This is a genomic window from Butyricimonas sp. DFI.6.44, assembly GCF_022132345.1.
Taxonomy (GTDB): Bacteria; Bacteroidota; Bacteroidia; order Bacteroidales; family Marinifilaceae; genus Butyricimonas; species Butyricimonas muris.
Genome location: NZ_JAKNJD010000007.1, coordinates 1 through 115,343, shown reverse-complemented (window position 1 = coordinate 115,343; position 115,343 = coordinate 1). Strand labels below are relative to the sequence as shown.

General features: G+C 42.8%; 98 protein-coding genes and 1 pseudogene. 59 read left to right on the top strand and 40 right to left on the bottom strand.

Annotated features, from left to right (window positions below):
* Positions 1 to 193 precede the first annotated feature (193 nt).
* From L0M98_RS11025 to L0M98_RS10830, 40 genes are all read left to right on the top strand, one after another.
* Positions 194 to 1,408, top strand: coding sequence for a hypothetical protein (locus tag L0M98_RS11025; RefSeq protein ID WP_237961689.1), 1,215 nt, complete (start codon positions 194 to 196; stop codon positions 1,406 to 1,408).
* Positions 1,409 to 1,418: 10 nt separating this feature from the next.
* Positions 1,419 to 2,336, top strand: a complete 918-nt coding sequence (locus tag L0M98_RS11020) for a hypothetical protein (protein WP_227215894.1) — start codon at positions 1,419 to 1,421, stop codon at positions 2,334 to 2,336.
* Positions 2,337 to 2,363: 27 nt separating this feature from the next.
* Entirely contained in the window at positions 2,364 to 3,359 is a 996-nt protein-coding gene (locus tag L0M98_RS11015; RefSeq protein ID WP_099293647.1) for a hypothetical protein, read from the top strand.
* A 99-nt stretch (positions 3,360 to 3,458) separates the two neighbouring features.
* A complete protein-coding gene (locus tag L0M98_RS11010) occupies positions 3,459 to 4,295 on the top strand; it encodes a hypothetical protein (RefSeq protein ID WP_227215893.1) in 837 nt (278 codons plus the stop codon).
* Positions 4,296 to 4,325: 30 nt separating this feature from the next.
* On the top strand, positions 4,326 to 4,829 hold the full coding sequence (locus tag L0M98_RS11005) for a BACON domain-containing protein (protein ID WP_227215892.1): 504 nt from the start codon (positions 4,326 to 4,328) through the stop codon (positions 4,827 to 4,829).
* Entirely contained in the window at positions 4,813 to 8,328 is a 3,516-nt protein-coding gene (locus tag L0M98_RS11000; RefSeq protein WP_227215891.1) for a leucine-rich repeat protein, read from the top strand. Before L0M98_RS11005 ends, L0M98_RS11000 begins: the two co-directional genes overlap by 17 nt.
* Before the next feature lie 19 nt (positions 8,329 to 8,347).
* Positions 8,348 to 8,581 carry a hypothetical protein gene (locus L0M98_RS10995; RefSeq protein ID WP_099293641.1) on the top strand — a complete coding sequence of 78 codons (234 nt, stop codon included), beginning with the start codon at positions 8,348 to 8,350 and terminating at the stop codon, positions 8,579 to 8,581.
* Positions 8,582 to 8,703: 122 nt separating this feature from the next.
* The gene (locus L0M98_RS10990; RefSeq protein WP_227215890.1) at positions 8,704 to 9,024 is read left to right on the top strand and encodes a TRL-like family protein; all 321 of its coding nucleotides are present in this window, start codon (positions 8,704 to 8,706) and stop codon (positions 9,022 to 9,024) included.
* A gap of 221 nt (positions 9,025 to 9,245) precedes the next feature.
* Positions 9,246 to 9,779 (top strand): hypothetical protein, encoded by a 534-nt coding sequence (locus tag L0M98_RS10985; protein ID WP_227215889.1) that lies wholly within the window; start codon positions 9,246 to 9,248, stop codon positions 9,777 to 9,779.
* A gap of 54 nt (positions 9,780 to 9,833) precedes the next feature.
* Complete coding sequence (gene tgt / locus L0M98_RS10980) at positions 9,834 to 10,964, top strand: tRNA guanosine(34) transglycosylase Tgt (protein WP_227215888.1); 1,131 nt, start codon at positions 9,834 to 9,836, stop codon at positions 10,962 to 10,964.
* A 21-nt stretch (positions 10,965 to 10,985) separates the two neighbouring features.
* A complete protein-coding gene (locus L0M98_RS10975; RefSeq protein ID WP_227215887.1) occupies positions 10,986 to 12,068 on the top strand; it encodes an LptF/LptG family permease in 1,083 nt (360 codons plus the stop codon).
* A gap of 70 nt (positions 12,069 to 12,138) precedes the next feature.
* Positions 12,139 to 13,560 (top strand): pseudouridine synthase, encoded by a 1,422-nt coding sequence (locus L0M98_RS10970; protein ID WP_227215886.1) that lies wholly within the window; start codon positions 12,139 to 12,141, stop codon positions 13,558 to 13,560.
* 130 nt (positions 13,561 to 13,690) lie between these two features.
* Entirely contained in the window at positions 13,691 to 15,646 is a 1,956-nt protein-coding gene (locus L0M98_RS10965) for a polysaccharide biosynthesis protein (RefSeq protein ID WP_227215885.1), read from the top strand.
* Positions 15,646 to 16,140 carry a UpxY family transcription antiterminator gene (locus L0M98_RS10960; protein ID WP_227215884.1) on the top strand — a complete coding sequence of 165 codons (495 nt, stop codon included), beginning with the start codon at positions 15,646 to 15,648 and terminating at the stop codon, positions 16,138 to 16,140. The genes L0M98_RS10965 and L0M98_RS10960 overlap by 1 nt, the downstream gene beginning before the upstream one ends.
* 516 nt (positions 16,141 to 16,656) lie before the next feature.
* Positions 16,657 to 17,622, top strand: coding sequence for a hypothetical protein (locus tag L0M98_RS10955; RefSeq protein WP_227215883.1), 966 nt, complete (start codon positions 16,657 to 16,659; stop codon positions 17,620 to 17,622).
* A complete protein-coding gene (locus L0M98_RS10950) occupies positions 17,619 to 18,728 on the top strand; it encodes a hypothetical protein (RefSeq protein WP_227215882.1) in 1,110 nt (369 codons plus the stop codon). The genes L0M98_RS10955 and L0M98_RS10950 overlap by 4 nt, the downstream gene beginning before the upstream one ends.
* Positions 18,729 to 18,738: 10 nt before the next feature.
* On the top strand, positions 18,739 to 19,629 hold the full coding sequence (locus tag L0M98_RS10945) for a glycosyltransferase family 2 protein (protein WP_227215881.1): 891 nt from the start codon (positions 18,739 to 18,741) through the stop codon (positions 19,627 to 19,629).
* A 1-nt stretch (position 19,630) separates the two neighbouring features.
* Positions 19,631 to 20,581, top strand: coding sequence for a glycosyltransferase family 2 protein (locus tag L0M98_RS10940; RefSeq protein WP_227215880.1), 951 nt, complete (start codon positions 19,631 to 19,633; stop codon positions 20,579 to 20,581).
* An 82-nt stretch (positions 20,582 to 20,663) separates the two neighbouring features.
* A complete protein-coding gene (locus L0M98_RS10935; RefSeq protein ID WP_227215879.1) occupies positions 20,664 to 21,662 on the top strand; it encodes a glycosyltransferase family 2 protein in 999 nt (332 codons plus the stop codon).
* A 3-nt stretch (positions 21,663 to 21,665) separates the two neighbouring features.
* Entirely contained in the window at positions 21,666 to 22,589 is a 924-nt protein-coding gene (locus L0M98_RS10930; RefSeq protein WP_227215878.1) for a glycosyltransferase, read from the top strand.
* Positions 22,590 to 22,642: 53 nt separating this feature from the next.
* Positions 22,643 to 23,455, top strand: coding sequence for a glycosyltransferase family 2 protein (locus tag L0M98_RS10925; protein WP_227215877.1), 813 nt, complete (start codon positions 22,643 to 22,645; stop codon positions 23,453 to 23,455).
* 49 nt (positions 23,456 to 23,504) lie between these two features.
* Positions 23,505 to 25,016, top strand: coding sequence for a lipid II flippase MurJ (locus L0M98_RS10920; protein WP_227215876.1), 1,512 nt, complete (start codon positions 23,505 to 23,507; stop codon positions 25,014 to 25,016).
* Positions 25,013 to 26,092 carry a glycosyltransferase family 4 protein gene (locus L0M98_RS10915; protein WP_227215875.1) on the top strand — a complete coding sequence of 360 codons (1,080 nt, stop codon included), beginning with the start codon at positions 25,013 to 25,015 and terminating at the stop codon, positions 26,090 to 26,092. Before L0M98_RS10920 ends, L0M98_RS10915 begins: the two co-directional genes overlap by 4 nt.
* 325 nt (positions 26,093 to 26,417) lie before the next feature.
* Positions 26,418 to 27,320, top strand: a complete 903-nt coding sequence (locus L0M98_RS10910) for an NAD-dependent epimerase/dehydratase family protein (protein WP_186976333.1) — start codon at positions 26,418 to 26,420, stop codon at positions 27,318 to 27,320.
* Positions 27,317 to 28,288 carry an MraY family glycosyltransferase gene (locus L0M98_RS10905; RefSeq protein WP_227215874.1) on the top strand — a complete coding sequence of 324 codons (972 nt, stop codon included), beginning with the start codon at positions 27,317 to 27,319 and terminating at the stop codon, positions 28,286 to 28,288. The genes L0M98_RS10910 and L0M98_RS10905 overlap by 4 nt, the downstream gene beginning before the upstream one ends.
* Positions 28,289 to 28,435: 147 nt before the next feature.
* Positions 28,436 to 30,802 carry an SLBB domain-containing protein gene (locus L0M98_RS10900; RefSeq protein ID WP_227215873.1) on the top strand — a complete coding sequence of 789 codons (2,367 nt, stop codon included), beginning with the start codon at positions 28,436 to 28,438 and terminating at the stop codon, positions 30,800 to 30,802.
* Position 30,803: 1 nt separating this feature from the next.
* Entirely contained in the window at positions 30,804 to 31,940 is a 1,137-nt protein-coding gene (locus L0M98_RS10895) for a Wzz/FepE/Etk N-terminal domain-containing protein (protein ID WP_227215872.1), read from the top strand.
* Positions 31,941 to 32,091: 151 nt separating this feature from the next.
* On the top strand, positions 32,092 to 32,496 hold the full coding sequence (locus L0M98_RS10890; protein ID WP_099293599.1) for a lipocalin family protein: 405 nt from the start codon (positions 32,092 to 32,094) through the stop codon (positions 32,494 to 32,496).
* A gap of 6 nt (positions 32,497 to 32,502) precedes the next feature.
* Positions 32,503 to 35,151: an alpha/beta hydrolase family protein gene (locus L0M98_RS10885; RefSeq protein ID WP_237961688.1), complete on the top strand. Its 2,649-nt coding sequence runs from the start codon at positions 32,503 to 32,505 to the stop codon at positions 35,149 to 35,151.
* A gap of 150 nt (positions 35,152 to 35,301) precedes the next feature.
* Positions 35,302 to 36,273, top strand: a complete 972-nt coding sequence (locus L0M98_RS10880; protein ID WP_099293597.1) for a Gfo/Idh/MocA family oxidoreductase — start codon at positions 35,302 to 35,304, stop codon at positions 36,271 to 36,273.
* A gap of 145 nt (positions 36,274 to 36,418) precedes the next feature.
* Positions 36,419 to 36,817: a WbuC family cupin fold metalloprotein gene (locus tag L0M98_RS10875; RefSeq protein ID WP_099293596.1), complete on the top strand. Its 399-nt coding sequence runs from the start codon at positions 36,419 to 36,421 to the stop codon at positions 36,815 to 36,817.
* A 50-nt stretch (positions 36,818 to 36,867) separates the two neighbouring features.
* Entirely contained in the window at positions 36,868 to 38,157 is a 1,290-nt protein-coding gene (locus L0M98_RS10870) for a nucleotide sugar dehydrogenase (RefSeq protein ID WP_099294686.1), read from the top strand.
* A gap of 34 nt (positions 38,158 to 38,191) precedes the next feature.
* The gene (rfbA, locus tag L0M98_RS10865; RefSeq protein ID WP_227215870.1) at positions 38,192 to 39,064 is read left to right on the top strand and encodes a glucose-1-phosphate thymidylyltransferase RfbA; all 873 of its coding nucleotides are present in this window, start codon (positions 38,192 to 38,194) and stop codon (positions 39,062 to 39,064) included.
* Positions 39,065 to 39,120: 56 nt separating this feature from the next.
* The gene (gene rfbB / locus L0M98_RS10860; protein WP_227215869.1) at positions 39,121 to 40,173 is read left to right on the top strand and encodes a dTDP-glucose 4,6-dehydratase; all 1,053 of its coding nucleotides are present in this window, start codon (positions 39,121 to 39,123) and stop codon (positions 40,171 to 40,173) included.
* A 65-nt stretch (positions 40,174 to 40,238) separates the two neighbouring features.
* Positions 40,239 to 40,784 carry a dTDP-4-dehydrorhamnose 3,5-epimerase gene (gene rfbC / locus L0M98_RS10855; protein ID WP_099293591.1) on the top strand — a complete coding sequence of 182 codons (546 nt, stop codon included), beginning with the start codon at positions 40,239 to 40,241 and terminating at the stop codon, positions 40,782 to 40,784.
* Between the two features lie 11 nt (positions 40,785 to 40,795).
* Positions 40,796 to 42,745 (top strand): polysaccharide biosynthesis protein, encoded by a 1,950-nt coding sequence (locus tag L0M98_RS10850; RefSeq protein WP_099293589.1) that lies wholly within the window; start codon positions 40,796 to 40,798, stop codon positions 42,743 to 42,745.
* Between the two features lie 170 nt (positions 42,746 to 42,915).
* Positions 42,916 to 43,770: a dTDP-4-dehydrorhamnose reductase gene (gene rfbD, locus L0M98_RS10845; protein ID WP_227215868.1), complete on the top strand. Its 855-nt coding sequence runs from the start codon at positions 42,916 to 42,918 to the stop codon at positions 43,768 to 43,770.
* Between the two features lie 37 nt (positions 43,771 to 43,807).
* Complete coding sequence (locus L0M98_RS10840; RefSeq protein ID WP_227215867.1) at positions 43,808 to 45,418, top strand: ABC-F family ATP-binding cassette domain-containing protein; 1,611 nt, start codon at positions 43,808 to 43,810, stop codon at positions 45,416 to 45,418.
* A 101-nt stretch (positions 45,419 to 45,519) separates the two neighbouring features.
* Entirely contained in the window at positions 45,520 to 46,452 is a 933-nt protein-coding gene (locus tag L0M98_RS10835) for a UDP-glucuronic acid decarboxylase family protein (protein ID WP_186976341.1), read from the top strand.
* A gap of 37 nt (positions 46,453 to 46,489) precedes the next feature.
* On the top strand, positions 46,490 to 47,620 hold the full coding sequence (locus L0M98_RS10830; protein WP_227215866.1) for an LruC domain-containing protein: 1,131 nt from the start codon (positions 46,490 to 46,492) through the stop codon (positions 47,618 to 47,620).
* Positions 47,621 to 47,652: 32 nt separating this feature from the next.
* Here the strand turns inward: L0M98_RS10830 and L0M98_RS10825 are convergent, their stop codons facing one another.
* From L0M98_RS10825 to L0M98_RS10735, 19 genes are all read right to left on the bottom strand, one after another.
* Positions 47,653 to 48,840: a glycosyltransferase family 2 protein gene (locus L0M98_RS10825; RefSeq protein WP_227215865.1), complete on the bottom strand. Its 1,188-nt coding sequence runs from the start codon at positions 48,838 to 48,840 to the stop codon at positions 47,653 to 47,655.
* A 5-nt stretch (positions 48,841 to 48,845) separates the two neighbouring features.
* Complete coding sequence (locus L0M98_RS10820; protein ID WP_227215864.1) at positions 48,846 to 49,922, bottom strand: endonuclease/exonuclease/phosphatase family protein; 1,077 nt, start codon at positions 49,920 to 49,922, stop codon at positions 48,846 to 48,848.
* 93 nt (positions 49,923 to 50,015) lie between these two features.
* Positions 50,016 to 51,107: an endonuclease/exonuclease/phosphatase family protein gene (locus L0M98_RS10815; RefSeq protein WP_227215863.1), complete on the bottom strand. Its 1,092-nt coding sequence runs from the start codon at positions 51,105 to 51,107 to the stop codon at positions 50,016 to 50,018.
* Between the two features lie 353 nt (positions 51,108 to 51,460).
* Entirely contained in the window at positions 51,461 to 52,096 is a 636-nt protein-coding gene (locus L0M98_RS10810) for a class I SAM-dependent methyltransferase (RefSeq protein ID WP_227215862.1), read from the bottom strand.
* Positions 52,097 to 52,120: 24 nt separating this feature from the next.
* Positions 52,121 to 53,230, bottom strand: a complete 1,110-nt coding sequence (locus L0M98_RS10805) for a glycosyltransferase family 1 protein (RefSeq protein WP_227215861.1) — start codon at positions 53,228 to 53,230, stop codon at positions 52,121 to 52,123.
* Positions 53,230 to 54,666 carry a lipopolysaccharide biosynthesis protein gene (locus tag L0M98_RS10800; protein WP_227215860.1) on the bottom strand — a complete coding sequence of 479 codons (1,437 nt, stop codon included), beginning with the start codon at positions 54,664 to 54,666 and terminating at the stop codon, positions 53,230 to 53,232. The genes L0M98_RS10805 and L0M98_RS10800 overlap by 1 nt, the downstream gene beginning before the upstream one ends.
* 4 nt (positions 54,667 to 54,670) lie before the next feature.
* Positions 54,671 to 55,600: a glycosyltransferase gene (locus L0M98_RS10795; protein WP_227215859.1), complete on the bottom strand. Its 930-nt coding sequence runs from the start codon at positions 55,598 to 55,600 to the stop codon at positions 54,671 to 54,673.
* 23 nt (positions 55,601 to 55,623) lie between these two features.
* The gene (locus L0M98_RS10790) at positions 55,624 to 56,391 is read right to left on the bottom strand and encodes a class I SAM-dependent methyltransferase (RefSeq protein ID WP_227215858.1); all 768 of its coding nucleotides are present in this window, start codon (positions 56,389 to 56,391) and stop codon (positions 55,624 to 55,626) included.
* Entirely contained in the window at positions 56,360 to 57,019 is a 660-nt protein-coding gene (locus tag L0M98_RS10785) for an acyltransferase (protein ID WP_227215857.1), read from the bottom strand. The genes L0M98_RS10790 and L0M98_RS10785 overlap by 32 nt, the downstream gene beginning before the upstream one ends.
* 28 nt (positions 57,020 to 57,047) lie before the next feature.
* Positions 57,048 to 57,758 carry an OmpA/MotB family protein gene (locus L0M98_RS10780; RefSeq protein WP_227215856.1) on the bottom strand — a complete coding sequence of 237 codons (711 nt, stop codon included), beginning with the start codon at positions 57,756 to 57,758 and terminating at the stop codon, positions 57,048 to 57,050.
* Positions 57,759 to 57,776: 18 nt separating this feature from the next.
* Positions 57,777 to 58,718 (bottom strand): hypothetical protein, encoded by a 942-nt coding sequence (locus L0M98_RS10775; protein ID WP_227215855.1) that lies wholly within the window; start codon positions 58,716 to 58,718, stop codon positions 57,777 to 57,779.
* Between the two features lie 4 nt (positions 58,719 to 58,722).
* A complete protein-coding gene (locus L0M98_RS10770; protein ID WP_227215854.1) occupies positions 58,723 to 59,841 on the bottom strand; it encodes a glycosyltransferase family 4 protein in 1,119 nt (372 codons plus the stop codon).
* Positions 59,842 to 59,852: 11 nt separating this feature from the next.
* Positions 59,853 to 61,031, bottom strand: a complete 1,179-nt coding sequence (locus L0M98_RS10765) for a glycosyltransferase (RefSeq protein WP_227215853.1) — start codon at positions 61,029 to 61,031, stop codon at positions 59,853 to 59,855.
* A gap of 1 nt (position 61,032) precedes the next feature.
* A complete protein-coding gene (locus tag L0M98_RS10760) occupies positions 61,033 to 61,932 on the bottom strand; it encodes a glycosyltransferase family 2 protein (protein WP_227215852.1) in 900 nt (299 codons plus the stop codon).
* Positions 61,916 to 63,337: an O-antigen ligase family protein gene (locus L0M98_RS10755; RefSeq protein ID WP_227215851.1), complete on the bottom strand. Its 1,422-nt coding sequence runs from the start codon at positions 63,335 to 63,337 to the stop codon at positions 61,916 to 61,918. Before L0M98_RS10755 ends, L0M98_RS10760 begins: the two co-directional genes overlap by 17 nt.
* The gene (locus L0M98_RS10750) at positions 63,330 to 65,522 is read right to left on the bottom strand and encodes a hypothetical protein (protein ID WP_227215850.1); all 2,193 of its coding nucleotides are present in this window, start codon (positions 65,520 to 65,522) and stop codon (positions 63,330 to 63,332) included. The genes L0M98_RS10755 and L0M98_RS10750 overlap by 8 nt, the downstream gene beginning before the upstream one ends.
* A 2-nt stretch (positions 65,523 to 65,524) precedes the next feature.
* Positions 65,525 to 66,301, bottom strand: a complete 777-nt coding sequence (locus L0M98_RS10745; RefSeq protein WP_227215849.1) for a TolC family protein — start codon at positions 66,299 to 66,301, stop codon at positions 65,525 to 65,527.
* 19 nt (positions 66,302 to 66,320) lie between these two features.
* A complete protein-coding gene (locus L0M98_RS10740) occupies positions 66,321 to 67,463 on the bottom strand; it encodes a sugar transferase (RefSeq protein ID WP_227215848.1) in 1,143 nt (380 codons plus the stop codon).
* Between the two features lie 4 nt (positions 67,464 to 67,467).
* A complete protein-coding gene (locus L0M98_RS10735) occupies positions 67,468 to 67,833 on the bottom strand; it encodes a response regulator transcription factor (protein ID WP_099293550.1) in 366 nt (121 codons plus the stop codon).
* A gap of 256 nt (positions 67,834 to 68,089) precedes the next feature.
* Here L0M98_RS10735 and L0M98_RS10730 point away from each other — a divergent pair, with 256 nt between their 5' ends.
* The gene (locus L0M98_RS10730; protein ID WP_099294679.1) at positions 68,090 to 69,235 is read left to right on the top strand and encodes a hybrid sensor histidine kinase/response regulator; all 1,146 of its coding nucleotides are present in this window, start codon (positions 68,090 to 68,092) and stop codon (positions 69,233 to 69,235) included.
* A gap of 210 nt (positions 69,236 to 69,445) precedes the next feature.
* On the opposite strand, the gene nuoE is transcribed toward L0M98_RS10730, so the two are convergent.
* The 14 genes from nuoE to L0M98_RS10660 all read right to left on the bottom strand — a co-directional run bounded on the left by nuoE (position 69,446) and on the right by L0M98_RS10660 (position 84,673).
* Positions 69,446 to 69,922, bottom strand: a complete 477-nt coding sequence (nuoE, locus tag L0M98_RS10725; protein WP_227215847.1) for an NADH-quinone oxidoreductase subunit NuoE — start codon at positions 69,920 to 69,922, stop codon at positions 69,446 to 69,448.
* A gap of 18 nt (positions 69,923 to 69,940) precedes the next feature.
* On the bottom strand, positions 69,941 to 71,713 hold the full coding sequence (locus L0M98_RS10720; protein WP_227215846.1) for an NADH-dependent [FeFe] hydrogenase, group A6: 1,773 nt from the start codon (positions 71,711 to 71,713) through the stop codon (positions 69,941 to 69,943).
* 66 nt (positions 71,714 to 71,779) lie between these two features.
* Entirely contained in the window at positions 71,780 to 73,570 is a 1,791-nt protein-coding gene (locus tag L0M98_RS10715) for an NADH-quinone oxidoreductase subunit NuoF (RefSeq protein ID WP_099293532.1), read from the bottom strand.
* 27 nt (positions 73,571 to 73,597) lie between these two features.
* On the bottom strand, positions 73,598 to 73,996 hold the full coding sequence (locus tag L0M98_RS10710; RefSeq protein WP_186976364.1) for a (2Fe-2S) ferredoxin domain-containing protein: 399 nt from the start codon (positions 73,994 to 73,996) through the stop codon (positions 73,598 to 73,600).
* Positions 73,997 to 74,022: 26 nt separating this feature from the next.
* The gene (locus tag L0M98_RS10705) at positions 74,023 to 74,571 is read right to left on the bottom strand and encodes an ATP-binding protein (RefSeq protein WP_099293528.1); all 549 of its coding nucleotides are present in this window, start codon (positions 74,569 to 74,571) and stop codon (positions 74,023 to 74,025) included.
* 259 nt (positions 74,572 to 74,830) lie between these two features.
* Positions 74,831 to 75,223, bottom strand: a complete 393-nt coding sequence (locus tag L0M98_RS10700; RefSeq protein ID WP_227215845.1) for a response regulator — start codon at positions 75,221 to 75,223, stop codon at positions 74,831 to 74,833.
* A gap of 609 nt (positions 75,224 to 75,832) precedes the next feature.
* Positions 75,833 to 76,630 (bottom strand): hypothetical protein, encoded by a 798-nt coding sequence (locus L0M98_RS10695; RefSeq protein ID WP_227215844.1) that lies wholly within the window; start codon positions 76,628 to 76,630, stop codon positions 75,833 to 75,835.
* A gap of 79 nt (positions 76,631 to 76,709) precedes the next feature.
* Positions 76,710 to 77,738: a virulence RhuM family protein gene (locus L0M98_RS10690; RefSeq protein ID WP_186976366.1), complete on the bottom strand. Its 1,029-nt coding sequence runs from the start codon at positions 77,736 to 77,738 to the stop codon at positions 76,710 to 76,712.
* Positions 77,739 to 77,803: 65 nt separating this feature from the next.
* The gene (locus L0M98_RS10685; RefSeq protein ID WP_227215843.1) at positions 77,804 to 78,532 is read right to left on the bottom strand and encodes a PHP domain-containing protein; all 729 of its coding nucleotides are present in this window, start codon (positions 78,530 to 78,532) and stop codon (positions 77,804 to 77,806) included.
* Positions 78,533 to 78,543: 11 nt separating this feature from the next.
* Positions 78,544 to 78,879 carry a DRTGG domain-containing protein gene (locus L0M98_RS10680; protein WP_099293518.1) on the bottom strand — a complete coding sequence of 112 codons (336 nt, stop codon included), beginning with the start codon at positions 78,877 to 78,879 and terminating at the stop codon, positions 78,544 to 78,546.
* A 36-nt stretch (positions 78,880 to 78,915) separates the two neighbouring features.
* Positions 78,916 to 80,259 (bottom strand): [Fe-Fe] hydrogenase large subunit C-terminal domain-containing protein, encoded by a 1,344-nt coding sequence (locus L0M98_RS10675; protein ID WP_099293516.1) that lies wholly within the window; start codon positions 80,257 to 80,259, stop codon positions 78,916 to 78,918.
* Between the two features lie 193 nt (positions 80,260 to 80,452).
* Entirely contained in the window at positions 80,453 to 80,866 is a 414-nt protein-coding gene (locus L0M98_RS10670) for an ATP-binding protein (RefSeq protein WP_099293514.1), read from the bottom strand.
* Positions 80,867 to 80,876: 10 nt separating this feature from the next.
* Positions 80,877 to 81,221, bottom strand: a complete 345-nt coding sequence (locus tag L0M98_RS10665; protein ID WP_099293512.1) for a DRTGG domain-containing protein — start codon at positions 81,219 to 81,221, stop codon at positions 80,877 to 80,879.
* A gap of 446 nt (positions 81,222 to 81,667) precedes the next feature.
* Positions 81,668 to 84,673 (bottom strand): hypothetical protein, encoded by a 3,006-nt coding sequence (locus L0M98_RS10660; protein ID WP_227215842.1) that lies wholly within the window; start codon positions 84,671 to 84,673, stop codon positions 81,668 to 81,670.
* A 236-nt stretch (positions 84,674 to 84,909) separates the two neighbouring features.
* Here L0M98_RS10660 and ligA point away from each other — a divergent pair.
* From ligA to L0M98_RS10610, 11 genes and pseudogenes are all read left to right on the top strand, one after another.
* Positions 84,910 to 86,640, top strand: a pseudogene (gene ligA, locus L0M98_RS10655) (NAD-dependent DNA ligase LigA); the annotation flags it as partial.
* Between the two features lie 9 nt (positions 86,641 to 86,649).
* The gene (locus L0M98_RS22765; RefSeq protein ID WP_441301365.1) at positions 86,650 to 87,423 is read left to right on the top strand and encodes a helix-hairpin-helix domain-containing protein; all 774 of its coding nucleotides are present in this window, start codon (positions 86,650 to 86,652) and stop codon (positions 87,421 to 87,423) included.
* A gap of 161 nt (positions 87,424 to 87,584) precedes the next feature.
* Positions 87,585 to 90,083 carry an ATP-dependent Clp protease ATP-binding subunit gene (locus L0M98_RS10650; protein ID WP_099293507.1) on the top strand — a complete coding sequence of 833 codons (2,499 nt, stop codon included), beginning with the start codon at positions 87,585 to 87,587 and terminating at the stop codon, positions 90,081 to 90,083.
* A gap of 199 nt (positions 90,084 to 90,282) precedes the next feature.
* Positions 90,283 to 90,840, top strand: a complete 558-nt coding sequence (locus L0M98_RS10645; RefSeq protein ID WP_227215840.1) for an RNA polymerase sigma-70 factor — start codon at positions 90,283 to 90,285, stop codon at positions 90,838 to 90,840.
* A 55-nt stretch (positions 90,841 to 90,895) separates the two neighbouring features.
* Entirely contained in the window at positions 90,896 to 92,059 is a 1,164-nt protein-coding gene (locus L0M98_RS10640; RefSeq protein WP_227215839.1) for a FecR domain-containing protein, read from the top strand.
* A gap of 161 nt (positions 92,060 to 92,220) precedes the next feature.
* A complete protein-coding gene (locus tag L0M98_RS10635; RefSeq protein WP_227215838.1) occupies positions 92,221 to 95,703 on the top strand; it encodes a SusC/RagA family TonB-linked outer membrane protein in 3,483 nt (1,160 codons plus the stop codon).
* Between the two features lie 11 nt (positions 95,704 to 95,714).
* Positions 95,715 to 97,313 carry a RagB/SusD family nutrient uptake outer membrane protein gene (locus L0M98_RS10630; protein ID WP_227215837.1) on the top strand — a complete coding sequence of 533 codons (1,599 nt, stop codon included), beginning with the start codon at positions 95,715 to 95,717 and terminating at the stop codon, positions 97,311 to 97,313.
* Complete coding sequence (locus L0M98_RS10625; RefSeq protein ID WP_227215836.1) at positions 97,301 to 97,918, top strand: hypothetical protein; 618 nt, start codon at positions 97,301 to 97,303, stop codon at positions 97,916 to 97,918. The genes L0M98_RS10630 and L0M98_RS10625 overlap by 13 nt, the downstream gene beginning before the upstream one ends.
* Positions 97,919 to 97,929: 11 nt before the next feature.
* Complete coding sequence (locus tag L0M98_RS10620; protein WP_141560993.1) at positions 97,930 to 98,355, top strand: hypothetical protein; 426 nt, start codon at positions 97,930 to 97,932, stop codon at positions 98,353 to 98,355.
* Between the two features lie 59 nt (positions 98,356 to 98,414).
* Positions 98,415 to 99,695 carry a thioredoxin family protein gene (locus L0M98_RS10615; protein WP_227215835.1) on the top strand — a complete coding sequence of 427 codons (1,281 nt, stop codon included), beginning with the start codon at positions 98,415 to 98,417 and terminating at the stop codon, positions 99,693 to 99,695.
* Positions 99,692 to 102,481, top strand: a complete 2,790-nt coding sequence (locus L0M98_RS10610; protein WP_227215834.1) for a M16 family metallopeptidase — start codon at positions 99,692 to 99,694, stop codon at positions 102,479 to 102,481. The genes L0M98_RS10615 and L0M98_RS10610 overlap by 4 nt, the downstream gene beginning before the upstream one ends.
* A 47-nt stretch (positions 102,482 to 102,528) precedes the next feature.
* Here the strand turns inward: L0M98_RS10610 and L0M98_RS10605 are convergent, their stop codons facing one another.
* From L0M98_RS10605 to L0M98_RS10595, 3 genes are all read right to left on the bottom strand, one after another.
* Positions 102,529 to 103,068: an RNA polymerase sigma factor gene (locus L0M98_RS10605; RefSeq protein ID WP_227215833.1), complete on the bottom strand. Its 540-nt coding sequence runs from the start codon at positions 103,066 to 103,068 to the stop codon at positions 102,529 to 102,531.
* A gap of 573 nt (positions 103,069 to 103,641) precedes the next feature.
* The gene (locus L0M98_RS10600) at positions 103,642 to 105,633 is read right to left on the bottom strand and encodes a hypothetical protein (RefSeq protein WP_227215832.1); all 1,992 of its coding nucleotides are present in this window, start codon (positions 105,631 to 105,633) and stop codon (positions 103,642 to 103,644) included.
* Between the two features lie 141 nt (positions 105,634 to 105,774).
* Positions 105,775 to 106,296 carry a GNAT family N-acetyltransferase gene (locus L0M98_RS10595; protein ID WP_099293485.1) on the bottom strand — a complete coding sequence of 174 codons (522 nt, stop codon included), beginning with the start codon at positions 106,294 to 106,296 and terminating at the stop codon, positions 105,775 to 105,777.
* A 148-nt stretch (positions 106,297 to 106,444) separates the two neighbouring features.
* Between L0M98_RS10595 and miaA the strand changes: the two genes are divergently transcribed.
* Entirely contained in the window at positions 106,445 to 107,377 is a 933-nt protein-coding gene (gene miaA, locus L0M98_RS10590; protein WP_227215831.1) for a tRNA (adenosine(37)-N6)-dimethylallyltransferase MiaA, read from the top strand.
* Here the strand turns inward: miaA and L0M98_RS10585 are convergent.
* Together L0M98_RS10585 and xerD are read right to left on the bottom strand one after the other, a co-directional pair.
* Positions 107,350 to 107,922: a hypothetical protein gene (locus L0M98_RS10585; RefSeq protein WP_227215830.1), complete on the bottom strand. Its 573-nt coding sequence runs from the start codon at positions 107,920 to 107,922 to the stop codon at positions 107,350 to 107,352. The genes miaA and L0M98_RS10585 overlap by 28 nt on opposite strands.
* Before the next feature lie 60 nt (positions 107,923 to 107,982).
* Positions 107,983 to 108,897, bottom strand: coding sequence for a site-specific tyrosine recombinase XerD (xerD, locus tag L0M98_RS10580; protein WP_186976398.1), 915 nt, complete (start codon positions 108,895 to 108,897; stop codon positions 107,983 to 107,985).
* Between the two features lie 251 nt (positions 108,898 to 109,148).
* Between xerD and aroQ the strand changes: the two genes are divergently transcribed.
* Positions 109,149 to 109,568: a type II 3-dehydroquinate dehydratase gene (gene aroQ / locus L0M98_RS10575; protein WP_186976400.1), complete on the top strand. Its 420-nt coding sequence runs from the start codon at positions 109,149 to 109,151 to the stop codon at positions 109,566 to 109,568.
* 24 nt (positions 109,569 to 109,592) lie between these two features.
* Entirely contained in the window at positions 109,593 to 110,993 is a 1,401-nt protein-coding gene (pyk, locus tag L0M98_RS10570; RefSeq protein WP_227215829.1) for a pyruvate kinase, read from the top strand.
* A 44-nt stretch (positions 110,994 to 111,037) separates the two neighbouring features.
* Here pyk and mscL read toward each other — a convergent pair whose 3' ends face one another.
* A complete protein-coding gene (gene mscL / locus L0M98_RS10565; protein WP_099293473.1) occupies positions 111,038 to 111,460 on the bottom strand; it encodes a large-conductance mechanosensitive channel protein MscL in 423 nt (140 codons plus the stop codon).
* Between the two features lie 152 nt (positions 111,461 to 111,612).
* Between mscL and L0M98_RS10560 the strand changes: the two genes are divergently transcribed.
* The 4 genes from L0M98_RS10560 to L0M98_RS10545 all read left to right on the top strand — a co-directional run bounded on the left by L0M98_RS10560 (position 111,613) and on the right by L0M98_RS10545 (position 114,763).
* On the top strand, positions 111,613 to 112,524 hold the full coding sequence (locus L0M98_RS10560) for a cation diffusion facilitator family transporter (RefSeq protein WP_370645641.1): 912 nt from the start codon (positions 111,613 to 111,615) through the stop codon (positions 112,522 to 112,524).
* The gene (locus L0M98_RS10555; RefSeq protein WP_227215828.1) at positions 112,521 to 113,153 is read left to right on the top strand and encodes a DUF5715 family protein; all 633 of its coding nucleotides are present in this window, start codon (positions 112,521 to 112,523) and stop codon (positions 113,151 to 113,153) included. The genes L0M98_RS10560 and L0M98_RS10555 overlap by 4 nt, the downstream gene beginning before the upstream one ends.
* A 91-nt stretch (positions 113,154 to 113,244) precedes the next feature.
* Positions 113,245 to 114,393 carry an MFS transporter AraJ gene (araJ, locus tag L0M98_RS10550; protein WP_227215827.1) on the top strand — a complete coding sequence of 383 codons (1,149 nt, stop codon included), beginning with the start codon at positions 113,245 to 113,247 and terminating at the stop codon, positions 114,391 to 114,393.
* A 40-nt stretch (positions 114,394 to 114,433) separates the two neighbouring features.
* Positions 114,434 to 114,763 carry a CGGC domain-containing protein gene (locus L0M98_RS10545; protein WP_227215826.1) on the top strand — a complete coding sequence of 110 codons (330 nt, stop codon included), beginning with the start codon at positions 114,434 to 114,436 and terminating at the stop codon, positions 114,761 to 114,763.
* Positions 114,764 to 114,781: 18 nt separating this feature from the next.
* Here the strand turns inward: L0M98_RS10545 and L0M98_RS10540 are convergent.
* Positions 114,782 to 115,343 (bottom strand): PD-(D/E)XK nuclease domain-containing protein (locus L0M98_RS10540; protein ID WP_227215825.1); only part of this gene is annotated, 562 nt, incomplete at its 5' end.

Below are 115,343 nucleotides of genomic sequence, written 5' to 3'. Positions count from 1 at the left end.
ATAAAACGATCGTTTAATCATGTACAAATATAAAACTTTTTTCATTATTAGTAAACGATAGCTATTTTATTTTCGAAATTCATAATCAAGTATTTGTGAATTTGTCGATAATCGTCATTCGTTGCAGATTGAATTATCAATAAACGATCGTTTTTTGATAGAGGAATTGTGAATTTAATCGTGCGTTAATCGATTGAAAATAATATTGTTGAAGGTGAAAAAGGTGGTTTTGAATTGGAATATGATAGAGCAACGATGGATGTATATTTGTTGTTTGTTCATGTGTTTGGAGGTGAATTGTTTGTACGCGCAAGAGGAAACGATTTACCGGACAAAGCAATTGGAAGAGATAGGACAAATGTTGGAAACCCGCGGTATATCAGCAATGAAGCCGGGAATATATGATGCCGACGCTATATGTCCGGGAAAAAGAGTACGCGTGGAAGCGGGGTTCGGGGGATTGATCTCGAGTATCGGACTGGAACTTTTTGATACACGTGTGGTGGCGGAGTATTTGCGTCCGGTCTATGATTTCGTGGAGCGTTATTTGTTGCGTTTACTCTTGATAGATAAACCGGACGAGATTCTTCGGCTTTTGAATGATGATAAGGTCGGGCTTGTGTTGAACGGGGTGCCTTTCGAGAAAAGTCCCGTGGCGTTGGTTTCGTTCGTGGCGGCGATCCAGCCGGGGACGGATTTCGTGTTCGTTGCCGATACGACTGCTTACAAGGTGGGCTGGGACACCGGAACGGGCACTTTGCAGATGACCTTCCCGAAACAGTACGGGTTAATCGCGGGAAAGGATAAAATCGAGATGGAGGATGATTTCCAGAAAGAGTTGTTCCTGTATATGCCGGATACCCCGGCGGTGGAGCAAGTCCCTTTGTCTGTGCTGACGGCTGTCCCCGGGTGCGGGTATTACAGGCGGAGAGGTGAACATTATATCATTCCGGCGTTGTGTTCCGACCGTTATTATCGTGTTGCTCCTGATAGTGTGGTTACTCTTTTGTTTGATAAGGATTGTCCGGAAGCCTCTCTCGCGAATCTTTTTTTGGAAGGGGAGCGGATCGGGCAAGAGGTGTTTATGGAGGTTGAACATAGGCGTTACGGTAAGCGTTACGATCATTTGGAATTGCCCGTTAATAGTTGGGTGGCTTTTTGTAAGGGTGAAAAGTGTGTGCCTTATTTTGGTGTGGAGGAGATTGCCCGGGGAAAGGTCACGGGTACCGTTATTATGGTGAACTCCAATTTGGGTTACAATCACGTGTTGTATTACGAGTGCGACCGGCAGAAATTTTTGAAGGGGGATTATTCCTTGAAGGGATGGTTGTACACGTATGTTCCCACGCATAACGTGTTGGATTTGTTCGAGGAATATAAATCGAAAGCGAAAAAGTTGAATTATTAAATATATTATTATGAAACGGTTGTATCTGTTTTTCCTCTGTTTATTTGTCTTACACGTGGCGGGAGCGCAAGAACAATATCAAGAGGAGAAAGCGAAAATCAAAGAAATCAAGTTGAGTGGTAATTATTATTATGCGGATGTCACGATGGATAAGCTGAATGATGCGCGGGAGTTGGCTTTGCAGAACCTGATACTGGGTGTCCAGTCGGATCTGTCGGTGGGCAAGGAGATTATTCCGCGTATCAAGGAGAAGTGGCAGCATATCGCTTTGGTGCGGGAGAATAAGCAGCGGGTGTTTGCCTATATATATAAAGGGGACGTGAATGAAAAGTTCGCGGGACAAAAAGCAACTACCGGGGAGACGATAGAGAAGAAGGATTCGGTAGAGGTGTTTCCGGTGAAAAAAGATACTCTGGCGGACATTCCGGTGAAGGATGTTCTCGTGGATAAGGATACAACCGGTAGTGAGGTGCGGGTGGACGTGACGGCTGTTGCTAAAGAAGAGGTGGTGCCCGATACGGTGAAGACGGTCGAAGTGCAACGGGTGACGGATACTGTCACGGTTGTGCGGAAAGACACGGTAGTGGTTACTCGTCGTGACACGGTGGTGGTGCGCGAGGTCGTGAAGGAGGAGGCACCCCGGGGTACGGGTAACCCGATGCTCGATAAGATATTGACGTTCCGGAAAATCGACGAGTTGCAACGTTATTTCGTGGAGCAGAAGGAGAAGGGAAAATTGATGTTCGGGAAATTGAGTTCCGCGGTTACCCCAGAGCAGTGTTACATGGTGATTTTCTCCCGTTCGGGGGAGGTGACAGCTATCTTGGGCAAGGGAATGGCTACCCGGCGCAACCTGACGAAAGGAACGGAGGGCGACCGGCTCGAGAATTACCCGAACCAAGGCAAGGTGTGGTTCCAGTTGTATTGATAAGGTGTGAAAAAACAGATAAATGCTATGAAAAAGAAGCTATTTTTCGGGTGGTTATTTCTCTGCGCGTGCTGTATGCTCGGGGGAAATGTTTCAGCCCAGTACAGTACGGATTTTTTCCTGACGGATATGCAGGATGAAGTAGTGAAAGAGCGGGTGCAGCAGTCGCTCACGAAATTGTTGACCGAGGTGAATATGGCACAGTTCGAGAGGAGGCAGCCGGAGTTGGTGGGATGCGGGTTGGATGGCGGTGCGGTGTCGGACGTGATGGCGTTGTGGAAGACGAGCCCGTTTCGGTGTGCGGAAACGGAGGTGATCGAGAAGTGTTTGCAGACGCCTTCCGGTTATCAGGTGCGCAATATCCCCTTGGTGATGGAGCCTTTGGACCCCGAGGCGTACGGGGACGACACCTATCAGGAGGCTGTCGTGAATTTCTCCCGTTCGGGGGAGATTACCGGGGTTTATTTCGCTATCGGGATGCATCTTTATAGCAAGGTGATTCGGAGTAATATCACGGTGACCGATCTGCGCCGCAGGCAGGTGATCCTCGATTTCGTGGAGAATTTCCGGACGGCGTACAACCGGAAAGACCTTGTGTTTCTTGATCAGGTGTTTAGCGACAATGCTTTGATCATCACGGGAAAAGTGGTCAAGTCGGTGAAGGGCGGCGATAACCCGTTCCGTTTGAATCACGACATCGAGTATAAACGCCAGACGAAACAGGAGTATATGGCGAATTTGCGGAACGTGTTCAATAGCAATAAGATGATCCGTGTCATTTTCGACGACATCAAGGTGGTGAAGCATCCCGCCAAGGAGCATTATTACGGGGTGACGTTGAAACAGGGGTTCACGTCCGACCGTTACCATGACGTGGGGTACGTTTTCCTGTTGATGGATTTCAAGGATGAAACGAACCCGATGATTCACGTGCGCACGTGGCAACCCGATAAGTACGAGGACGGTACGGATTTGCCCGCCGATAAGATTTTCTCCCTTTCGGATTTCGATGACGGGGAGTGAGCGGGTGTTTGCTTTTTGTCGGACAAGTGAACTTGTTACAGTCGTTTTATTTCATGAATGGTAGTGAAATAGAGATTTAAAATTATGAATATGAGATGTATGAAATTTTTATTGGTATTGGTGTTTTGCTGTGTCGGGCTTGCCCAATTACAGGCGCAGAAAAAGTTGGTGATTCAGCAACAAGAATCACGAACCTCGTTCTTTCCCGAGGAAGGGAAGGCTTGTGTCGAGTTTCTTTCGCCGCTGGAGGATTTGAATATTAAGTCTACTTTCGGGGAGCAGCCGGAGAAGAGCCTGAACGAGGACGGGTTGCACGTGTATCGTTTCGTGTTTGATTTGACGGACGAGATGAAGCGGACGTTGTATATCTCTGCCGAGGGTTTCGTGAGGGAGGAGTTGCGGTTGGTGATGTCGCCGAAGCAACGGTTGTATTACACGGTGTTCCCTCCCGACGAGAGTCCTTACCGTTGGGGTATGACGGCGGAGTATTTGTACTCGGGTACGGCATCTGTCGGCGGGCGTGTAGGTTTCGGGAAACGTTTCGGTTTTTACGGTTCTTTCAAGAAATCGAACGTGAAAGAGGAGGGATTCCGTATTGAGGAGATTACCGAGGAGTATGACACGAAAGGCTCGGTGGACAAGGGGTATATCCGGGAGAGTTATATTGCCGGCGTGAGCATGGGGCTTTATCGCTGGTGTTTTCTTCATTTGGGAGGCGGTTTCGGTAAATACGGTCGCCAGTGGGAGAGCAAGAGTGGTGAGCGTTACGTGAGTGACTTTCAGGAAGGTCCGGAGGTCGAATTGGGATTGAGTTTTCGGTTGGGGCATATTGTTCTGTCGGGGACGGCTAACGCCTTGATCGGTGACGATTTCATGTGTGATTATACCGCGGGTATAGGTTTCGTGATTAATTTCCAGAAAAAGAAGAAACGGTAGGGGTATTAAGTTAAAAATTTAGAGAGGATTATGATGAAAGCAAGAATATTTAAAGCGTTTGCCTTGTTGCTTTGGTTGGGGCTTTGGCAAACGGGTTGCTACCCGGATAAGTTTGACCCGGAGGGTGACGAGGTAGGACCGATTGCCACGTTGGATTTCTCGAATCCCAGCGTGGAGTTCAAGGCGGAGGCGGAGAGTCGCACGGTGATGGTGACGACGAATTACAAGACTTACCGGGTGGATGTGCCGGAAGAGGCGGCGACGTGGTGTCACGTGACGTCGGATGGTATGACGTTGTGTATCACGGTTGACGAGAACCCGTTCAACCGGGAACGCTCGGCGACAGTATCCGTGACCGTGGGAAAGGGAAGCAAGGAGTTGACGAAGACGGTTTCCGTGTTTCAGCTGGGAATGTTACCCCAGATAAGAATTTCAGATTCACGTTTGAACTTCGCGCAGAAAAATGCCGGGGAGAAGGAGTTGACGGTGACCACGAATCAAGACGAGTGGACGTACAATGTGGTGGGGGGGTGATGATGCTTGGTTCGAGGTAACCCGAAATGGTGATAAATTGAGCGTTGTGCCGCGGGGCGCAAATTCGGGTAAGGATTCCAGAAAGGGGTATATCAATTTGACATCTTCCAGCGTGTCGACAGACGTGACGGCATCTGGGGTGGTTGTCGTGGAACAATTGGGTACGGCTCCCGCGGTGTTGTTGTCGGAGGAGATGTTGTCTTTCTCTGCCGATGGCGGGGAGCATCGTGTTCAGGTGGTGACAAATCAACCTGATTGGCAACTTCATTTGCCGTTGATAGACTGGTACGAGGCTCGTGCCGAAGGGGACGAGGTGGTGATTTCCGTGAAGAAAAATACAGAAGGCAATGCCCGGAAATCCGAATTGACCGTTGCGTCGGGTACGGGAAATACTTTCGCTAATCTTTCGCTGGCGCAGTTGGGAACGGCTATTTCATTGGAGGTTTCGGCAGATTCACTTGTGGTTGAAGCCTCGGAATCATACACGACACTTCGGGTGACGACAAATGCCGACGAGTGGGAGGCTACCGTGACGGAAGGCTCGGGCTGGTGCGAGGTAATTAATGAGGCCAATTCGGTAATCGTTTACACGAAGGCTTATGATAATCCTACCGTGTCACGCAAGTGTATGATTAATTTTACAGCCGGTAATTTACAAAAGGAGGTACGTGTGATTCAATTACCGGCAATGACGTTGACTTTGAATCACGATACTTTACAGATGGCGCCTGTCAGCGAGAGCCGGGATGTGCTGGTGATTACGAATCAAAGTTCTTGGACATTCTCTGTAGCCCCGGAAATTGCGGAGTGGTGTAGTGCCAAGGCGAACGGTAATACCCTCACCGTGACAACGACTGCCAATAACGGAGAACCCCGTGAGGGAGAAATTATCGTGAGAGTTGGTGAGGAGGGGATGGAGAAGATTGTGGCGCTTACGGTTGTGCAGGAAGGCGTTTCGGATAGGGATTATTTAATGGCTTTTTGGAAGGCTGCGGGTGGAGAGCATTGGAATTATGGAGGACAATTTGCTCGTAGATGGGGAACCGATAAACCAATTTCCTCTTGGATGGGAGTGACGTGTAATGAAGATGGAAGAGTGATTAAACTGGATTTTAGGGATTTGGGTGTAGAATCTTTAAATTCGGCATTGGGAGGATTGACAGAATTGGAAGAAATATATGCTGATTATAATTGCAATCTTGTCGGAGAGATCCCTGTGGAGATTGGTAATTTGAAGAAGTTAAAGAGATTGAATTTGGGCCGTTCTCGTTGGGGTGGGAAAAATAATCTTACAGGAATCATACCCAGTGAGTTATGTTGTTTAACTGAATTAACTTATTTGAATTTGAATGGCAATGCCTTAAGTGGAGATATTCCGGTAGAAATAGGGAACTTGACGCAGTTGACAGAGCTTTATTTGGAGGGAAATAATTTGTCAGGGAAGATTCCAGCGGAGTTAGGGAATTTGTCTGAATTGGTCTGGTTGTACTTGCATAACAATAATTTGGAGGGAAATATTCCTGCTGAATTGGGAAATTTGTCGAATTTGGTTCACTTGAGTATGCACAATAACAATTTGACAGGGGAAGTGCCGAAAGAATTAGGCAAATTACATCTTCTTCAAACGACTAAATCTACTGATGTTTTAGGAAATACATTCTATTATTATGGACTGTCGATGTGTGGCAATCGCTTGACGGGAGTGTTCCCGATAGAGGTGATGGCATTGCCGCATTGGGATTCTTTTGTTCCGGATGAAGGTATTTTCCCCCAGCAGGAGGGGTACGGTTTCACGCTGGGCGGAGATGAAGATGAGCTTGGGGATGAGGTGTTTTGCGTGAATGGTGGTAATGATGCTTTTTCCGTGAAGGTTTCTTCTACAGGGAATTCTGTTGTAGATATTCCGGCTGAATATTCGTGGATAAGGAATATGACAATTGAGGAAACAGATACATTGCGATTTACTGTTGACGCGAATACCTCGGGAAGCTATCGTAAAGGATTCGTGACGGTTAAACGTAATTCAGGAGAATCTCGTGTGATTAGCGTGTACCAAGGTGTGGGTGATAGTCTTTATATTCATTTGAAGACGCCGGGAACGTTGAGGACATTGGTCGGAAAAGAGCGTATGACGACTACTTGCGGGGTGAAGTTGAGCGGAACATTGGGACAGGATGATTATGACGCCATGAAGTATTCCATGACAAAGTTGACAAGTATCGATATGGAAGAGGTGGAAGATACCAGTATTCCCGCTCGGGCTTTCTACGGGAAGAGTGCTTTCCGGTATATTGTGTTACCATCCCGACTGGAGGAGATTGGGGACAATGCTTTTTATGATTGCGGTTTTAAAGGGGAATTGAAACTTCCGGAAAGCGTGACGAAAATCGGGTATGCGGCTTTCCAGTCCTGTAATAATTTTACCGGGACTCTGGAATTGCCTGACGGGTTGAAGGAAGTAGGTGAATACGCTTTCGCGCAATGCACCGGTTTGCGTGGCGATTTGATTTTGCCTGATGGAATAGAGGTGATTAGCCGTAGGGCTTTTTATGGAAATTATTTTGACGGGAAATTGGTGTTGCCTGCCACTTGTGTTGAAATTGGAGAGTCGGCTTTTAATGGTTGCGAATCGTTAACAGGGGATGTAATTATTCCTGATGGGGTACGGATAATTGGCAAGGAAGCTTTTAATTATTGTACGAAAATTACGGGGGTGACTTTGTCTGCGGCGTTGGAAAAGATAGATGAGGGGGCATTCAATTATTGTATTAAGTTAGCCGGTAATCTGGTTGTTCCTTCTAACGTGAAATCGATTGGTGACAAGGCGTTTGCCGATTGTGCTTTCGAGGGAGCGTTGACTTTACCTTACGGTTTGGAAACTATAGGAATGGAGGCTTTTAGAGCTTGTTCTTTCACGGGGCAATTGAGTCTTCCGTCAACGCTTACACGAATCGGGAAAGGGGCGTTTTCATCTTGCTCAGGTTTCACGGGTAATTTGATTGTACCGAATGGAATAAAGGTGATTGAGGCTTCTGTGTTTTCCGATTGCAGGGGATTCAACGGGGCGTTGACTTTGCCTTCCGGTTTGGAAGAGATTGGAGATAACGCATTTTGGAGTTGTAAGTCCTTGTCCGGAGCTTTGGTGTTGCCTGCTTCGTTACGCGTGATAGGGGAAAATGCTTTTAGTTATTGTGACGCTTTCACGGGTAATTTGACTATTCCGGAAGGGGTGACTACGGTAAAGAGGTATGCCTTTGCTTGTAAAAGTATGGGGAATACGATAATTCTCCCGAGTACCTTGGTTTCATTGGGATATCAAGCTTTTTACGGGATGCCGGACATAAAGTACGTGCGTTGTAATCGGGCAGAACCTTTGGTTTTATCGCTTTCACCGTTCGCGAATGCGTCCGAGTGTACATTGATTGTGCCTAAAGGTTCTCTTGAAGCTTATAAAGCAGCTAATAAATGGAAGGAATTTGCCGTGATAGAAGAGGAATAAGTTTAATTTAATCGCAATTATGGAGAAAAGTATCGGAGATTTAATTAAGGAGGAATTGGAAAAACAGGAGCGGAGCATTAGTTGGTTTGCTCGTAAGTTGTCATGCGACCGTTCAAACGTTTATCGTTTGTTTCAAAAGGAAAGTATTGACACGACTCTGTTATTTCGGGTTTCCCTGCTTTTGAAACGGGACTTTTTTTCATACTTGTCCGAGCGGTTGAAAGAGAAAATGCAGTCGCAAGATTCGCAATAAAATCGTGTCATTCCCGCATCGTTATATTGCACGGGGAACTATGATTTTCTTGTATTTTTGAAAAAATATTAAAAAGAGCGTTGTTACAAGAACCTTATATTTAAAATTTAAAAATAGAAACTATGAAATCAATTAAAAGATTATTGTTACTAGTGGTAGTGGCAGCGGGTATGTCAAGCTGTGCGTCTTTGTCAAGTCAAGCCGGAATGGGAGCTATTTACATGGATGTGCAAACAGGTGAACACGTGACATCCAATCCGCTGGGCTCAAAGGTAGGAACTGCTTCCGTGAACAATATTTTGGGCGTGTATCTGTCGGGAGATGCTTCTATTCAAGCCGCTGCCAAGTCTGCCGGAATCAAGAAAATCAGCCACGTGGACAGCCAGAAAAAGAGTATTTTGGGAATTTTCAGTACTTACAAGGTGATGGTTTACGGGGAGTAAACGGAAGATTTAATTGAAACAGGTAATGGAGGTGTGTTTCGACACACCTCCAGTTTATAAAGTTCATAAAGTCGAGCCTTCGGCTCCTAAAGTTTATAAAGTCAATTGATATAATATCAGACATTTACAAAAAAAATAACAGACCTTTTGACCTTACGGACTTTATGAACTTTACAGACCCGAGGTGTGTTTTGACATCGCTTTCTCTTTATATTATAGTTATGAGAAGATTGTTTTTGGTGTTTGTATTGTTCATGGCTTTGCCGCTGGGAGCCCAGAATCTGAAAGGTTTCTACGTGCAGAAAATACATCCGGATGGATTGCTTTATTTCGTGTATCCCCAAAAAATGGCGGAGATGCAAGGGAATATGAAATTGTGTCGCGGGTCTTTGTTGTATGATTATACTTATTTGGATGCAAGGGATTCTGTGACATTATTGATTACGGTGGAAACGAACGCAGTTTTCAGTACGGATTCTTTATTCGTGGATCTCCCGGATGGTTCGAGGTATGCTTGTGCCGTGGAAATGATTTATTGCGAACCGCGTAAAAATGCTTGGAGATGTCGTGCGCGTTGTATGTTGACTTATGACGTGTGGGTGCGAATGTATAAAGAGCAACCCTTCACGCTGACACTATTCTCGATAAAGGATAATGTCGGTTTATGCTTTAGGGACAAAGCGGGGACGTGGTCAAAAGTTTGTGCCCGTTTTAGGCGGTTGCAGGAGATGATTCGTTTGAACCGAAAAAGTTAGTGTTGCAACTCTCGTTTAGTTGTGCTATCTTTGCAGGCTCAAAATCATGATTAGATGAAATATACCCTTTTAGCGAAAGACAAGAATAGTGAGGCACGATGCGGTGTGTTGACCACGGATCATGGGAATATCGAAACTCCGATTTTTATGCCCGTGGGCACGGTGGGAACCGTGAAGGCCGTGCATGCAAGGGAATTGAAGGAAGATATTAAAGCCCAAATTATTCTGGGAAACACGTATCACTTGTATCTGCGTCCGGGCACGGGTATATTGGAAGCTGCCGGCGGCTTGCACAAGTTTAATTCTTGGGATGGTCCGATCCTCACGGATAGTGGCGGTTTTCAAGTATTTTCTTTGGGTAATTGCCGGAAAATCACGGAAGAGGGAGTTGTATTTCGTTCGCATATAGATGGTTCGAAGCATTTATTCACGCCGGAAAACGTGATGGATATCCAGCGAAAGATCGGGGCGGATATCGTGATGGCGTTTGACGAGTGTCCCCCGGGACAGAGTGATTACGGGTACGCGAAAAAGTCGTTGGAACTCACGCAGCGTTGGTTGGAAAGATGCGTGCGGCAGTTTGACGCAACGGAACCCTTGTACGGGTATCACCAGTCACTTTTTCCTATCGTGCAGGGATGCGTGTATAAAGATTTACGGGAACGTGCAGCGGAGCATGCCGTGGCTTTGGGACGGGAAGGTTACGCAATCGGGGGATTGGCCGTCGGGGAAGAGGCGGAAACCATGTACGAGATGATTCAGGTAGTCAATCGGATTTTGCCGCAAGATAAGCCCCGTTATCTCATGGGCGTGGGAACGCCGGAAAATATTCTGGAAGCGATTTCCCTTGGAGTGGATATGTTCGATTGCGTGATGCCGACGCGTAACGGTAGGAACGGGATGTTGTTCACGACAGAAGGGGTTATCAATATAAAGAACAAGAAATGGGAGAATGATTTCAGTCCTATCGATCCCGCCGGGTTGAGTTTCGCGGATACCGATTACTCGAAAGCTTATTTGCGACATTTAATAAAAGCGGATGAAATTTTAGGCTTACAAATTTGCTCGATCCATAATTTGTCATTTTATTTGTGGTTGGTGCGGGAAGCACGCCGACATATACAGGCAGGGGATTTTGTAGAGTGGAAAACGAGAACGATTAAAAAAGTTACAAGAAGATTGTAGTGCCGCGAGGTACATGTGAAAATGAAAAAAATAGACATCTATATTATCCGGAAATTCTTGGGTACCTTCTTTTTCTCGATGGTGCTAATCTTGAGTATTGTGATTGTTTTCGATCTCTCGGAACGTTTGGAGAAATTCCTTGAAAAAGAAGCCCCGGCAGGGGAGATTATTTTCGATTATTACGTGAATTTCGTGCCTTATTTCGCTAATATGTTCTCCGCCTTGTTCACGTTTATATCCGTGATCTTTTTCACCTCGAAGATGGCGTACAACAGTGAGATTATCGCTATTCTGAGTACGGGAATCAGTTTCCGGCGTATGGTGCGCCCGTACATGATTTCGGCGGGGGTAATTGCCGGTCTGTCCCTCTTGTTGAGCGCGTTCATTATACCTAATGCCAATAGAAAACGGATTGCTTTTTCTGAAAAATATATCTGGAAACCTTATAATTTCAAGGAAAGTGATATTCACCAGCAGGTGGCGCCCGGTGAGTTTATTTACATGAGCGGGTTCAGTATATATGCCAAACGGGGAGATAATTTCACGTACGAGGTGTTCAAGGACGACACGCTGGTCAGCAAATTGTCCGCGAATTCTATCGTGTGGAATGATAAAAAAGAAAAATGGACTATCAAAAATTGGGTTTTACGGGAATTTGACGGGACGAATGAAACTTATACTGTCGGGAAAGAAGATATCGATACCGTATTGAATTTCAGTGTAAAAGAATTTACTGAAGACCCGAAGAAAATCAAGGAACGTCTGACATTGCCGGAGTTGGACGAGTATATAGCCCGTCAAAAATTGCGGGGGAGCAGTAACGTGGTGGAATACCAGATCGAAAAGTACAAGATGTTTTCGGGTGCTTTTTCCACTTTTATATTGACGTTAATCGGCGTGTGTATAGCCTCTCGAAAAATACGGGGAGGAATGGGATTCCACTTGGGATTAGGTTTATTAATCAGTTTCTCGTACATTTTATTCATGCAATTTTCAACAGTTTTTGCAACCAATGGAAACATGAATCCGTTATTAGCTGTATGGATACCGAATATCCTGTTCTCTGTGGTGGCGTTTTTCGTTTATAGGGCGGCACCGAAGTAATTGAAAATTGAATACGGGCATCGGCTCGCGTGATTGATATAAAATCAAAAATTAAATTGAGATTTAGAACATGAGTAGGGAAACTAAAAGACCTAGAATTACTAGACCGATAGGGAATCGTGATGAGAATCGTCGGGACAGAACACAGAATTTCGAAAACCGTGAGGGTGGAGAAAGAGAATTCAGAAGACCTAGCCGTTTTAACGCGGAACGGTCTGACCGTGAACGTGGATATAATGGTATCCGTGATTTGAATAAGGAAAGAGAAAGAGAACAATCCGGGGATTCCGACAACGGGAATCGTTATCGTCGGGAGACGGATGGAAACCGGGAAAGAGGAACACGTGAAGGCAATCGTTTCGAGAATCGGGATAACAATAACCGTGCTCCGAGAAGATCTTTTGATCGGGATAACCGGGATAACCGGATTAACCGGGACAATCGTGATAACCGGGAAAGACGGGAGTATCGTGATAACCGGGATAGTCGAGATGATCGTGAAAGACGGGAATATCGTGATAATTACCGTAATTCAGACCGAGAAGAACGTCGTGAAAGACGTCCGCAAGATCAGGATAGAAACAGAGAAAATCGATTCCAAGACAGAAATCGTGACGCGTACCGGAGAGATGATCGTCGGGAGCAGGGAAATCGGGATGATCGAGGAGAGCGTCGCGAACGGTTTTCCGAGCGTCCCAAGAGATCGTTTGATAACGAGGAGGCATCCAGAAGTGTATACAGCAAGAAAAAGCAAATCGAGTTTCGCAAGAAAAACGAGGGACAGGAAACAGAACTGCGCTTAAACCGTTATATTGCCAAAGGAGGTGTTTGTTCCAGACGTGATGCGGATGTTTTGATTACTACCGGACGAGTGAAGGTGAACGGTGAGATTGTACAGCAGGTAGGTGTGAAAGTGAAACGAACGGATAAAGTTGAGGTCGATGATCAAGTGATTGTTCCGGAGCGCAAAGTATATCTTGTGTTGAATAAACCGAAAGATTACGTGACCACGGTGGAAGATCCCTTGGAGCGTAAAACCGTGATGTCGTTGATCGATGGAGCTTGCAAAGAACGGGTTTACCCGGTTGGGCGCTTGGACCGTCAGACCACGGGAGTGTTACTTTTCACGAATGATGGTGATTTGGCTAAAAAATTAACGCATCCCAAGTATAACCAGAAGAAGATTTATCACGTATTCTTGGATAAGGTGGTAAAAACCGGAGATTTGGATGCCATACGGAAAGGTATTGACCTTGAAGACGGTTTTATTAAAGCCGATGAAGTTATGGTGTCTGCTGACGATAAGACTCAGGTCGGGATTGAGATTCATTCCGGTCGGAATCGAATCGTTCGCCGGATATTCGAGCATCTGGGGTACCAGATTCTCCGGTTGGATAGGGTATTTTTCGCCGGGATCACGAAGAAAAATTTGCCGCGGGGACGTTGGCGATTTTTAACGCCGGAAGAGGTGAACGTATTAAAAGCATATTAAAAAAGTTTTCTTTTTAATATATTTCTATTACCTTCGCGGATGTCCACCTTTAAGGAATGGTAATCCGCGAAGGTTTTTATTTTATACTAATAATGATATGGTTGCTTTTATAACAAATGGTCTTTACAGAATGAGGACATTGCATTCATTTTCTTACACGCCTAGATGGATTGTATTCCTGATAGACGTGGCGTTGTGCATAATGGCTGTGAGTGTTGCCTATCTGATCTGGGTTAATTTCCAAATTGACCGGATGAGGTTGGATTTTGTTCTGAACGGAGCCCTCGTGATCGTGGGAGTCCGGGTTATCAGTTTCGTGTTGGGGCGTACTTATTCCGGCATAGTGCGTTTCTCGGGAACAGAGGATGCTTTGCGCATCTATTACGTCTTGACAGCGGGAGAGATCGCTCTTTTGATGGGAGACGGTATCTATTTTCTAGTGTTTGGCGAGACTTATATCCCTTTGTCGGTGCTTCTTACCGAGTACGTGGGATTGACAAGCGTGATGGTGATGAGTCGTGCGATCGTGAAAAAAATCTTTTCCCAGTACGTCGGGGCCGAGCGCACGAAAAAGAACGTGATTATTTGTGGTAGTGACGAGTACGGGATTATGGCAAAGCATGCCATGGATAACGTGGAAGATGCCACTTATAACGTGTTGGCTTTTATTGACGTGAACAATCGCAAGGCGGGGAAAGTACTTGAAGGAGTCAAAATATACAAGATGTCCGCTTTGCCCGGGTTGTTGAAACGTCACCGGGTAGATAAAGTGGTGATCGCCAAAAAACAGATTTCGGCTGATAAAAAGCGAGAGATCGTGGAAACTTGTTTGACCGCGAATGTCAACGTGCTTGAGGTACCTCGTTTCGAGAGTTGGATAAACGGGGAATTGAGCATGCGGCATATTAAAAATATAAAGATCGAGGATTTACTCGAGCGTGAAGTGATCCACATGGACGAGATGAATTTGCGTAAACAATTATTGAACAAGGTCGTATTGGTAACGGGTGCGGCAGGTTCAATCGGTAGTGAAATCGTGCGACAGTTGACTCATTTCAACCCGGCGATGATCGTGTTGTTCGATCAAGCCGAATCTGCTCTTTATGATATTGAATTGGAATTAAAGGAAGAATGTGGTTTTACCGATTACAAGATCGAGATCGGTGATGTTCGTGACCAGAGTCGGGTAGAAGGTATATTCAAAACATACAGACCTAATATAGTGTATCACGCGGCGGCTTACAAGCATGTCCCGATGATGGAAAAACACCCGATCGAAGGTGTGAAAACCAATATTCTGGGAACGAAAAACGTGGCTGATTGTGCTGTCAAATATGATTGCCAACGTTTCGTGATGATCTCTACCGATAAAGCGGTGAATCCTACCAATGTCATGGGTGCCAGCAAGCGTATCGCGGAAATCTATACACAATCTTTAAATCGAATAGCGAATACACGTTTTATCACGACGCGTTTCGGAAATGTTTTAGGCTCCAATGGTTCGGTTATCCCTCGTTTCAAAAAGCAGATAGAGGCCGGGGGACCGGTTACGGTAACTCATCCCGAGATTACCCGTTTCTTTATGACTATCCCGGAGGCTTGCCAGTTGGTACTTCAAGCCGGGGCATTGGGTAACGGTGGTGAAATATTCGTGTTCGACATGGGTAAGAGTGTCAAAATCGTTGATTTGGCGCGGAAGATGATTAAACTTTCCGGTTACGAGATAGGTAAAGATATTCATATCGTGTTCACGGGCTTGCGTCCGGGTGAAAAGTTGTACGAGGAAGTACTTAACGTGAAAGAAACTACTTTGCCTACCGTGCACGAGAGAATCAAGATTGCTAAAGTGCGTGAATATAATTATAATGAAGTTGTCGATTCGATCAAAGCTCTTGATATCGCTTTGCAAACGAGGGATAACTTTGCCGTGGTAAAACAAATGAAATGTATCGTTCCCGAGTTTAAATCCAAGAACTCTACTTATGAGTCCATTGATTTCCAAATGGAAGAAGAGGGAGTTCAACACCACATGCAGGAGGTGCTGGATAAAATTCAGGTGACTGAAAATTTAGAAGTGAGAGAATAATGGAGCAGACGAATTGGTATGCTATATATACCGCTTCTCGGGCGGAAAAACGTGTAAAAAAACGACTTGATGAAGCCGGAATCGTGTATTATATCCCTTCGCGTATGGTGGAGTGGAATTCGGATAATCAGGTAAAACGGGTGGAAGTTCCTCTGTTTAGCAATTGTGTATTCGTGCGGCTTACACGTTCCGAGTTTTCCAAAATTCAAGACATTACCGGCATAATATCTTTTTTACGAGAGGGCGAAACCCCTGTCGTGTATTCCGAGCAACAGATTACATCCTTGCGTCTTTTAAATGATCACGCGGAGGAAATAGATGTTGTTGAAGGTGATATTCCGGTTACTTCTCCCGTTCGTGTCATTCAAGGTAAACTTTTAGGACTTGAGGGAGAATTGCTTGATGAGTCGGGCGTGTGCCGGGTTTTGGTTCGATTGCCCCGGGTTGGTAATGTAATTGCTGCCGTGTCACAGGATAGTGTGGTTCGTTTGTGAAGGAAGATTTTGAGATTTTCGGGTATTTGGGGTGAAAAGGTCTATTATTCAATTATACGAGGATGGATTTAGAAAGATTGTTCCTTCCGGGAGAACACCGATGTTTTTTGCAAAAAGTTTTCCGATAAAATACTTACTCGCTATCTCGTTTATACAAAGGAATTTCGTGAAGAAGAGCAAATTATTTATCTTCCCATGTATATGACTCAATTCCTCTATAGGTTTACATTTTGGTAAATTCTATTGAGAGTTATTTTGTTTGTTATTTTTGTGTGGTGCTATTTTTAGTTATGAATTTATGGTAGATTGTTATTTTGGAATATGGGATAAATTGTAATGGTGGAATAGAGTTACAATCTACGATGATTTGAGAGAAAGGTTTGTTTAAACTGTTAATTTTTATACCTTTGAAAATTCAAATAATGCTTCTTTTATAGATATGCTTATTTGATAAATTGTAGTTTAAATTGTTTAGAATAAGCTTGATTTATTTAGAGATTAATTATATAAATAGTGATGGAAAATACAAATAAATTGAAAGGGATTGAGCCTTTAGTTATGTTTGAAAAAGTATGGAATAGTAAGAAAAAACTTTTGCTTATCCTATGTATAGGATGGGGTGTTGGGATGATTATTTCTTGGAGTATTCCTACAGCTTACACGACTATTGTGAAGATTGTACCGGATAAATCAACAATTGAAAACAGTAATTTTATTTCAGATATAGTAAAAAGTAGACCTTTTTTGTTAGATTTTTGGGATTTCAAGGTAACTAGATTAAATGGTGATTCTTCAATCATGTTACGTGATTATATCTTGAAAGAGCAAAAATTTCCTTGGTGGAAAGGAATTGTGGATATACCTTCAAAAATTCGCAAATGGAAACAGGGAGAACCACTGTATGTTGATACTGTGAATTTGTTTCGTCTTGCTCCGGAGCAGATGACTTTTGTTTCAAGAATGAGTGAGAATATTAAGGTCCAAATGGATAAACGTAATGGAGTCATGAATTTGAGCGTTGTGATGCAAGATCCAATGATTTCGGCTGTAATCGCAAATGAAATATTTAAAGATATGCAAGAATTGGTTCGTGAAAAAAAGACATATAAAGCAAATGCTGATGTGCAATTTTACGAACAGTTACTTTTAAAAACTCGTGCAAATTATGAGAGTAAACAGCGAGAGTTAGAGGATTATATTGCTTCTCATGAAAAAAAGAAATCTACAATTTCGGCTTTGGAAGAAGCCTTTTTAAAACAAGAATTTGAATCGATGTATAAGCCGTATGTTTCAATGATGGAAGAGGTTGATAAAGCAAAAATGAAAGCGCAGGAGGAATCACCTACGTTTGCCGTTATAGAACCGGCTTCGGTTCCTACTTATCCGAGTGAGCCTCGAAGTTTATTAATTATTTTTGGCAGTATATTTTTCTTTGGTTTTTGCGGTGTAATCGGTTTGTTGCTCAAAGGGATGTTTAGATGAAAAATGCGCTCTCTTTTAATGGATTGTATAATGTCTTTTTTGTCTTAGGTTTCTATGTTTTTACCTATGCCACAAATATATATATAGTATTTGCATGTTGCGTTTTGTTTTGTCTGTTTTTGGCTTCAACAAAAGAACATAGAAAAATGCTATACTTGTATATATTTACATCAATTTTGATGGGTGTTTTTTATTTTGTAATTCATGATGGGGGAGCGGCTTATCGTATATTTAAGACATTAACATTAGTTTGGCTTACACTTTTTCTTCCAATAATAAATGATTTGAAAATTAGTAAGCTGCTTCATTATTTTCTTTTAGGCAATGCCTTGTTGATTTATATTGATGTATTTTTATATAATGTATTTGGGTTTTCTTTGACAGCAGGAGTGGAAACTTACGGATTCATGCGTTTTTCGGGTATAATAGAGGACTCGAATTTTTTTTCATATATGTTGTTTTGTTATATTTATTATTTGAAGGTAACAACAGGGAAGTATAATTTCTTTTTAATCGGGGCAGTTTTGCTTTCTCTCTCTCTTTCCTTGATTATAACAATGGTTGGAGTATTTTTCCTTTTGCAAATAAAAAGTTTGTGGAAATTACCTACGGTATATATAAAAATATGGGGTGGAATTGTTGCGGGGATGTTTTTTTTGTTGTATTACGGACTTTTATTTGTGTTGACAACTGTTAGGGATATTGATACCACGAATGATTATATGGCGGAAAAATTGGTGTCGTTGTCTTTGCGGTTTGAAAGTCAATTGGAGGCCTTTGATGCATTAGCTGTTGATCATGATTATTGGTGGGGAATAGGTGCAGGGAAAACGCGTGAAATTACAACGAAAGAAATGAATTTGCATAATTCTTATCTTCAAATGTTGTTGGAAATGGGAATAAATTGTTTATTGATCGTGTTTGTTTTTGGAATGTGGTGTTATTACTATTTAGATAAACATTTTGTATTGCTGTTTGTTGCATTGTTTTTATTAGGTAATGTTTTAGAGGTTTTTTATTTCCCGCTATTGTCTTTTATTCTATTTTTGTCGTTGATTTATAGTAATAAAGAAAAGAAAGATTGTTTAGCAACAGAATACGCATAAATTTGTATTGATGAATATTAGCTTAATACTTTGTACTCGAAATCGGAGAGATATATTGATTCATAATTTGGGTCTGTATGCAAATCAATTGAGTGGGAACGATGAAGTGATCATTGTCGATAGTAGTGATGAGCCTAAAGAGGTTTGTGTGGATGATATCCCCAATGCCAAATCAAACATTCGTTATTATCATACTCGACCGGGGTTACCTTTACAGCGGAATTATGGAATTAAGCGGGCCTCGTGTGATTTAGTGATGTTTTTAGATGATGATATTTATCTTTATGATGGAGTGTTGGATAGGGTAAAACTTTTTTTTGTACAAAATGGAGATTTTGAGGCAGTAACAGGTGCTTTATCCGAGAAAATTTTACCATCTCCTATCACACGGGTGTTCCAGTTTGTATTCGGAAAGTTATTTTTTACTTCTTACTTTGGGAAAACTTCTTTGACTCCGGGAGGATTACCGGTGATAGCATTGGATTCAGCAAAATCGCACGTTGCTAGATTTTTAAGGGGAGGGTTTTCCGTGTATAGACGTGGTGTTTTTGAGAAGATACAATATGATGAGCATTTTAAAGACTATGCTTATCTGGAAGATACAGATTTTTCCCATCAATTTAATGCTCATTTTAAAGCATATTTCTTAGATAGCTTCAAGGGATTCCATGCACACGAATCTACTAGCAATAAGGATCAAAGTAATTATAGAAAGCAGTACGTGTTGAATTACGTTTATATTTATAAAAAACACCATTTAGGTTCTGCTTTTAAAATGAATTGGGTTTTGTTCGGATTAATTATGGTTAATGGTATAAAAAGTCTAATGGAGAGAAATTATTCTTTTTATAAAGGTACTTTACAAGGAATAAGACAAATGCGCTTGGAGGGGCGTAAGTGAAATGGATAAGATATCTGTAATTATACCGGTTTATAATTTGTCGTCTTATATAGGACGTTGTTTGGATTCTGTAATTGTACAAACTTATAGTGAATTAGATGTTATTGTTATAAATGATGGCAGTAAAGATAATTCTTTGGAGATATTAGAAAAGTACGCTTTAAAAGATAAGAGAATAAAAATTGTAGATAAAGAAAATGGAGGTGTAACTTCTTGTCGACGGGTAGGACTCGAGTTAGCAAAAGGCGATTATGTTTTTTTCTTGGATGGAGACGATTGGTTAGAACGGGAAACTTTGGCTCATTTGTATTCATGTGCCAAAAACAAAGAAGCAGATATTGTTTTAGGGAATGTTTATTATAGTAGTGACATCAAGGACGAGGCGGTAGTGTCTTGTAGTTTCGATAGGATTTCATCAAAAGAATTTATTCATCAATTAGCGTATGGCAAGCAGTTGTGGAGTCTATGTATGAAGTTGATAAAAACGTCAGTTTGCAAAAAGATGGTTATTCCTGACGGGTTGAGTATGGCAGAGGATATGACCGGAATGTTGCAGTTGGCCTTTTATTCCAGTTTGATAGCTAAAAGCGATTATTACGGTTATCATTATTATCAGCGACCGGGAGCTTCAACTAAATCTCCGACGTTGAAGCATGCGAAAGATGCGTTAATTGCTGCGGAATATATTACCGATTTTTTCGAAAAGCAGGGAATGTATCAAGAATGTTTTGATGATATAGCAATTATAAATCTGCGTTGTTTGTTGACTAGCTGCAATCAAGGGGGAACGGATAGCAGAAGTCCTTTGGTCGAGAGAATTTATAAATCTTTCTATCGGAACGAGTATTTGTCATATTTTGGTATAGTTCATCGTGTGATATTGTATTGGTACAAAAAGGGAATTAATTTGTATAAGTTGTTATTATTATTTAGAAGGTGGAGATATGCTTAATGATAGGAGATTGTAGGGTTATAACGCATGTAAATTCAATCATAGAGAAGATTTGAAGTTTTAATGAATTAAATTAATTGCAATGAAGTTTTCAATAATAATCCCTGTTTACAATGTGGAAAAATATATAGTGAACTGTCTTAATTCTGTTTCAAATCAGTTGTATGATGATATAGAATGTATTATAGTTGATGATTGTTCGCCTGATAATTCAATGATACATGTTGCATCATTCCTTGAGCAATATGAAGGAAAGATTATTTTTAAAATTGTAACCCATGAAAAAAATCAGGGGCTTTCCGCAGCACGGAATTCAGGAGTGAAGATTGCAACGGGTGATTATTTGTTTTTCTTAGATAGTGATGATGAGTTATCCTTAAATGCATTGGAGCTATTTGCTAGTTATTTGAAAGAATATGGTAATGTTGATTTTTTGATTGGCAATTTTGAAGTTCTAGGACCTTTACATTATTCTTCTTTACAGGCAGAGTTTTTTTTGGACTCTACTGATGAAATTTTAGAAGCATATATTCATGGCAAGTGGCATGTTATGGCATGGGCTAAATTGATTAATCATGATTTTTTTTTAAAAGAGAATTTATGGTTTAAGGATGGTTTATTACATGAGGATGAGTTATTTTCTTTTCGATTGGCCGTGTCTGCGTCCAGAATGGTTTCTATAAAAGAAAGTGTGTATAGATATTTTATTCGGAATAATTCCATCATGTCAAATAAAAAAGAAAAAAATTATTGGGATTATTTATGGATTGTGGCTGAAAATGTGAAATTGGCATATAAACAAATACCTGAATCTTTTTATCCATTATTATATTCTTATTTTGTTTCTTTGCTATACACTCATTCTTTTTCAATACTAAATGAGAGTAACTTAAGAATTGAAGAAAAAAAGAAAATGATGGAGGAGGTTAAGGATTTGCTTTCAGTTATACAAGATATGGCACAAGATGAAAGTACGAAGATACGTTTAAAACGCAAAGTTTTGCGAGCCCCTTATCAAATTATTTTTATAGAAACAAGGATACATCGTTGGATTCAAAAGTTTTTTAATAAAAAAGGGTGATTTATGATACGAGTAAGTGTATTAATGCCTACATATAATCATGAGATTTTTATTGCTAAGGCGATTGATAGTTTTCTTGCGCAACAGGTGTGTTTTGATGTAGAGTTGTTGATAGGAGATGATTTTTCATCTGATAATACGGCTATTGTTGCCAAAGCTTATGCAGAAAAGTATCCTGATAAAATTCATTTTTTTCAGTATACGGAGAATAAAGGATTAATGCTTAATTATAAATACTTACTTGGGCAGGCTAAAGGGAAATATATAGCTATATTGGAAAGTGATGACGAGTGGATAGATCCGCTCAAACTTCAGAAACAGGTAGAAAAAATAGAAAATTCAAATAATTGTGGTTTGGTGTTTTCAAATTGGGTTATCATGGATTATAATTCGAATGAAACAGGGCGTTCAAAAACTCCAAGAAATAAGGTGGATTATTCTGGTTTATTGAAAGAAAATATGGTTGCAGCGGTGACTGTGTTGTTTTCGAGGGAAATGTTTGATTTGTATTGTAATATAGATGATTATATTTCGTTAAATTTTAAAACTTTTGATTATCCTGTTTGGTTATCAATAAGTGCCCATTCTAATGTAATTTATTTGGATGATTATACAGCGGGTTACCGTCACTTGGCAACCTCGATAAGTAATAATAGTAATTATCAAAAGGTTTTGGCTTTTAATCAAAGTGTTGATATTATTGTTCAATATGTTGTTGATAGATATGGTCGGGGCAGATTAGCGATACAAGAACTTGAGAATACTAAAATATTTCGTTATTTGATTCTTGCACTGCAATTTGGAAAGTTTTTTCAAGTGATGAAAATTGCTTGGAAGTTACATGTTGTTGATATAAGAACTTTTATTATAAAATTTTTTCCATGGATTTGGATTTGCAAAAATAGGAAGGTTGTTCGGACTAGGTGATAATTTTTTAATTGTAAATCTTTATTTTATCTTTGTGCTTCATAATGAAAAATATGTTAGTTACAGCTTCAATTGTTATATATAAGAATAAAAAAGAGGTATTAGATGCGGCGGTGAATAGTTTTCTTGATACGGAAATGGATGTTCGATTATATCTCGTAGACAATTCACCAAATGATATAATACGTAAGTGGTATTCTGATCCTCGAGTAGTATATATATTTAATAACAAGAATATAGGATTTGGTGCAGCTCATAATATAATCATGAGAGATACCTTTAAACTTGGTAAGTATCATTTGGTATTGAATCCTGATATTCGTTTTAAAAAAGGGACAATCGAGGCTTTGTATAAATTTATGGAAGAGAATCCCAATATAGGTAATTGTATGCCTAGAATTATATACCCTAACGGAGATTTACAGTATTTGTGCAAATTATTACCAACGCCTATAGATTGGATTATTCGAATGTTTATTCCTTTCAAAAAAGTAAGGGCTAAGATTGATTATTGGTTTGAGATGCGTTTTACAGGGTATGATAGGATAATGGATGTGCCATATTTATCTGGTTGTTTCATGTTTTTAAGGACAGAAATAATAAAGGAAATAGGTGTGTTTGATGAAGGTATTTTTATGTATGGTGAAGATACTGATTTAAACCGTCGGATTTTCCAAAAATATAGAACTGTTTATTTTCCGGAGCAAACGATTATTCATGATTTCGAAAAGGGATCTCATAAGAATTTGCGTTTGTTTTGGATTCACGTAAAGGCTGCTATTTATTATTTGAATAAGTGGGGATGGTTTTTGGATTCGGAGCGGAAAAGAATAAATCGTCAAATAAAAGAGCAATATCGGGTATAGTGAAATGGATGTAACTAATTATATTCTAGCTGATTTTAATTGAAATGATATGATCCAAAGCCTGAGGAAAGTTTCAGCATATTTATTTGGTTTGCGATTGTTGCGTACGGCAATGTCCGTGGTGACCGTGGCATTATCTGCTAAATATTTTGGTATTGGGATAGAGCGGGATGTTTGGTTGTTAGTCGTGGCATTTGTAACGACTATTAATTTGGCGGTGTGGGGACCTATTAATGAAACTTTTAGGACTAGATTTATATTTCTTCGAGAACAAGAAGGAGAATGTGAAGCCCTGCATAAGACGGCATCTTTGCTTTCTTTTATGATATTAGTAACGATAGTGATTTCTGTTTTAATTCTGCTTTTTCCTGACCTTCTGATGCGTATTATTGCTCCTTCTGTATCCAGTGAGAATAGTCATCTTTTTATTAAAATGCTATATTTGTTGGTACCAACTTTTCTTATCAATCAGTTGGTTGTTATAGGAACAAGCGTTTTAAATGCTTATGAATCATTTTATATACCAGAAATTGTAAACTTTTTTTCAGGAATTCTTCATATACTCTGTTTGTTGTTACTTGCTCCTGTGATTGGAATTGATTCGTTGATTATTTCCATGTATTTGAGTCTTTTATCGCTTTTATTTGTGCTTGTTTTTTATATTCATAAAAAGCAAATAAAGATAGGACGTTTGCCTTTGTTATTTTCTTGGAAAGCGGTAAAGCCATTCATTATTTTTTCCATTCCTTTCTTTATTCCTTATTTTGTATCACAGTGTAATGCAGTGGTTGAAAAAAGTATTTCGAATTTAATGGGAATTGGAGTTGTGTCGACAATTGACTATGCTCGTCGTTTTACAGAAGTGTTATTAGGAGTTTTTCTTGGGGTGTTAAGTTCCGTGTTGGTTCCAGTTTTGTCGAAACATTATTCGGATCATGATGAAGTTGGTTTTTTAGGTGTATTTAAGCAATATGTACAAGTTGTTTTTTTATTTCTTTCAGTAACACTTCCTTTGCTTATAGGTGCTGCCTTGCCGATAGATACATTTTTTTATTTTAGAGGAGGAATAACTATGGATACAGTATTAAATATGGCATTATTGACACAATTGTATGGAATTGCTTTTATAAGTGTTTCTCTTTACCTCTTTTTTGGGCTTTCTTTGCTAGCTCAAAATCAAGGGAAGAAGTATGCAATATGCGGAGCCTTGGCTCAAGTGAGCATGATTGTATTTGATGTTTTATTCTATAAAATGTTGGGAATTTATACTTTCGTTATTGCACTTTTTATTTCTCATACAATAATGGCTATTGTGATGTATTATTATTTGCGATTGATGGATAAAAAAGATGTCACAAAGTATATATTTCGTTATTTGTTTTTGTTACTATTGCTTATTGTAGTGCAAGTAGTGATTAACTATTATTTGCAAGGAATGCATATAGTTTTGCAAATATTGCTTCAAGGTATTTTTTTGTGCATAACCTTACTTTTATTAGGTTGGTTGTTTGGATTTAATCTAAAGCATTATATCATGATGATTAAAACGAAAATGGGATGAAAAGTGTAGTTTTTTTACTTCCTTGTTCGGCGACTCTTCCTGTAGGAGGATTTAAAGTTGTATACGAGTATGCAAACCGTTTGGTACAAGATGGTTTGCAGGTGTGTATTGTTTATGCGGCACAATTGTTTCCTGAAGAATTTTCTCTTGTGTATAGGTTACGTCGTAGGCATTATTACTGGCATTTAAAGCAGACAAAAGAATATTTACCTGATAAATGGTTTGTGTTGGATGAACGGATTCAGCAAAAATGGGTATATTCTCTTGAACAGAAGAATATTCCAATGGCAGATTATTATATTGCAACATCTTGGGAAACAGCCGAGTATTTGATGAATTATCAAGGGATTGATTCTTTGCAGAAGTTTTATTTTATTCAGCATTACGAAAAATGGAGTTGTAACGATGAAAGGCGTTTAATAGCTACATGGAAGGCTCCATTACATAAAGTTGTGATAGCTCCGTGGTTAGAGAATATTGCACATGAAATAGGTGAAGTGGCCGATGTTGTTGAAAATGGATTTGATTTTGATTGTTTCTATATAAGTAAGGAAATTCAAGGGCGTCAACATGATCGTATTGTAATGTTATATCATGAATTAATGTGGAAAGGTACACAAGATGCCTTTAAGGCTTTAGATATTGTAAAACGACAATATTCTAATTTGACCGTAAATTTGTTTGGAGTTTTTCCTAGACCAGAAAATCTTCCGGACTGGTATATATATTATCAGATGCCAAGTAAGGAAATTCTTAATCGAATATATAATGAGGCTTCAATATATATTGGTGCAAGTCATTCTGAGGGATGGGGACTGACTGTAGGTGAAGCAATGCAATGTGGTTGTGCGGTTGCGTGTACAGATAATGGTGGATATGCTGTGTTGGCTCATCATGAGGAAACGGCTTTGGTTAGTGCTGTGAAAAACGTAGATGCTCTGGCGATGAATGTGGTTCGATTAATTGAAGATCGAGAGTTACGCTTTAGGTTAGCTGTGGCTGGGAATCAATATGTTCAAGGTTTTACCTGGGAAAGAGCATATAGTAAATTTAAAAATGTATTGATAAAATGCTGAGAAAGTGATAGTTCGTTTTAGTAACTTGAAATGTTTCCAAGAGAATCTTAAGTAAATGTTATAGTATTGTTAAAAACAAAAAAACTCACGTTGTTGACGCAACCTTTATCATATCTTCGCATCTTGAAAGTAAAAAGCAACACACACAACACACTATTATTAATTATATGAATACAAATCAAACATTTAAGGTCTACACGACGTAAACAAGCTTTGGAAAACGAGGAGGCGTTTTTCGGGTAAAATGAATAACGCATTAAGGAGATTGTTTAGGGTCCATAAAATGGACAAAGTAAGATTTTATGCCGTTTAAATAGATCGAGGAATGAAAAGAATATTGATAATTGGAGGGAGTAGCTTTATCGCTGGACAGTTTATTCGGAATTACCAGTCGGTGGATTCGATAACTTGTTATAGTCGGCGTCCTACAGGATACGATAAGGAAATCGTGGTAAAGGCGTTTTGGGATATGCCTGTGGAGTCGTTCGTCGGGTTTGACGCAGTAATTAATTTTGCTGCTATCGTACACCGTCCGGAAGAGAAGAATCAGGAACTTTATGATGAGGTGAATTATCGTATGGCTTGCGTGTTGGCTCAGAAAGCCCGTCAGGCAGGCGTTCGTCAATTTATTCAAATGAGTACGATTGCCGTGTTTGGTACTGCCAGTCGTATTTCTACAGCAACACCGGAAATGCCGAGGACTTATTATGGAAGTTCTAAGTTGAAAGCTGATAAGGAGTTGTTGGCGATGAGTGATCACGAGTTCAAGACAGTGATTATTCGTCCCCCGATGGCTTATGGTGGTGGTATGGCACCGGGAAATATGATGCGTTTGATTCGTTTGGTGAATCGTCATATACCGCTTCCGTTCGGTTCGGCTCGGAATCGTCGTGATTTTATTAACGTGAAGAATTTGATAGAGTTTATCCATTTAACCGTGGAGAAAGAGGCTGAAGGTATTTTCTACCCGACAGATAAAGAACCCTATTCAACACGTAATGTTATAGAGGTGATTTCAGAACAGTTGGGTGTTCACACGATTAATTTACCTTCCCCGTCTTTGTTTTTGAGAATGGTTGAGAAAATTCGCCCGGATCTTTATCAGAAGTTGTGGGGTGATGTTGTGATAGATCGTCAATTGGCTTTAAATTCTATCGGTTATGAACCTCGTTATACTTTGGAAGACGGGATTCGTGAGATGGTTGAATCGTTCAAGCAAAGGAAATGATAGACTGGATTTACGGGTTTGTTCTTCTTCTACTTTTTGTGATGGAGAACATTTATTTTAAAATAGCGGAAAGATACAAGATCATGGATATTCCTAACGAGAGGAGTTCCCATCATACAATTACCCTGCGAGGAGGCGGGGTGATTTTTTATTTGGGAGTGCTCGTTTACGGGTTGACTTTCGGTTTTTTCGCCCCGTGGTTTTTGTGCGGGTTGACGTTGGTGGCGGTAGTGAGTTTTATGGATGATATGCATCCGCTTTCGGCGAAGTTGCGTTTGCTGGTGCAGACTTTTGCTTTGTTGCTTTTGTTGTTGCAGTTGGGGGTGCACGAGGTTTCGTGGGGATACGTGATTGTGGCTTTGTTCGTTTGCTTGGCTGTTCTGAATATATACAATTTTATGGATGGCATCAACGGGATTACCGGGGGATATAGCTTGGTTGTACTGTTGGCTTTGTGGGGGATAAACGCTTGGGTAATACAGATTGCGCCTGCGGGTTTTATTCCGGTGGTTATTCTGTCATTGTTGGTATTTAATTTCTATAATTTCAGGACTTGCGCGAGGTGTTTTTCCGGTGACGTGGGGGCTGTTGCTATTGCTTTTATACTTCTTTTCCTGCTAGGGACTTTTATCATGCGCACGGGGGAGATTTCGGTGTTGATTTTATTGGGCGTGTACGGGGTTGACGGTGTGTTGACAATTATTCATCGTTTGATGTTGAAAGAGAATATAGGACAACCGCATCGGAAGCATTTGTATCAATTGTTGGCTAACGAGGCGAAGATTCCCCATTTGTCGGTATCTTTTTTTTATATGGCAACACAGGCGCTTGTCGGGGGAGGGTATTTGCTTGTTTTGAAATATGCTCCGGCGTATACTCTTTTTTACGCTATCGTGAGTTTGGTGGTGCTTGTGGCGGTTTATCTTCCGTTGCGTCGTAAATATTACGCTTTATTGGAAGAGAAGTAATATTTTTCGCGTATCCATTTTTCATTTTCAATTAATACAGTATCTTTGCGGTCGATCCGGCTATTCGGTTTACGGTTTGCCCCGTGAGGGGGCGGTTTGGCTGTAAACCGAGAGGATGGTTGCGTAAAAACATTCAAAAAAAGTAATATGAGATTTTTAATATTGATCGTACTAATACTTGGCGTATCGAGGTTTGCTTTTGCCCAAATGTCAGATACACAAGTGGTAGAAGCTGTGAAAGAGGCACAGGCTCAAGGCAAGAGTCAAGATGAGATTGTGGTCATGTTGGCAGAAAAGGGGGTAACTAAAGAACAGGTTTTGCGAATTAAAGAACATTACGAGAAAGATCAGGCTACTCAAGGTGGTTTGGCACAGGGAAAACGGGAGCGATTGGAAACTATTTCTGTCGGTAACCGGGATGTAGTGTTGGTCACTGAAGGTAATAAAACGAGTGTTTTCGGAAGGAACCTTTTTAGTAATAAGAATCTTACTTTTGAACCAAATTTGAATATTCCGACACCGGATAATTACAAGTTGGGACCGGGAGATGAGGTGATTGTTGATATTTGGGGAAATTCGGAAACTACAATCCGTCAAGTGATTTCTCCGGAAGGGAATATTAACGTGCCGGGAATTGGACCGATTTATTTGAATGGTAAGCAGATTAAAGAAGCTTCTTCTTATTTGACGAATGTGTTCGGGCGAATTTATTCGGATTTAATATCGGGTGACCCGAAGACTTTTTTAAAGCTTTCTTTAGGGCAAATACGAAGTATTCGGGTGAATGTCATGGGTGAGGTCGTTATGCCGGGAACTTACACGTTGCCGTCGTTGGCAACTATTTTTCATGCGTTATATTCTGCGGGCGGGGTGAGTAATGTCGGAACGTTGCGAGATGTAATATTGTACCGAAACGGGAGACCGTTCAAACATATTGATGTGTATGAATATATAATGAAGGGTGATGATAGTGTTGATATTACCTTGCAGGATGGTGATTTGATAAATATCGGTACGTACCAAAAAATAGTGACGATCTCGGGAAATGTAAAACGTCCGATGCGTTATGAATTGAAAAATGACGAAAGTTTGGAACAATTGTTGGAGTACGCAGGAGGGTTTTCCAGTAATGCATATAAAAAGAATTTGAACGTGAGTCGTAAAGGTGATACCGAATATCAAATGTTTACGCTCTTTAGTGACGAATACCCTTCTTTTATCATGGAAAACGGGGATGTTGTGAAAGTTGATTCAATTTTGAATAAATATGAAAATAAGGTTTCTGTAACCGGTGCTGTATTCCGTCCCGGGGATTACGCGATTAACCCCATGATTGTGACTTTGAAGGATTTGCTTGCGATAGCCGAGGGACCAAGAGAGGATGCTTTCTTGAATCGGGCTATATTGTATCGCGAGAGAGAAGATTTAACTCGTGAAGCTCTTGCAATAGATCTTGGTAAATTTATAAAAGGTGAAGTTGAGGATATTGTTTTGAGGAAGAATGACGTGTTGTATGTCCCCTCGAAAACCGCTTTGCGAGAAGGTTACGTGATACAAATCCGAGGAGAAGTGAAGAACCCGAAAGAATATAATTTCGTGGAGGATATGACCATAGAGGATGCAATTATTCAAGCCGGGGGACTTTTGGAGTCGGCATCCGAGGTACGAGTGGATGTTTCCCGAAGAATAAAATCACCGAAAAGTACGACCGAGGCACCAGAAGAGGCGGAATTATTCACGTTCGCGTTGAAGGACGGGTTGATGGTGGATGGTATTAAGAATTTCGTTCTGGAACCGTTTGATGAGATTTACGTGCGTCGTTCGCCGGGATACCGGGAGCAACAGAACGTGAGGGTTGACGGAGAGATACTTTATCCGGGGACGTACGCGAAAACATCTATTAATGATAGGCTTTCAGATTTGGTGGCACGTGCCGGTGGAATAACATCTAAGGCTTACCTGAGAGGCGCTCGTTTGGAGCGTCGGATGAATCAGGATGAACGAATGAGGATGGCGTCAGCCCAAAAGTTGGCAAAATTTACGGAAGGTGATTCCATATCTATGGAAAGTTTGGATTTAGCTCAGACTTATTTTGTTGGTATTGACTTGGAAAAAGCTTTGGCTAATCCGGGAGGAGAGGATGATTTGGTACTTCGAGAGGGTGATGTTTTGCATATTTCTAATTTTGTGAATACGGTAAAAATCAGTGGAGCGGTAATGTACCCGAATGCGGTTACATACAAGAATAAAATGAAGTTGAGAGATTATATAGATAATGCCGGAGGATATGCTATGAACGCTAAAAAGCGTAGGGCTTACGTGATTTATCCGAATGGGACATTGGCGGTACGGAGAGGGGGACGGAATCCGAAAATTGAACCGGGATGTGAGATTATAGTCCCGATGAAGTTGGAGCGAAAGAATAGATTGGGTTTACCTGAAATATTAAGTCTGACTTCTTCGACGACTTCTATTGCCGCTATGGTTACATCAATTCTTAATAGCACGAAGTAGTATGGAACAGGAGATAAAAAGACAGACAAATCAGATTCCGCAAGATGAAGAGATTGATTTGGTGGAAGTCATCCGGAAATTGTGGAAGAACCGTAAGTTAATCATTAAGATCACGGTTGTCTTTATGGTGATAGGTGTGCTGGTTGCTCTTTTTAGTCCGAAAGAGTATTCTGCAGGGTGTACAATGGTTCCGCAAGTGGGAGATAAGAAAGCAAGTGGCGGATTGAGTGGTTTGGCTTCGATGGTGGGTATTAATTTGGGTTCCATGGGTGGGGGGGAAGTTCTTGCCCCGACGATTTATCCCAAGATATTGGCAAGTATCCCTTTTAAAAAGGAGTTGATGGCGACACCATTGAAATTCGAGGAATACGAACAACCTGTTACTTTGTTTGATTATTACACGAAAGACGAGTATAAAAAATTCAGTCTTTTCGGGGTTGTTAAAAAGTACACGATTGGTTTGCCGGGGGTAATCATCGGCGCTATTCGAGGGGAAGATACAACACAAATTATGGCGGAGCAAGGCTCGGCGATTCAATCGCTTTCGAAGGATGAAAAAGATGTCGCCGAGATATTGGATAAGATTGTTTCGTTGAACGTGAATGATAAAGACGGATACGTGCAGTTGTCTGCTTCTATGCCTGAGCCTTTAGCCGTAGCACAGTTGGCACAACAAGCGCAGAAGTTGTTGCAAGAGTACATCACTCGTTTCAAGATTGAGAAGGTGCAGTCGAATCTGGACTTCGTGCAAAAACAATATGATAAGGCGAAAGAACGTTACGAGGTAAGGCAGGATGAACTTGCCAAGTTCCGGGATGCCAATAAAGGATTTGTTTCGGCTGTGGCCAAGACGAGGGAGGATATGTTGACTAACGAGTATAATCTTGCCTATAGTGTATACTCGGAATTGGCGAAGCAATTGGAACAGGCTGAAATCGCCGTGAATGAAACAACCCCTATATTAACGGTTGTTGAGCCGGTAGTGGTTCCCGTGGAACGCTCGAAACCCAAAAGAGGGTTGATATGTGTGCTTTTTACATTCTTGGGTGGTTTTGCCGGAATAGGTGTGGTGTTGGGATTACCGTTTTTGGCTAACACGTTCGGGAATGATAAATTGAAGAAATGGATAAAAGAATAGTCCGGAGCTGAGGGGCTGTAATTAAAATCACGAGGGCGGAGAACATTTTATTTTCCGCCCTCGTGATTTTTTTTCGAATGGTGTTAATCCTTTTCCGTGTAGGTCGTGTAATTAAGATGTGTATTAAAAGTAAAATCTTAAATTTAGAAACATGAAGAATTTAATCTACATCGGTCTGACACTCCTGTTTGTCGCATGTGCCACAGACCCCCAGAAGGAAATGGAAAAGAAATTGCTTGGAGAGTGGTGTAATCCTTACACCTACCAGTCCACGGGAGAATTGAAGGGATTCCGTTTCAAGAAAGGTGGTATTTGTGAAAGTATCAATATCCCTAGTCTGGATCTGAAAACTTGGGAGATTCAGGAGGGGTATCTGATCATTAAGGGGGAAAGTATCGAGGATGACGGAACGAGAGAAGAGTACTTGACGAAAGAGAAAATTACACAGTTGAGCTCAGACAGCCTCTCTTTGCTCGTGAGTGCCGGACCGCCGCGTATCGCGTTCCTGTATTTGAACACCAAAATTATCAAAGAACGAGTAACCCCTCAAAAGTAAAAGACTATGTGCCGTTTATCATATATCGTTATTCTCTGTTTTATTCATGTGTTTTTAGTTTCCTTTGCCTGTTTAGCGCAGAAAAAGGTGTTAGATGAAGAGGCTTACCGGAAGTGGCGGAGGGTTGACAGCTACAAGTTGTCGCCCGACGGGAAGTGGGTAATGTACCGGTACATGTATTTCGATAATGATGCGGCAAACAAGGTTGCCCGAAATATTTATTATTTCTATGATGTAAAAACCGGGAGAACGAGCACTTTGGAGTGTCCGGATTCTCCCGAGTTTTTTGCCGGGGGCGAGTGGATTGTTTACGGTAAGAAGGAAGGTGACGATGTGATTCGTGTGGCGCGTTGTTTGCGGAACAAGAAGGAGGTCTGTCTGCGAGAGGGTGTGGAACTCAATTCCGTTATCCCCTTGGCCGCGTATCAAACGAATGATACGCTGGTCGTGAAAAATATACAGACGAATGATAGTCTGGTTTTGACGGGTGTCGGCACTTATTGCCTTTACGATAAGGATTGGAAGATTGTCTACCTGAAGCGGGAAGCCGATAGCCATACGATTTATTTCGGTTCACGGAATAAGGCGGGCAAGTACGAATGCCTGTATCGGGATACCACGAAACGGTTGGAGCATTTTTATTTCAACGAGTGGGGAAAGGACGGCGGATTTTATTTTGCTGGGGATGAAGGTGAGAAAGGATATTATACTTTTTCATTGAAAGACAAACGGGTGACGGAACTTCTGGATGCGGACCGGATAGAAGTAATGGACGTGAATATGCGGTCTGTGCGACAATTGGGAAAATCGAAACGTTCTATATTCGAGAAACACAAAACTCCGAAAGCTGCAAAGCCCAAGGGGGAGAAAGACGAGGGTTTTACCCTTGAACTTTGGAGTTGGAACGATCCGGTGATTCCCTCGCAACAAGCGATAAGCGGGTATCGTCCAGCCGTGCCCACTCCCGAACGGTTTATATCGGACGCGGCGGGCGGCGGGTGTATACAACTTTGTGAGGCAGGTCACCCGGAATTGTATATGCCTGATACGGATGCTCCTGTTTATGCTTACGAGAAGGATGAAAAGCCTTATCTGAACAAGCGGGACTGGCTGCATGACACTCGTTTTGATTTGTATCTGGTGAATCTGGTTACCGCGGAGCACCAATTGGTGGCGGAATCTTTGACTCGCCGGATTTACTGGAGTCCCAAGGGGGATTATTTACTCTATTACGATAACGGCAAGCGTTCATGGGTAGTACTGGAACCGGGTACGTTAAACCGCAGGGTGCTAACCGATGAAATTCCTTACCCGTTACACGACGAATTGTACGATCGCCCGAATCCTGCACCGCCTTACGGTATAGCGGGATGGAGTAAGGACGGGAGGCGGCTTCTTGTTTATGATCGTTTCGATATTTGGGTAGTAGACTTGACCGGAGAAAAAACGTATTGTTGGACGTGCGAGGAAGGGCGTAAACGTAACACGATATTCCGTTTGTTTAATATCGATTGGGATATTATTCAAGTGGATATGGAGCGAGAGAATCGTGTCATGTCTACGGATTGGACGACAAAGAATACGGGTGTCTGGGCGTTGTCCCCGTCCGGAAAACTTGCACCTAAGATTGAAGGTGCTTTTATGTTGACGATTACCCAACAGTCTGCCGACGGGAATACGTTGTTGTGCACGAAACAGAATTACTATGAAGACCGGGATTTGTGGATTATCGATCCCTCGTTCAGGAAGATGCGGAAGGTCACGGATGTCAACCCGCAACGGGCCGATTATAAATGGGGAACGGTGCAGCAGGTGGAGTGGACGAATTATGACGGGAAAGTCAATCAAGGATTACTCTATCTACCGGATGATTACGACAAGAACAAGAGTTACCCGACGATAGTGACATTCTATGAAACCCATACTCCCGAGATGCACCTTCATCCCGTGCCCGGGTTGAGTCACGCTATGATTGACGTCCCCACGTATGTCAGCAAGGGATATATTGTATTTCAACCGGATGTTTATTTCGAGATAGGCAACCCGGGGAAAAGTTCTTACAATGCGGTTGTGAGCGGAACAAAAGCTTTGATTGACAGAGGAATCATTGATCCGAAACGGGTAGGTTTGCAGGGACATAGTTGGTCGGGGTTTCAGACCGCGTATCTGGTGACGAGAACCGATATGTTCACCTGCGTGAATATCGGTGCAGCTTTGATCAACCTGACCTCTGTCTATACCGGGATCCGGGAAGAAAGCGGTGTCCCTTGTATGTTGATGTACGAGGATTGGCAATGTCGCATGGGGACTACCTTGTGGGAAAATCTGGAGGGGTATATCGAGAATTCACCCTTGTTGTTTGCCGATCGGATTCATACCCCGGCGTTGATTTTCCATTGTGATAAGGACGGGGCTGTTTCCTATTATGACGGTAGAAATCTTTTTCTTGCCTTGCGACGTCTGCAACGTCCGGCATGGATGTTGAATTATGTCGGGGAAGGTCATTTCTTGAATGCACGCCCGGCACAAAAGGACTGGACGATACGGATGGAACAATTTTTCAATCACTATCTCAAGAATGAACCTATGCCCCGGTGGATGAAAGAGGGTATTAATATCCACGAGCGGGGATACGACCAGAAGTATGATTTTTAATCATTAAATAGTGGGGTTAAAGAATCCATGCAGGGTGCATGGATTTTTTTATTTCAAATTCTTTGGTTTCGTTTGAAGAAACTTATTAAAGTTATAACTTTGAAAGTCCCAATTTTACATGAGGTGGACGGTATAAAATAAAAGTAGATTATGAAGAATTTTGCAATTTTCGGTGTAGCAGGATATATAGCCCCAAGACACCTGCGTGCGATCAAAGACACGGGGAATAATTTGGTGGCAGCGTACGATAAGTTTGATAGTGTCGGAATCATGGACAGTTATTTCCCGAACTGTTCTTTCTTCACGGAGATGGAGTTGTTTGACAGGCATTGTTCCAAGTTGAAGAAAACGACCGATCGGGTGGACATGGTTTCTATCTGTACACCGAATTATTTGCACGACGCGCATATCCGTTACGGTTTGCGGTTGGGGGCGGACGTGATTTGCGAGAAACCGCTGGTGTTGAACCCGTGGAATATAGATGCACTAGAAGACGTGGAGCGGGAAACGGGACACAAGGGGTACACGATTTTGCAGTTGCGTTTGCATGATTCAATCAAGGCGTTGAAAAAGAAAATTGACGAGGGACCGAAAGATAAAGTGTATGACGTGGACTTGACATATATTACTTCCCGGGGGAACTGGTATTACACGAGTTGGAAAGGTGACGAACGCAAGAGCGGAGGTGTGGCCACGAATATCGGGGTGCATTTTTATGATATGTTATCATGGATATTCGGTCCGGTGAAAGAGAATATCGTGCACGTGATGAGTCACGACCGGGTAGCAGGCTTTTTGGGACTGGAAAAAGCACGGGTACGTTATTTCTTGAGTATCAACGCCGATAATCTGCCGGAGAATGCCGTGCAGGGAGAGAAACGGACATTCCGCTCGATACAAATCGAGGGGGAAGAATTCGAGTTTAGTCAAGGATTCACGGAGTTGCACACGGAGAGTTTCCGTCAGATTCTGGCGGGTAACGGATTCCGCATCGAGGAAGCCCGGAATTGTATCGGTATCGTGCATGATATTCGGCACGCTACCCCGATCGGCTTGAAAGGTGATTATCACCCGTTGGCAAAGTTGCCTTTGGCGAAACATCCGTTCGGGTGGAACCGATAATTGATTTTAGATTTTAAATTTTAGATTGAATGATTACTGGTTTTAATGATATATAATGTGGTGAGGAACGGTAAAATTCATGTGGTTGAAATGAACTTGCAACCTGTGAACCTGTAACTTGTAACTCGCCGAAGGCGAATAAAATATGCAGATAATAGATAACGAATTATTGGATGAAGTATCCCGGCAGGCGAGGGAAAGCGAGCGTTTGCGGATGAATTATAATTTTCATGATTCATTGGATGCGAAAGCGCAACGTTTGCTGAATGCACTGGAACCGGGAACGGAATTGCCTGTTCATCGTCATTGTATGACGGCGGAAACTTATATTGTGCTCCGCGGAAGGATTCGCGTGTATTTTTATGATGATGACAAGCGGGTGACGGAAGAAGTGGAACTTGCTCCGTCGGAGGGAAATTATGGTATTCATATTCCTGCCGGGCAATGGCACACGCTGGAAGTTATGGAGAAGGACACCGTGATATTCGAGGTGAAAGACGGGCCTTACACTCCTATCGAACCGAAAGACCGATTGGAAATTTAGAATGATCGAGATAATTCTAAATTCTAAATTTTAAATTCTAAATTATGGTTATGTTTGACAAGTTGATAAATAAGGAGGCGAAGTTGGCGTTGGTTGGGTTGGGATACGTGGGGTTGCCGATAGCGTTGGAGTTCGCGAAGCAGATTGCTGTGATAGGTTTTGATATAAACGAGGTGCGTTTGGCAAAAATGCGGGAACATATAGATCCGAGTGATGAATTAGGTGCGGAGGCATTCGAGAACACGGACATCGAGTTTACTTCTTCGGTAGACGTGTTGCGGGAAGCATCGTTTTATATCGTGGCTGTGCCCACCCCGATAGATCGTTTTAACCAACCGGATTTAACTCCTTTGTTGTCAGCATCCCGCACCGTGGGAAAAGCGTTAAAGAGAGGCGATTACGTGGTATACGAATCCACGGTTTACCCCGGTTGCACGGAGGAGGACTGTGTTCCGATTCTGGAAGAGGTTTCCGGGTTACGGGCAGGGGTGGATTTCAAGATCGGTTATTCCCCGGAACGGATTAACCCCGGTGATAAGGTACACACGTTGACGAATACAGTGAAAATAGTGTCCGGCGGTGATGCGGAAACATTGGAAACCGTGGCGAAAGTGTACGAGTTGGTGGTGAAAGCAGGGGTGCATCGGGCCCCGTGTATTAAAGTTGCCGAGGCGGGTAAGATTATCGAGAATACCCAGCGGGACGTCAATATTGCCTTGATGAACGAATTGTCTATTATTTGCAGTCGTATCGGAATCAACACGTATGATGTACTGGAAGCTGCCGGGACAAAATGGAATTTCTTGAAGTTCTATCCCGGCTTGGTCGGGGGACATTGCATAGGTGTCGATCCTTATTATTTGGTACACAAGGCAAAAGAATTGAAATATCACCCGCAAATGATTAATGCCGGGCGGTTCGTGAACGATACAATGGGCGGGTATATTGCCAAAAAAATCGTGAAGCGAATGATCGCCATGGGCAAGAATATACTGGGAGCGAGGGTGCTGGTGATGGGTATCACGTTTAAAGAGAACGTGGCGGATATCCGTAATTCAAAAGTGGTGGATATCGTGAACGAGTTGAAAGATTTCGGGGTTGACGTGGATGTTACAGACCCGCATGCCGATCCGGAAGAAGTTCTTCGGGAATACGGTTTTTCATTGATTGAACAGCCGAGAGCGAACTATGACGCGATAATTGTTGCCGTTTCTCATAAAGAATATATAGATTTGGACGAAGCGTATTTCCGGGGATTGACTTATGAACATGCCGTGCTCGGGGATGTGAAAGGTATCTACCGGGGAAAAATTCATCAGATGAAATACTGGAGCCTATAAATAAAATGATAACTTCGCGTCATAAATAGAAGATATGAAAGGAATTGTATTAGCCGGTGGATCCGGGACCAGGTTATATCCAATTACCAAAGGCGTATCGAAGCAGTTGTTGCCGATATACGACAAACCGATGGTTTACTATCCGATTTCAGTATTGATGCTGGCGGGAATTAGGGATATTTTAATTATTTCAACGCCTCAAGATTTACCGGGCTTCGAGCGTCTGTTGGGTGACGGCTCCGATTACGGGGTGCGTTTCACGTACGCGGAACAACCGAGTCCGGACGGGTTGGCACAGGCGTTTATTATCGGCGAGGAGTTTGTCTGTGATGATTCCGTGTGTCTGGTGTTGGGAGATAACATCTTTTACGGCCAACATTTCACGGGAATGCTGTTGGACGCGGTAAAACATGCCAAGGAAGAAAACAAAGCTACCGTATTCGGTTATTGGGTGAATGATCCCGAACGGTACGGCGTGGCAGAATTTGATAAGGACGGGAACGTTTTGAGTATCGAGGAAAAACCAAAACAACCGAAGTCCAATTATGCCGTGGTCGGTTTATATTTTTACCCGAACGAGGTCGTGAAAGTGGCGAAGACAATAAAACCGTCCGCTCGCGGTGAATTGGAAATCACTACCGTGAATCAGGCTTTTCTGGAGAAAGGTGATTTGAAGGTACAGTTGTTGGGACGCGGGTTCGCGTGGTTGGATACGGGTACTCATGATTCATTGGCGGAAGCGTCTACTTTCGTGGAGGTGATTGAAAAACGCCAAGGTTTGAAAATTGCCTGTCTGGAAGAAATTGCTTATCGTAAAGGATGGATTGAAGCAGAACAGTTAAAGGGATTAGCCCAACCCATGATTAAAAATCAATACGGACAGTATTTGTTGAAATTACTGGAGTAATTTCAACAAGTTGCAGGTTGCGTGTGTCGTATTATTAAAGATAAATTATATAGCTGATGAAGAATATTTTAATTACTGGTGGAGCCGGGTTTATTGGTTCCCATTTGGTAAGGTTAATGGTAAATAAATATCCGGACTACCGTATTATCAATTTGGATAAGTTGACTTACGCGGGAAATCTCGCTAACTTGAAGGATGTGGAAAATATGCCGAATTACGAGTTCGTGAAAGCGGATATTTGTGACTTCGAACGGATGCGTGAGATTTTCTCTGAATATCATATTGACGGGGTTATACATTTGGCGGCAGAAAGCCACGTGGATCGCTCGATACGGGACCCGTTCTCTTTCGCGCAGACAAACGTGATGGGAACACTGAGTTTGTTGCAAGCTGCTAAATTGGCTTGGGACGGTAATTTTGATGATAAGTTGTTCTATCACGTTTCAACGGATGAAGTATACGGTTCTTTGCAACCGGATGGAGGCTTCTTCTTGGAAACGACAAAGTATGATCCTCATTCCCCGTATTCGGCATCAAAGGCTTCTTCCGATCATTTCGTCCGGGCTTATCATGATACCTACGGGTTGCCCGTGAAGATTTCGAACTGTTCGAATAATTACGGAACTTATCAGTTCCCGGAAAAGTTGATTCCGCTGTTTATTAACAATATCCGTCACAATAAGCCGCTTCCGGTATACGGAACGGGTGAGAACGTGCGGGATTGGCTGTTCGTGGAAGATCATGCCCGTGCCATAGATTTAATCTTCCATCAAGGAAAAATCGGGGACACGTATAATATCGGTGGTTTTAACGAGTGGAAAAATATAGACTTGATCAAGGTAATGATCAAAGTGACCGACCGTCTTCTGGGACGTCCGGAAGGTGCTTCCGAAAAATTAATCACTTACGTGACCGATCGCGCGGGACATGATTTGCGTTACGCTATCGACTCCACGAAACTGCACGAAGAATTGGGATGGGAACCCTCTTTGCAGTTCGAGGAAGGTATCGAGAAGACCGTGAAATGGTACTTGGAAAACCAAGATTGGTTGGATAATGTAACTAGTGGAGAGTACATGAATTATTACAAGGAAATGTACCATGTATAATTACTAAATTGAGATTGGAAATGCATGTTACATTTTCAATTTTCAATTTTCAATTTTCAATTGTAATGAAGGTAATAAAAACGGAAATTGAGGGGGCGGTTATTATTGAACCGCGGGTATTTGGAGATGAACGCGGTTATTTTTTCGAGAGTTATTCCGCTCGATGGTTCAACGAGAACGTGAGCGAAATCAATTTCGTGCAGGATAACGAGTCCAAATCCAAATACGGGGTATTGAGAGGATTGCATTATCAATTACCGCCTTACACGCAGGCAAAGCTGGTGAGGGTAGTGAAAGGCAAGGTATTGGATGTGGCTGTCGATATGCGGAAGGATTCACCTACACTTGGCAAACACGCGGTCGTGGAGTTGAGCGAGGAGAACAAACGGATGTTTTTCATCCCGAAGGGATTCGCGCATGGTTTCGTGGTATTGAGCGATGAGGTGATATTTCAATATAAATGTGACGAATTTTATGCCCCGGGACATGAGGCGGCTGTACGTTTCGATGATCCCGAACTGGGAATAGATTGGAAGATTCCGGCTGAAGATTTAATTTTGTCTGAAAAAGATAAGAAGCATCCGAATTTTCGGGAAGCGATATTGTTGTAAAAGAGGATAGAATGAAGAATTTTTTATTTGGACAGAACGGATTGGCTGCCAAGATCGTGCACACACGTTATCTTAGCCGTTGGATCGTGATGGGGTGTGATGTGCTGATATCCACCGGGGTGACGGTCTTTGCCTATTGGTTCGTCCGTTTCGTGAGAGAAGAGCCGGTAAGCTGGTCTGTTGTCGGGTGGCTGGCTATTTTTGCGGCGATAATCAGCGCGTTATCTTTTGCCGTATTACATTCGCATCGCATGGTGATGCGTTTTACAACTTTACGGGAAACATGGCGACTAGGTATAGCCATGTTATTGAAAGTCGTGATTTTGTATCCTTTGGTACACGTGATATACCCGGAGATTTCCGGTTGGCGTCTGATACTGGGAGGAATCTTGGATATGATGACAACGACGGTGGCTCTGGTATCTGTTCGCGTATTGCTCGTGACTATGTATGATTTCTTGAAAGTACGGGTAAACGGGGGACAGAAACGGGTGTTGATTTATGGTATGGATGATTGCAGTGCTTCATTGAGTAATGCCGTGTCCAATAGTTTTTTACCCTCTTACAAGGTGGCGGGGTACCTCACGATAGGGAAACGTTATAAACATTACCGTTTATCGGGAGAAAACGTTTATTTCGTCACGGGGGAAGAAGCTTTCAGCCGTTTGGTGAAGCGATTGAGAATAGAAGGGATCGTGTTTCCTAATTATCGGACAGCACAGGAAGAACAGAAACGGTTGGTGAATTATTGCCAGAAGTTGGGAATGGAAATGTTGGTATTGCCATCCGTGGAAGAAGTGAATGACGGGCAATTACCTCGTCCCCAGATGAAAGAAATCCGTCTGGAAGAATTGTTGGGGCGTGACGAGATCAAGATTAGTATGAAAGAGATCGGCGAGGGACTCGACGGGAAAGTGGTTATGGTGACAGGTGCCGCGGGTTCAATCGGAAGCGAATTGTGCCGTCAGTTGACTCGTTTCAATATAAAGCAATTGATATTTTTTGATTCTGCCGAAACGCCGATGCATAACATCCAACTGGAATTTACGGATAAATTCCCTAACACTCGTTTTGTGCCGGTGATAGGCGACGTGAGATCTAAGGAACGGGTGGATTTCGTGTTCCGGAATTATCGTCCTCAGGTTGTGTTCCACGCGGCAGCGTATAAGCACGTACCCTTGATGGAGTTGAATCCCTGTGAGGCTGTACGGGTAAACGTGTACGGTACGATGAACGTGGCGGATCATGCCGTTCGTTACGGGGTAGAACAGTTTGTCATGGTATCGACGGATAAGGCGGTGAACCCCACGAACGTGATGGGGGCTTCCAAGCGTTTGGCGGAAATTTACGTGCAAAGCCTTAGTGTCGCTATCCGGGATGGAGAACACGAGGGAATCACACGTTTTATCACGACACGGTTCGGGAACGTGTTAGGTTCTAACGGATCGGTAATCCCGAGATTCAGGGAACAGATTCGTAATGGAGGTCCCGTGACGGTGACGCACCCCGATATCATCCGTTATTTTATGACGATACCGGAGGCCTGCCGACTCGTGATGGAAGCGGGTATCATGGGAAAAGGCGGAGAGATTTATATATTTGAAATGGGACGTCCGGTTAAGATAGCTGATATGGCACGGAAGATGATCGAATTGTCGGGTTTTAATCCGGATAAAGATATCTCTATCATATACACGGGATTAAGACCGGGGGAAAAGCTATACGAGGAGTTGTTGAGCAATAAGGAGAATACTTTGCCCACGGCGCACGATAAAATTCGGGTAGCCAAGGTGAGAGAGTATAATTACAAGGAAGTTGCCAAAGAGTTGGATGTATTGAATGAATTGGCAGCATTGGTGAATATCCCGGAGATGGTAAAGATGATGAAAGACATCGTCCCGGAGTTTGTCAGTAAAAATTCCGAGTTCGAGAAGTTTGATAAAATAGTTGAAAATGTATAAATTAAAAACTCCTCCGTCTGCTTCGCAGCCACCTCCTCTATAAACAGAGGAGGAGTTGATGACTCTAACCAAAGACGGTGAGTAATTCAGCTCTCCCTCTGTTTATAGAGGGAGTACGGCGAAGCCGGGAGGGAGTTTTTTAAATTTAAAATCTAAAATCAGAAAGGTTTATGGCTAATATATTAGTTACAGGAGCGAACGGACAACTCGGAACCGAGTTAAGAAATAGAGGTTTTTCGTTATTGGACGACGTGTTTTACACGGACGTGGAGGAATTGGATATCACGAGCGCGAAAGCGGTATCGTCGTTTATTGAAACACATGAAATAGACACGATTATCAATTGTGCGGCTTATACCGCCGTGGATCAGGCAGAAGATGACGAGGAGCGTGCAGCCAAGATTAACCGTGATGCCGTGGCCAACTTGGCAAATGCAGCATTGCAACATGATTGTATATTGCTTCATATTTCGACGGATTACGTGTTTGACGGCACGGCAGACCAACCTTACACCGAGAAGAGTGCCACGAATCCGCAAACCGTGTACGGTCGGACAAAATTGGAAGGGGAAGAAGCTATAAAGAAATCGGGTTGTATGTATATTATCATCCGTACGGCATGGTTATATTCTGCTTACGGTCATAATTTCGTGAAGACAATAGCCCGTTTGGCGAACGAGCGGGACGAGATAAACGTGGTGAATGATCAGTGGGGCACGCCGACGTATGCCGGCGATCTGGCAGAAGCGATCATTAAAATCATGGAAAACGAGGATTTGCCCGAATGGGAAGGAATATATCATTTCACGAACGAGGGGGGCTGTACTTGGTATGATTTCGCGAAAGAGATCGTGGCTCTCGCGGGAGCGGATTGTAAAGTCAATCCGGTAACGACCGCCGAGTATCCCGTTAAGGCGAAACGCCCTGCTTACTCTGTTTTGGATAAAAAGAAAATTAAAGATACGTTTGAACTGGAAATCCGGGATTGGAGAGATGCATTAAAAACTTGCATGGCAACTTTTTAACGCGTACCTTCGCGGGCGTTTTTAGAAAAAGGAAAAAATGATTACAGTTTCGGATTTAGAGATTCAATTTGGGAAAAGGACGTTGTTTCGGGATGTGAATTTAAAGTTTACCCCGGGCAATTGTTATGGTGTGATAGGTGCTAACGGTGCCGGAAAATCTACTTTTTTAAGGATATTGAGCGGGGAATTGGACCCGACAAGAGGTACGGTCATGTTTGGTCCCGGGGAACGGTTGTCCGTGTTGAAACAGGATCACTTCGCGTTTGACGAGTGTACCGTGTTGGATACCGTGTTGCAGGGACATTCCTCTTTATGGAAAGTCATGCAGGAAAAGAATGCCATTTACATGAAAGAGGATTTCTCTGATGAGGATGGTATCCGTGCAGCCGAGTTGGAAGAACAATTTGCCGGGATGGACGGTTGGAATGCCGAGAGTGATGCCGCTAACTTGTTGAGTGGGTTGGGGATCAAAGAGAATCTGCATTATTCATTGATGAAAGATATAAGCGGTAAGCAAAAAGTGCGGGTGTTGTTGGCACAAGCGCTGTTTGGCAAACCGGATAATTTGTTACTGGACGAGCCCACGAATGATTTGGACTTGGAAACAGTGATGTGGTTGGAGAATTATTTGGCGAATTACGAGAATACCGTTTTAGTCGTGTCGCATGACCGCCACTTCTTGGATGCCGTTTGTACCCATTCCGTGGATATTGATTTCGGTAAGATACAGTTGTTCGCGGGTAATTATAGTTTCTGGTACGAGTCAAGCCAATTAGCGTTGCGTCAGGCTCAAGCCAAGAACAAAAAAGCCGAGGAGAAGAAAAAAGAATTACAGGAATTTATTTCTCGTTTCAGCGCTAACGTGGCGAAGTCCAAACAGACGACCAGTCGCAAAAAGATGTTGGAAAAGTTGAATGTCGAGGAGATCATGCCTTCTACGCGTAAATACCCGGGTATTATTTTTACCCCGGAACGGGAGGTGGGCGACCGTATTCTGGATGTCCGGAATTTGAGTAAGACCGTGGATGGACAAACTTTGTTCAAAAATGTCGAATTTACCGTGGAGAAGGGGGATAAGATTGCTTTCCTGTCCCGTGATCCGAGAGCGATGACGGCATTGTTGGAAATACTCACGGGCAATGATAAACCGGATACGGGTAGTTTCACGTGGGGTGTAACCATCACGAATGCTTATTTGCCTTTGGATAATTCGGCGTATTTCCAGACGGATATGACCTTGGTGGATTGGTTGGGGCAATATTCTGCCGACACGAGCGAAACTTTCTTGAGAGGTTTCCTTGGGAAGATGCTGTTCTCCGGTGAAGATATATACAAACGTGTAAAAGTATTGTCCGGGGGAGAGAAAATGCGTTGTATGATTGCCAAGATGATGTTGACTAACGCGAATGTACTGGTGCTGGACTCTCCGGCGAACCACTTGGATTTGGAGTCCATACAAGCATTTAACAACACATTGGTTGCGTTCAAAGGGGTAGTCTTGATGAATTCGCATGACCACGAGATCATACAAACCGTGTGTAACCGGATTATTGAACTGACTCCCGCGGGTATGATTGACAAGCGAATGGATTTCGACGATTATATCACCAACGAGAAGATCAAAGAGCAATTGAATCAAATGTATTGATTTTATAAATTAGGTTACTATTTGAATATTCGAAAATTGTACTATATTGTATGGTTTTCGAATATTTTTCATATATTTGTACTCAATATAGTTGAGGATATATGAAGTGTGTATTAGTGACCGGTGGTGCCGGTTTTTTAGGATCGCATCTGTGTGACCGATTGATTCAATCGGGTAGTCATGTGGTATGTTTGGACAATTTCTTCACGGGAACGAGGGAGAATATTAGTCATTTGATGGAACTTCCGAATTTTGAATTGGCAGAGAGGGATGTTATCTGGCCTTATATAAAAAACGTGGATGAAATCTATAATCTGGCTTGTCCAGCATCTCCGATTCATTATCAATATGATCCGGTAAAGACGATCAACACTTCCGTGTTGGGAATGGTGAATATGCTGGAATTGGCGAAAGGAGCGGGAGCCAAATTGCTCCAGGCTTCAACCAGTGAAGTATATGGCGATCCTGTCATTCATCCGCAGCAAGAGAGTTATTGGGGGAACGTGAATCCCATAGGAAAGCGCTCTTGTTATGATGAGGGAAAACGATGTGCCGAAACATTGTGCATGGATTATCACCGTCAATCGGAAGTTGTTGTAAAGATTGTTCGTATTTTTAATACTTATGGTCCCAGAATGTCAGAGAATGACGGGCGTGTGGTATCGAATTTCATTGTAAATGCTTTATCCGGGAAAGACATTGAAATATACGGTGACGGTACTCAAACACGGAGTTTCCAGTACGTGGATGACCTGATTGAAGGAATGATACGGATGATGGCAACGGAAGACGAGTTTACCGGACCTGTAAATATAGGGAATCCGGGTGAGTTCACGATGTTGGAATTGGCTCATCTGGTACTGGAGTTAACGGGCTCGAAATCTAAAATCGTGTACAAGATACTTCCGGAGGATGATCCGAGAAAGAGAAAACCGGATATCACTCTGGCAAAAACAAAATTAAACTGGGAACCTACGATACCTTTGAAAGAAGGATTATTGAAAACCATCGATTATTTTGAATCGGTAATGTAGTATTTGGTGTTTTTTATTTTTTGATAAAAAGGTAATTATGAGAAATTTATTATGCTGTTTAGTTTTAGGGGTGTTATTCACAGCATGCCACAAAGACGGTCCTTATAAAGGTGGGGATAAGGATTTGGTCGTTCCGTTAGATTTTAACTGGAAAACTTTAGAAAGACAAGATCTGAAACTGGATAAACCTTCGTCTGTTTATTTGGTAAAGAACGGTGAGGAGTTATTGATCGGGGATGGACTTGAAGCGGGCGAATATACATTTACGACGGGGATTAAAGGTGGGGAATTGAAAGTGAAACCTTCAGCTATGGCGTACTCTATTGCAAGAGCGCCGGGTGATGAGGTTCCTAACGGGCACCGGATGATTTATTATCCGGGTGAGGGGTATTGGGCGAGTATGATGGTTGAAGATGTTTTTCCTTGGTTGGGAGATCTGGATATGAATGATGTCGTATTTAATTTTAGATTAGGATACGAGACTATCAGTGATAATAATAATGGGAAAGAAGTGAAATCACTGACTATATGGATCAAACCGGTAGCTGTGGGTGGTGCTGCTTACAAGCAAGTAGGACTTGCTCTTAACTTTGTCAATAAATCCATGAAACATTTGGCTGTGAACAAAGTCAGCGGACAAGTATTCATGGAGGATGAAATGTTTACTCTAAACAAGAAAGGTAACGAAGAGGGGGAAGAATATATTGTCCCGTTGATCGGAAACTTGTATTCTTGTTTTGGGAAAGAAGGTGGTATTTTGAATACCGATCGCAATTTACCGCAATTTGACGCGGAGGAAGTAGTAATAAAAATCGAGTTTTCTCAGAAACCGAAATTAACCGAAATCCAATTGGAACCGGACAATGCGGGGAATATGATGGACTTGTTCGTTACTTTTGGTACAAGAGGCAAAGAAGTACACGTGAAAGGGCGTCCGGCAACGGCAAAGATGGATCCCGAATTGTTGCATCACGGTAATAATAGAAATTTTTCTTCTCCGGAAAATTGGGTTTGGGCATTGATTCTCGATACTCCGTTAAAATACCCGCAAGAGAGTAAGGCGATTTATGACGCTTATCCTGACTTTGAGAAATGGGTGAATGGCGAAGCAGGCTTTGAAACACAAGATAAGTGGAGTTTTAATTGTAATTCGGATTTAGTTTATTAATAGTAATATTATTATGATAGGACAGGGCGGATTTACGAATCCGCCCTGTTTGCTTTTTCCCAAGTTCCTTTCCCCTTATGCTTTTTCAAGTAGAAGAATCCTTTCAGTACATTCAAGTTCATGAAAGTGAAGTAGTACGGGATAAACAGTATCTTTACTTTGATTTGTTTTCTGGCAAGTGATGCCCCTGTCCAAGCTAACAGGTAGAAAATAACTTGAAGTACAAAAATAACACTATATAACGGGGTAAAATGTGTTGCGAGTACCAGAATCAGATTCACGGGTAATAGCAGGAAAAGGAGAATGGGAGTGATAGACCAGCGTAACACCCGGTGTGAGATATATTGAAAAGAGAGGAGCCCGTAACGGAAAGGATTAAGAAGAGGGCGTAGCCGTCGGATAGATTGAAGCCCTCCCGCGGCAATGCGTACCTTTCGTTTTTGTTCCTCTTCAATGTTAGCAGAACCGGATTCTATGGCGTATGCTTTGTCACAATAAGCTATTTTGTACCCCTGCATGGCAATGCGTAAAGAGAGAATAAAATCGTCGAGTAAAGTATCTTCCGCCATCGGGACGAATAATTCCGTCCGAATGGCAAATAACTCTCCGGCTGCACCTACCGCGGAATATAATCTTGAATCCCACGCTTTTAGTTTTGATTCATAACGCCAATAGAAGCCTTCGCCCCCGGAAGCCGCGTTGTCTTTGTCTTTTACTTCAATACGCTTCTCTCCGGCAACACAACCGACCTTTGTATCCGTGAAGCATCGTACAATTTCCAGAATAGCGTCGGCATTGAGCATCGTATTGGCATCCGTGAAAACAGTGTAAGGTGTTTCTATATATTGCATTCCTCTGTTGAGTGCGGCAGTTTTGCCTTTACGTTCCGGGGAAAAAAATACAGTTATGTCGGGGTAGACTCTCAACATACTGTTTGTCATGTCTGTCGAACCGTCCGTGATCCAAACCACGTTAAGTTTATCCTTCGGGTAATCGAGTTGCATACAATTATCCATCTTTGCCTTGACGATCTTTTCTTCATTATAGGCGGCGATAAAAAGCGTCACGTCGGGAAGATTCTCCGGAAGTGACAATGGTTGTGCCGGATGTCGTTTTCCCTTGAATTTGACGAGTATATATAGCAGTATCCCGTACCCGATAAAAGTGTAGAACACGATGAAAATGGAAATCCAGAATAATATTTGAAGAAACTGTATCATGTCTGTTATTTTAGATAAAACTCACTGGTAACCGGATTGTGGTCACTCCACTCCTTTTCCGGGGAGTAGTAGTCTATACATTTCAATTCGTCGGAATAGAAGATGAAATCAATTCGCAACAGCCGATGCAAACCCCGGAACGTGTAAGCGTAACCGTTTCCGCTTGTCTTGAAACTGTCTTTCAGTTCTCCTTTGATACGGTGATAGGTGTATGACGACGGAGTATCGTTAAAGTCCCCGCACACGATGGTCGGGACACCTGTCGTGTCGATAACTTGTCGCACGATATCGGCTTGCGTGGCTCTGAGTTTGAAGTTTTTGGATAGTTCTTGCGTGATATCCAGTACTACTTCTTCTTTTTGTTGTATATCCGTGTTTTGGAATACCGGATCATCCAGTAGTTTGCGTTTCCCGCTGAAATTGGTCGTTTGCAAATGGCAACTAATCACTCTTATCGTTTGCTCGCCGACTTGAATATCAGTCCACATGGCATCATTTGTCGCGGAGTTTAAAGGTATTTTGCCGGATTGCAGGATAGGGTATTTGCTGAAAATACCTATTCCCAACGTGGTAGAACCGGGTAAATACGTCACGGCATGATACGGTAGATTCAATAGCCGGGATAAAGTTTCTGCGTTGATTTTCGTGTCTTCCCGGTATTCTAAGAAACAAGCAATGTCTACATGATCGTTTTTCAGAAATTCGGAGATATAGTGTTGTGTTTCGAACTTCTCCCACGATTTGAATTTACCCGCGTTATAACTGGCGAGGCGTATGGGTAATTTGCCGTTTGGGGTTTCCGGCGATGAAACCGTAACTTGGAAAATAGACGTGAGATAGCCGATATTAAGAAAGATAGCTGCGACAGGAACAATTGCCCACCACCTCTTGCCGATAATCCAATAGACGAGTATAACGAGGTTTATGATTAAAACGACAGGCATGGCTAAACCGATAAACGTGATCCATGTCGATTCGTTCGGGTTAGTTTGTCCCGCCATGTACGCGGCAATACTGATCCCCGCCGCCACAAAACTGACCGGAATCATCAAGAGGGAGAAAAAATATCTGAGTGCTGCCATTATATTGTTATTCTAAAAGTACGCCGATGTTATATTGTAATAATGCAAATATATGCTATTTAGTACAAATTTTGGATAGATTGGAAAGAATTATTATACATGGTCTTTCTTTAACTCTACTTTCATTATAATCGGGTTATGGTCACTCCACGAGAGGCGGGGGGATTGATATTCCAACCCGATAAATGATTCGTTATAACCGATAAAATCTATTCGTAGCAATCCTTTGATGCCATTGAATGAATGTCCGTATCCTTTTCCTCTGTCCCGAAATCCGTCTGTTATATTTTTTCCGGCAATATGGTTGTAGGCAAAAGATACAGGAGTATCGTTGAAGTCGCCGCATACGATAACGGGATAACGGGTTGTGTCAATGATTTGTCTGACTTGTATGGATTGGTTGGCTCGTATATTGAAATTTTCTTTTAGTTGCTCCACGATGGTTACCAACGTGCGTGCCTGACCTTTCCAATCCTTGACGCTTTTATATTTTTCATATTTTTTGCTGTTGGGACTGACATTTGTGGTTTGTAAGTGATTATTAAAAACACGGATTGTATCTCCTTTAATTAGAATATCCGCCCACATGCTATTGTTCTGTTTTGAATTGAAATCAATTTCCCCGTATCGAATGATAGGGTAGCGGCTATAAATCGTGATTCCGAAATTAGCCCATGCCTCTTGTCTGTTAAAAAATACACATCGGTAGGGTAGACCGAAGCGTTCCTTTATCGCTATTGAGTCTTGTTGAGGTTCTTCGCAGTGTTCTTGAATACATAAAATGTCGATTTGATTATCTTCGACTACTTTTTTTATATTGTATTTCACGTTACGTGCGATCCAGAAAAATCCTTCCACGTTATAACTGGCAATGGTTATTTCGTTGTCTTTTATATAGGAGATATCTTCTTTCCAAGGTGATTGAAATATTCCCGTAAAATAATTGTAATTACATATGATTGTGATAAGTGGTAGGAGTACCCACCATTTTTTGCAAATAGCCCAAAAAATGAAAAGATATAAATTTGCGAAAATAATGCCGGGCATAAATAATCCTGCCAGCGCCGGAATCCACCAACTATTCGGGTTGGTATATGGCGCAAACACACCGGAAATTCCGATGAATGCCATACCGAGGGTTGCGGGTTTCATCAACAAGTAAAAGAAGAACCTTAATGCGGCCATTTTCTACAATTTGAAATAATCTGAGTTTATCATACACGGTGCAAAATTAGCAATATTGGCGTAAATTGGCTAATCTGCAGTTTAAAATTTATCGACATCGGTTTTCACTTCATTATATCAAGAACCTACTGAAATCCCACTGAAGATATACCCAGATAATACCGTAATCATACCCCTCTTTCGTTCTTCCTCCGTTTATCCTCTGGACATCCTATAATCTTTCATATAGAAACATTGGGGCAGAATTGCTCATACCCGGTTTAAAAGGAATGTCTTCCTTGGTTCTTCTTTGGGAATACATTGGGTTCTCTTTGGGATTTGAAAAGTATCTTATCCAGTCTTAGAAAATTTATTTATTCAGATTTAAATTTTGCTGTCATAATCATATGGTTCCATAGGTAATGTATGCGACCGACACCTAAGAAGGTGATATCGTGAAAGCCTTCATCAAGAAGTAGTTTGGTAAGAGTTGTTCGAGACCAAAATTTGATGTGTCCACCTACCCATAATGCACTATAGTGATAATCCATACGGTTGAAAAGAGCTAATATGATATTTTTTAGATACCCGTGATATGGGGTGGAAACAATAAATGTCCCCCCTTTATGTAATTCTAAAATGTTTCTGATAAATGTAATATATGTTCTCGGGTTATAAAGATGTTCAATTACTTCGGTTGAGATAATTGTTCCGAATGGAATATGAGAAAGTGCTTTTGGTAAGGTATTCAAGGAAATATCATTGACAAAAAAATGTCCAGAATGCTTATGATTTGCGATCTCAATGCCTTGCTCTGACGCATCTATGCCATACATATTGTAACCTTCATCTAATAATGTATTTGCTAAAAATCCGTTCCCACAGCCTACATCTAATATAGGTGAACCATCTTTGGGTAATATTTTCCGTAATGAAGGTAATAAAAGAGAATGATACGATTGAGGAGTATCATCTTGCCAGCCAAATTCTTGATATATTTGAGAATTCATAAGTAAGTAATTTATATGTTTTTATTATATGTTTTCGATAACTTTCTTCATTTGATTTTTCCATGAAAGAAATTGTATTGAATCTCTTATTTCTTGTGGAGATGTATTTAATTCGCAATAGAACAAGAGTAATTTTGTTATATCAACAGGCTCCTCGTTTGCAGGAATTTTCATGATGTAGGGCATGTCTTCGAAGTCATCATCTATTTCAGAATAGATAAAGGGAATCCCCCTCGCTGCATATTCTCGGTTTTTAAGAGTTTTGATGTTTGTTATGCCACTACGGTGACGAGCTAAACTACCAATTCCTAAATGGCATAATTCAAAAAGTGCATCAAGAGATTTTCCATGTTGTTGACCGTGGAGGATGACGTAAGGTTCTATATGATATTCTTTGATGATGGATACATATTCATGGCGTTCTCGTTGACTGAAAAAATCTCCGATAATGTGAAAATAGACTTTGTAATTTGGTTGCGTACTATAATAATTGGCAAGTCCTTTGATTAAACGATCAAATCCATGCCAGAAATGTATTTCTGCGACACCGATTAAATGAAGTTCTTGCGATACATCATTCTGTTGCTGTTTGACGGGAATTTCGTTGAAATCAATGCCATTGGATATTTGTAGGGTGGGAACACCGAAGATGGTGTTATAGTTTGAAAATGTAACTATTTTATCCAATAGTTTTGCCATTTTTTTTCTAAAACATTGATCCAATCGTAATTGTAATTTCATCTTAGTACTCACGTATTCTTGGTCGTAAGGATAAGTTGGAATTTCCATAACCACTCGGATACCAGCTTGTTTCATTTTACGAATCATGCGAATCGTGAATGGATTTGCATTATGAGCGGAACGTATGTAAACAAAATTGATTTGGTGTTGCATAGCGTAATTCACTATTGAATTAAACTCGATTCGTTTGTAGATTTTACTTTTTAATCCTTTCCCGTATGAAGCAATGATTTTATCGTCAACCATACGATACTTTCTGTCGCTTTTTTCTTCAAGGTAGCATAGGTGTGTCTCCACTCCGTTATTTGATAAAGCATGTACTTGGTAATGTATTTTTTTACTAATACCGTTGCTTGGATTGAAACCATGGAAGATGAGGAATAACGCTTTCATTATTTAGATTTTAATAACTTCATTAAATTGTATTCTTTCGTGGCAAAAATGTACACGATGCTAATCCCAGCGAAAGTAATGCCTTTTATAATCAGACTGATTAACAGGGGACTACTATTTAAGACCGGAGTTATAAGATATAGTGAAAGAAAAACAATGCTACCGAGTAAAGCGGGGGAACCTAATTGTTTCCAAAAGTGAATCATATGGCGTTGGAGTGTGAAATGGTACATTTGATAATAGCATTGAAGAAAACTGATAGAAAACGTAATTGTGATGCCCCAAGCTATGGCAGTAAGTGTTTTGAATAGAAATAAACCGATAAATATGCCTGTTACGTTGATAATTGACGAAAATAATCCACAAAAAAATAAACTGCGGGTGTCATTGGATGCTTGGAAGATAGAGCCTGACGTGGACATGATAATTTGAATTCCCACGGAAATAGATAATATTTGAAATACAGAAACAGAGGGGAGCCATTGGTGACCGAATACAATCAATGTAACTTCTTTGGCAGAAAACCAAAGGAATGCAGATAATGGTAGACCAATGAAAGCTAACAGACGAATAATTTTTTCATATGAGGTTGCTAAACGATTCAAATCATGTTGGTAATTGGAAAAGATCGGGTGCATGACAGGTGTGATGACATGAGTTATGTTTTGTAACGGGAGCATCATCAAACGATACGATTTCTCGTAATAACCAAGCGTGGACATATCCATATATTTGCCAATGAGAATTTTGTCAAGATTCCGACTGAAATAATTAATGATATTGAACATGAATTGATAAGCTGAAAACTTGAATATCTTTTTCATAGATATGATGCCCCAAGTCATTTTTAGGTGTTGCGGGTATTTGCGATAGGATATAATAAAAAGTAATATACTGGAAAAGATGGGATTTATAATTAGTGCGTAAAGACCTGCTCCGCAAAGTGCTGCAGTGATAGCGATTGTACCTCCGATTACTTGCACACTAAGGCTTCGCCAAGCTATAAATCTGAAAGATTTTGTTTTGTATAATAAGGCGTTGGGAACAATATTTGCCGAAGCAAAAAATAAATTTATGGATAATAATTGGGTGATAACAATCATACTTGATTGTTTGTAAAAGAATGCAATAGGCCATGAACAAAAGAAGAACAGGACGGTTAAAATTGTTCCACTCCAAATAGTAAATGAAAATATGTGGGTTAAGTCTTCTTGTTGAAGTTCTTTGTGCTGTATGATCGCCGGAGCAATACCTAAATCACTGAATATACCGAAAAAGGAAATAATAACTGTTACCACAGCTACAATCCCGAATTCTTCAGGTGCAATCAATCGTGCAAGTATTCCGGCAATAGCTAATGAGATAAAGATGCCTGAATATTTGGCAATTGCCGTGTAGAATACACCAGAAACGAGATCTTTCTTAATGGAGGACATGTAATTACTTTTTGAAAAAGGACTTGAATAATAAGATTTCAATTGTTTTGAATGACACGTATTTGAAATAATCAAAAATACTGCATTTGGCTATATATAAACGCTCTTTTAGAGGAAGATAGGAAGCATTCCATATTGCTGCATTAAGCATATTTGATAAATGAGTATCTATAATTTGGGCAACTTCCATTTTTTGTTTTTTGTATCTTTTCAATTCATTGGCTACGGTGAAATAGCCTTGTATGTTTTTGATAGAAAATTTGCGAGTCGTGATAGAATCTTTTCTTATGCGACGTTTAAAAAATATTTGTTTGATATATTTGACACGAGTGGCTGTCAAGTATAGCATTGCAGTATACAATTCATCTTCATGAATAATATGAGGGTAAAATTGAATATTATTTTCTTGAAGATAACTCAGACGAGTAAAACTAAGACAAGGTGATGTTCGGTAATTTGCCGTTTCATCTTGTATTTTTAATATTTCGATCCCGGACCATACTCTATCTTCTATTTGTAAATTGCGTTGGTAGCGATAGTTTCTTAGAATAGAGGCTTCATCAGTGAAACTATCTGCATCAAAAAAGACAAAATCTAACTGTTCGGAAGTACACTTTTGATAACATATTTCTAACGTATTTTTTTCCAGAAGATCGTCACTATCCATGAAATAGATAAATTCACCTGATGCTTTCTCAATTCCGACATTGCGAGATATAGATTGTCCTTGATTAATTTGCGAGAGTAATTTTATTCTATGATCTTGTTTTGCTAATTCCGTGATGACTGAGAGGCTATTATCTGTAGAACCGTCATTGATAATAATAATTTCAATATCATGAAGTGTTTGCTCCATAATGGATTCTACCGTTTGTTTCACGTATTGTTCCGTGTTATATACGGGTATAATTATACTAACCTTAATTTGTTCCATGGTATATTGTTAAGATTATTAGTTTATTTTTGTAAATAATCCTCTAAAGTCTGAATTTCTTTCTTATGATCAATAACTTCGAACAATTTTAATTTAATGATGTGCATTAATGCAGTGCCCGTTTTTTTCATTTCATTAAAAATGCTGCGGGGTGGAAATATTTTCTCAACCATATTCCTGTCCCATTTTTGTGTAAAAAAAGATAGATAATAATCATCTTGTGGATTTACGATGAAATCTATATTATCTTCCCATTCGTAACGGTTAAGCATTAAATCACCTTCGGTAAATCCTAATAATTTGTATGCTAAGGATTGGTATGGTAGGTAATTTAATAATAATTCCCCATAATCGGTTTTGTAGTTTCCTGGAACTAATTTTTTTGAATAAAGAATCAATTTATTATCTATATCCAGAATTACCCATTTGTGTGATTCTTTAGGGAATAGGAATTCACCAATGAGGCTAGGAGTCTCTATATAGCCTCGTTTTCCTACCCGGCAAATTTCGTTTATGAATAGTTTTGGATGTACCACGTGTTCCAATACTTGGTTGCAAATGACATAATCAAATTCCTTGTCTTTAAAGGGTAAGTGCTCGCCATCAGCTTGTATAAACTGTTGATGGGAGTAGATTTTGATATTTCCACATCGATGCTTGTTATCATCTATGTATTTATCTGCAATGACATTGGAACGGTAGGATGGATTGTGGCCGGAGCCGACTTCCAATACACGATCTTTCCTGTGTATGTACAAGTCATTCCTGTCGATTGGTTTGCGAGTTCTCATGGGATATTTTTTTTACGTTTTCCCATTCTTTTTTTTGGGAATTATATTGCTTGATAATTTTTACCGGATTACCAGCTGCAATAGAGAATGGCGGAATATTACGATTGACAATACTCCCGGCAGCGATGACTGAATGTTTGCCAATGGTGATACCTGCCAATATAACGGAATTTGCACCTATCCAAACATCGTTTTCAATTGTAATTCGGGAAGTGTTTACGCCTTGTGAAATGATCGTTTTATCCGGATTTTGATAGTTGTGATTGAGTCCTGAAACTGTAATATTTTGAGCAAGATTGACATCATCGCCTATCGTAACGGGACCGATTATAGTGTTGCCTAATCCAACTCTGCTTTTGGATCCGATGATAATGTCACCGACCATATTATTCATAGTAGAAAAACTTTCTATGACAGATTTTTCACCTATGATAAACGAATTAAACGGAACGATATCTTTTCGTACATTTCTATATATAATAGATCTTCGACCTTTTTTCAAATAAAGAGGTTGAAGTAATCTAATCCACCAGCGAGGACGGGTCTTTATAGGATGCACGATGGAATTAAGAACAAGTAATTTCAAACGTTGATTAGTTTTGAGTTTTTCTTTTATATTGTTTCTCATGTTCTTCTCGTTTATTGTCAGTTAAAATTCAAGGTTTGGATTTGCTCTGCTCCAAGATGTTGATGATTTGTTGTTCGGCATTTGTCTTTATCTTGAATTCAACCCGCCGAGAACGTTCTTGATCTTCCGTTTGGTCATTATTGTAAATAAGTTTACTGGAGGACAAACCGTTGGCAGTAAGCCTGTTTTTTGTCCAATTGAATAGTTCTTCATCCTTTATTTGGAATAACACGTATTCCAAAACTTTGCGTGTCCTGTCTTGAGAAAGTTCCATGTTGTTGAAATAAGCCTGACGGGAAGAGGGTTCTCCCTGCCATTCGCTGGAAGTATGTCCTTCGATACGAATTTCCTCAATATACTTTTTGTATTTCGGGTCAGTTAGGATTTGTATAAAACGAGGAAAAAAGCTGTCTAGGATACTTTTGAAATGATCGTTCAATTCTGCGCTTCCCACTTTAAACAGAATTTCGGGATTCTCGAAACGGATAGAAAGAGTCAATGAATCCAAGGCTGCGTTCCAAATTTGGAGATTCTTCGCAAATTCTTCCTTTAAATCATGAGTGATTTTCACTTGTGTTTTTTCATAAGTCTTTGCTATAGAAGTTATTTGACTATTTTTTTGCCCAATGCTTCTCATGTACACAACGGAAATAAAAAGAAAGATAATCATGAGTACAGACATCAAATCCGAGATTGACATCCATTGGTTTTCTTCTTTTGATGATTTAAATATCTTCATGATTTACAAATAAATGGTTTATTCGCTGTCATTCATTTTTTTGTAAAGAGTATCGTGATCTATGGATAGCTTTTTAACAATAGTCATTAATGTTTTGGTAAATTTCTCCAATTCAGTTAATTCCCGCTCGTATTTTTCTTCTATTCGGGTCAGTTGCGAATTCATTTGTTGTTCGGAACCTTTTATGAAATCGCCGAATGATGACACTTGCTCCATGAAAGCATGACTCTGTTTCATGTTCATGTTATTGGTTTTTCCCAAGAACGTTTCGATATTCTTGTTCGTTTCTTTTAGTTTTAGAAGTGTATCACGGAGTTGTTCCTGCATGGTTTGCGTGAACTCTTCGGCATGCGCCATGTATTGCAATTGTTGTTCTTGTATATCGTGTATTTTGAGAATCGTTTGATTTATTTGTTCCGAAACCTTGTTATCCAAATGGGAGATGACCATTTGTAATGTTTCGGTAAGGGCTTCCGTATTTAAAGAGAGTTCCCGGGAAGTTATTTTCAAAAGATTATCATTTAAGGATTGGAAATTATCTACCAGACGTTCGTTTGATAGTTTGATTACTTGAATAAGTTCGCTAGAATCTGTTGACTTCGTGTTTTTCTCAATGTTTCCGAGTAATTCGAATAATTGTTTATCCGTGAATTCTTCTTGTTGCTCCACCTCTTTTTTCATTCCGTAGAATGCAGGAGTAAGTTTAAGTAATAAGGATGCTAACATTCCTGCGATAGAGGTCAGAAATGCTGTTTTCAGTCCTTCTAATAATTGAGGAATGGAAAGGTCTATATGATCAACATTAAAAAGCCATAAACCATACATGATTCCCCCGAAAGTTCCGAGTAGTCCTAGGCTGACTACCGTGGAACTTAGTAATTGAATGTTAAACCACTTTCGTCCAATGTATGGGAATAGAAATATAACTAGCGAACTGATGATGGATATATAGTCACTCATGATCTTACTTTTTAATAGATTGATATACTTTTAATAACTGTTCTGCCGTATGTTGCCAAGAGAATTGTTTAGTTCTTTCCAAGCCATAAGCGATCTGTTGTTCACTATACGCCGTATCTTGTTCCAGTTTCAATATCTGTGCGGCAATCGCGTCGGCATCCGTCGGGTCTACCAGTATTGCGCCTTTTCCCGCGACTTCGGGAATTGCGGAGGTATTGGACGTGACGACCGGGGTGCCGCATGCCATCGCTTCCAACAACGGGATTCCGAAACTTTCCCGCAATGACGTGTAAAGGAATGTTTTAGCGCCATTATAGATTGCCGGAAGGTCAGAATGAGTGATATACCCGGGGGAATGGAGCATAGGTTTTATTTCTTCAATTCCTTCCTGCTTTAATATCTGATGGATGACTTCTTCTTTTAAATCTGCGATCAACAAAGGGAGAGGATTTGAAGATTGTTTCACGTAGATGCTGTATGCTTTTAGTGTGCATGGAGTATTCTTTTTCGGATCGGTGTTACCGAGGAAAAATAAATATTCTTTAGCAGGTATATATTTTTTCGTGACGGTATAAGTTTCTTTCAAAGGATGGAAGCGGTTACTAAAACCGTTATGAATGGCGATAATCTGTTCTTTCGGCAGATGTAATGTTTCACGAATCCTGTTACATTCGAACTGTGATACGGTGATGATTTGTTTGCATTTTGCCAATACGCGGGGAACAACAAAACGACGATAATACCAGCCCATATTCTGGTACATGGATTTATTATTGTGCGCCCTTTTTTCCAAAAAGATAATATCATGCAATGTGAGAACAAGCGGTGCCGGACAGAATAAAGGGGCGGTGTTGCTCGTGCAGTGTATGATATCCGGTTTTATCTTGCCTATAGCTGAAGGCAAGGCGACTTGTTCCCATAAGGGATAAGTCGGGCATTTTATTTCGACAATACGGACATTGTCCGATGCCTGTAAGCATCGGTCTTCACCGGGAGCGACCAGTATATAGTACTCGTTTTTGCAATCCGTCTTTTGTAATTCCCGAATTGTTTCGAGAGCCACGAAATCCATCCCGTGTTTATTTGTCCGAAAAATCCGTTGTGCTTCAATTGCTATTTTCATGGGCATAATATTTATAGGGTGGAAGAACCGTTTTTTTCGGTGGTGACAAACTTTTTATTCATGCCTTTCATCCTGAACAAATTAGCTACCATCATGATAAATAACAGGGGGAGTTTGTTGATTGATTTTTTGAATTGCTCATCAACGAGTTTATCCGGTATGGCAAGGCATAGCGTGATGCCCATGACGAGAAACAATCCCCACCATTTCAGTGCAAGCGGCCAATCTACAATTTGCATAACGCATCCCATCACGATAATTCCACCGAACAAAATTAGGCGAGGGGGGAGCATCCATTGAATCAATTTATCGCTATAATCGATATTTCCGGTGATAATAGCTTTCGGAAGATCCTTGAAAACACGTCCCCACTGGGCGAATTGGGTAGCCAACCAGCGGCGGCGCTGATTGTAGAATCCTTTTTCTCCTTGGGTTTTCTCGTCATACACGTATACTTCATCCAAGTATTCTATAAAAATTCTTTGTTTAAGTAGTAGAATTTCCAACTCTTTATCCTCGCCTGCGGTGGATAGATGTTTGACATTGTCATGGAACCATTGGTAATTGAAAGCCATACCGGAACCGATGAGGGCAGAGGAAACACCTAATCTTACATGTCCGCGACGGAAGATGGAATTGTTCACTTCTTCACTGAGGCCATCCAACACGGCAATCTCCGTGTTGCGGTTTTTAGCTGTTCTGTGTGCTTGAATGGCTTGTACCCCGGCATCAAAGACTTTGTTTATTTCTTGTAAGAAATTTGTATCGACAACGTTGTCTGCATCCAGAATCACGACAACATCAAATTCGTCCCGTCGGAAGTGATTCATGGCAAAATTGAGTGCTTTCGCTTTGGAACTTTCGGGATAGTCAGCCTTTAGTAAGGTGATCGGGAGTTGTGATAAACGGTCATTGGTTGCCTCTTGCATGTGGTCGGATATAACAACCACGTCATAAAGTTCCCGCGGGTAGTTCTGTTTTAGAAAAGATTCCACGACGGATACGATTATCCGGTCTTCTTTGTAGGCGGGAAAAAGTATGGCAAATCGATGTTGTTTCTTTGCTTGCGGGTAATATGATTTTCTTGTCCCCAGAGAAGCAAGAGAATATATTAACGGATACGCCACGGCAATGCTTGCCAAAATCCAACATATATATTCGAATAGATATAAGATTTCCTGAATATTCATATTATTCCCTTTTATGTTTTAATCGAAAAAAGTCTACACACCCTTCAAAAATAGCTCTTGCTTGTGCCGATTTTGCATGTAGCAAATTTACGACAATATTTTTGAAATCAGCAATCAGAAGCTGATAGATTAACGAAATAAACAATGTTCTCCCGTGTCGGTTTCGCCACGTGTATAACAGACGATTGCGGGTGAGATAGTAGGTCTTTAACGGACTGTCTTTTCCCGTGCTGCAACTTTCTTTGTGATATATCGTGCAACGGGGTTCATACCGGAGTTGATACCCGTGATTCCGCATTCGGGTACACCAATCCATTTCTTCATAGTAAAGGAAATAGATTTCCGGCATCAATCCGATGTTTTCGATTACTTCACGTTTTACCATCATGGCCGCTCCATGAAGAAAATGGGTTGCTTTCGGAACGTCAAATTGACCTTTATCCGGTTCATTATAACCGATAGCCCGGTTGCGTAATGTATATTTGCTTAACGGGGTGAATCCCGCGAATTGTATGTTCCGGGGCGGAAAGGCAAATTTAATTTTCGGACTTACGGCTCCGATGTCTGATGAACTCATCAGTGTTTCATGTAAATAGATCAAACTATCGTCAGATACAAGCGTATCGTTATTCAGCAGGAAGATACATTTCCCTTTTGCAACACGAATACCTAAATTGTTGCCCCCGGAGAAGCCTAGATTCCGTTCACTGCGGATACTCTGAATGTATGGGTATTTTGCCTGCAATATTTTCGCCTCATTCTGTACTGACCCATTATCCACGACAATGACCTCGTACGAACATTTTTGAGGGTTTTGTTGTAGAGATTCTATTAATTCACAAGTTTCTTGTAAACCGTTATAGTTAATAGTAATAATGGATATATCAGGTTGAAGGTTCATTTGGTGTTAACTCTTTGTCATAATACGGTGCAATAAACAAAAATACAAATAGAATACTTATGATAATTCCATTAGGATATGTGGTAATGTCATTTGCATATGCTGCGACAAATACTCCAGCAAGGCCTGCAATGATAGAGAATAATATATTCTTTAAACGTTTGTCTTTGACGATCACCATTGCAATATACGATGCTCTTACAAAAATAATGACTAATAGCGAGAGATATAATGATAATCCGATGATTCCTGTTTCAAGCCAATACATCGTGAGTAAAGAATCTGGAGGTAGTTTCGATAATTTACTATCAATATTGAAACGTTCCATACGCCCTCCGCTTAATCCCAAACCGACTCCGAAAGGTTTGTCTTTCATAAGAGGTATCATTTTTGCTTTGTTTATTCCCCGTATTTTAAAAGAAGCGTCTTCTTTGTTAAATGCCGAGCGTACTCGCCGAATGAGAGAATTACTATTGCCAATATTAGTTTGGGTGAGAAATAATATGACAACAAATAATATGCTACCTGCAAAAAATAAGTTCTTAATATTTCTGCATAATAATGTATATATACCTAATCCTACAATGGGAACAACAACAGCACTTCGGGTACCCGATATTAATAATCCGTAGGTAGAAGCGAAAGCTGCACTCCAAAATAAGTATTTCACCCAACGTGTTTTAACGAAGAAACCGGAAATTCCAAAAATAGTCATAGAGAGCCCCATCGTGATTCCAAAATTAGCAGCGTCCGAAAGGAATGAAAAATATCGGATTCCGGTATAAATAATATGAGTTCTGGCGCCTCCATCTACAAATAACCACTTTAATTCTGCTGAATCAAAACCATGGCTTTTTTGCCAATAACCTTTTAGAGCAGCCAATATAGACAAAATTGCCCATATAATTAGAAGCCAATGGAAATCTTTAAAACGAATGAAAAGAACTGGGATAATAAGAGCGCTTATTAAAGGAAAAGCGTATCCTGTTATGGCGATAAGCCATGCATCAGGTACTGCAAGAGGATTGAAGAGCTCAAAGAGGCAATAGAGAAACCATATTGCCCAGAGTATTGTCAGTAGGTTGGCACTTCTTTTCCATTCATAGGTTTGGAAAATGTTTTTTATTAAAAGAAGACACCCGATACCGGTGGTAAGCCCGAGCATGATGATACCGATTTTCAACGGGATATATCGATTGATACCAGATATGATATAATTAATAATGAAAAATGCGTAAAAATAATATTGTTTTTGACTGAATTTTGCTGTAACTAGGACTAATAACGGTAAACAAGCGAAAAGGAGGGTTGGTATGCTCCCTCCATATACTGTTAATAAATATATAGCACATAGACCGATGATGAATATGATCGATATAATATATGATGAACCGTTTTTAAACATTGTGCAACGGTTTGTCATTTGCTGTCAATCCCAATTGGGCTATTTTGTATAATAGCCTACGGAAAAACGTGTAAGGTGGCATTAATCCATTTATATCTTCCGCGGCATCCCGTTTCGTGTAATTCAATACTAGGAACAAAGGAGTTTTATTACACATTTCTTTTGTCCGTTCGAACAATTGTTGGTCTGTATTTTTCCAAGTACGCCTAGAGTCTACAACTTGTAAATTCAGGCTGACATTTTGTAAAATATTTGTTGTTAGTGCCGCATCTTTTAATGAAGGATATTCTACTATAATAATCTTGTCTTTTAATGTTGTTTTTTCCGAATCATCCAATTCCTCCAGATTTAAAGATTGGATAAAAGATTGCGCATCTGTCTGAAATTCATTTTGCCAAGATAGTTGTGTTACATCAAAACCACGATCAGTAAATTGTTGCGCAATTTGTTGCATGATATAGCTTTTCCCTTCTCCCGGTTCATTACTGATCAAGTTTATGATATTACTTTGGTCTGATTTGAAATAAGTCACGGAAGAGTTACATAGTGTTTGCGTAGAGAGTGTTGTGTACACTTGGTTATACCTTCTAGCGGCAAAAGATAATTGACGAGTGAATACACCTAAAGTTTGAGAACCTGTTAATTGTTCTGCTTTAAATATATTGTGTAACGTGTGATCCAAAATCTCTATGATCAGGAAAAAGAAAATCGTGAATATCAAGGCTGCAAAATATGCCGCAATACTCAGTAGTTTGTGTTTATTAGCTGCTGATGAAACTAATGGATAGTAAGGGGCATTCATTACTTTTAGACTTGCCGAATTCATTTGGATACTCTTTTGTTTTAATAATGCAGCATTCAGTGCATCCAGTATCGCCATATATTTCCTTTCATTTATATTTACGATACGTTCTTTGCGTGTCAACGTGGAGCCGATCGGGGCAAAATGTGAATATTTTTTTACCATGTGTGTTTTTCGTTGGCTCAATACCTTTAATTCTGCTTCTGCCTTTTTGAAATTAACAATTTGTTTCAGCCATTCTTCTATAACACTTTCGTTGGATATACCTTCTTTATTGTATTTTAGATATCCCATTTTCTCAAGAGCGTCGGTTAAGGCTTGCTCGTTTGTTTTTAGTTCTTGGTTAAGTGAATCAATTGTCGCCTGCGGAATAATATTTTCCGGGTAATATTTTGCCATCGCAAGCTTTTCATTGATTTCACTGATTTTATTGTTGTGGAATATGAATGAATTATTTGTTTGAATAATCTCGGTTTGTAATTGCATTCTTTGTTCCAGTTCTTTTTTTAGACTGTCGGCTGCGTTGTATTCATTTAAAGACTCCCAATATTGTAATTCATAATCTCTATTTAATGCGGCTACATGTTTGGTTTCTTCTTCGTAATTGATCACTTGGTTTTCAACACGGTAGCCTGTTAGACTATCTTCGGCACTTTCAAGTTCTTTACCGACAAATGTAAGTTCTTTACGAAAATATTCGATAACATTATTTGTTTCACCAAAACGCAGTTCTTGATATTGCTTGTTAAATTCATCAATTAATATGAGTAACGTTTGGTAAACTATTCCTGGGTCATTCGCTGAATATGAAATAGCGAGTATATCACTATTGCCCATACGTTTGACATCTATTTTTTGTAATGATTCACGATTCACATAACGAAGATCCCATTGGTATATTCCATACACGTAATTCGAGGGGTCATTTGTTTCATATTTGAGCAAATTCTCGTAAGTACGTTGCTCGTTGATGGAATCATTTTCAGAACTTTTATCTATTAAATCATGGATAGGAGCTCCATGGTTGTATAAATACAGATAATTGGAGGCATTTACGTATGTATTATCTTTTTGAGGATCTCCATATACCATGATCCGTGCGTATAGGCGTAATGATACTTGTTTCAATGTTTGATCGGCAGTAATAATATTAAGCAAATTATCCATCATGCTTCCTTGGGTATAAGAAGTTGTCGTGATACCGCTTTCAGATAGAATATTTACTCCTGTTATAATACCTGTGTATATAGAACAATTGGCAGAATAATCACGAGGAGTTTTATTGAGATTCCAATAGACCAGTAGGGCTATAATTATCGGCGGCACGATCAACCAGAACCGGATGCGATAAAAGAATTTGATAAAGAAAGTAATATATTTCATGGTTATTTATTTCTTAAATGCATATTGCTAATTAATTCTAATTTCAAGAACATGATATTGAGTTCATTAATAATATTCTCATATTCTATTTTTGCAACTTTTTGTGAGTGTTTGAAATCACTTAATGTCCTATCTGAGTTTTTGGTTTTATTATTTATATAATCTAACTCTGCAACTTGATATTCGGCATTGTATAATGTGATAGACTCTGTTGCGAGTTTCAATAATTTTAATTGATATTGAATATTGCAATACAATTCGATGATTTCGTTTTTGATTTCATCGAATTTGATCTGTTTCGTGTATTCACTGCTTCGTACAAGTTCTTTTTGCTTCTTTACGCTTGCTCGATGACTGAATAATCTATTAAATGGTATGCTTATATTTGCCCCGACTGTCCAACTACTTTGGTTTATTCCAGAGTAGACCGTTGTTAACTGGGTGTACTGGGTTTCTTGATCTGTGTATGTTCCCAATATCCCATAAGTATAGCCTGCACGAACAGTGAAATATTGCCACCAATCTCGTTTGGCTATTTTTAAGTCATTACGTGCAGCCTCGATGGCTGATTCGATTTCTTTTATCCGGGGATTTTTTTGTGCTCCTTCGAACAGGGAATCTAGGAGGGGGAGTTGAAAATCAATAAATTCACTGGTTGTTAATGCTTGAGGAACAAATCCCTTGACATTTAATATGGAATCTCTGTTTTGCCTGTTTTGTCCCAAGCAAACAAGGTTTAAAAATAAAAGACAACCGATGATAATATATTTCGTGTCCATCTTGCTAAAACGTTGTTAATTACACATTCTCTTTCTGCACAAACGCCGTGCATGTTCTGCAAATAATATTTATGTCAGTCCAGAACGAAAAGTCCCGGGCGTATTTTATATCCAATTGTTTTCGTTCTTCGGCGGATAAGGCTCCTTGGTCGCCTCGTTTTTCGACTTGCCACAAACCGGTTAACCCGGCGGGAGCCATAAAGCGTTCGATGTATTCGTCCGTGGTTAGTAATTCCGCCTCGTACAGGGGGAGGGGACGATTTCCCACGATAGACATATCTCCTTTCAGGATGTTGATTAATTGCGGGAGTTCATCGATACTGTATTTCCGGATAAAGCGTCCGACTCTGGTGATACGCGGGTCGTTCTCGAATTTCACGAAGGCGTTTTTCCGTTGTGTACGGCGATTCTTTAACAACTCTTGTTCGGTCGTGATAAAATCATCGGCAACCAAGAGTGTGGTATCGTTCGTTGCGGTAATATTTTGAGTGTTTGGCTGTTCTTCCGCAGATTCTTCCCGGTATTGATTTAAAGCTTGAAATTCTTTCAGTCGTTTGTCCGCATCCATGTACATGGAACGGAATTTTAAGAAGTCGAATATATCGTAATTACTCCCCACTCTTTTGGATTTGTAAACGATAGGGCCTTTACTTTCCAACCGTATTGCGAGAGCGGTCAGGAGCAGGAACGGGGAGAGGCACAGGAGTGCGATGGTCGAGAACGTGATGTCAAAAATCCGTTTCCATAGAGGAAGTTTGAATCTGCGGGGACAACTGTTCTTTTTTGCCGTTTGGTAAAGTTTAAGTTTCGGGAGAAAAGCCAACGTGGTTTGGATATCTTCTGCCGAAGAATTGATATCGATGACTTCATTCGCTCCCGCCTGCAAATATCGCGGGATGTATTCTTTCACGACTTTATCCGTGAGAAGAAGTATGTATACATCTTTCACGTTGTTGCTTACCGTGGCTTCCAACCATTGGAGGTCTTGTTCTTTGTTCCGGGATTCGATGAAGATGTACACGGGGGAATCTTCGTGCCTGTCTTGTTTGTTTATAAACAATATCGTTTTAATGGGGTTACTGAAAACAGTAATCTCATTTTCCAGATTCTCGGATATTCTTTTTATCCAATCCGGATTTTCCCCGATATAATAGGCATACATGCTGTTATCTCAATAAATTCCGGACTCTGATTTTTAATTCCTGCGGATTAAAAGGCTTTAGCACGAAATCAGAAGCTCCTGCTTCCAGTAACTCGATCCGATCGTTACTACTCTCCAGACTGGATAAGATAATGACCGGGATAAAGTTGAACATGGAACTGGCTTTCAGGTGTTTCAGGAATGTCTTTCCGTCCATTTCCGGCATATTGACATCGGAAATAATCAGATCCGGAATATTCCCGGCGTGCATCCATGCTAGTGCTTCTATCGGATTGCTTTCCGAGTGCACATCATAGTCTTTGGATAATTGTATTGTGATAACTTTCGCTATTTCAGGCTTATCATCAACAATTAAAATACTCTTACTCATAACAAACGCTCTCTCTTTTTGATAATACAAATATACAACATTACTACGACATAGAGCAGTTTTTGCTAGTTTTATGTATTAAAAACTTATTTTTTTGAATATTCATTCGTTTTATATTTCGAACGAGGGAAAATGTGATGCTATGACACGGGTAACAAGAGGTGGAAAGTTAAAAACTATCGTTGGAAAGATGCCATAAAAATGAATTATAGTTTGTACATTTGTGGCTGTAATTACGTGCGTTATTTAAAATATGATGTGTATGAAGATAAATCCAGCTGAATATAAAATATTGGTTGTGGATGATGTTCAGTCAAATGTTTTATTGTTGAAAGCATTGCTTGGACGTGAGGGGTTTAATATTATTTACGCCATGAACGGGACGGAGGCTTTGGAGAAGGTGAAGAGTGAGTCCCCGGATTTGGTTTTATTGGATGTCATGATGCCGGACATGGACGGGTTCGAGGTAGCGGGACGCTTGAAGGTGGAACCGTCACAAGCCGAGATACCGATTATATTTTTAACCGCTTTGAATGATTCCGCCAGCGTTGTGAAGGGTTTCCAACTGGGCGCAAATGATTTTATTTCCAAACCGTTCCGCAGGGAGGAATTACTGATTCGTGTGGAGCACCAGCTTTCTTTGGTGGATGCCCGGCGTATTATTCTGAGACAGACGGAAGAGTTGAGAAAGACTATTGCCGGACGGGATAAACTCTATTCGGTTATCGCCCATGATTTGCGATCGCCTATGGCATCGATAAAGATGTTGTGTAATACCATCATGATGAGCATCGAACCGGGCTCGGTTCCCCAAGATGTATTCGAGATGCTGGAAATGGCGAATAAGACTTCCGAGGAAGTGTTCTCGTTGCTGGATAATCTTTTGAAATGGACGAAGAGTCAGTTGGGCAAGTTGTCGAATGTACCTCAGCCGATCGACCTCGTGGGGCTTGTTGACGGCGTGATCGAGGTGTTTAAACCGATCGCCGAAAGTAAGTCAATCGCTTTGGCATTAGAACGTTCAATCGAGAGTGTCGAGGTCGTGGTGGATGTAGAGATGATTAAATCAGTCGTGCGTAATTTGATTTCTAATGCTATAAAGTTCAGTCATAAGGATACGACAGTTACAACACGTGTTGAGACAAGAATGGACGAGAGAAACGGGCTGAACGAGGTCATAGTGATCGTGTCAGACAAAGGATGCGGGATAAAAGAGGAAGATCAGCCGAAATTGTTGAACGAGGCAACTCATTTTACCACGTTCGGAACGAATAGCGAAGAAGGTTCCGGTTTAGGCTTGTTGTTATGCAAGGACTTTGTGGCTAAAAATAACGGGCAACTCTGGTTTACATCGAAACCCGGTGCGGGATCTGATTTTTGCTTCTCGTTACCGTTAAAGTGATTTTACCACGGTTTAGTCGCCTTCGGCGAGTTGCAGGTTACAGGTTGCATTTGCCTTCGGCAAGTTGCTTCTCTAGCGTTCAAGACTGTATTTTAGTTCCTCCTCTGTTTATAGAGGAGGTGGCAGCAAAGCTGACGGAGGAGTTCAATCTAAAATTAATAAACTGTATAAAAATAATAAAGGGGCGATCACATTGACCGCCCCTTTACTTTATTCAAATTCTTTTAGAATTTTCTCGACTTCTCCGGGAGTTACCCGCCCGTACACTTTCTCTCCGATCAATACAACCGGGGCAAGTCCGCAAGCTCCCACGCAGCGTAAACTGGTGAGAGAGAATTTCCCGTCGGCGGTAGTTTCCCCGACGTTGATTTTCAGAACTCGTTTGAATTCATCCAGTACTTTCTCCGCGCCCCGCACGTAGCAGGCTGTTCCCATGCACACGGAAATCGGGTGTTCCCCTTTCGGTGTCATGGTGAAGAAAGAATAGAAGGTCACGACCCCGTACACTTTTGAAACGGGTATATTTAGTTGACGCGCGATAACTTCCTGTACTTCTCTGGGAAGGTAACCGACCAGTTCCTGCGCTTTGTGCAAGACGTTGATCAATTCGCCCTCTTGGTTTCCGAACTCTTCACACAGTCTTACCAGCTGGTCAACTTTGCACTTTGCTAATGATATTTGTGTCATAATGATATTTCCGAATAATTATTGTTCAATAATCTCTTTTCCTCTGTTGAAATAGCACGTGTGCAATAAATGGTGTGCTCTCTCGCTCATGGGTTTGCCCAAGAATTCTTCGTACAACGAGATGATGTACGGGTTCTGGTGCGACTTTCTGAAGTTTTTTTCCGAGTCTTCCGTGTAAAGAGCTTTGGAACGGGCCATGATACGGGCAGAATCCCCGTGATGGAACGGTTGACCGCCACCACCGATACATCCGCCGGGGCAAGCCATCACTTCGATTGCGTGGTACGGTGATTTACCTGCGCGCAGGTCATTCATCAATTTGCGTGCTGTGCCCAAGCTGTGAGCCACGGCGACTTTCAATTCGAATCCGTCCACGTCGATGGTTGCTTCCTTCAAGTTCTCGATACCCCGCACGCCTTCGAAGTTCACGTTCTCCAACGTTTTACCCGTTTGGATTTCGTAAGCGGTACGCAGGGCGGCTTCCATCACGCCACCCGAGGCGCCGAAGATAACAGCGGCTCCCGTGGATTCACCTAACGGTGCGTCGAAGTCTTCGTCTTCCAGTTGCATAAAGTTGATGTTCGTTTCTTTGATTAAGGCTGCCAATTCGCGCGTGGAGATGGAGTAATTTACATCCGGGTCACCGTCTGTCTTGAACTCGTCACGCTCGCTCTCGAATTTCTTCGCGAGGCAAGGCATCACGGATACCACGATCAAGTTCTCGCGTTTGATACCCATTTTTTCAGCCCAGTAAGTTTTGGCTATCGCCCCGAACATTTGTTGCGGGGAACGTGCGCTTGACGGTCTGTCCAGCAAATCGGGGAATTGTTTCTCGAAGAAGTTCACCCAACCCGGGCAGCATGACGTGATTATCGGTAATTTCACTTCTTTGTCGCCATTCAGGAATGCGTTCAGACGTCCTAACAATTCGGTTCCTTCTTCCATGATGGTCAAGTCGGCAGCGAAGTCTGTGTCGAATACTTTGGCAAAACCCAGTTTGCGTAAAGCGGCAACCATTTTTCCGGTAACGGATGTTCCGGCTGCCAAACCGAACTCTTCACCCAAGGCGGCACGAACGGCGGGAGCCGTTTGCACGATTACGGTTTTTTCCGGGTTAGCCAGATCGTTGATCAGGCGATTGGTGTGTGACAATTCGGTCAAGGCACCTACCGGGCACACGGCAACGCACTGGCCGCAGAATGTACATTCCGAGTCTATCAACGCGTCATCGAACGCGGGCATTACCACGGAGGCGAACCCGCGGTTCACGGCGCCTAACGCACCGACTGTCTGCACGTCGTTGCACATCATTTCGCAACGGCGGCAGTAGATACATTTGGTCGCATCCCGGCGGATGGAGGGTGACAAATCCACTTTGAATTCTGATTTCTCGCCGGCGAACGGAATTTCACGGATACCTAATTTGATGGCCGTGTCCTGTAATTCGCAATTGCCTGATTTGGCGCAGACCAAACAGTCTGACGGGTGATCCGACAGCATCAGTTCGAGTACGGTTCTACGGGCGTTCAACACGCGCATGGTGTTGGTACGTACCACCATATTGTTCTCGCACCGGGTGGCGCAAGAGGGGGCAAGATTTTTTCTGCCTTCCACCTCGACCACGCAGATACGGCAAGATGCCGGGGCGTTCTTGATGCACAAATCTTTCAGGTTCATGTAGCAAAGGGTGGGGATGTCGATACCCAGTTCCCGGGCTGCCTCAAGAATCGTGGTTCCCTTGGGAACGCTGATTTCTCGGTTATCTATTTTTAGTGTTATATTATTTTCCATCTTTAAAATCTCCTTAGCTTAGCAGGTTGCCTAAGCAATTTTCAATTTTTAATTCTCAATTTTCAATTATCTCGTGCTAACTGCTTTGAACTTGCATTTCTCCATACAAGCACCACACTTGATACATTTTGCCGTGTTGATGAAATGCACTTCTTTCCGTTCTCCCACGATAGCGTCAACGGGACAATTGCGCGCGCACAACCCGCAACCGATACACAGTTCCGGATCGATATGGTACATCAATAATGCCTTACATTGTCCTGCCGGGCATTTCTTGTCTTTGATGTGTGCCAGATATTCGTCGTAGAAATTATCAAGGGTAGACAGTACCGGGTTCGGGGATGTTTGTCCCAACCCGCAAAGGGCTGTATCCTTGATCACGCGGCTGAGGTTTTTCAGCGTGTCGATATCTTCCATCGTGCCTTTGCCTTGGGTTATTTTATCCAGTATCTCGTGAAGGCGTTTGTTTCCTACACGGCAGGGCGTACATTTCCCGCAGGATTCCTCTACCGTGAATTCAAGGTAGAATTTGGACACGGATACCATACAGTCGTCTTCGTCCATGACGATCATACCACCTGATCCCATCATGGAGCCGGAAGCCAGCAAGTTGTCGAAATCAATCGGCACGTCAAGGTGTTTCTCGGTCAAGCAACCGCCGGAAGGCCCCCCTGTTTGTACGGCTTTGAATTTCTTGCCGTTCTTTATACCGCCGCCGATCTCGTAGATCACTTCGCGCAAAGTGGTTCCCATGGGTACTTCGATAAGTCCCACGTTGTTGATTTTTCCGGCGAGGGCGAATACTTTCGTACCCTTGGAACGCTCCGTTCCGATTTTGTTGAACCAGTTGGCTCCCTTCATGATGATAGCCGGGATGTTCGCCAAAGTCTCCACGTTGTTCACGTTGGTCGGGCGATTCAAATAACCGGATTCAGCCGGGAAGGGCGGTTTCATGGTCGGTTCCCCGCGGTGTCCTTCCATAGAGTGGATTAACGCGGTTTCCTCCCCGCACACGAATGCTCCCGCGCCGTAGCGTAATTCTATTTCGAAGGAGAAATCGGTACCGAAGATACTTTCTCCTAACAGCCCGTATTCTTTAGCTTGCTGGATAGCGATTTTCAAACGTTGGATAGCAAGCGGGTATTCGGCGCGGATGTATACCAAACCTTTGGTAGCCCCGATACTGTACCCGCAGATAGCCATTGCCTCGATAACGGAGTGGGGGTCACCTTCCATGATGGAACGGTCCATGAAAGCACCCGGGTCACCCTCGTCGGCGTTACAAACCACGTATTTTTGGTCAGCCGGGTATTTGCTGGCAAATTCCCATTTCAATCCTGTCGGGAAACCGCCGCCGCCGCGACCGCGCAAGCCGGACAGTTTGATTTCTTGGATTACCTCTTCCGGTTTCAGTTCGGTGATACATTTCGCGAGGGCGGAGTACCCGTCACGCGCGATGTATTCCTCGATGTTTTCGGGATTGATGAATCCGCAGTTGCGTAAAGCAATCCGGAGTTGTTTTTTGTAGAATCCCATGTGCTTGGAGTCGCTCACGGCTTCTTTCTTTTCCGGATCCTTGTATAATAATCTCTCTACTTTTCTTCCTTTGATCACGTGTTCGTTCACGATCTCCTCTGCGTCCTCCGGTTTCACTTGAACGTAGAAAGTGTTGTCCGGCATGATTTTCACGATCGGTCCTTTCTCGCAGAAACCGAAACAACCGGTAGCGATCACTTGAACTTCGTCGTCCAAGTTTTTCTCTCTTAAACTTTCTTCCAGCCGGGTAATGATCTGTTGGCTGGCAGATGCTCTACATCCCGTTCCACCACAAACGAGGACATGCATTTTATAACTCATAGATATTCGGGTTTTTGATTAGTTGTTTTATCTGTCTCTGATTGTATCAAAATTAACCGGAATGATGTCAGCCACCAGCTCGTCATTCTTTAAATACTTTTGAATGATTTCTTCCGCTCTTTCCGTGGTAACGTGACCGAAAACGATCGGGTCTTTTCCCGGCTTGGTAATCTCAACTGTCGGTTCCGCATAGCAGTATCCCATGCATCCCGTTTGGGTGACAACGGCAGTGATCCCGTTCTTCTCGAGGTTCTCGATGAAATAATTCATGGTTTCCTTACTACCCGCGGCGATACCGCAAGTTGCCATGGCTACTTTTATCTGAACCAAGTTCTCTACCTGTTCGCTCTTCTCGCGAAGGTCGATCTTCGTCTGCACGTTTTCCTTAATACGTTTGAGGTCTGCAAGTGATTTAATTTTTTCCATTATTAAATGATTAAGGTTATTTTGTCTTATGTTGTTTGTGTTATTTCTTTTATATTTTCCCGTATCATCTGGCGCAGAGCCATAACGATTTCAGGATCGTTAATGGGTACTCCTTCCATGATTTCTTTTACTTCTTCCGTGTCAAAAGTGTAATCTCCTTTCTCCGTGATGTGACGGTAGATAAATTCAATGTCGGGGTTTGCCGAGACAAGTATCACGATAGAACCTGCCACGTCGCCCATTGGCGGACGATCCCAGTGCGAGAGAGAGAAACTGGCTTCCAGTGTCGTGCCCACTCCTTCCTTTGATTCTATTTTCAGTGTCCCTCCCGTTGCTTCGGCATTTTGTTTCAACAAGGGTATGCCGAGTCCCACTTTGCGTACCGTTCTGCTCGTGAAAAAAGGGTCGGTTACTTTTGCCAGCGTGGTTTCGTCCATCCCGCGTCCGTTATCATGAATGGTGAATACAAGAGAATCCGTACTTGGTTTCTCTTGCAAGCTGATTTCGACACGAGAGGCATTGGCTCGTATTGAATTCTGGGCGATATCTAGGATATGGTCCGATAACGTTTGCATTCCACACCTGTTAATTTACACTTTTTTTCTTGAATAAGATTCGCACGCTCTTATAAATTTTTCTTTTTTTCTCTCGTTTAGTTTCAATCGCGAGAAAAATCGCTTCAAATATAATTAAATTATTAATAGAAACAAGCATTTTATCCTTAACTTGTAATAATATAGATTGCTTCTAATGAAGAATTTATTCCTTAATTGTTGTGCCCTGAATGTTTTTAGCTTTGCGTTGGAAAACAATGATATGAATGGCGGGGTATAATTATTCCGTCTGGTGTCGTTTAAGTGTTGCTCTCAGTAAATTGAAGTCCACGGGTTTCGTGATATAATCATTACATCCGGCTGATATGGCTTCTTGTTTGTCGGTTTCAAAAGCGAAGGCGCTAAGGGCAATGATCGGGATTCGGGTGTCGTATTCCCGGATTTTTCTGGTGGCGGTCAGTCCGTCCATTTCGGGCATTTTGATATCCATCAGAATAATATCCGGGCTTTCTGATTTGAATTTGTCAATGGCTTCCACGCCGTTATGTGCCCGGATGATAGAGTAGTCTTTTTTTAGCACCGTGAAGACCAAAAGAAAATTACTCTCGTTGTCCTCGGCAACGAGTATCGTTTTGCTTTTTGATGTTTCAACTCTATCGTTATTACTGTTCATTCGGTTTGTTTTGAACATTCAAAAAATGAACGTTTAATTAGAGTACAAATATAGGCAATAAATCCAATATGTAAAGAAAGCAGGTTTGATTTTAAGAAATTAAATATCAATATACATAGCGATATAGCCTGCTCTTCGACTTCGGGAATAAAAAACGACGTATTAAACGTTCGTTTTTTGAGATGTTTTTTGAGGGGTTTAAGTTCATATTGAGAGGGTGTTACGCTTAAGCGGATTGTGAATATTGAATACAGTCTACAACGCAAGAAAAGCAACCTGTAATTTGCAGAAGGCAAATGCAACCTGTAACCTGCAACTCGCCGAAGGCGACTATAAAAAAGTTCGCGTACAATAAAGTTTTCCCCATGTATATCCTATTGATTCCCAGTGGTTACACTCCTTGTTATTCTATTGTTATCATATATTAATAGAATGATAGTATGATAATAATGTAATAATCAATTAATTGCAATCTAAGATACCTTAGAATATCCCTAGGGATGCACGTGGAAAAGAACTCGGGAAAACCTGCACGTGTACTGTTTCTTTGGCAGCTTTGCTGCCGTGAACGAAGCACCGCGGTATCCGCAGACTTTATAAACCCTTTCCTTAGTCCTCGAACTCGATTTTTCCCGTGAGTGGAGAGAACAACGGTATTTTGGGTTTATCTTTCAGGAGGTCTTTCACGTCGTCCAAGGATAGATGGGGTATGGGTTCGGGACCTGCAACCCGTCCTACTCGTCCTTGCAGGCAGTATTGCTTGTAGGAATTGGGAAGTTTGTTCGTGAGGAAATCGTCCAGTGTTTTTTGATATTCGATACTGGATTGCAGGGAGCGTTTCTGTATTCTAAAGAGCATATCGTGTGATACGAACGTGCGGAAAAACGTGAGAATCGAGTCAAAAATACCAAGAGCGATACCGTCTTTCAGGCAACAAGTGAAGCTATTGTCTTCTTTCTTTTTTTCAGATAAAGAAAAGGATATGTTATCTTTGATGAAGTAATCAATGACATCCATACCGGGCGTGCATAGATTGTTGGGTATCAAATAACGGTTGCGGTAGCGGCTGAAAAAGTGTCCGGTGAATCTGCTGAATGCCCAGTCTTCGGTATCCAGATCGTAAAAAGGAAAAATGACGCCGACTCCCCGGGATGTCACGTAAGGGGAGTAGTGGTATATTTCGGGGGCTTCCCGTGTCTTTTTGCTGTGACAAGTGATCGTGACGCGCCATTTGTTGCGTGTGGCGGGCGATACCCATTCATGCTGGAATGTCACGGGATATTTTTTAGCCAAAAGGAAATCCCGGCGGTGGAGTTGGTATATTTTTTCCTTGTAGTTTTCAAGGAGCGCAAGGTCCCGTCTGGTTTCCTTGATGATTTCTTCAGCGGTCATGGATTCTACGAACATAATCTCGGTATTTCAAAATTGTCTTTATTTAACCTATAAAGGTGAAGTAATTCTTCAAACTTTAATTATCTCCTCATTATTATTTTTCTTCACAATTAAAATCAAGCAGATTATCTGTATTGTATTTATCAAAATCGGATTGAAATAATCGGTCTTGAATGATACGGTATTTTTCAAACTCACTTTCCGCGTATAGTTTGGCTTGTTCTGCCGATATTTTTCCTGTATCAGTCAATATCGGGCGGTCATCACTATCCAAAAATTTATCTATTCTAGTAGACCAATCCTCCATAGTCATGGGAATATGCCGTTTTGCTCTATCTTCAGCCAAATCAAGGAAAGCGTTGACGATGCGTCCCATCGACTCTAATTCATCCGCTTTAAGGTAGTTCTTGGCAATAGCCACATCCGTTCTTACAATCTTACCGTCAGGCGCCTTTTCCCATGTGGTAAGTCCCATGTGCTCTTTTTCTGCATTGGCTCGCTCAACTATTAGTTCTGCAGCAGTATGTCCATGAATAGCGTAGTGCATCTTGTTCTGCACTTTTTTAAAGAACATTCGTGTTGTCGGTGCATCTCGGTTGTAATCAATGCTTGTAGCGTATATATCAGTCAGTTTTTGATAGAAACGGCGTTCGCTTAATCGAATTTCCCTAATTTCGGCAAGCAAATGCTCGAAATAGTCCTCGTTGATGAATGTACCGTTCTCCATCCGCTTTTTGTCAATCACGTAGCCTCGAATGGCAAATTGACGAAGTACATATGTACACCACTGACGGAATTGAGTGGCTCGTACCGAGTTTGTGCGATAGCCGATTGATATTACCGCGTCCAAATTATAATACTTGGTAGCATAGTCTTTGCCATCTGTGGCAGTTCGTCGGAATTTCCGACAAACTGAGTCTTCTTGCAACTCTTGACTTTGAAAAATATTTTGCAGGTGCTCGGCTATTGTTGAACGACCTTTATCAAATAGGAGTGCTATAGCATCCTGCGTGAGCCAAAGAGTTTCATCTTGATATAATACTTCGATTCCTTCTTCCTTGCTTTCTAATTGAAAGATAAGAAATTCGGCAGTACTATTATGTATTTGGAGTTTTTTGCTCATATTTCTTGATTTGACGAGCGAAGATAGCGATAAATTCTTATTAGAGGAGCGTGTACACCCGTTTTTTACTTGATGTTGTATTTTAAATTCAGTATGGCATTCCGGATGGAATCGAATGATAGATCGGGTAGCGAAAGCGTGGTGGTTACTTTCCCGATGTCGTCCACGTAATGGGCGTCGGAAGAGCGAATAAACGGGTTGCCGGACAAATAGGCATTTTGCCGGATAAATTCTTCCGGTGTGATGCGAAAGCTAAGTTCCAGAGCCTCGTAGCGCAGGTCTTTGGGGACAAATCCCAGTTGCGAGAGGATGCTGAAACGCGATTTGTCGATGTGTGCCGGGATGAAGATGCCGTCCAAGGAGTGGACGACCCGTTCTATGGTGTTGAGGTCTACATCCAGCGCTGAAATCAGTAGACGTTCTTCCTCGTAGGTGATTTGTTCCTCGGCATCGACTACTACTTGATAGCCGAATTTGTCGGGATTGTTCTTTATGTCCGGCAGGTGATGATCCAGATAAGTTTGAAATTCCGCGAGTCTTTCCAGAGTCGGGAAGTAGGCGAGGGCGTGTACCTCTTCGATGGAGTTGATTTCCGTGCCGCAAAGCACCCGAAGCCCCTGTTTTTCTCCCAATTCTTGAATGAGCGGGGCTTGTCGGGTGGAGTTGTGGTCGGATATCCCGATGAGTGAAATGCCTTTCCTTAAAGCTATGCCGATGATATTCGCGGGACTCATTTCCAGATCCCCGCAAGGTGAAAGTATGGTGTGAATATGCAAGTCGGCACGGATTTCCATGACGGGCGGTATTACGGGTGTAATAATTTATAAAGTTGTCCCGTGATCTCGAACGCCTGTAACGGGGTGGAGAGAATCGGGATGTTCTCGTTCTCGCTTTCGGCGAGGGTGTCCTCTTCGGGCACATGGCCTTTCACGAGAATGATCGCGGCAATCTCTTTCAACGAGGCGATAGCCATCACGTTCTTGTGTGTTTGGAGTGTGATCCACACGTCACCTTCTTGCGCGTGTCCCATGACGTCGCTTAGCAGGTCGGACGTGTAACCTCCTTTGATTTCTCTTTGCAATCCTTCTTTGCCCGAGCAAACGGTAAGATTTAAACGCGAGATAATGTCTTGTACTGTCATAATGCTATTGTTTGTTTGGGTTTATGTATGTTTCTTTTATTTTTCAAATCGTTTGATGCCCCACGTTTTCTCGGATAGTTCGAGAGATTCGTCGGGCGTCATGAGGTCTTCCGCGCAAAGTATCTTTTGCATGAAGACGCATTGGTTGAGTTTTGCCTTGCATTGCACGACATCGCGGGCAAGGGTTTGGCACGACGGGGCGCCGCAAGCACCGCAATCTATCTGGGGCAGGACTCCCATGATGCGATTGAGTTTTTGCATTTTTTCCATGGCAACGAGTATGTTTTCGTCCAGTTGCTCGATGGAACGCGGCGGGATTTCTCCGCTTAGTTGTCCCTCTTTGAAGAGGTATGACTCGTATTGTTGGATGTCGTCGGAGGTGGTGCGATTGACCTTTTCGCTGGTTTCCATGCGCTTGCGCAGACGCTCGATGGTCAGGAAGCGATTGTTGACCGCCAGAGCACCTCCCGCGCAGGAGTGGTCGCACGCCCTCAATTCCAGAAAGTCAATATCGGTCAATTCGTCGTTTTCCAGTTTCTCGAGGATGTCTATCACGTTGTGAATCTCGTCGATAGCGAGGCAGCGTCCTTCAAACTTGGATGCTTCCCCTTCGGTTAATGCCCACGCGATGGACTCCGGGGACAAGTAAGTTTGTTCCGAAACGGGATTGACGGGCTGGTCCCGGTGTTGCGTGAGTCCCATTTGTATTTTGTTGTATATGAAATCGAGATTGATAACCCCGTCGATATTCGATTCGTCATCTCCCACGGGACTTTTCACGGCGGCAATTTTTGCCGCGCAGGGGGTCACGTAAAAGATACCCACGTCTTCGGGTGAAATACCTTGGTCGATGTATTTTTTCCGTACAAAAATGGCTCCCAGATCCATGGCTTGTTTGAGCGGGATGATATGGTCTATCAGCGAGGGGAAACGTACTTGTATCAAGCGCACGACTGCGGGGCAGAATGCCGAGATGAACGGTCTGTCGTGCGAGTTTTTCTGCATGTAGTTGCGCATCGCTTTTGTTAGGATTCCCGACGCTTGAGCCACTTCAATGACTTGCGTGAATCCCATCGAGTGGAGTTCCGCGAAGATTTGTTGCTCGGTGATCTCTTCGGAGAATTGCCCGAAAAGCACGGTGGGCAGGAGAATAATCCTGTGTTTGAAGTTGAATATTTGGTTGAAATCGTCTTGCTCCACGTATATCGCGTGTCTGGGGCAGGACTTGAGGCACATGCCGCAGTCAACACAGGCGTTTTTGTTTATCGTGGCCAAACCGTCTTGAATGCGTATCGCTTGAGTCGGGCATAGACTCATGCAATGCGTGCATCCGATACAGGCGGTCGGGGCTACTTTCAAGGCGTGGTAAAACGGTTCCATCTATTAATTTTAGATTTAATGATTTTAGATTTAAGATTTCTCTTCTCCCCACCTGCCAACGCTTCATTCTACATTCTTAATTTCTATTACCGTCTTTGGCAAGATTCACCAGCTCCTCCTCTGTTTATAGAGGAGGTGTCAGCGAAACTGACGGAGGAGTTTTTTTTCATTTTCAATTTTCAATTTTTCATTTTCAATTGAAATACGTTGTCATGGTCACTTTCGTTCCCTCGTTTACTTTTGATTCTATGCTTAACCGGTCGCAATTCTTTTGTATGTTCGGGAGTCCCATCCCCGCGCCGAAGCCCATTTCCCGGACTTCCGGGGAAGCCGTGGAATAACCTTCCTGCATGGCTAATTCGATGTCCGGTATGCCGGGTCCCCGGTCGTTGATAACGACGGTGATCACGGTTGGGGCGATGGTTACCTGCATCGTGCCCTCGTAAGCGTGGGCGACGACGTTCACTTCAGCCTCGTAGAGTGCCACAACGATACGTTTTAGTACCGATGGATTGACATTCAGTTGTTTGAGTATTTTTTTTACTTCGCTGGAAGCAGATCCGGCTCGGGAAAAGTTTCCTCCCTCGATGTTGTAGCTAAATTCCATGTTTGTTGTTTTAATAAATGGGTTCCAGCCCGGCCTTGTACAATTCGCCGCATACCTTGAACATGCTTTGTTTACATTGTAATATGGCAATGTTACATTCTTTTGCCAAGTCTATCATGTCGGGGGAGGCTTGTTTTCCCCGAACGAACAGAACAAAGCAGATATCTGACATTTCCGCCGTCCGGATGACTTGCAGGTTGGCAAGTCCCGTGATAAGCAGCATTTCGCTGGTGTCCAAACGAAGTACGTCGCTCATCAGGTCGGCAGCGAAGGCGTGGCGGATAACCTTGTCGAGATGACCGTTTTCGTGGATTATCCGGGCGTTAAGTAATACGGCAACTTCTTTTAGAGTCATAATTGTGTTTTTTGGTTGCTCCTAAGTTAGATAAAGTAATCCGGATTTTCAACAAGATTGCCTGAATTAGATTTTAAATTTTGAATTTTAGATTTTAGATGGAGGGATTACAAGGGTTTTCCGAAGGCGGAGGGTAACTAAATTCTTTCCGAAGACGGTGGGGATTCTACCTTGAGTCAATACTTTATTTAGGGGAAGGCTGGCATATCGGGTGTGTGGCGGTGTTTTAATGCCCGCCCGTGGGGTGGTTTGGTGTGATTGTACCTGAATGTTAAACATGTTTATTTCTTACTAAAACGTGGGCTATAAGTGGGTTAAGTGTGGGCAATGAGTGGGCGATGCCGCCTACAAGCCGCCCAATACCCGCCCAAAATCCTTGTTACGGGGTAGTAGGGCAGGAGAAAAGCGTTTTGACATGTCTACTCTCGGTCGGGGGGACGTGTCGTTTAGATAGTGAAGCTCACGGAGAATATCATGTCTGCGAACATGGACTGTTTTTTAGTTTCGTATCCTAAACGGAACCCCAGATTCATGGGGAACGGGAGGCGGAAGAAATGAGTATCGACCGTTGCCTCTATACCGTAGGAGTAGAATGTCTTTTTGTAATATTGGTTTTTCTCGTGCCCGACATCAAAAAATGCGGCTGCCGTGATTCGTTTCATGTACAGGATGGGACCCACGTGGGCGTCCGGGTAGCAAATCGGCATCCTGTACGTGGTGTGCAGGGTGGAGAGGTCATACCCGTACAGGGAGAGCCCGCGGGGCGACTGGATTTGATTGCTGTAATAACTCCGGTCTTTCAGGGATTTGTCCTGATGTCCCAAATAGAGGGAAAAAGAATGGTGGGGAGCGAAGCCGGGGAAATAGAAACGCCCCTCTACCCATGTCGAATTGCCGTAATCCAGATTCTCGAAAGGAGTATGCTGGTACCCGAAGGTTAAACGTTGTCCCCAGCGAGGGTTGATGTCCCGTTCGCTCATGCGGGTTTGGTTGCTTAGGATAAGCCCGTAGCGCATGATTTGAAGCGTGATATTGTCCGGCTTCCCGGTGACACTGACGTAGGGGGGGGTATTGGGAACAGTTTGCCAATGGCGGTTTGATAATAAATAGGTGTTCTTGTGTTTGTAGTCGTGAATAGTTTGTAATTCGTATCTCACGTAAGGTATAATGTTACGGTAGTAGTTTTTTCTGGATAAATTGAATGGGAATTGTAGGGTAGCGGTTCCCTTGGTGTATCGTGATTTGTAAACTATGCGTATCGTGTCTTGTTGTAGTTCTTCCCTTCGTGGTGTATAGTTTACGAGTGTTTTGTAAACATCGTCGTTGCGTCCGCTTTTGAATTCCAAGTCCAGTATAGGCCAGAATCCTTTGTAAGATGCTTTCACTTGCCAATTACCGTGTTTGTATCCCTTGCCCCGCACGTACCCGGCAGTGAGGAATAGCGTGCTGAGTTTATTCTGTGAGCTGGCGGCAATACCGAAATCAACATCCGTGTCGTCTACATCCGGAAATATGGGACCCCAGCTATGGAAGTTGAACAGGTGGAGGGTTTTGTTGTATTTCCGACTGACATAGGTGGAGTCGGTATTTAACGCGAATTGCCAGTCCTCCTGTTGTGTCACGGTGTTTGCGATAGGGAATTTTTCTTTTTCTATCGGGTTGTTCTCGAGTCGGTTGACGGCTATTTTCGCCGGTTTGTAACCGTCCGCGGTGTAGAACGAGAAATAAAGAGAGTCTTTGCCGGGGGACAGTTGGGGATAGCGCAATCCGAATTTGGCATTCAAGGCGTTGTGACCGAAATCGTTCGGGTGATCTTGACAGTAGAACGAGTTGTTCGTGTCGAAGGCTCCCCGGTAGATGATCCGGTTGCCCGCGGCGACGGGGTTGTCAATCTCGTAGGGTGTGTTTGCCGTCAATGGTGTGCGTTTCCCGGTACGTATATTCACGGATTCGATGTGTTTGCCGTGCGTGTCGACAACGATGGTGATGATATTGCCTTGACCGTCGTGGGAGGGATGCACGAATAATTCCGTGCCGTTTCCTTTCAAGCGGAAAAGTTCTTTTTCCAAGCGGGCATCCATGATCACGAGAGAGGCCTGATTTTCTTTATCGACCTCGACGAACCCCCAGTTGTCGTCCACGGTAAACGGGGCGTAACGGTTCTGGCGAGCCGGATGGCGGCGGTATTTGTTGCGTAGCAGGTCATACGTGGCGAGTACCATTTTTCCGCCTTGTTGCCAGCGGGGGTGCGCCTTGTATTCAGACCACACGAGTGTGTGATTGTTGTACGCGAATTTGTAATCGTATAAAGTACCCGTGCGGGTAATTATCTCGTCGCCCGCGGGTTTAAGAAACACGAGGGCGCCTTCCTGTGCTAGCCCTTCTTTATAGGCAATGACTTCGCCCGTGGGGGTTGGCACGGGGTAGTGGTAGTTCGCGTATAGTTCATCGCGGGTGGGAATGGTGTCGAACAAGTGGTTCACTTGATTGGCTTCCCGTTGCCAGATTTGTTGTAGTTCGCTGAAGTTGTCCCGGTATAGGGTACGTTTGGCATCGCAATAGGTGTTTGCCTTTTTCACGCTGTCCGGGTGGATGAAAAGGGACTGGAAGTGTCGGGTGTTCCACAAGGAATCCCGCTTTTCGTTTAGCGTGAGTTTCAGGCTACGGGCAAAAGGCGTGATGCCGTACGGGCGTTTGCCGACACGTGTCAATGCGTCCTGCCAGATGCCGGGACCGTAGTGGATGCGGCTGTTGCCGACCATGTAGTAGCCGAGTGTGTAGCGGTTCGGGACGAAATCCTTGTACGAGCCCAGCACGGCTTTGTAATAGGTGTAGATGCCTTTTTCTGTGATTTGGGCTTTCATTTCGTTCAGAAATTCGGGGGAGCGTCCTCGTCCGCTATGACCGACGGAGGTCTCGAAGACCGTGGCATCCCCTTCCAGAAACCACATGGGTACGTATACCCCGATGACGGCCATGGTGATTTGTTCCCCGAAAATGTAATATAATGCTTTCGTGAATCCTTGATTCACCTTGTCGTATTGCACGATGTGGCGAAATTCGTGTATGCATAAGTGTTCCAGCCAATCGTCGCTGACGTCTTGCGGGGGAGCCGTGTAGAGTTCACTTTTTTTAGGAGCCCAACCGGCGTTTCCGTTGGATATACCTCCGTTTGCCCGGACGATCATGGACATTTTTTTTGCTTTGATGCCTAGCGTGTTGGCATGGGCGTAGAGTTTCGCATAAATGTTGGCGAGGTATTGGGCGTTCTGCTCGAAGAAGTCGGGGTAGATAATTTGGAAATTGTCTGTCTTGATTTGTCGCCAGCGGGTGCTGCAAGGGTCTTGCCCGAGGTCTACAAATTGGGCTTTTGCCGGAATAATAAACAGACACGTGAATAGTATGCTGGTGAAGAGGATTCTGGCATTTTTCAGTGTATAGTAATATTTCATAAGTGTATGCTTGTAGTTTGTTTACTTGTAAATAGTCGGCTAAAATATATTTTTTTTTGATATGATACTCCACGAAGAACGATTATCTTTGCGAAACGGCTGTTCGATTTTAGATTTATGATTTTAGATTTACGATTGATGGCTGGGATTTATCCGGATACGATATGATAACCTGCAACTTGCCGTAGGCAAATGTAACTTGCAACTTGTAACTTGCCGCAGGCAAAAACTGGAAAATGATGGAAAAAGAGAGAATACTGGAATTGAGAAAGGAATTGGAGCGTTACAATTATTTGTATTACATGAAGAATGCTCCGGTGATATCGGATTTTGAGTTTGACAAGTTGATGCGCGAGTTGGAGGATTTGGAGGCGAAGCATCCCGAGATGTACGATCCCAATTCGCCTACTCAGCGAGTGGGTAACGATACGAATAACGAGTTTGTGCAAGTGGCGCACAAGTATGGAATGATGTCATTGTCAAATACGTACAGCGAACAGGAAATACGGGATTTTGACGAGCGCGTGCGTAAAGGTATCGGCGGGGATGAGGTGGAATACGTTTGTGAATTAAAATATGACGGGACGTCAATCAGTTTGCGTTACGAGGAAGGGCATTTGCAGGTTGCCTCTACCCGGGGGGACGGGGTGAAAGGGGATGACGTGACGGCAAACGTGCGGACAATCCGGACAGTGCCCTTGAAAATGCAGGGAGAGGGGTATCCCGCGGAATTTGAGATAAGGGGTGAGATACTGATGCCCTTTGCCGTGTTCAACCGGCTGAACGAGGAACGTTTGGAGGCGGGAGAGGCTTTGTTCGCCAATCCCCGGAATGCCGCTGCCGGGACATTGAAGTTGCAGAATTCGTCTGTCGTGGCGAAAAGACAACTCGATTGTTACTTGTATTATGTTCCGGGAGAGATCACGCTGACAGCCACGCATTACGGGAATCTGATGAAAGCGCGGGAGTGGGGGTTCAATGTTCCGCCTTACATGGAGGTGTGTCATACTCTGGACGAAGTGTTGGATTTTATACATAAATGGGATGTCGACCGGAAGAATCTGCCGGTGCCGATAGACGGTATCGTGATTAAGGTAAACAGTATCAAGCAACAGATGCAATTGGGCTACACGGCGAAGTCGCCCCGTTGGGCAGTGGCGTACAAGTTTAAGGCTGAACGGGTGGAAACCCGCTTGTTGAGCGTGGATTACCAAGTAGGACGTACCGGATCAATCACCCCGGTGGCTAATTTGGAACCCGTGCATATCGCAGGTACCACGGTGAAGCGTGCTTCATTGCACAACGAGGATATTATCCGGGAACTGGATTTGCATTTGCACGATATGGTGTACGTGGAGAAGGGCGGGGAGATTATTCCCAAGATTGTCGGGGTTGACGTGGAGAAAAGATTGCCGGATGCACCCGCGATTGAATTTATTACCCGTTGTCCGGAATGTGGCACGGAATTGATTCGGAACGAGGGGGAGGCGAATCATTATTGCCCGAACGAGGATCATTGCCCGCCGCAGATAGCCGGGAAACTGGAGCATTTCGTGAGCCGGAAAGCGATGGATATAGAGGGGATGGGAAGCGAAACGATTGATTTGCTGCTCACGAAAGGGTTTATTAGGGATATCGCGGATATTTATACGCTACCTGCCAAACGGGCAGAATTGATCGGGTTGGAAAAGATTCTGTACCCGGAGAGTTACGTGATGACGAGTATACCGCTGTCAAGGGTGATATACGCTTTCGAGATCGGGGTGAAGAATATTTCGGCAAAGAACGCGGAGGTGTTGGCGGGACGTTTCGGGGGGCTTCCGGGATTGGCTTCCGCCACGAAAGAGGAGTTGCTGGCGTTGACGGACTTGCAGTTCCCCGGGGACAGGGAAAAGAATATCAACAAGATACTGGAATATTTCCGGATGCCTTTTAACGAGCCGCTGGAGCGGTTGAAGCAAGCGGGAGAGGTCGATATGATACCGTTGGATACGGTGATCTACGCGCTGGATATACCGGGAATAGATTTCCACGAGTCTGAATTGCTGTCTGTTAAGTTTGATTATATCTACCGGCTTTACACGGCAACCGCGGACGAAATAGCGGAAACTGACGAATTGTCACGTGAGGATGCCGAGCGTGTTTATCGTTTTTTACAGGGGAAAGATAAGTTTATTCGGAAGATAAACACGTTAAGCGTGTATCGTTTGCAGGAAAAATCGGTGGATAATTTGATTGCCGGGATCGAGAAATCGAAGCAACGGAATTTGCCGGAATTTATTAATTCTCTTGGAATTAGGTATATCGGGGAAACGGCTTCCCGTAATCTGGCTCGGCATTTTAAAGACCTGCGGGTGCTGATGGATGCTACGTTCGAACAGTTGACGGAAGTGGAAGATATCGGCGATCAGATGGCGGGAAGCGTGGTTCGCTATTTCGAGAAAAACGAGAACCGTGAGATGATGGAACGCTTTTTGCAATATGGTATTAGCGGAATGATACAGGAAGAAGAGGGAGAGTCCGATCAATTGGCGGGCATGACGTTCGTGATCACGGGAACTCTTTCTTTGCCGCGGGAACATTACAAGGCTGTTATTCTGAAAGCGGGCGGGAAAGTCAGTGATTCTGTTTCAAGTAAGACCACGTACCTGCTCGCCGGGGAAAATGCCGGGAGCAAAATGCAAAAAGCACAGAAGTTAAATGTAACTATTTTGAACGAAAAAGAGTTTAACACATTAATGAGTTCATAAGGTTCATAAAGTTTATAAGGTTCATAAGGTTTGAAGGGGACACGAGGGGAGGAGTTACTTTACAAACTTTATAAACTCTAGTTTGGAGATTGAATGATAAATAGTACCTTTACGAGATTAAAATTGTAATAAGTGAGGACCGTGAAAGGCGGTATAAGAATATGGGAAAAGAAGATACAAGACGACTAAAACAGATCATGACTTCGGCAGGTGAAGAAGCGAAGCGGCTGGGTAATTCGAAGATTTACCCGGAGCATTTGTTTCTGGGCTTATTGAAGTTGAGAAGTGGAAGGGCGGTTGATATATTGATGTCTTTAGGGTTGGATTTTTACGAGGTGAAAGATAAGATAGAGCAACGTCTGGATGGTAAACGCTATAAGTCGGACAAGGTGGAAGAATTGGATTTCACGTTGGCGGCGAATAGCGTGCTGAAGCGTGTTTCAGAGGAAGCATGGGATTTGGGAGATGATGAATTGGATTCGGAACACGTGATGCTGGCTATTTTGAAGAATCAAGCCGGGTTCGTGACGAAGCTGTTTAAATCAATGGATATTGACTATGACACTTTCAAGGAGGCGGTCTTGAAAGAAAAGATGCGGATGCAGTCCGAGTTTAACGACGAGGGGGATGACCCGGAAGACGGGGATGATGATGCATCCATGTATAACCCGTATCGCCAAGGTGGTCCGGTATCGTCGAAATCCGACACTCCGGTATTGGATAATTTCGGTATCGACATCACGAAGGCGGCAGAAGAGGGGACGCTTGACCCTATCGTGGGGCGTGACCGGGAGATCGAACGGCTGGCCCAGATATTGAGCCGTCGGAAGAAAAACAATCCGGTATTGATTGGTGACCCGGGTGTCGGCAAATCGGCTATCGCCGAGGGACTGGCTTTGCGTATCATCCAAAAGAAAGTGTCCCGCGTGCTGTTTGACAAGCGGGTGATCTCGTTGGATATCGCTTCTATCGTGGCGGGTACCAAGTACCGCGGACAGTTCGAGGAGAGAATGAAGGCGATACTGGCGGAGTTGGCGAAGAACCGGAATATTATCCTGTTTATCGACGAGATTCACACGATCGTGGGTGCCGGGGGCTCCGGAGGTAGTCTGGATGCAGCCAATATGCTGAAACCCGCATTGGCTCGCGGGGAGATACAATGTATCGGTGCGACGACTTTGGACGAGTACCGTCAGAATATTGAGAAGGACGGGGCTTTGGAACGTCGTTTCCAGAAAGTACTGGTAGAGCCGACCTCTGTCGAGGAAACCGTGGAGATTTTGAATAATATCAAGTCCCGTTACGAGGATCATCATAACGTGCGCTACACGGACGATGCCATCAAGGCTTGCGTGAAGTTGACCATGAGATATATTTCCGATCGGGCTTTGCCTGACAAGGCGATTGACGCTTTGGACGAGGCGGGTTCGAGAGTACATATTTCCAATATTAATGTCCCCCCGATTATCGAGCGGTTGGAGAAGGACGTGGAAGAGGTGAAGGAGAAGAAGAAGGACGCCGTGAAACAACAGAATTTCGAGGTGGCTGCCGCTTTCCGGGATAAGGAGCGTCAGTTGTTGAAGCAATTGGAGGACGAGAAAGTGAATTGGGAACGTGATCTGGAAGAAAACCGGGTAACCGTGACCGAGGAGCATATTGCCGAAGTGGTTGCCATGATGACGGGAGTTCCGGTACAGCGTATTGCCAAGACGGAGGGGATGAAGTTGTTGCAGATGCACGACGAGTTGGAGGATAGTGTTGTCGGGCAGAAAGAGGCTATCGAGAAGATCGTGAAAGCTATTCACCGGAATCGTGCGGGGTTGAAAGACCCGAATCGTCCGATAGGTTCCTTTATATTCTTGGGACCGACCGGTGTCGGTAAAACCCAGTTGGCGAAGGTGTTGGCCCGTTACTTGTTTGATTCGGAGGACGCGTTGATTCGTATCGATATGAGCGAGTACATGGAGAAGTTTGCCGTTTCCCGATTGGTCGGGGCGCCTCCGGGATACGTGGGATACGAGGAAGGAGGTCAGTTGACTGAAAAAGTACGGCGGAAACCGTATTCAGTGGTATTGCTGGACGAGATCGAGAAGGCTCACCCGGACGTGTACAATATCTTGTTGCAGATGTTGGATGACGGACAATTGACGGACAGTTTGGGACGAAAGATTGATTTCAAGAACACGATCGTTATCATGACGTCCAATATCGGAAGCCGGCAGTTGAAAGATTTCGGCCGCGGAATAGGTTTCGGTTCTCAAGATATGACCGAGAATAGCGATTACGCTAAAGGTATCGTGCAGAAGGCCTTGAAGAACGCATTCTCCCCGGAGTTCTTGAATCGTATTGACGATATTATCATGTTCAACTCTTTGACGAAAGAGGATATTTACAAGATTATCGATATCGAGTTGAAAGGCTTGTTCAAACGGGTAAACGATTTAGGATTGGTGATCACGATCTCGAAAGAGGCGAAAGATTTTATTATCGAGAAAGGTTACGATCCGCAATACGGTGCCCGCCCGTTGAAACGTGCTATCCAGAAATACCTTGAAGATGAACTGGCAGAGGTTATCATCAAAGGCGTGGCAGAAGGTACGGAGCTTGACGTGGAATACGACAAGGCGGAAGATAAGATTGTAATTAAGGAAAAGAAATAGGTTTGCAGAAAGATAAATTAGATGAAGAGGGGGTGTCAAAACATCTCCTCTTTTTTCGTGTATGATTCTGGGTGGTAGGTGATAGTGATACATGAATATTGTTTAAGATAGGTGGTTAAATCTAAAAAAAGTGTGTGAAATGAGTAAATAAATAAGGAGTTTTGTTATTTTAGCCCCGAAAATAAGGTTGGTCATAAAAATGGGAAACAACGAGGAGATATTATTGTTATTTAGAAAGAATGAGCAGCAAGGATTTCGTTTGTTGTATGCTTCATTTTATGATCCGTTAATTTTGTTTGCTACTCAATTGTTGGGGGATGCCGAGGAGGCTGCGGATGTTGTTCAAGAGTGTTTTGTTGATTTCTGGGCTAACAGGCGTTTTAATAGTTTGCGCGGTAGTTTGGAGAACTATCTTTATTCTGCTGTGAAGCACGGTTGTTTGAATTATTTGCGGAACACGAGGCGACGGGAGGATAAACATGATGTGATTCGGGAGGAGCTGTATGATGAAGAGGAAGGGGTGGATCCGGAATTGGTGGAGAAGTTGTATCGTTCGATGGAAGCCTTGCCGGAAGAGCGTAGACGCATATTGCATATGGTGTGTATGGAAGGTATGAAATATCAAGAAGTGGCAGATCAATTAGGTGTTAGCATTAACACGGTGAAAACTCAGATGGGGAGGTCTTTGCAATTTTTGCGTAAAGCGTTAAAAACGGATGATTATTTGACGTTGTTATTTTTTTTAGGAAAAAAATAATATCTGCTGTCACCCGAAATCAATAGTTAGGTTCCTTTAGTGAAAAGGAATTAATATGAATGATAGAATCAGTGAAATAATAGCAGCTTATTTGTCCGGTGAAGTCTTGTCGGAAAGTGAGCGGCAAGAGGTGGAGGCTTGGTTGCGAGAGCATGATGGGGAGAAGGAGGTGGAAGTGTTGCGGGGGATGTTTCGAAGTGCCCGGTTGGTAAAAGAGGCTCCGGGGACGAGGGGAGCGTCCGTTATGAAAAAGATAGAGGCGAAGGTGGTATCCAGACGTGCCGGCAGGAAGTTGAAAATTCGATGGAGTTATTCCGTGGCGGCTGCAATAGCTGTTTTGTTGTGTAGTGTGTTGTTGTACAGGTGGCTGGGGACGAATCAGGAAAATCAAGTTGTTCCGCGAGATGTGCGACAGAACGTGAACACGAGTATAGCTCATTTGAAGTTGAACACGGGAGAGGTAGTGGAGCTTGAGAAGTATGATGGAAAGTTTATTCGTGAGGATAGCGTGCAAATCGCGAATGAGAATGCGACTTTGAGGTATACGTCAACGGATTCTGTGGCTCCCGAAAAGGTGGAGTTCAATACATTGGTTATTCCCCGGGGCTCGGAGTACAATATCGTTCTGGCGGATGGGACGAAAGTGTTTTTGAATGCGGGGTCGGAAATTAGTTATCCGGTTGTTTTTGCGGGAGATAAGCGGGAGGTTAAGTTGAAAGGAGAGGCTTATTTTGAAGTTCGGAAAGATGAGCGACGTCCTTTTTTCGTGCAGGCAGGTGATGTGCAGATTCAGGTCTTGGGAACTTCTTTTAACGTGACGGCTTATCCGGGACGCGGGAGAATAGAAACGACATTGGAAGAGGGGAAAATTCAGTTGACGGATGGAAGGGAGTCTGTGGAGGTGAGCCCGGGGAAACAGGCAATTTATGATATAGAGGATGGTAGGTTCGAGGTTAAACAGGTGGATACAAAATTGTACACGGCGTGGAAAGATGGATATTACAAGTTTGACCAGATGACGCTGGAGGATATTATGGAGACGTTAGCGTTGTGGTATGATTTGAATGTTTTTTATCGGAACCCGGGTGTTAAATCATTGGAATTTACGGGACGTTTGAGACGGTATGATGAGGTGGTGAGTTTGTTTGAAAAGCTCGAACAGACCGGGTTGGTGGTGTTTGAAGTAAATGGAAAGAATGTAATTATTAAAGAAAAATGAAAGTTGGGGATTCCCCAATCCCCAACTTTAGATAAAGTACAACAAATGCGTGTTAGGTAGTTGTTGTACATGGTATAATCTTAAAAAACAAAAGTATGCAAAAAAGTCGAATTCGAATAAGGGCTTTGTGCAAGATTCCTGTTCGGAAAATGTTAATCTTTATGAAATTGTTTTGTCTTTTTCAGTTTGTTTTTTTCATCTCGGTGCAAGCGAATGTTTATTCACAGCAAACCGTGATTAATCTGGAGATGGAGAATGTTTCGTTGAAGACTGTTTTTACGGAACTCGGTCAACAGTCCGGTTGTGATTTTCTGTATAATAATCAGATGATACAACAAAAAGGGAAGGTGAGTTTGAAGGTGGAAAACAAGTCTTTGGATGAGGTGTTGAAGGAATGGTTGCCTTCGTTAGGTTTGACTTTCTCTTATGATGATAACGTGGTAATTATTCGTGCGGCTGCGGATGATAATAAGAAAAAGACGTATATCATCAAGGGGCAGGTGGTTGACGAGAAGAATGTGCCTATGCCCGGGGTTACCGTGATGCTGGATAGTACTCAAGTGGGAACGGCAACGGATACGGCAGGACGTTTTGTATTGCCGTTACCCAAAGAAAAAGGGTATCTCGTGTTTTCTTTTATCGGGTTTAAGACCCAGAAAGTGGCTTACACTGCAGATAAGTTGTTGGTTGTGAAGATGCAGGAGGATATATCCGGGTTGGATGAGGTGCAGGTGGTTGCTTACGGTTCCCAGAAGAAACGTACGGTGGTTAGTGCCATATCTTCCGTGAAGGGGGATGATTTGAAGGAATTGCCGACGCATAGTCTGGAGAATTTGCTGCAGGGGCACATGGCGGGTGTCGAGGTAAATAATATTTCCGGTTCTCCCGGTGGTGGTGGTGCGATTGTGGCGATTAGAGGTTACAATTCGTTGTTTGTGGATGGAGAAGGATCAGACAGGGGCTACGGTACTCCTTTGTACGTGATTGACGGAATCCCGATGCAATCCTTTACTTCGGCTGTTACCGGGGCAAATACACTGTCTGATTTGGATCCTTCGATGATTGAGTCTATTGAGGTGTTGAAGGATGCGGCTTCCGCGGCAATTTACGGTTCTCGTGCCGGTAACGGGGTAATTTTGATTACCACGAAGAAGGGGCGTGCCGGTAGAGCCCAGTTTAACGTGAATGTATCGTATTCCGCATCTTGGTTGCCTAAAGCACCCGTGCAGTACGGGGGAAGTTACGAGAGAATGTACCATTTGAATGCTTTGCGCAATACGGTATTGCCTTATAAGACTGCCGATGGAAAGTGGAAGATGCCGACTTCTTATGAAGAGGTATTGAGTCTTCGAAAACCGAATGGTCCGATGTACGATTGGTTCTGGGGTAACGCATCCACTCGTCAGGATGCAATTGTTTTACAGGATAGTTTGAATGCCTTTTATAATAATTCAACTCATTGGTATCGGTTGAATTATCAAACCGCTAACGTGGTTAATGCCAATATACAGGCCTCCGGTGGTAACGATAATGTACGTTATATTGTGGGTGCCGGTTATTATGATGAGGAGGGGATTGTTATTAATACCGGATTTACGCGTTTTAATGTGATTTCCAATTTGACGGCGTATCCGACTAAACGTCTGCGTATGGATACGCAGTTGGGACTTACGTATAGTGACCGTAGTCGAGGCTCTAATGCCGGACATGGTGCTCAAAAAATAGAGAGCGTTAGTTCTGACCCGAAAAAGACATCGACTTTGTTGCCGGGAGGAGGTGCTTTCGGGGAAAGTATGGCCAAGAAGTTGAATGAGGTTTCGGAGAAAAATCAGAGTTATTCTTTGCGTTATAATATGGTTTTTGATTACGAATTGATTCGTAATTTGCATTTGAAGGTTTCAGCGGGAGTTGATTATAACCAGCAGAATCAAAATACTTTTAAACCAGCCAGTTTAGATGCTTATACTCATTTTTCGGAATCAAAAGGAACAATCTCGAGAGATTTGTCGATATTGAACGAGAATTTATTGACTTATTCCTTTAGTTATTTGAATAAGCATAATTTTAATGTTATGTTAGGGTTGTCGTTCCAAAAAGATCAGTCTTTTAATAATAAGGGAGCCGGGAAAAACGGTCCCAATGATAAAATACATTACGTGGGAACCGGATGGGGTGGTAATTACGGGTTGAATAACACGAATGTGTCAGGAGAGGGAGAGCCTTTTTACGAGTCTGCGTTTGAGTATGAATCTTCTTTTTCGGAGGAGCGTATGAATAGTTATTTCGGGCGTTTGACATATAATTTCAAAGAGAAGTATATGTTTGAGGCGACTATTCGTCGGGATGGTTCTTCTGTCTTCGGGGAGAATGTGCGTTGGGCAACCTTTCCCGCTTTTGCTATCGGTTGGACATTTTCGGATGAGGCATTCATGCAATCGTGTTATTGGTTGAGTTTCGGTAAAATTCGAGCTAGCTGGGGTACTTCCGGGCAAAAGTTCGGGCAACGTTACTTGTCGCAAGGATTATTAATGGCAAGTGGAACGTTCCATGGCTCAGCCGGTATTGTTCCCGATATTAATGGAGGGGTTATCAATAAGAAATTAAGTTGGGAAGAGACGGATCAATATGATTTAGGGTTGGATTTGAGTTTCTTCGATTACCGTTTGCGTTTGGTTTTGGATTATTATTATCGCTACACGACAGGTCAATTAAATCGGATAGAGTTGCCGGGAAATATTTATTTCCATGGTTTTCAGTGGCAAAACGGGATGGCGATTTCGAATCAAGGTATAGAATTGGAATTGGAAGCCGATATTTTGAGAAATACGGCGGTGAAATGGAGAATGAAGTATAATCTTTCACGGAACTGGAATCGTTTTGAGAAGAGTGCGGACGGTTTTGATTTCGAAAATCAAGTGATAGGTAAACCCTTGAATCAGCTGAAAGTGTATAAAACGGATGGTTTTTACAGTTCGTTTGATGAAGTGCCTGTTTATTATAATGCACAAAGAGAGCCTCAACCGTTATATGGGAATGCTATGTATGCTGTGTTTACACCGGGTAGTCGACGGATTCTCGATTTGAATGGAGATGGAAGAATCGGACAGGATGTAGATATGTATTATGCAGCTAGTCCGCTACCTATAGCTCATGGCGGTTGGATAAACGAGTTGCGTTGGAAAAACTTTGATTTGAATATATTCTTTAATTACTCTTTGGGGCGTCACGTGTTGAAACTTTATGATGACGTGGCGTTAGAGCCTTCCAAAGCGGGAAGACCGTTGTTTGTTGATATGAATGACGTGAATATTTGGAACGGGGCAGATTCTAAAAAAGCGGATTATCCTAAAGCACAGTATTATTACGAACCGAATCAATATAGTGGTTTGTATGATTGTGATATAGAGAATGTAAGCTTTATACGTTTGAAACAATTGACATTAGGTTATAATTTACACCAGAATATTGCGAAGAAAATCGGTATATCCGGGGCGCGTGTTTTTATCACGGGAGAGAATTTGTTTACGTTGACTAACTATTCGGGGTTGGATCCGGAATTGATAGATCTTAAGACTGGAAAAGATAATTTGAATTCTTACCCGTTACCTCGGAAATTTACTATTGGATTAACGGTTAATTTTTAAAATGTAGCCCAATGAAGAAATTATTAATATTATTATTGTTTATTCCATTGCTTTCATGTAATGATTGGTTGACGGTTGAGCCGGAAGATTCGGTGACTTTCGTTAATTATTTCAAGAACGAGAGTGAAGTTGAAGCGATGTATAATGGCATCTTGGCTTCCATGAAGTCGGTTTGTATGGGAACTCAACCCTATTTTTATATTTCGATTGATGCGGATAATGTCGGGATGTATTACGAGGGATTCCGCACGTTGGATCCATTTACTTATTTGGATGACGAGAGCATGGTGTTGGATATAGAGTGGGGGGAATTTTATAACGTGATTTACTTGGCAAATGTGATGCTGGAAAACGAATACCGCTTTGAAAATATTTCAAAAGAGCGCACGGAGTTTTGGTTAGGGCAAGCTCATTTCGCTAAAGCTCTTGCTTATTTTCGATTAGCTCAAATCTGGGGGGATGCTCCTATAGCCAAAAGTTCGGAATCCATTGAACCGGAAGGTAAGAAACCGGCGTTGGAAGTTTTGAACGAAGCGTTGAGAGAGGCAAAATTGGCTTTGACGCTTCCTACTCATGATAAATTGATTAATGCTAACGGGAGTAAGATTACTTCCAAGCAATACGCAAGTCTTGGAACGGTAAATACGTTATTGGCGAATATTTATGCTTGGTTAGGAGGCTTGACTCATGAAAGAGAGTACTGGGAGGAAGCGGAACGGTATGCGTCGGAAGTGATTGACGGTAAATGCGGTGTGTACGAGTTGGAGAGCATGGATGGCTTGGTTTCAAACGTGTTCGGTGCGAATCGGAATAGCAGGGAAACGATTTTTTGTATTGATAATGATCCTTTGGATGTTGATCGCAAATGGTGGTCAGAATTGAAGACCGAGTTGCCGGGACAGATGTTGATGAGTTATCCTTACACGACGACAGACGAAGCGGCGATTGCTAATATTGTAAATGATAGTTGGGATGAATATGTAAAGATTACTGTGGAGACGGTTAAAAGCATTTATCCGGAAGAGGTGGATGCCCGTCGGAGAGAATTCTGGTTCGAGTTGGGAGAATTGACTTATCCTGTGTATGAGTATGATGAGGAAACTGAGGAAGAGATCGAGGTGGGACGTGAGGTAACCCCTTATGCGCATATTGCCAAGTGGAGGGACGTGATTAAGCAGACGAGTGAGGAGGTGACATCGTGGGCTGGTGAAGTCGTTATCGCGACGGATGGCGATTGGGTCATTTGGCGATTGGCCGATTTGATCTTGTTGAGAGCGGAGTGTCGCGTGAATCTGGAGATGGTAACGGCTGTAAATGATTTAAATACGGTTCGATATCGTGCGGAGTTGGGAGATTACACGGGTTCCAAAGATAAAGAATCTTTGCGTCGGGAAATTTTTGATGAACGGAGACGCGAGCTTTTCGGTGAAGGGCAATATTATTTCGATATTGTTCGTAACGGTTATTGGAAAGAGGTGTTGTATGGTAATTTCACGACTCTAACAGATCAAGATGTGAAAAATGGAGCGTTGTACGCACCGGTTGGCGTGGGTGCGTTTACTAAAAATACGTTGATGACTCAAAATACTTATTGGCAATGGCAAAATTAATATATTTATTAAAAGGGGTTGCATTGATCGTGTTATTGGGATCGTGCACGAAGTGGAATTATCATGAAGGCGAGTTGGCGAATGGTGTTCATGATTGTTCGATGTGGGAATATTTACATATACAACCTTGGGATTGGGATTCCACGATTATCATGATTGAACATGCCGGATTGAAAGATTTGTTCGAAGGAAAAGGTGAGCACGAGCAAATTACTTTTTTGGGTGTGACTAATTACACTATCCGTTTGTATATGATAGAAAATGGATATGAAAAAGTGACCGATATTCCGGTGGAATTTTGTCAAAATACACTTTCGAAGTTGATTATACCTCAACGTGTTATGCTAGCAGATGTGCCCCGGGGAAAGAGGGATGAGTATACGGGAGAGGAGAGTGACGGTATCGAGTATCGAACGCTGGGAGGACGCTTGTTCATGTGGACTTATCAACAACCTTTCGAGGGAGTGCCGGATATGGGTGAAATTTCTTTACATTTTTTCGCTCGTGGGGGAACGGCGGTTAATAGGATTTATTCGACTGATATACAAACGAATAATGGCGTTGTTCAGGCTTTGGGGTATAGTTTTCAGTTTAAGTACATTTAAAATGAATAGAGATGATAAGAGGACTATTATATTTTGTCATGTTGTTCATGGCGTTGGCATTCATGAGGTGTAGCGATGTTGCTGTTGGTTTTTTGTTCACGGATGATGCATCTTATACGCAAGATACGTTGAGAATTACTCGTTTCTCGAACCTTGATGAAGAGGATATTGATGTGACAATCCCATGGGTGACTTCCCAAGTAGAGCAACTTTTGGGTACAGAACCATTGACTTATTCACTTGCAGGAGTGAAGAGCTCTAATGGACAGGAGGCCGCAGAGGATTTTACCAAATATCTGACTGTGATCGGTGGTGGACGGATGTACGTTGATGCAAAAGTCGATTCGCCCGAGGGGTGTTACACGGTTTCTTTGAAAGTTGAAAATGAAGGTCATTCGGCTATTCTGACGGATATATTCACGTTCGTGTTGGAATAGTTTTAACAAAATAGGAGAGAGAAGATTGTCTTCTTTCTCCTTCTAAATATTTAATAGCAATGAGATATATAAAATTTAGTTTGGTGATCCTGTTTTTAGGATTGCTTGGGACGGTTTCTGCCCAAATTACTTTTTTCGAGGGGACATTTGAGGACGCTATGGCGAAAGCTAAAAAGGAGAAGAAAGGGCTTTTTGTCGATTTTTATGCCGATTGGTGTCAACCGTGTAAATTGATGGCAAGTGAGGTTTTTACTTTGCCGGAAGTGGGGGAGTATTTCAATACGAACTTTGTATCTATTCAGATGAATGTGGAGGCTCCGGAGAATAAGACGCTCGTGCAGAAGTATAAAGTGGAAGTACTTCCCACGCTGTTGTTTATAAACGGGAAAGGAGAAGTGGTCCGCACGATTAACGGGGTGATGGAGCCGGGGGCTTTGTTACACGAGGCAAAAGTTGTACGAGGTGATGCTTTGAGTTTTGAGAAGTTGTACGAGAAAGTAAAGAAAGAGAAAAAAAATCTGGATTTGCGACAAGAGTTGCTTTTGCAGGCTCCTGTATTTATAGGTACTCAAGAAGGGTATAATCGTGAAAAATGGGTTGTACGTATAGAGTCCCTTTTTGACGAGTACGTGAATAGCAAGAAACTGGAGAATATGGCAAACGAGGAGGATTTTTCTTTGTTGGTGATGTTCCATGCCAAGAAGGCGAAGAATGATTTTATTTTTGACGGGTTGGTGGCGAATTATGAGCAATATGTAGAGAAAGTTGGTAAAAGTGAGGTGGATAATTATATTATAACGTTGTTTAATGGGTATATTATTTCTCTTTGCCGGGAGGGAAAGGCTGAGTATAAGCAGGAATTAGAGCGATTGAACGGGGATTTGAATGCTGTTTACGGGAGCATTCCGTTTGGAAAGTTGTCGGCGTTCGAGGCGATTAATTTGTTGGCAGACGGGTATTATAATTTGAACCGGAAAAATACGGATGTTTTTTTCGAGAAGATGAATCAATATTTTGATGGGGCGGATACTGTTTTAACCGTGAATAATTACACGATGCCTGTTGAGGATTTGTTTACACTTTATCAAGGACGTTTACCGGAAGGCGCTTACCCACGGGTAATACCATGGTTGGAGAGAGCGTTGGCTTTCCCTTCGATAACCCCACAGTTGAAAACCCGGGTGTTGTGTATTTTAGCGGATTGTTATAAAGAAACCGGGGATTTGTCAAAGGCAAAGCAATGTTTTAATCAGGCATTTATCGTGAGCGCGGAAATTGATAACGAGCAGATGAGATTGCAGTTACAGAAAATGATCCAGAGTAGATTGAATACATTATGAAGCGTGTAATAGTATTATTTTTGTTCCTTTCATGTTCTTGGGCTTTTGCTTTAGCCCAAGACAGTTCTTCTGTGTTTCGTCATGGAAAGTTGGAAAACGGGTTGACTTATTATATACGCCACACGGGAACGCAACCCGGATGTGCTGATTTTTATCTGATACAGAATGTCGGTTCGTTGATGGAAGAGGAGGATCAGAACGGGTTGGCACATGTGTTGGAGCATATGGCTTTTCACGCCACGGAAAGTTTTCCCGATGGAGTACCTGCTTTTTTGAAACGTAACGGGATTGCACTTTTTAATGCCAAGACGGGGTACGATGAAACGGTGTATAATATAAAGAATGTCCCCACGGCTTCCCCGGGATTGCTTGATTCGTGCGTGTTAGTATTGCGGGATTGGTCGGGGTTTTTGACGTTGAAACCGGAAGATATGGATCAGGAACGCAAGGTGATCCGGGAGGAGCGCCGCACGAGAATGACGGTGAGCAAAAGAGTGCAGAAAATGTCCGATCCTTATATGTACAATGGAAGTAAATACGCGACACATGATATTATCGGTTCGGTGGATGTTGTCCAGAATTTTACACCGGAGAAGTTGAAGGAGTATTATAAGGATTTTTATCGTCCGGATTTGCAGGCGGTGGTGATACTGGGAGATATTGACGTGAGCGGGATGGAGGCTGAAGTGAAGCGGTTGTTTAATCCTATTCCGAAAAGGAAGAACCCGAAAACTCGTGTCGTTTACGGGATAGAGGATAATGATGAACCTTTGTACGCGAAGTTGATAGACAAGGAAATTCCCAATAATTCGGTGATGCTGGTGAAGCGGATTCGGAAAGAGCCAGAGAGTACATTGGAAGCGATGTCGCGAGAGAGGTTGTTGCGTGATTTTTACAATCGGATTATGCGCGGTGCTCTTGCCGAGTACTTGCAGGTTGGGGATTCCTATATTTTAAATGCCGGTGTCGGTGTTTTTAATATGCAACGGAATTATGACGGGCTGAATATCGCCTTGACATCGTTGCCCGGGAAAGAGAAAGAGGCTTTACGGCAACTTTTGGACCAGATGGAATATGTACATCGCTTGGGTTTCACGGATGAGGTGTTGAAGCCAGCATTCGAGAGTTACCGGAGAGAAGTAAGGGCAAGCATGAATCAGGAGAATAATATCCCTAATGATGTGTTTCTTCAGATTTATAAAGATCATTTTTTGCTCGGGAAGCCGCTGTGCAGTGTGGATGAAAAATTGGCAGCCTTATCGGGGGTTCTTGATACGCTGTCGGCTAAAACTTTTCAAGCATGGATATCCAAGTGGGATGATGGTAAAAATTGGGTTTTCCTGATGCAAGGTAGCGATTCCACGTATACTTTTCCGAGTGTGGCGGAGATAAAGGGAATGATTGCCCAATCCCATTCGCTTGAAATGGAAGAGAATCGAGTTGAATTGCAGGTGATGGATGGCAATACCGAGTTGGTTGATTTTGAAATTCAAGGCGGACGAGTTGTAAAAGAGAGGAAATTGAAGGATTTGGATGCGGAAGAGTGGGTTTTGAATAATGGGGCAAAAGTGTATTATAAGTATACAGACGGGGATAGGGGAACTTTTAACCTATTGGCTGGAAGTGTCGGCGGGCGTTCTTTGCTGGCGGCAGAGGATTTGCCTTCGGCGGACGCTTTGTCCGCGTTAGTTTTAGAGTCCGGTTTGTACAAGTATGATATGCAGACGCTAAAATATTTGATGAAGGATCACACGGTAAATATGAACGTGTCTTTGGATGAACGTGCTGAAAGTATTAGTGTTTCGGCGGTATTGAAAGATGCTGATTTCGCTTTTCAGTTGTTTTATTTGGCAATGGAGCACCCGAGATTCGACCGGATAGTTTTTGAGCGTTTTGTAACGGTTGGTCAAATGACTCAATCTAACGCTCGTCGAACGATGAATGATACGATCCGAGAGGTGCTTGGTGCAATCCGGCGAGTGGAATCACCGCGTCTTTGGAAAAAGGATTCGATTTACTATGCCGCGATGGATTATGACCGAATGATTCGGATTTATCAAGATCGTTTCCGGGATGCATCCGATTTCGTATTTTATCTGGTGGGAGATATCAAACGGGAAGAGGCTCAAGAATTAGTGGCTAAATACATCGGGGCACTCCCGTCTATTTACCGGAAAGAGAAAGCGGTGGATTATAATTATAATCGTCTGGGGAATATTACCGAGGACGTGGAGGTTGATATGCCCGATGAAAAATATATGGTAAGTATAGAGTTTCAGAATACATTAAAAATTCGTCCGATAGATGAAGTGTGTATGCATGTACTGAAATTGTATTTCCAATATTCGTTGCAGGATAAAATCCGGGGTGAGCAAGGGGCTGCTTATGGTGTTCAAGTTTTAGGAGGAACGACGACTTCTCCCCATTGTTTGCAAGAATTATTTATCCGCTTTGCGACTTCATTGGATAAAGGACCGCAGATGAGGGCACTTGTTCATGAACAGGTTCGGGAATTTCTGGAAAAAGGGCTGTCGGAAGAAGCTGTGGAAGATTTTGTTCTAGCTATAAAGAAAGAGAAGAAGGCTGCGGATGATGCCGTTTATAACACGATTGCTTTCTGGACGGAGAATCTTCAGTTTTATAATAAAACAGGGAAAAGAATGGATTCACCTTATTATTTTGAATCGTTTATTGATAGAATAAAAGCTAAAGATGTGTTGTCTTTTGCCCGTAAGTTTTTTGGTAGTGCACAGTGTGTTGATTTAGTCATTAAGTCGAGAAAGTGAGTAGAGAGGTCGCCCGAGTACGTTTTTTCCCGTTCGGGCGGCATTCTTTATTTGTTTTTTAAATGTTTCCGGAGAAATTTCAATCCCCTGCTTTTTTGGACTTTTACCGTGTTTATGCTGATTCCTAGCTTTGCGGCAATCTCTTTGCCGGATAGTCCGGCGATACTCAGTTCTATGATTCTTTTTTGCATGGGTGGCAGTTTTTCTATATACGCGTGCAAATGTCTGATGATTTCGATTTGAACGGTTTTAAGTAAGAAATCCAGCGGAAACTCTTCCGGGTAGTGTTCTTGTTTCATTTTGTTTAAAATATGGTTTTGATTTCTCTTGTCACGAATGAAAATCAGTGAATTACGATATGTTGACTTGTAGAGATAACTTAATAATTCCCGAGAGGTAGGGAAGCGGGTATCTGTATACCATATATTAATGAAGAGGTCTTGTACAATATCTTTTGCGTCGTCAAAGTTGTTGACGATCGTTTCCGAATAGGTACATAACGCTTTGTAACAGATGGTATAGAGTTGTTTCCAACTCTTTTCTTCCCTATTATTTATCCCCTCTAAAATCAAATCAAGTTCTTCCATCACAAATTTGTCGCATCCGATAAAAGAATATACTATACCACGGAAGTGGAAAGGTCATTCTTGTGCATAATAAATTTAGATATAATGATTCGGGAAAGAGTGGCTTATTTGGAGTATTTTCCGACGGGGAAGGGGTGTTGTTCGTAACCTTATGGGGGATGGTTCTGGCTAGCGTAACTTTATATGTTCGCCTTCGGCGAGTTGCAGGTTACAAGTTGCATTTGCCTTCGGCAAGTTGCAGGTTGCTTCTCTAACATTTAAGACGGTATTTCAACTCTCCCTCTGTTTATAGAGGGAGTACGGCGAAGCCGGGAGGGAGTTTTTGAATTTAGTGATTCAATGATTGCCGATTCCGTGATTAACGAAGTGTTGTTCGTGCGGCTGGAATCATTGAATCTAAAATCACTCAATCACTTAATTAATAAACTCCTCCGTCACTTCGTGCTACCTCCTCTATAAACAGAGGAGGAGCTGGAATACAGTCTTGAACGCAAGAAATATGGCTTGTAACCTGCAACTTGCCGAAGGCAAATGTAACTTGCAACTTGTAACTCGCCGAAGGCGATTTAGAGTTTATTTCTTTATCGCTTTTTGTAAAGCGTGTACCAGAGGTTCCACGCTTAGAGGGCTGCCCGTGGCTTGGATCATCCATTCGTTCGGGGTGAGGCGTCCCAAACGATAGATGCGGTCTACTTCTTGGGCAAAGTTTTTGCCGTTAAGATAGTCTTCCAATTGAAATTCGATGATTTGTCCGAAAGCGTAGGCGGATAGATACAGCGGGTAGCTGATCATGTGCGAATAGATTGCCAGTACGGTTTCGTCTTTTTTACCGAAGACGGGAGCGTAGTATTTATTCCATATCTCTTTTGATAGTGTGATTGTGGCTTCTTTGAGTTGTTCCGCCGTGGCGTCGGGATGGGCGTACATCCATTCCCACACGGAGATGTCGAGCATGGAAACACCCATGATCTCGTACAGGCTCCAGAACTTGTCGAGGATGTCCAGTTTGTCTTTCTCCGGATCGTTGTTCTCGATGCCAAGAAGTTGTAAATCCCGTTTCTGGAATACGAAAGCGAGGGCTTCCGTGAAAGCCGTGTTGGGGACTCCTGCCATCATGAAATTGTCCACGTTATACATGGAGATCGTTTGCTCCACGTTATGCCCGAACTCGTGTACGGCGATGTTGTATCCCTTGTAGTTCATTCCCTCGGAAGGAATACGGGAGCGGAGATGGGATTGTTGACCTTTCATGGCGGCTCCCCACGCGTGACCGGAGCCGCGGGCTGCATCCACGGCAATCTTGTCGCATATCTCGTTCGCCCGCTCCGGGGTAAAGCCCAAATGGATTAACAGAGAGGGAAGTCCTGCCTTGAATGCCCCGGCATCGGGATACAGTTTTTGTATTTGTGCGTCCAGTTTGGTTTCATCCAGATTGCTGCGGGGTTTAAAACCGTCGTACCATATATCATAGGCTTCCAACTTTCTTCCCAAACGTTTGGAGATAATTTTGCCGACCTCTTTTAATTCCGGGGAGGTGAGAAATTGATTGAACAGAGCTTTCACGTCTTCCACGGAAACCTCCATTTCTCCGGAGAATTTACGGTCGATAAAGTTCTTTCCGGCGTAAGGATCGATGGCTTGCATGGCGTGGAAGTTATTCAACATCCGTTGGTAACGCTCCGTGTCTTCCGGTGTCCCGGTGGCGGATTGCCCGTTTTGAGCGAGAGTGTTCGTGTAAGGATTCCAGTCGTAAGCACCGGAATTGATCACTTGTGTCGGGATTTCTTGGGATATGATACGCTTCATTACCTCGTACACCGTACGTTGTTTGTCCAGTCCCTCTTTTCCTTTGTTGTAATTGGCTTTGATTTCATCCCGTAAATTCCAGTGGGTAAGCAGTATTTTGTCTTCCGGGAATAGTTTTTGCCCTTTGGGATTCAACACGTGTCCCATGTAGATGTTATAGCTGGAAATATAGACGTCGGCGTCGCTTTCCGCTTTGGCTCCTGCTTGCAGTAGTTCGGCGGGTACTCTCTCCGTGAACACGTCACCCAGACGGGCGTATGCCCATGCCGTGCGGTCTGTACCCAGTTTCTCCTTGTCTTGCAAGGGAACTTCCGGGAAGTTGAGGGCGATGATGAACCCGATCTTGTTGTTGTAAAAATCGTTGATGAGGTGTGCCCCCGGACTGTATGCCCCGAACATGGGGTCGATGTCATGAAGAGGGCCGTTATCTTGGTGCAGGTTCAACTGCAACTGGAGCGATATCTCGTTGAAATGTCCCCAGAGGGCTTCAAAATAATGACTTACTTTTTGGAATACTTGTTCCTTTTCCGCCGCGGTAGTGATGTAGTTATTCACGCAAAACTCTTGAAATTCTGTATCCGTCCCGTCTTGCGTCTGCCAAAGGTGCGCCGTTTGACGCACTCCGGCTTCGATGAGAGTTTTATCGGTACCGCCTTTGGTTTGAATGGCGTTGATTGTGGCTTGTATTGTTTTCTCCGGAATCTCGGCTTTTGCGATAAGCCCTGTAAATAAACATACCAATAATAAAGAGTGTTTCATGATAATGGGTTTATAAGGTTTGTAAAGTTTATAAGGTTCATAAAGTGTTTTTCTTGACTTTATAAACTTTAGCTCCCGCAAGGGATACTTTATGAACTTTATAAACTAAGAGAGGCTGTCATAAACAGCCTCTCGTCTGGTTTATTGATTTAATAGTTGGAAATATACAATATCTTCCCACCCGTTACCCCGGCGCAGCCAGTTTTTGCGGTAACCGGTTTGCACGAAACCGAGTTTCTCGAACAGTTTCCGGCTGCCGATGTTGCCACTGGGCACGCTACTGTATATCTGGTTCAGTCCCAGCGTTTCGAAACAGTAGTCTATCATCAGGCGGATAGCAGAAGTAGCGAATCCTTGTTTTTGGTTTTCGCTGTCGTGAATCATGATACCGATACCTGCACGTTGGTGATAAGGATCGAAGTCGTAAAGATCGACTAATCCTACACGTGTTTGAGGTTCAATCCGTTCCACCATCAAGCGCAATTGCTTGGTGGTATAGATATCCAGATGGCACGTTTCAATGTATTTTTTTAACGTGAATATAGAGAATGGGGTGAGTGTATCACTGACTTCCCATAAATCCATATCGTTCTCCCATTTGTACAAGTATTCCAAGTCCTCCGGTTCAAGGGCTCTCAAGCGAATAGTGTCATCCTTTACCATAGTTGTTGTATAATTTTCGTGTATAAGTTCATTTTATCGCTTCCAAATATAGCAATTTCCCGCTTTGGTTGTTGTTAAATCAAGGAATAAATTAAAAAATATTACCTTTGTCAAGTTAAGAATCAAGAATTGTAATAGCTCGTAGTTCATGTATAATTTATTATCTATCGTGGGAGCGACCGCAACGGGGAAAACAGCTTTGGCTGTACGGTTGGCGGCGGAATTGAAGGGAGAAATCATATCGGCGGATTCCCGGCAGATTTACCGGGGAATGGATATCGGTACGGGTAAGGATTTGGGAGAATATGTTTACGAGGGGCAGCCGGTGCCTTTCCATCTGATTGATATCGCGGATGCGGGTTTCCGTTTCAATCTTTTCATGTACCAGCAGGAATTTCTAAAGGTGTGGAATGATTGCCGGAGTCGGGGAGTGTTTCCCGTGATGTGCGGGGGAAGCGGCTTGTACGTGGAGTCGATATTGAAAGCGTATCGCATGACTCCGGTTCCGGAGAATCCGGAATTACGGGCACGTTTGTCCGGGAAGTCTTTACCGGAGTTGGCAGAATTACTGGCGTCTTATCGCGAACTGCATAACACGACGGATACCGATACCGCCAAACGGGCTATCCGGGCTATAGAGATCGCGGAGTATTATAAAACACATGAACCGGTGAAAGGCGAGTTCCCCGAAATTCAATCGCTGGTTGTCGGGGTGTTGTTCGACCGGGAAAGTCGCCGTCAACGAATCACGGAGCGGCTGCACGCGCGTTTGCAATCCGGCATGGTGGAGGAAGTGAAAGGATTACTGGATAGCGGTATTAAACCGGAGGATTTGATTTATTACGGTTTGGAATACAAATATCTCACTCTTTATCTTACCGGAGAATTGAGTTATGACGATATGGTGGAGCAATTGAATATCGCTATTCACCAATTTGCCAAACGCCAGATGACTTGGTTTCGCAAGATGGAACGCGACGGTTTTGATATTAAATGGCTCGACGGCAATATGCCGATTGACGAGAAAGTCGGGCAGGTGATGGAGTGGATGAATCAGTGCCCGTCGCAACCGCAATGGTGATCATGGTGGTGATGGTCGTCATTCTCGTCCTCTTCTTCATCGTCGTGGCGAAGTAGTTCTTCGAGATGCAGGAGCGTGTCTTCCAGCAGGAAATTCTTGTTTTCATCGCTGTTTGTTTGGAGGCGTTTGATGGCGATATGTATTTTTTCTTCGGGGATTTTACCACCTAGATTTTCGATTACGGTGGAGGCTTCCAGTGCCGTGATAAAGTCTTCGTTTAATAACATATCCACGAATACATCGAGGTATTCAGAGAAATCAATGGCGGATTCCCAACAAATACGCAGGAGGTTTGCTTTCCCCGACTCGCTTGTCGCGTTGATAAGTTTGTCCATCAAAATGGTTTTGAAGTCGGAATCTTTCACGTCTGAAAGTAATGACGTGATGTTTGTTATTACGGTTGTATCTTGACTGCGTAATAGAATATCCAGCAATTCCGACGCGATAGAGATATCGCCTTCTTGTTTGATTTGCTCGATGGCACTTTTCACGACTTCCATGTCGCTATCTGCCAACTGCTTTAGTATATCTTGTTTGTTTTCCATGTTGTCCTTATATATAAAAATGTATCCGATACCCGAAAGTATCGGATACAAATATAAGGATCATTTACGGGATTTCTTCGCTCTGGGGTGGAAATTTGTAACCGTGTCCCGGGTGAAGTTGTTATCCAAATGCGTGTAAATTTCTGTTGTTAAAATAGATTCGTGTCCCAACATATCCTGCACCGTACGAATGTCCGCACCGCCGTTCACGAGGTGGGATGCAAACGAGTGACGGAAGGTATGGGGAGATACGACCTTGCTCAATCCTGCACGGCGAGCCGTTTCTTTGATGATATTGAAGATCATCACACGGGAGAGGGCTTTCCCCATCTTGTTCAAGAATAGGATGTCCTCGTGTCCTCTCGCTTTTTTCATTTTATCCCGGTCTTTCTTTAGATAGCAACGAATCTCGTCTTTAGCTCTTGCTCCCAGCGGAACAATCCGTTCCTTGTTGCCTTTTCCCTCGATTTTGATGTATCCGGTGCGGAAATTGATCTGGGAGAGTTTCAAATTCACGAGTTCGGATACTCGCAAGCCGCAAGAATAAAGAGTTTCCAGAATTGCTTTATTGCGTTGACCTTCTTGTTTGTTCATGTCGATACTGTCGATCATCGCTTCGATTTCCTCAACGCTTAGTATGCTTGGAAGCGAACGTCCGATTTTCGGGGAGTCCAAAGAAGTTGCCGGGTTAAGTCCGATAGTCCCGTCGTACAGCAAGTATTTGAAGAAAGATTTTATACTCGAAATACTTCGCGCTTGCGTGCGAGGGGTAACCCCGGTATCTTTCAATACCATGAGAAATTCGTTCAATACATTATAAGACGCCTCTTTTGGATCTAATGGAGGAGTCAATTTTTCGCAATAAGCTGCTAACTTTCTGATGTCGTTCAGATAGGCCTCTACCGAATTTGGAGATAGCGATTTTTCTAAGACCAAATATGTCCGAAAACTATCTATCGTTTCGTTCCAAGTCATGTTTAACCGTGTTACAATATAAATAATACAAATTCTAATTCACCACTTTCACCTATATAAAGAGAACTATATAAGTTTTCGCCAGCTAAAGATAGAAGTTTTTTTCGTGACTTGTAACACTTTTGTCGAGTTTAACGTAAAAAAAATCCATGAAGGCTTTTGTAATAAAAATTTAATTGCCGAAATGCGGCACGCGGAATCCCCGTTCGTCGTTTTTTTGTTAATTTCGCGAAAGATTAAAAACAAATGTTATGAAGGTATTGATTTTAAATGGACCGAATCTCAATTTGTTGGGTGTCAGAGAAAAAAGTATTTATGGAGAAACTTCTTTCGATGATTATCTGGCGGGGTTGAGAGAGTTTTACAAGATGGTGGAGATCGATTATTACCAGTCTAACGTGGAGGGGGAGTTGATTAATAAAATTCATGAGGTAGGCTTCGCGTGTGACGGTATTATTCTCAATGCAGGGGCTTACACGCATACTTCGATAGCTATCGCGGACGCTATTTCGGCTATTTCATGCCCCGTGATCGAGGTGCATATCTCGAATACTGCGAAACGGGAGCCTTTCCGGCACGTTTCTTACTTGACGGCTGTTTGCCGGGGGGTGATTGCCGGATTCGGTTTGAAATCTTACGAGTTGGCGTTGCAGGCTTTATTGGACGAATGATTTTTTAGATTTATAATATAAAATATGAAGAAGACAAAGATTGTGGCTACCATATCCGACAAAAGATGTGATGTGGAGTTTTTGGAGAGTTTATACCGCGCGGGCATGAATGTCGTGCGGTTGAATACCGCTCACCAAGATATCGAGCAGGCGTTGAAGGTAGTGGAAAACGTTCGGAAAGTTTCTGACGATATAGCCATATTGATCGATACGAAGGGACCGGAAGTACGCACCATGTTGATGGACGAACCCATGCACGTGGACCGGGGAGAAACGGTTTACCTGACCGGTGATCCGGAGTTGAAGATGGAAGGTAAATTAATTCATGTTTCCTACCCGTATTTCGCGGAAGATATAAAGGTGGGGGACAAGGTGCTGATTGACGACGGGGACGTGGAACTTGTGGTCGTGGAAAAACATCACCATAGTTTACAGATGATGGCGACGAACGAGGCTACAATCAAGAACCGGAAAAGCGTGAACGTGCCGGGGGCTTCGTTGAAATTACAATCTTTAAGTGATAAAGACCGGGCTTTTATTGATTTTGCGGTGGATAATCATTTGGATTTTATCGCCCACTCTTTCGTGCGCAACAAGGAAGACGTGATGGCTGTACAGGCGATACTGGATGCCCGTGACAGTAAAATCAAGGTGATTGCCAAAATAGAGAATCAGGACGGAGTGGATAATATAGACGAGATTCTGGATTATGCCTATGGGGTAATGGTTGCCCGCGGGGATTTGGGAATCGAGATCGAGGCGGAGAAGATACCGAAGATTCAGCGATATATCGTGAAGAAGTGTATCGAGAGCAAGAAACCCGTGATTATCGCCACGCAGATGTTGCACACGATGATCGAGCATCCCAGACCTACGCGGGCGGAGATCAGTGATATCGCCAACGCTGTCTACATGGGTACCGATGCTATCATGTTGAGCGGTGAAACGGCTTACGGGGCATATCCGGTGGAGGCGGTGACCGTGATGCGGGAAGTGGCGGAGGAGAACGAGGGTACTGTGCCGCCGGATGCCGGGAGAAGTTTGGTACGTATCAATAATGAGATTACCGCGGCGTTAGCCCGTTCTGCCGTGAAAACGGCTTTGATGCTGCCCATTAAGGCTATCGTGGTGGATACTTTGTCCGGTCGTACGGCACGTTACCTGTCGGCTTTCCGGAGTGATCTGCCCGTGTATGCCCGTTGCTATAACGAGCGGGTGATGCGGGAATTGGCATTGTCTTTCGGTATATATCCTTATTACACGGAAAAACCGATGTCCCGTGACGAGTTTATGAACGACCTTCCCGAAATGTTGATGAAGCAGGGTATCAAGGACGACGATTATGTCGTGGTTGTCGGCGGTAGTTTCGGACGGGGAAAGGGAGCTTCGTTTATTGAAGTTTGTAAGATTGGAGAAATAAGATAAGACAAAAAGAGAGCCGGCTTTTTTAAGCCGGCTCTCTTTTTGTCTTATTTCTTTTCTTTCAGTATATCTCTGATTTCGGTTAGTAATGTTTCTTCTTTCGTGGGGGCGGGAGGTGCCGCGGGGGCTTCTTCTTTCTTTGTCCGTAGATTATTCATGAACTTGATGGCGATAAAGATGGAGAAAGCGATGATCAAAAAATCGAGCGTTGTCTGTATAAAATTACCATAATTAACGGTGACAGCCTCGATCATTTTCCCGGTCGCCTCGTCCGTGTGGGCGTGTTTTAGCACGATGTGCAGGTTCGTGAAGTTAATACCGCCGATCAACATACCCACGAGAGGCATGATGATATCACTGACAAGAGAGGATACAATTTTCCCGAAAGCACCACCGATAATGATACCGACTGCCATATCCACTACGTTCCCTTTCAGGGCAAATGCTTTGAATTCATCCAAGAGTTTCATATTTCGATATTTTTTTGGTTATATAATTTGTGTATTTGAACGGTTAAACTTTCAAAATGTTGTAAAACTACATGAATTATTTTTATCCGCGTAGAAATGAAGGGAGAATTTTGCATTATTATTGTAATTTTGTGAGGGTAAAAATGGATGTAATGGAAGAGAAAAATAGGGAAAAGCAAATATATAGGGTCACTATTGTCGGTTCGATAGCGAATTTTGGGCTTTTGGTTTTCAAGTTCGTGGCGGGGATACTCGGGAAGAGTAGCGCCATGATTGCCGATGCCGTGCATTCCCTTTCCGATTTCATCACGGATATTATTGTTCTGGTATTTGTCAAAGTTTCCGCCAAACCGAAGGATACCGGACACGATTACGGGCACGGGAAGTATGAAACGCTTGCCACGGCAATCATCGGTTTGGTGCTGTTAATGGTCGGGACTGGGATTTTCTGGAGTGGATTGAGCAAGATTATTGCCGTTTCAAAAGGTGAGGAGATCGGGAGTCCCGATATGATCGCTCTCATCGCGGCAATTGTTTCAATCGTGGTAAAGGAGGTGCTTTATCGCTATACCGCGATTGCGGGGCGGCGGGTGCAGAGTCAGGCGGTGGTGGCCAACGCGTGGCATCATCGTTCGGATGCTTTCTCTTCGATTGGTACGGCTTTAGGTATTGCCGGGGCTATCTTTCTGGGGAAGGATTGGCATATTCTTGACCCGATAGCGGCGGTGATCGTGAGTGTTTTTATCGTGAAAGTATCCATCCAATTGCTGATTCCCTGTATGAATGATCTGCTGGAACGTTCGTTACCGGAGGAAGTAGAGAAAGAAATTATTACTATTATAAATAAAGATCCACAGGTGAAAGATCCGCACAACTTGCGTACTCGTCGTATCGGTAATGATTTTGCAATCGAGGTGCATATCCGGGTTCAGCCGGATATGACGGTTCGGGAGGCACACGTGGTGGCCACGGGCATCGAGAACCGTTTGCGTGAAAGGTACGGGAAGCGTACTCATGTGGCGGTACACGTGGAACCTGTGAAAAATGGAAAGATTGAAGAATGAGAAGAATCGTGTGGTGGTATGCCGCGGTGTGTTGTGCGGCGGTATTATTCGGGGCTTGTAAGGAGGAACAGAAAAGCAAACGCCCCTTCGTGTATTTCACAAATTATCAGCGTACTTTTAATGATCTGAATGATCGGCATCTGTCCTCGGCAAAACGCTTGGGGATAACTCCCTTGACTTCATCGGGGGAGTTGAGTAAAGCCGACAGGACGCTGAAAGAGATAAAGACTTGTAGCTTGTTCAAAGTCGACAAGCTCACGCACTCCGAGCCTTATCTGGTGCCGGAGGCTTGTGAGTTGCTGGGAACGATAGCCCGTAATTTTAAAGATTCGCTTTACCAAAAGGGCTTGCCCGCGCATAGTATTGTCGTGACCAGCGTGTTGCGCACGGGGTCGAGCGTGAAGAATCTGCGGAAAAAGAACATTAACGCCAGTGCCAACTCTGCCCACGTGTACGGTACCACGTTTGACATCGCGTATGCCCGTTTTGAAAAGGACGGACGCAAAGGTGCCCCCGGGGATAAGTTGAAGAGCGTGCTGGCAGACGTGTTGCAGGATTTGCGCTTGCAGAAGAAATGCTACGTCCGTTACGAGTATAAGCAGGGGTGTTTCCATATCACGGTACGATGAGGTTTGAATGTTAATATTACTTATTTCTGCATTAAGACAGTCACACGATCTTTGAAAATTTCGTATGACTTCTGTTTATAAAAGGAAGTGTATGAAAAAGAGTCTTGTTGCTTTGGCATTCGGAACCTTAGGGTTGGGTATTGCCGAGTTCGTGATGATGGGAATATTGCCCGATATCGCCGCCGATATGCATATTAGCATCGCTACTGCCGGTCATTTGATATCCGCGTACGCGTTAGGTGTTTGCGTGGGTGCGCCCGTGCTGATACTGGCACGGAAATACCCGTTGAAACATATATTACTGGGATTGGTGGTAATGATTATGCTGGGAAATACTTGCGCGGCCTTGGCTCCCAATTATTGGGTGATGTTGTTTGCCCGCTTTCTGTCCGGGTTGCCTCACGGGGCTTATTTCGGGGTGGCTTCTATCGTGGCGGAGAAACTTGCCGACAAGGGGAGAGGCTCGGAAGCGGTTTCTATCATGATCGCGGGTATGACCATCGCGAATCTGTTCGGGGTCCCTCTCGGAACGGCGTTGAGTGCATCCATTTCATGGCGGTTGACGTTCGGGCTTGTCGGTTTTTGGGGAATACTTATTTTGTATTTTATATGGCGCTGGGTGCCGCAAGTGGAAGGTGTACCGGATACCGGGCTGCGGGGACAATTCCGTTTTCTGAAAACTACCGCCCCTTGGTTACTGTTGGGAGCGACGTTGTTAGGCAACGGTGGTACTTTCGCGTGGTATAGTTATGTCACCCCTCTCTTGACACACGAGGCGGGCTTCCCCGCTCACACGATTACATTTCTGATGATATTGGCAGGATTTGGCATGGTCATCGGGAATCTCACGGGCGGGCGACTTGCCGACCGCTACACGCCGGGAAGGGTGGCTGCCGTCGCGCAGGGCACGATTGGGTTAAGTTTGCTGTTAATCTTTTTCTTTGCCGGGATATCATGGGTGACTGTGATACTCATGTGCGTGTGTACGGCTTGTTTGTTTGCCGTGTCTAGTCCGCAACAGGTATTGCTGATTCGTTACTCGAAAGGAGGCGAGATGTTGGGTGCTGCCAGTGCGCAAGTCGCTTTCAACTTGGGAAACGCCATCGGGGCATACGCCGGGGGCTTGCCGTTGCAGGCAGGACTCGATTATCGCTATCCCGCTTTGGTCGGGGTTCCTTTTGCCGTGGTAGGTTGTCTTCTTCTTGTGATATTCTCCCGGAAATTCGAGCGGCATTCTTGAATGTTATATTATCTTTGTGGGATAATATAAATCACGGAATATGAAAGTAGGAATTATTCGTTGTCAGCAGACGGAGGATCTTTGTCCCGCCACCACTTGTATCAAGTGTGCTTCGGGAGGAAAATTGGCGTTCGAGGGTGTAGGGTCTTCCGAGATCGTGGGTATCGTATCTTGTGGCGGTTGTCCCGGTAAACGGGCGGTGAGTCGCGCGAAGATGTTGGTTGACAGGGGGGCTGAGGTGATCGCTTTGGCGTCATGTATTTTTAAAGGAACACCCATCGGGTTCCCGTGTCCCCATGCTGCACAGATGAAAGCGGCTATCGTGCGGAAGGTGGGGGAGAACATTCAAGTGCTGGATTACACGCATTGAGAATGAGCTCCGCGGCACTCAAGCGTTGACTTTCCATGTCCCTATATTCCGTTCGGTAGCAATAAATTCCACGCCCACTTTCACGAGTTCACGTCCGTCAGCAGAGTAAGGAATAAGATACCCCCGGTCGTCTATTTGCGCGAGGGCTTCCTCTACCGTGCCATCGAGTTTGAACTCGAACACGTAAATATATTTTGGCGTTTTCACCACGGCGTCTGCCCGTCCTTTGGCACTCCGTACTTCTGCATCTGTGAATTGTCCCATTAACTTGAACACGAGGTAGAACACTACTTGGTAATGTCGTTCCGTCCGCTCGTTCAACTCGTAAGGGAAGTCCGCGAAGAATGCACGTAAGCGGGTCATGAAGGCATCGACTTGCCCTTTTTCCAATTCCTGCACGAACTTGCCTATGTGAAACCCTTTTTCTTCGTCCGGAATGGAGGTGTAGAAAGGTACGAGAAAATTAATGAAACCATATTTAACTTCTTCATTCGGGAAAGCAAGCAGGTAATTCTTGAACTCTGCATCAAACTCTTTTATTGTCAAGTATCCGCTTTGGTAAATCAATGGAATCGGATTA

Coding starts and splice junctions, on each gene's coding strand:
- L0M98_RS10835 (WP_186976341.1), top strand. CDS start 45,520: ATGAAGTGTGTATTAGTGACCGGTGGTGCCGGTTTTTTAGGATCGCAT.
- mscL (WP_099293473.1), bottom strand. CDS start 111,460: ATGAAACTCTTGGATGAATTCAAAGCATTTGCCCTGAAAGGGAACGTA.
- L0M98_RS10635 (WP_227215838.1), top strand. CDS start 92,221: ATGAAATTGTTTTGTCTTTTTCAGTTTGTTTTTTTCATCTCGGTGCAA.
- L0M98_RS22765 (WP_441301365.1), top strand. CDS start 86,650: ATGATACCGTTGGATACGGTGATCTACGCGCTGGATATACCGGGAATA.
- L0M98_RS10780 (WP_227215856.1), bottom strand. CDS start 57,758: ATGAAGATATTTAAATCATCAAAAGAAGAAAACCAATGGATGTCAATC.
- xerD (WP_186976398.1), bottom strand. CDS start 108,897: ATGACTTGGAACGAAACGATAGATAGTTTTCGGACATATTTGGTCTTA.
- L0M98_RS10600 (WP_227215832.1), bottom strand. CDS start 105,633: ATGAAACACTCTTTATTATTGGTATGTTTATTTACAGGGCTTATCGCA.
- L0M98_RS10795 (WP_227215859.1), bottom strand. CDS start 55,600: ATGGAACAAATTAAGGTTAGTATAATTATACCCGTATATAACACGGAA.
- L0M98_RS10610 (WP_227215834.1), top strand. CDS start 99,692: ATGAAGCGTGTAATAGTATTATTTTTGTTCCTTTCATGTTCTTGGGCT.
- L0M98_RS10950 (WP_227215882.1), top strand. CDS start 17,619: ATGAAAAATGCGCTCTCTTTTAATGGATTGTATAATGTCTTTTTTGTC.
- L0M98_RS10905 (WP_227215874.1), top strand. CDS start 27,317: ATGATAGACTGGATTTACGGGTTTGTTCTTCTTCTACTTTTTGTGATG.
- L0M98_RS10990 (WP_227215890.1), top strand. CDS start 8,704: ATGAAATCAATTAAAAGATTATTGTTACTAGTGGTAGTGGCAGCGGGT.
- L0M98_RS10665 (WP_099293512.1), bottom strand. CDS start 81,221: ATGACTCTAAAAGAAGTTGCCGTATTACTTAACGCCCGGATAATCCAC.
- L0M98_RS10955 (WP_227215883.1), top strand. CDS start 16,657: ATGGAAAATACAAATAAATTGAAAGGGATTGAGCCTTTAGTTATGTTT.
- L0M98_RS10605 (WP_227215833.1), bottom strand. CDS start 103,068: ATGGAAGAACTTGATTTGATTTTAGAGGGGATAAATAATAGGGAAGAA.
- L0M98_RS10710 (WP_186976364.1), bottom strand. CDS start 73,996: ATGGAAAAAATTAAATCACTTGCAGACCTCAAACGTATTAAGGAAAAC.
- nuoE (WP_227215847.1), bottom strand. CDS start 69,922: ATGACACAAATATCATTAGCAAAGTGCAAAGTTGACCAGCTGGTAAGA.
- L0M98_RS10555 (WP_227215828.1), top strand. CDS start 112,521: ATGAGAAGAATCGTGTGGTGGTATGCCGCGGTGTGTTGTGCGGCGGTA.
- L0M98_RS10630 (WP_227215837.1), top strand. CDS start 95,715: ATGAAGAAATTATTAATATTATTATTGTTTATTCCATTGCTTTCATGT.
- miaA (WP_227215831.1), top strand. CDS start 106,445: ATGTATAATTTATTATCTATCGTGGGAGCGACCGCAACGGGGAAAACA.
- L0M98_RS10995 (WP_099293641.1), top strand. CDS start 8,348: ATGGAGAAAAGTATCGGAGATTTAATTAAGGAGGAATTGGAAAAACAG.
- L0M98_RS10755 (WP_227215851.1), bottom strand. CDS start 63,337: ATGTTTAAAAACGGTTCATCATATATTATATCGATCATATTCATCATC.
- L0M98_RS10960 (WP_227215884.1), top strand. CDS start 15,646: ATGGAGCAGACGAATTGGTATGCTATATATACCGCTTCTCGGGCGGAA.
- L0M98_RS10815 (WP_227215863.1), bottom strand. CDS start 51,107: ATGGCCGCATTAAGGTTCTTCTTTTACTTGTTGATGAAACCCGCAACC.
- L0M98_RS10695 (WP_227215844.1), bottom strand. CDS start 76,630: ATGTTCGTAGAATCCATGACCGCTGAAGAAATCATCAAGGAAACCAGA.
- L0M98_RS10890 (WP_099293599.1), top strand. CDS start 32,092: ATGAAGAATTTAATCTACATCGGTCTGACACTCCTGTTTGTCGCATGT.
- L0M98_RS10935 (WP_227215879.1), top strand. CDS start 20,664: ATGAAGTTTTCAATAATAATCCCTGTTTACAATGTGGAAAAATATATA.
- L0M98_RS10985 (WP_227215889.1), top strand. CDS start 9,246: ATGAGAAGATTGTTTTTGGTGTTTGTATTGTTCATGGCTTTGCCGCTG.
- L0M98_RS10880 (WP_099293597.1), top strand. CDS start 35,302: ATGAAGAATTTTGCAATTTTCGGTGTAGCAGGATATATAGCCCCAAGA.
- L0M98_RS10680 (WP_099293518.1), bottom strand. CDS start 78,879: ATGACAGTACAAGACATTATCTCGCGTTTAAATCTTACCGTTTGCTCG.
- L0M98_RS10740 (WP_227215848.1), bottom strand. CDS start 67,463: ATGTATGCCTATTATATCGGGGAAAATCCGGATTGGATAAAAAGAATA.
- L0M98_RS10735 (WP_099293550.1), bottom strand. CDS start 67,833: ATGAGTAAGAGTATTTTAATTGTTGATGATAAGCCTGAAATAGCGAAA.
- L0M98_RS10830 (WP_227215866.1), top strand. CDS start 46,490: ATGAGAAATTTATTATGCTGTTTAGTTTTAGGGGTGTTATTCACAGCA.
- L0M98_RS10920 (WP_227215876.1), top strand. CDS start 23,505: ATGATCCAAAGCCTGAGGAAAGTTTCAGCATATTTATTTGGTTTGCGA.
- rfbB (WP_227215869.1), top strand. CDS start 39,121: ATGAAGAATATTTTAATTACTGGTGGAGCCGGGTTTATTGGTTCCCAT.
- L0M98_RS10870 (WP_099294686.1), top strand. CDS start 36,868: ATGTTTGACAAGTTGATAAATAAGGAGGCGAAGTTGGCGTTGGTTGGG.
- L0M98_RS10745 (WP_227215849.1), bottom strand. CDS start 66,301: ATGGACACGAAATATATTATCATCGGTTGTCTTTTATTTTTAAACCTT.
- L0M98_RS10805 (WP_227215861.1), bottom strand. CDS start 53,230: ATGAAAGCGTTATTCCTCATCTTCCATGGTTTCAATCCAAGCAACGGT.
- L0M98_RS10720 (WP_227215846.1), bottom strand. CDS start 71,713: ATGGAAAATAATATAACACTAAAAATAGATAACCGAGAAATCAGCGTT.
- L0M98_RS10885 (WP_237961688.1), top strand. CDS start 32,503: ATGTGCCGTTTATCATATATCGTTATTCTCTGTTTTATTCATGTGTTT.
- L0M98_RS10895 (WP_227215872.1), top strand. CDS start 30,804: ATGGAACAGGAGATAAAAAGACAGACAAATCAGATTCCGCAAGATGAA.
- L0M98_RS11020 (WP_227215894.1), top strand. CDS start 1,419: ATGAAACGGTTGTATCTGTTTTTCCTCTGTTTATTTGTCTTACACGTG.
- pyk (WP_227215829.1), top strand. CDS start 109,593: ATGAAGAAGACAAAGATTGTGGCTACCATATCCGACAAAAGATGTGAT.
- L0M98_RS10825 (WP_227215865.1), bottom strand. CDS start 48,840: ATGATACAGTTTCTTCAAATATTATTCTGGATTTCCATTTTCATCGTG.
- tgt (WP_227215888.1), top strand. CDS start 9,834: ATGAAATATACCCTTTTAGCGAAAGACAAGAATAGTGAGGCACGATGC.
- L0M98_RS10545 (WP_227215826.1), top strand. CDS start 114,434: ATGAAAGTAGGAATTATTCGTTGTCAGCAGACGGAGGATCTTTGTCCC.
- L0M98_RS10970 (WP_227215886.1), top strand. CDS start 12,139: ATGAGTAGGGAAACTAAAAGACCTAGAATTACTAGACCGATAGGGAAT.
- L0M98_RS10675 (WP_099293516.1), bottom strand. CDS start 80,259: ATGGAACCGTTTTACCACGCCTTGAAAGTAGCCCCGACCGCCTGTATC.
- L0M98_RS11015 (WP_099293647.1), top strand. CDS start 2,364: ATGAAAAAGAAGCTATTTTTCGGGTGGTTATTTCTCTGCGCGTGCTGT.
- L0M98_RS10850 (WP_099293589.1), top strand. CDS start 40,796: ATGAAGAATTTTTTATTTGGACAGAACGGATTGGCTGCCAAGATCGTG.
- L0M98_RS10840 (WP_227215867.1), top strand. CDS start 43,808: ATGATTACAGTTTCGGATTTAGAGATTCAATTTGGGAAAAGGACGTTG.
- aroQ (WP_186976400.1), top strand. CDS start 109,149: ATGAAGGTATTGATTTTAAATGGACCGAATCTCAATTTGTTGGGTGTC.
- L0M98_RS10670 (WP_099293514.1), bottom strand. CDS start 80,866: ATGGAATTTAGCTACAACATCGAGGGAGGAAACTTTTCCCGAGCCGGA.
- L0M98_RS10625 (WP_227215836.1), top strand. CDS start 97,301: ATGGCAAAATTAATATATTTATTAAAAGGGGTTGCATTGATCGTGTTA.
- araJ (WP_227215827.1), top strand. CDS start 113,245: ATGAAAAAGAGTCTTGTTGCTTTGGCATTCGGAACCTTAGGGTTGGGT.
- L0M98_RS10770 (WP_227215854.1), bottom strand. CDS start 59,841: ATGAAAATAGCAATTGAAGCACAACGGATTTTTCGGACAAATAAACAC.
- L0M98_RS10685 (WP_227215843.1), bottom strand. CDS start 78,532: ATGGAAATCCGTGCCGACTTGCATATTCACACCATACTTTCACCTTGC.
- L0M98_RS10785 (WP_227215857.1), bottom strand. CDS start 57,019: ATGAGAAACAATATAAAAGAAAAACTCAAAACTAATCAACGTTTGAAA.
- L0M98_RS10730 (WP_099294679.1), top strand. CDS start 68,090: ATGTGTATGAAGATAAATCCAGCTGAATATAAAATATTGGTTGTGGAT.
- L0M98_RS10690 (WP_186976366.1), bottom strand. CDS start 77,738: ATGAGCAAAAAACTCCAAATACATAATAGTACTGCCGAATTTCTTATC.
- L0M98_RS10900 (WP_227215873.1), top strand. CDS start 28,436: ATGAGATTTTTAATATTGATCGTACTAATACTTGGCGTATCGAGGTTT.
- L0M98_RS10595 (WP_099293485.1), bottom strand. CDS start 106,296: ATGGTAAAGGATGACACTATTCGCTTGAGAGCCCTTGAACCGGAGGAC.
- L0M98_RS10875 (WP_099293596.1), top strand. CDS start 36,419: ATGCAGATAATAGATAACGAATTATTGGATGAAGTATCCCGGCAGGCG.
- L0M98_RS10915 (WP_227215875.1), top strand. CDS start 25,013: ATGAAAAGTGTAGTTTTTTTACTTCCTTGTTCGGCGACTCTTCCTGTA.
- L0M98_RS10910 (WP_186976333.1), top strand. CDS start 26,418: ATGAAAAGAATATTGATAATTGGAGGGAGTAGCTTTATCGCTGGACAG.
- L0M98_RS11000 (WP_227215891.1), top strand. CDS start 4,813: ATGTGGTGGGGGGGTGATGATGCTTGGTTCGAGGTAACCCGAAATGGT.
- rfbD (WP_227215868.1), top strand. CDS start 42,916: ATGGCTAATATATTAGTTACAGGAGCGAACGGACAACTCGGAACCGAG.
- L0M98_RS10940 (WP_227215880.1), top strand. CDS start 19,631: ATGGATAAGATATCTGTAATTATACCGGTTTATAATTTGTCGTCTTAT.
- L0M98_RS10700 (WP_227215845.1), bottom strand. CDS start 75,223: ATGAACAGTAATAACGATAGAGTTGAAACATCAAAAAGCAAAACGATA.
- L0M98_RS10705 (WP_099293528.1), bottom strand. CDS start 74,571: ATGCAAACGTTATCGGACCATATCCTAGATATCGCCCAGAATTCAATA.
- L0M98_RS10645 (WP_227215840.1), top strand. CDS start 90,283: ATGGGAAACAACGAGGAGATATTATTGTTATTTAGAAAGAATGAGCAG.
- L0M98_RS10765 (WP_227215853.1), bottom strand. CDS start 61,031: ATGAATATTCAGGAAATCTTATATCTATTCGAATATATATGTTGGATT.
- L0M98_RS10775 (WP_227215855.1), bottom strand. CDS start 58,718: ATGAGTGACTATATATCCATCATCAGTTCGCTAGTTATATTTCTATTC.
- L0M98_RS10945 (WP_227215881.1), top strand. CDS start 18,739: ATGAATATTAGCTTAATACTTTGTACTCGAAATCGGAGAGATATATTG.
- L0M98_RS10660 (WP_227215842.1), bottom strand. CDS start 84,673: ATGAAATATTACTATACACTGAAAAATGCCAGAATCCTCTTCACCAGC.
- L0M98_RS10560 (WP_370645641.1), top strand. CDS start 111,613: ATGGAAGAGAAAAATAGGGAAAAGCAAATATATAGGGTCACTATTGTC.
- L0M98_RS10620 (WP_141560993.1), top strand. CDS start 97,930: ATGATAAGAGGACTATTATATTTTGTCATGTTGTTCATGGCGTTGGCA.
- rfbC (WP_099293591.1), top strand. CDS start 40,239: ATGAAGGTAATAAAAACGGAAATTGAGGGGGCGGTTATTATTGAACCG.
- L0M98_RS10615 (WP_227215835.1), top strand. CDS start 98,415: ATGAGATATATAAAATTTAGTTTGGTGATCCTGTTTTTAGGATTGCTT.
- L0M98_RS10965 (WP_227215885.1), top strand. CDS start 13,691: ATGAGGACATTGCATTCATTTTCTTACACGCCTAGATGGATTGTATTC.
- L0M98_RS10650 (WP_099293507.1), top strand. CDS start 87,585: ATGGGAAAAGAAGATACAAGACGACTAAAACAGATCATGACTTCGGCA.
- L0M98_RS10760 (WP_227215852.1), bottom strand. CDS start 61,932: ATGAACCTTCAACCTGATATATCCATTATTACTATTAACTATAACGGT.
- L0M98_RS10810 (WP_227215862.1), bottom strand. CDS start 52,096: ATGAATTCTCAAATATATCAAGAATTTGGCTGGCAAGATGATACTCCT.
- L0M98_RS10790 (WP_227215858.1), bottom strand. CDS start 56,391: ATGAGAACTCGCAAACCAATCGACAGGAATGACTTGTACATACACAGG.
- L0M98_RS10925 (WP_227215877.1), top strand. CDS start 22,643: ATGTTAGTTACAGCTTCAATTGTTATATATAAGAATAAAAAAGAGGTA.
- L0M98_RS10930 (WP_227215878.1), top strand. CDS start 21,666: ATGATACGAGTAAGTGTATTAATGCCTACATATAATCATGAGATTTTT.
- L0M98_RS10715 (WP_099293532.1), bottom strand. CDS start 73,570: ATGAGTTATAAAATGCATGTCCTCGTTTGTGGTGGAACGGGATGTAGA.
- L0M98_RS11005 (WP_227215892.1), top strand. CDS start 4,326: ATGATGAAAGCAAGAATATTTAAAGCGTTTGCCTTGTTGCTTTGGTTG.
- rfbA (WP_227215870.1), top strand. CDS start 38,192: ATGAAAGGAATTGTATTAGCCGGTGGATCCGGGACCAGGTTATATCCA.
- L0M98_RS10585 (WP_227215830.1), bottom strand. CDS start 107,922: ATGGAAAACAAACAAGATATACTAAAGCAGTTGGCAGATAGCGACATG.
- L0M98_RS10975 (WP_227215887.1), top strand. CDS start 10,986: ATGAAAAAAATAGACATCTATATTATCCGGAAATTCTTGGGTACCTTC.
- L0M98_RS10750 (WP_227215850.1), bottom strand. CDS start 65,522: ATGAAATATATTACTTTCTTTATCAAATTCTTTTATCGCATCCGGTTC.
- L0M98_RS10640 (WP_227215839.1), top strand. CDS start 90,896: ATGAATGATAGAATCAGTGAAATAATAGCAGCTTATTTGTCCGGTGAA.
- L0M98_RS11010 (WP_227215893.1), top strand. CDS start 3,459: ATGAAATTTTTATTGGTATTGGTGTTTTGCTGTGTCGGGCTTGCCCAA.
- L0M98_RS10820 (WP_227215864.1), bottom strand. CDS start 49,922: ATGGCAGCACTCAGATATTTTTTCTCCCTCTTGATGATTCCGGTCAGT.
- L0M98_RS10800 (WP_227215860.1), bottom strand. CDS start 54,666: ATGTCCTCCATTAAGAAAGATCTCGTTTCTGGTGTATTCTACACGGCA.